Annotated in this window: 99 protein-coding genes and 1 tRNA gene (2 of these 100 only partly in view); 61 read left to right on the plus strand and 39 right to left on the minus strand. The window is 71.7% G+C overall.

The genetic code is table 11. The features are described 5' to 3' along the window. From murD to ACZ5ON_RS01290, 10 genes are all read left to right on the plus strand, one after another. Positions 1–31, plus strand: partial view of a UDP-N-acetylmuramoyl-L-alanine--D-glutamate ligase gene (gene murD / locus ACZ5ON_RS01245; protein ID WP_465583236.1) — the 3' end only. 1,400 nt of this gene lie to the left of the window's left edge; only the last 31 of its 1,431 coding nucleotides appear in the window; its start codon lies off the left edge, out of view; its stop codon occupies positions 29–31. Between the two features lie 130 nt (positions 32–161). Continuing rightward, a complete protein-coding gene (gene ftsW / locus ACZ5ON_RS01250; protein ID WP_465583952.1) occupies positions 162–1,481 on the plus strand; it encodes a putative lipid II flippase FtsW in 1,320 nt (439 codons plus the stop codon). Positions 1,482–1,487: 6 nt separating this feature from the next. After that, positions 1,488–2,594, plus strand: a complete 1,107-nt coding sequence (gene murG / locus ACZ5ON_RS01255; protein ID WP_465583240.1) for an undecaprenyldiphospho-muramoylpentapeptide beta-N-acetylglucosaminyltransferase — start codon at positions 1,488–1,490, stop codon at positions 2,592–2,594. Further along, positions 2,587–3,354, plus strand: coding sequence for a cell division protein FtsQ/DivIB (locus ACZ5ON_RS01260; RefSeq protein WP_465583243.1), 768 nt, complete (start codon positions 2,587–2,589; stop codon positions 3,352–3,354). The genes murG and ACZ5ON_RS01260 overlap by 8 nt, the downstream gene beginning before the upstream one ends. Before the next feature lie 365 nt (positions 3,355–3,719). Further along, positions 3,720–4,919, plus strand: coding sequence for a cell division protein FtsZ (gene ftsZ, locus ACZ5ON_RS01265; RefSeq protein WP_465583247.1), 1,200 nt, complete (start codon positions 3,720–3,722; stop codon positions 4,917–4,919). A 10-nt stretch (positions 4,920–4,929) separates the two neighbouring features. Next, the gene (pgeF, locus tag ACZ5ON_RS01270; RefSeq protein WP_465583252.1) at positions 4,930–5,664 is read left to right on the plus strand and encodes a peptidoglycan editing factor PgeF; all 735 of its coding nucleotides are present in this window, start codon (positions 4,930–4,932) and stop codon (positions 5,662–5,664) included. Continuing rightward, positions 5,661–6,473, plus strand: a complete 813-nt coding sequence (locus tag ACZ5ON_RS01275; RefSeq protein WP_465583255.1) for a YggS family pyridoxal phosphate-dependent enzyme — start codon at positions 5,661–5,663, stop codon at positions 6,471–6,473. The genes pgeF and ACZ5ON_RS01275 overlap by 4 nt, the downstream gene beginning before the upstream one ends. A 224-nt stretch (positions 6,474–6,697) precedes the next feature. Further along, complete coding sequence (locus ACZ5ON_RS01280; RefSeq protein ID WP_465583258.1) at positions 6,698–7,306, plus strand: cell division protein SepF; 609 nt, start codon at positions 6,698–6,700, stop codon at positions 7,304–7,306. A gap of 79 nt (positions 7,307–7,385) precedes the next feature. Continuing rightward, the gene (locus ACZ5ON_RS01285; RefSeq protein ID WP_465583263.1) at positions 7,386–7,676 is read left to right on the plus strand and encodes a YggT family protein; all 291 of its coding nucleotides are present in this window, start codon (positions 7,386–7,388) and stop codon (positions 7,674–7,676) included. Positions 7,677–7,725: 49 nt separating this feature from the next. Next, positions 7,726–9,099: a DivIVA domain-containing protein gene (locus ACZ5ON_RS01290; RefSeq protein ID WP_465583266.1), complete on the plus strand. Its 1,374-nt coding sequence runs from the start codon at positions 7,726–7,728 to the stop codon at positions 9,097–9,099. A gap of 399 nt (positions 9,100–9,498) precedes the next feature. On the opposite strand, the gene ileS is transcribed toward ACZ5ON_RS01290, so the two are convergent. After that, positions 9,499–12,699: an isoleucine--tRNA ligase gene (gene ileS, locus ACZ5ON_RS01295; RefSeq protein ID WP_465583269.1), complete on the minus strand. Its 3,201-nt coding sequence runs from the start codon at positions 12,697–12,699 to the stop codon at positions 9,499–9,501. 712 nt (positions 12,700–13,411) lie between these two features. On the opposite strand from ileS, the gene ACZ5ON_RS01300 reads away from it, so the two are divergent. The 4 genes from ACZ5ON_RS01300 (at position 13,412) to ACZ5ON_RS01315 (ending at position 16,156) form a co-directional block, all read left to right on the plus strand. Beyond that, complete coding sequence (locus ACZ5ON_RS01300; RefSeq protein ID WP_465583272.1) at positions 13,412–13,918, plus strand: TraR/DksA family transcriptional regulator; 507 nt, start codon at positions 13,412–13,414, stop codon at positions 13,916–13,918. A gap of 216 nt (positions 13,919–14,134) precedes the next feature. Then, positions 14,135–14,683 carry a signal peptidase II gene (gene lspA, locus ACZ5ON_RS01305; protein WP_465583275.1) on the plus strand — a complete coding sequence of 183 codons (549 nt, stop codon included), beginning with the start codon at positions 14,135–14,137 and terminating at the stop codon, positions 14,681–14,683. Between the two features lie 77 nt (positions 14,684–14,760). Further along, positions 14,761–15,699, plus strand: coding sequence for an RluA family pseudouridine synthase (locus ACZ5ON_RS01310; RefSeq protein ID WP_344634068.1), 939 nt, complete (start codon positions 14,761–14,763; stop codon positions 15,697–15,699). A 1-nt stretch (position 15,700) separates the two neighbouring features. Then, complete coding sequence (locus ACZ5ON_RS01315; RefSeq protein WP_465583280.1) at positions 15,701–16,156, plus strand: GNAT family N-acetyltransferase; 456 nt, start codon at positions 15,701–15,703, stop codon at positions 16,154–16,156. A 36-nt stretch (positions 16,157–16,192) separates the two neighbouring features. Here the strand turns inward: ACZ5ON_RS01315 and ACZ5ON_RS01320 are convergent, their stop codons facing one another. Continuing rightward, positions 16,193–17,212, minus strand: a complete 1,020-nt coding sequence (locus ACZ5ON_RS01320; protein WP_465583283.1) for a mechanosensitive ion channel family protein — start codon at positions 17,210–17,212, stop codon at positions 16,193–16,195. A 269-nt stretch (positions 17,213–17,481) separates the two neighbouring features. On the opposite strand from ACZ5ON_RS01320, the gene ACZ5ON_RS01325 reads away from it, so the two are divergent. The 4 genes from ACZ5ON_RS01325 to dnaE all read left to right on the plus strand — a co-directional run bounded on the left by ACZ5ON_RS01325 (position 17,482) and on the right by dnaE (position 25,540). Then, entirely contained in the window at positions 17,482–20,250 is a 2,769-nt protein-coding gene (locus tag ACZ5ON_RS01325; RefSeq protein ID WP_465583286.1) for an alpha/beta fold hydrolase, read from the plus strand. Continuing rightward, complete coding sequence (locus tag ACZ5ON_RS01330; RefSeq protein WP_465583289.1) at positions 20,247–21,137, plus strand: ABC transporter permease; 891 nt, start codon at positions 20,247–20,249, stop codon at positions 21,135–21,137. Before ACZ5ON_RS01325 ends, ACZ5ON_RS01330 begins: the two co-directional genes overlap by 4 nt. Positions 21,138–21,197: 60 nt before the next feature. Further along, the gene (locus ACZ5ON_RS01335; protein WP_465583292.1) at positions 21,198–21,821 is read left to right on the plus strand and encodes a dienelactone hydrolase family protein; all 624 of its coding nucleotides are present in this window, start codon (positions 21,198–21,200) and stop codon (positions 21,819–21,821) included. A gap of 185 nt (positions 21,822–22,006) precedes the next feature. Continuing rightward, positions 22,007–25,540, plus strand: a complete 3,534-nt coding sequence (gene dnaE, locus ACZ5ON_RS01340) for a DNA polymerase III subunit alpha (protein WP_465583295.1) — start codon at positions 22,007–22,009, stop codon at positions 25,538–25,540. Between the two features lie 90 nt (positions 25,541–25,630). Here the strand turns inward: dnaE and ACZ5ON_RS01345 are convergent, their stop codons facing one another. Beyond that, positions 25,631–26,524, minus strand: coding sequence for a LysR family transcriptional regulator (locus tag ACZ5ON_RS01345; RefSeq protein ID WP_465583298.1), 894 nt, complete (start codon positions 26,522–26,524; stop codon positions 25,631–25,633). A 72-nt stretch (positions 26,525–26,596) separates the two neighbouring features. Here ACZ5ON_RS01345 and ACZ5ON_RS01350 point away from each other — a divergent pair, with 72 nt between their 5' ends. Together ACZ5ON_RS01350 and ACZ5ON_RS01355 are read left to right on the plus strand one after the other, a co-directional pair. Next, positions 26,597–27,469 carry a dihydrodipicolinate synthase family protein gene (locus ACZ5ON_RS01350; protein ID WP_465583303.1) on the plus strand — a complete coding sequence of 291 codons (873 nt, stop codon included), beginning with the start codon at positions 26,597–26,599 and terminating at the stop codon, positions 27,467–27,469. Positions 27,470–27,657: 188 nt separating this feature from the next. Beyond that, the gene (locus ACZ5ON_RS01355; protein ID WP_465583306.1) at positions 27,658–28,689 is read left to right on the plus strand and encodes an aspartate-semialdehyde dehydrogenase; all 1,032 of its coding nucleotides are present in this window, start codon (positions 27,658–27,660) and stop codon (positions 28,687–28,689) included. A gap of 57 nt (positions 28,690–28,746) precedes the next feature. Here the strand turns inward: ACZ5ON_RS01355 and ACZ5ON_RS01360 are convergent, their stop codons facing one another. After that, a complete protein-coding gene (locus ACZ5ON_RS01360) occupies positions 28,747–29,523 on the minus strand; it encodes a hypothetical protein (protein WP_465583310.1) in 777 nt (258 codons plus the stop codon). A gap of 186 nt (positions 29,524–29,709) precedes the next feature. On the opposite strand from ACZ5ON_RS01360, the gene ACZ5ON_RS01365 reads away from it, so the two are divergent. From ACZ5ON_RS01365 to ACZ5ON_RS01380, 4 genes are all read left to right on the plus strand, one after another. Next, a complete protein-coding gene (locus ACZ5ON_RS01365) occupies positions 29,710–30,912 on the plus strand; it encodes an NYN domain-containing protein (RefSeq protein ID WP_465583313.1) in 1,203 nt (400 codons plus the stop codon). 215 nt (positions 30,913–31,127) lie between these two features. Then, complete coding sequence (locus tag ACZ5ON_RS01370) at positions 31,128–32,081, plus strand: ABC transporter ATP-binding protein (protein WP_465583954.1); 954 nt, start codon at positions 31,128–31,130, stop codon at positions 32,079–32,081. An 82-nt stretch (positions 32,082–32,163) separates the two neighbouring features. After that, the gene (locus ACZ5ON_RS01375; protein ID WP_465583316.1) at positions 32,164–32,964 is read left to right on the plus strand and encodes an ABC transporter permease; all 801 of its coding nucleotides are present in this window, start codon (positions 32,164–32,166) and stop codon (positions 32,962–32,964) included. A gap of 70 nt (positions 32,965–33,034) precedes the next feature. Then, positions 33,035–33,790: a hypothetical protein gene (locus tag ACZ5ON_RS01380; RefSeq protein WP_465583319.1), complete on the plus strand. Its 756-nt coding sequence runs from the start codon at positions 33,035–33,037 to the stop codon at positions 33,788–33,790. Positions 33,791–33,802: 12 nt separating this feature from the next. On the opposite strand, the gene ybaK is transcribed toward ACZ5ON_RS01380, so the two are convergent. The 3 genes from ybaK to ACZ5ON_RS01395 all read right to left on the minus strand — a co-directional run bounded on the left by ybaK (position 33,803) and on the right by ACZ5ON_RS01395 (position 36,805). Next, a complete protein-coding gene (gene ybaK / locus ACZ5ON_RS01385) occupies positions 33,803–34,294 on the minus strand; it encodes a Cys-tRNA(Pro) deacylase (RefSeq protein ID WP_465583322.1) in 492 nt (163 codons plus the stop codon). Positions 34,295–34,328: 34 nt separating this feature from the next. Next, a complete protein-coding gene (locus tag ACZ5ON_RS01390; protein WP_465583957.1) occupies positions 34,329–35,066 on the minus strand; it encodes an LON peptidase substrate-binding domain-containing protein in 738 nt (245 codons plus the stop codon). A gap of 89 nt (positions 35,067–35,155) precedes the next feature. Beyond that, on the minus strand, positions 35,156–36,805 hold the full coding sequence (locus ACZ5ON_RS01395) for an oxidoreductase (RefSeq protein ID WP_465583325.1): 1,650 nt from the start codon (positions 36,803–36,805) through the stop codon (positions 35,156–35,158). 92 nt (positions 36,806–36,897) lie between these two features. Here ACZ5ON_RS01395 and hisD point away from each other — a divergent pair, with 92 nt between their 5' ends. Genes hisD through hisF form a run of 8 tightly spaced genes read left to right on the plus strand, consistent with a single transcriptional unit; the run spans position 36,898 to position 42,783 of the window. Continuing rightward, entirely contained in the window at positions 36,898–38,208 is a 1,311-nt protein-coding gene (hisD, locus tag ACZ5ON_RS01400) for a histidinol dehydrogenase (protein WP_465583331.1), read from the plus strand. Beyond that, on the plus strand, positions 38,205–39,413 hold the full coding sequence (locus ACZ5ON_RS01405; protein WP_465583333.1) for a histidinol-phosphate transaminase: 1,209 nt from the start codon (positions 38,205–38,207) through the stop codon (positions 39,411–39,413). Before hisD ends, ACZ5ON_RS01405 begins: the two co-directional genes overlap by 4 nt. Positions 39,414–39,420: 7 nt before the next feature. After that, positions 39,421–40,014: an imidazoleglycerol-phosphate dehydratase HisB gene (gene hisB / locus ACZ5ON_RS01410; protein ID WP_344634049.1), complete on the plus strand. Its 594-nt coding sequence runs from the start codon at positions 39,421–39,423 to the stop codon at positions 40,012–40,014. Next, the gene (locus ACZ5ON_RS01415) at positions 40,011–40,163 is read left to right on the plus strand and encodes a hypothetical protein (RefSeq protein WP_344634048.1); all 153 of its coding nucleotides are present in this window, start codon (positions 40,011–40,013) and stop codon (positions 40,161–40,163) included. Before hisB ends, ACZ5ON_RS01415 begins: the two co-directional genes overlap by 4 nt. Positions 40,164–40,179: 16 nt before the next feature. Further along, positions 40,180–40,815 (plus strand): imidazole glycerol phosphate synthase subunit HisH, encoded by a 636-nt coding sequence (gene hisH, locus ACZ5ON_RS01420; RefSeq protein ID WP_465583339.1) that lies wholly within the window; start codon positions 40,180–40,182, stop codon positions 40,813–40,815. Positions 40,816–40,835: 20 nt separating this feature from the next. After that, positions 40,836–41,561, plus strand: coding sequence for a bifunctional 1-(5-phosphoribosyl)-5-((5-phosphoribosylamino)methylideneamino)imidazole-4-carboxamide isomerase/phosphoribosylanthranilate isomerase PriA (gene priA / locus ACZ5ON_RS01425; RefSeq protein WP_465583342.1), 726 nt, complete (start codon positions 40,836–40,838; stop codon positions 41,559–41,561). After that, a complete protein-coding gene (locus ACZ5ON_RS01430) occupies positions 41,558–41,992 on the plus strand; it encodes a RidA family protein (protein ID WP_465583346.1) in 435 nt (144 codons plus the stop codon). Before priA ends, ACZ5ON_RS01430 begins: the two co-directional genes overlap by 4 nt. Beyond that, positions 41,989–42,783: an imidazole glycerol phosphate synthase subunit HisF gene (hisF, locus tag ACZ5ON_RS01435; protein ID WP_465583349.1), complete on the plus strand. Its 795-nt coding sequence runs from the start codon at positions 41,989–41,991 to the stop codon at positions 42,781–42,783. Before ACZ5ON_RS01430 ends, hisF begins: the two co-directional genes overlap by 4 nt. 147 nt (positions 42,784–42,930) lie before the next feature. Here hisF and ACZ5ON_RS01440 read toward each other — a convergent pair whose 3' ends face one another. Both ACZ5ON_RS01440 and ACZ5ON_RS01445 read right to left on the minus strand, forming a co-directional pair. Then, positions 42,931–43,572, minus strand: coding sequence for a TIGR03085 family metal-binding protein (locus tag ACZ5ON_RS01440; protein ID WP_465583355.1), 642 nt, complete (start codon positions 43,570–43,572; stop codon positions 42,931–42,933). A gap of 47 nt (positions 43,573–43,619) precedes the next feature. Then, positions 43,620–44,189: a hypothetical protein gene (locus tag ACZ5ON_RS01445; protein ID WP_465583358.1), complete on the minus strand. Its 570-nt coding sequence runs from the start codon at positions 44,187–44,189 to the stop codon at positions 43,620–43,622. A 476-nt stretch (positions 44,190–44,665) separates the two neighbouring features. On the opposite strand from ACZ5ON_RS01445, the gene hisI reads away from it, so the two are divergent. The 17 genes from hisI (at position 44,666) to ACZ5ON_RS01530 (ending at position 64,253) form a co-directional block, all read left to right on the plus strand. Then, positions 44,666–45,040: a phosphoribosyl-AMP cyclohydrolase gene (hisI, locus tag ACZ5ON_RS01450; RefSeq protein WP_465583362.1), complete on the plus strand. Its 375-nt coding sequence runs from the start codon at positions 44,666–44,668 to the stop codon at positions 45,038–45,040. A 43-nt stretch (positions 45,041–45,083) separates the two neighbouring features. After that, a complete protein-coding gene (locus ACZ5ON_RS01455) occupies positions 45,084–46,601 on the plus strand; it encodes an anthranilate synthase component I (protein ID WP_465583365.1) in 1,518 nt (505 codons plus the stop codon). A 90-nt stretch (positions 46,602–46,691) separates the two neighbouring features. Further along, positions 46,692–47,318 carry a TIGR02234 family membrane protein gene (locus ACZ5ON_RS01460; protein ID WP_465583369.1) on the plus strand — a complete coding sequence of 209 codons (627 nt, stop codon included), beginning with the start codon at positions 46,692–46,694 and terminating at the stop codon, positions 47,316–47,318. A 139-nt stretch (positions 47,319–47,457) separates the two neighbouring features. Beyond that, positions 47,458–47,715 carry an HGxxPAAW family protein gene (locus ACZ5ON_RS01465; protein WP_344634037.1) on the plus strand — a complete coding sequence of 86 codons (258 nt, stop codon included), beginning with the start codon at positions 47,458–47,460 and terminating at the stop codon, positions 47,713–47,715. 115 nt (positions 47,716–47,830) lie between these two features. Continuing rightward, entirely contained in the window at positions 47,831–48,280 is a 450-nt protein-coding gene (locus tag ACZ5ON_RS01470; RefSeq protein WP_465583373.1) for a DUF2752 domain-containing protein, read from the plus strand. 290 nt (positions 48,281–48,570) lie between these two features. Further along, entirely contained in the window at positions 48,571–49,383 is an 813-nt protein-coding gene (gene trpC, locus ACZ5ON_RS01475) for an indole-3-glycerol phosphate synthase TrpC (RefSeq protein WP_465583376.1), read from the plus strand. Positions 49,384–49,392: 9 nt separating this feature from the next. Next, positions 49,393–49,542, plus strand: a complete 150-nt coding sequence (gene trpM / locus ACZ5ON_RS01480; RefSeq protein WP_425557496.1) for a tryptophan biosynthesis modulator TrpM — start codon at positions 49,393–49,395, stop codon at positions 49,540–49,542. 54 nt (positions 49,543–49,596) lie between these two features. Continuing rightward, the gene (trpB, locus tag ACZ5ON_RS01485; RefSeq protein WP_465583381.1) at positions 49,597–50,826 is read left to right on the plus strand and encodes a tryptophan synthase subunit beta; all 1,230 of its coding nucleotides are present in this window, start codon (positions 49,597–49,599) and stop codon (positions 50,824–50,826) included. Positions 50,827–50,828: 2 nt separating this feature from the next. After that, a complete protein-coding gene (trpA, locus tag ACZ5ON_RS01490; protein WP_465583384.1) occupies positions 50,829–51,638 on the plus strand; it encodes a tryptophan synthase subunit alpha in 810 nt (269 codons plus the stop codon). 213 nt (positions 51,639–51,851) lie between these two features. After that, positions 51,852–52,121, plus strand: coding sequence for a hypothetical protein (locus tag ACZ5ON_RS01495; RefSeq protein ID WP_465583387.1), 270 nt, complete (start codon positions 51,852–51,854; stop codon positions 52,119–52,121). Between the two features lie 156 nt (positions 52,122–52,277). Then, positions 52,278–52,796: a MauE/DoxX family redox-associated membrane protein gene (locus tag ACZ5ON_RS01500; protein ID WP_465583392.1), complete on the plus strand. Its 519-nt coding sequence runs from the start codon at positions 52,278–52,280 to the stop codon at positions 52,794–52,796. Positions 52,797–52,859: 63 nt separating this feature from the next. Then, positions 52,860–53,717: a DsbA family protein gene (locus ACZ5ON_RS01505; RefSeq protein WP_465583395.1), complete on the plus strand. Its 858-nt coding sequence runs from the start codon at positions 52,860–52,862 to the stop codon at positions 53,715–53,717. 103 nt (positions 53,718–53,820) lie between these two features. Continuing rightward, a complete protein-coding gene (gene lgt, locus ACZ5ON_RS01510; RefSeq protein ID WP_465583398.1) occupies positions 53,821–54,798 on the plus strand; it encodes a prolipoprotein diacylglyceryl transferase in 978 nt (325 codons plus the stop codon). 168 nt (positions 54,799–54,966) lie between these two features. Further along, the gene (locus tag ACZ5ON_RS01515; protein ID WP_465583401.1) at positions 54,967–55,710 is read left to right on the plus strand and encodes a VIT1/CCC1 transporter family protein; all 744 of its coding nucleotides are present in this window, start codon (positions 54,967–54,969) and stop codon (positions 55,708–55,710) included. 608 nt (positions 55,711–56,318) lie between these two features. Further along, the gene (gltB, locus tag ACZ5ON_RS01520; RefSeq protein WP_465583406.1) at positions 56,319–60,929 is read left to right on the plus strand and encodes a glutamate synthase large subunit; all 4,611 of its coding nucleotides are present in this window, start codon (positions 56,319–56,321) and stop codon (positions 60,927–60,929) included. Continuing rightward, positions 60,922–62,451 (plus strand): glutamate synthase subunit beta, encoded by a 1,530-nt coding sequence (locus ACZ5ON_RS01525; protein ID WP_465583409.1) that lies wholly within the window; start codon positions 60,922–60,924, stop codon positions 62,449–62,451. Before gltB ends, ACZ5ON_RS01525 begins: the two co-directional genes overlap by 8 nt. A 344-nt stretch (positions 62,452–62,795) precedes the next feature. Next, positions 62,796–64,253, plus strand: coding sequence for an aldehyde dehydrogenase family protein (locus ACZ5ON_RS01530; protein ID WP_465583412.1), 1,458 nt, complete (start codon positions 62,796–62,798; stop codon positions 64,251–64,253). 36 nt (positions 64,254–64,289) lie between these two features. On the opposite strand, the gene ACZ5ON_RS01535 is transcribed toward ACZ5ON_RS01530, so the two are convergent. From ACZ5ON_RS01535 to ACZ5ON_RS01545, 3 genes are all read right to left on the minus strand, one after another. Further along, positions 64,290–64,955: a rhomboid-like protein gene (locus ACZ5ON_RS01535; protein ID WP_465583415.1), complete on the minus strand. Its 666-nt coding sequence runs from the start codon at positions 64,953–64,955 to the stop codon at positions 64,290–64,292. 99 nt (positions 64,956–65,054) lie between these two features. Next, complete coding sequence (locus ACZ5ON_RS01540; protein ID WP_465583418.1) at positions 65,055–65,552, minus strand: adenosine-specific kinase; 498 nt, start codon at positions 65,550–65,552, stop codon at positions 65,055–65,057. 106 nt (positions 65,553–65,658) lie between these two features. After that, the gene (locus ACZ5ON_RS01545) at positions 65,659–66,009 is read right to left on the minus strand and encodes a hypothetical protein (RefSeq protein WP_465583421.1); all 351 of its coding nucleotides are present in this window, start codon (positions 66,007–66,009) and stop codon (positions 65,659–65,661) included. A gap of 227 nt (positions 66,010–66,236) precedes the next feature. Here ACZ5ON_RS01545 and ACZ5ON_RS01550 point away from each other — a divergent pair, with 227 nt between their 5' ends. Next, positions 66,237–67,811, plus strand: a complete 1,575-nt coding sequence (locus ACZ5ON_RS01550) for a purple acid phosphatase family protein (protein WP_465583424.1) — start codon at positions 66,237–66,239, stop codon at positions 67,809–67,811. Between the two features lie 9 nt (positions 67,812–67,820). Here ACZ5ON_RS01550 and ACZ5ON_RS01555 read toward each other — a convergent pair whose 3' ends face one another. From ACZ5ON_RS01555 to ACZ5ON_RS01565, 3 genes are all read right to left on the minus strand, one after another. Next, positions 67,821–69,566: a translocation/assembly module TamB domain-containing protein gene (locus tag ACZ5ON_RS01555; RefSeq protein WP_465583431.1), complete on the minus strand. Its 1,746-nt coding sequence runs from the start codon at positions 69,564–69,566 to the stop codon at positions 67,821–67,823. A 56-nt stretch (positions 69,567–69,622) separates the two neighbouring features. Further along, positions 69,623–70,138, minus strand: a complete 516-nt coding sequence (locus ACZ5ON_RS01560; RefSeq protein ID WP_465583434.1) for a GNAT family N-acetyltransferase — start codon at positions 70,136–70,138, stop codon at positions 69,623–69,625. 227 nt (positions 70,139–70,365) lie between these two features. Further along, entirely contained in the window at positions 70,366–72,192 is a 1,827-nt protein-coding gene (locus tag ACZ5ON_RS01565; RefSeq protein WP_465583437.1) for a bifunctional metallophosphatase/5'-nucleotidase, read from the minus strand. 811 nt (positions 72,193–73,003) lie between these two features. Here ACZ5ON_RS01565 and pyk point away from each other — a divergent pair. Next, positions 73,004–74,434, plus strand: coding sequence for a pyruvate kinase (gene pyk, locus ACZ5ON_RS01570; RefSeq protein WP_465583440.1), 1,431 nt, complete (start codon positions 73,004–73,006; stop codon positions 74,432–74,434). A gap of 52 nt (positions 74,435–74,486) precedes the next feature. Here the strand turns inward: pyk and ACZ5ON_RS01575 are convergent, their stop codons facing one another. After that, the gene (locus tag ACZ5ON_RS01575; protein WP_465583443.1) at positions 74,487–75,248 is read right to left on the minus strand and encodes a transcriptional regulator; all 762 of its coding nucleotides are present in this window, start codon (positions 75,246–75,248) and stop codon (positions 74,487–74,489) included. Between the two features lie 120 nt (positions 75,249–75,368). Next, positions 75,369–75,441, minus strand: a tRNA-Leu gene (locus ACZ5ON_RS01580). Positions 75,442–75,538: 97 nt separating this feature from the next. On the opposite strand from ACZ5ON_RS01580, the gene ACZ5ON_RS01585 reads away from it, so the two are divergent. Beyond that, the gene (locus tag ACZ5ON_RS01585) at positions 75,539–76,198 is read left to right on the plus strand and encodes an ANTAR domain-containing response regulator (protein WP_465583446.1); all 660 of its coding nucleotides are present in this window, start codon (positions 75,539–75,541) and stop codon (positions 76,196–76,198) included. 55 nt (positions 76,199–76,253) lie between these two features. Here the strand turns inward: ACZ5ON_RS01585 and ACZ5ON_RS01590 are convergent, their stop codons facing one another. The 6 genes from ACZ5ON_RS01590 to ACZ5ON_RS01615 all read right to left on the minus strand — a co-directional run bounded on the left by ACZ5ON_RS01590 (position 76,254) and on the right by ACZ5ON_RS01615 (position 83,157). Further along, positions 76,254–76,970 carry an ABC transporter ATP-binding protein gene (locus tag ACZ5ON_RS01590; RefSeq protein WP_465583449.1) on the minus strand — a complete coding sequence of 239 codons (717 nt, stop codon included), beginning with the start codon at positions 76,968–76,970 and terminating at the stop codon, positions 76,254–76,256. Continuing rightward, the gene (locus tag ACZ5ON_RS01595; RefSeq protein WP_465583453.1) at positions 76,967–77,839 is read right to left on the minus strand and encodes an ABC transporter ATP-binding protein; all 873 of its coding nucleotides are present in this window, start codon (positions 77,837–77,839) and stop codon (positions 76,967–76,969) included. The genes ACZ5ON_RS01590 and ACZ5ON_RS01595 overlap by 4 nt, the downstream gene beginning before the upstream one ends. Then, complete coding sequence (locus ACZ5ON_RS01600; RefSeq protein ID WP_465583456.1) at positions 77,836–79,635, minus strand: branched-chain amino acid ABC transporter permease; 1,800 nt, start codon at positions 79,633–79,635, stop codon at positions 77,836–77,838. The genes ACZ5ON_RS01595 and ACZ5ON_RS01600 overlap by 4 nt, the downstream gene beginning before the upstream one ends. A gap of 5 nt (positions 79,636–79,640) precedes the next feature. Continuing rightward, the gene (locus ACZ5ON_RS01605) at positions 79,641–80,570 is read right to left on the minus strand and encodes a branched-chain amino acid ABC transporter permease (RefSeq protein ID WP_465583459.1); all 930 of its coding nucleotides are present in this window, start codon (positions 80,568–80,570) and stop codon (positions 79,641–79,643) included. A 98-nt stretch (positions 80,571–80,668) separates the two neighbouring features. Beyond that, complete coding sequence (locus ACZ5ON_RS01610; protein ID WP_465583462.1) at positions 80,669–81,898, minus strand: branched-chain amino acid ABC transporter substrate-binding protein; 1,230 nt, start codon at positions 81,896–81,898, stop codon at positions 80,669–80,671. An 806-nt stretch (positions 81,899–82,704) separates the two neighbouring features. Continuing rightward, a complete protein-coding gene (locus tag ACZ5ON_RS01615) occupies positions 82,705–83,157 on the minus strand; it encodes a PaaI family thioesterase (protein WP_465583465.1) in 453 nt (150 codons plus the stop codon). A gap of 245 nt (positions 83,158–83,402) precedes the next feature. Between ACZ5ON_RS01615 and polA the strand changes: the two genes are divergently transcribed. The 3 genes from polA (at position 83,403) to ACZ5ON_RS01630 (ending at position 87,562) form a co-directional block, all read left to right on the plus strand. Continuing rightward, positions 83,403–86,081, plus strand: coding sequence for a DNA polymerase I (gene polA / locus ACZ5ON_RS01620; protein WP_465583959.1), 2,679 nt, complete (start codon positions 83,403–83,405; stop codon positions 86,079–86,081). A 100-nt stretch (positions 86,082–86,181) separates the two neighbouring features. Beyond that, positions 86,182–86,838: a hypothetical protein gene (locus tag ACZ5ON_RS01625; RefSeq protein WP_465583468.1), complete on the plus strand. Its 657-nt coding sequence runs from the start codon at positions 86,182–86,184 to the stop codon at positions 86,836–86,838. Between the two features lie 184 nt (positions 86,839–87,022). After that, on the plus strand, positions 87,023–87,562 hold the full coding sequence (locus ACZ5ON_RS01630) for a hypothetical protein (protein ID WP_465583471.1): 540 nt from the start codon (positions 87,023–87,025) through the stop codon (positions 87,560–87,562). A 406-nt stretch (positions 87,563–87,968) separates the two neighbouring features. On the opposite strand, the gene ACZ5ON_RS01635 is transcribed toward ACZ5ON_RS01630, so the two are convergent. The 5 genes from ACZ5ON_RS01635 to ACZ5ON_RS01655 form a co-directional block, all read right to left on the minus strand. Further along, positions 87,969–89,123, minus strand: coding sequence for a glycosyltransferase family 4 protein (locus tag ACZ5ON_RS01635; protein WP_465583474.1), 1,155 nt, complete (start codon positions 89,121–89,123; stop codon positions 87,969–87,971). Between the two features lie 110 nt (positions 89,124–89,233). Beyond that, a complete protein-coding gene (locus ACZ5ON_RS01640; RefSeq protein ID WP_465583477.1) occupies positions 89,234–89,371 on the minus strand; it encodes a hypothetical protein in 138 nt (45 codons plus the stop codon). 468 nt (positions 89,372–89,839) lie between these two features. Then, positions 89,840–92,446, minus strand: a complete 2,607-nt coding sequence (gene hrpB, locus ACZ5ON_RS01645; protein ID WP_465583480.1) for an ATP-dependent helicase HrpB — start codon at positions 92,444–92,446, stop codon at positions 89,840–89,842. A gap of 264 nt (positions 92,447–92,710) precedes the next feature. After that, on the minus strand, positions 92,711–95,218 hold the full coding sequence (locus ACZ5ON_RS01650) for an ArnT family glycosyltransferase (RefSeq protein ID WP_465583483.1): 2,508 nt from the start codon (positions 95,216–95,218) through the stop codon (positions 92,711–92,713). 123 nt (positions 95,219–95,341) lie between these two features. Then, complete coding sequence (locus tag ACZ5ON_RS01655) at positions 95,342–96,181, minus strand: class I SAM-dependent methyltransferase (protein ID WP_465583963.1); 840 nt, start codon at positions 96,179–96,181, stop codon at positions 95,342–95,344. A gap of 527 nt (positions 96,182–96,708) precedes the next feature. On the opposite strand from ACZ5ON_RS01655, the gene rpsA reads away from it, so the two are divergent. Further along, entirely contained in the window at positions 96,709–98,196 is a 1,488-nt protein-coding gene (rpsA, locus tag ACZ5ON_RS01660) for a 30S ribosomal protein S1 (protein WP_344636524.1), read from the plus strand. A gap of 205 nt (positions 98,197–98,401) precedes the next feature. After that, entirely contained in the window at positions 98,402–100,663 is a 2,262-nt protein-coding gene (locus ACZ5ON_RS01665) for an MMPL family transporter (protein WP_465583487.1), read from the plus strand. Here the strand turns inward: ACZ5ON_RS01665 and ACZ5ON_RS01670 are convergent. Together ACZ5ON_RS01670 and ACZ5ON_RS01675 are read right to left on the minus strand one after the other, a co-directional pair. Further along, the gene (locus ACZ5ON_RS01670) at positions 100,653–100,817 is read right to left on the minus strand and encodes a hypothetical protein (protein WP_465583490.1); all 165 of its coding nucleotides are present in this window, start codon (positions 100,815–100,817) and stop codon (positions 100,653–100,655) included. The genes ACZ5ON_RS01665 and ACZ5ON_RS01670 overlap by 11 nt on opposite strands. Before the next feature lie 235 nt (positions 100,818–101,052). Continuing rightward, a complete protein-coding gene (locus tag ACZ5ON_RS01675; RefSeq protein ID WP_465583495.1) occupies positions 101,053–101,487 on the minus strand; it encodes a MarR family winged helix-turn-helix transcriptional regulator in 435 nt (144 codons plus the stop codon). A 70-nt stretch (positions 101,488–101,557) separates the two neighbouring features. Between ACZ5ON_RS01675 and ACZ5ON_RS01680 the strand changes: the two genes are divergently transcribed. Then, positions 101,558–102,199: an MBL fold metallo-hydrolase gene (locus ACZ5ON_RS01680; RefSeq protein ID WP_465583499.1), complete on the plus strand. Its 642-nt coding sequence runs from the start codon at positions 101,558–101,560 to the stop codon at positions 102,197–102,199. 320 nt (positions 102,200–102,519) lie between these two features. On the opposite strand, the gene ACZ5ON_RS01685 is transcribed toward ACZ5ON_RS01680, so the two are convergent. From ACZ5ON_RS01685 to ACZ5ON_RS01695, 3 genes are all read right to left on the minus strand, one after another. Then, on the minus strand, positions 102,520–102,744 hold the full coding sequence (locus tag ACZ5ON_RS01685) for a double zinc ribbon domain-containing protein (protein ID WP_465583967.1): 225 nt from the start codon (positions 102,742–102,744) through the stop codon (positions 102,520–102,522). A gap of 501 nt (positions 102,745–103,245) precedes the next feature. Then, positions 103,246–105,474 carry a transglycosylase domain-containing protein gene (locus tag ACZ5ON_RS01690; protein ID WP_465583502.1) on the minus strand — a complete coding sequence of 743 codons (2,229 nt, stop codon included), beginning with the start codon at positions 105,472–105,474 and terminating at the stop codon, positions 103,246–103,248. Between the two features lie 100 nt (positions 105,475–105,574). Further along, positions 105,575–106,450 (minus strand): alkaline phosphatase family protein, encoded by an 876-nt coding sequence (locus tag ACZ5ON_RS01695; protein WP_465583505.1) that lies wholly within the window; start codon positions 106,448–106,450, stop codon positions 105,575–105,577. 210 nt (positions 106,451–106,660) lie between these two features. Between ACZ5ON_RS01695 and coaE the strand changes: the two genes are divergently transcribed. After that, complete coding sequence (gene coaE, locus ACZ5ON_RS01700) at positions 106,661–107,254, plus strand: dephospho-CoA kinase (RefSeq protein ID WP_465583508.1); 594 nt, start codon at positions 106,661–106,663, stop codon at positions 107,252–107,254. 31 nt (positions 107,255–107,285) lie between these two features. Here the strand turns inward: coaE and ACZ5ON_RS01705 are convergent, their stop codons facing one another. The 3 genes from ACZ5ON_RS01705 to soxR form a co-directional block, all read right to left on the minus strand. Further along, positions 107,286–107,663 carry a VOC family protein gene (locus tag ACZ5ON_RS01705; RefSeq protein WP_465583970.1) on the minus strand — a complete coding sequence of 126 codons (378 nt, stop codon included), beginning with the start codon at positions 107,661–107,663 and terminating at the stop codon, positions 107,286–107,288. Positions 107,664–107,762: 99 nt separating this feature from the next. After that, positions 107,763–108,611, minus strand: a complete 849-nt coding sequence (locus ACZ5ON_RS01710; RefSeq protein ID WP_465583511.1) for an SAM-dependent methyltransferase — start codon at positions 108,609–108,611, stop codon at positions 107,763–107,765. 37 nt (positions 108,612–108,648) lie between these two features. Next, on the minus strand, positions 108,649–109,167 hold the full coding sequence (gene soxR, locus ACZ5ON_RS01715; protein WP_465583514.1) for a redox-sensitive transcriptional activator SoxR: 519 nt from the start codon (positions 109,165–109,167) through the stop codon (positions 108,649–108,651). Between the two features lie 55 nt (positions 109,168–109,222). Between soxR and ACZ5ON_RS01720 the strand changes: the two genes are divergently transcribed. Continuing rightward, positions 109,223–109,942, plus strand: a complete 720-nt coding sequence (locus ACZ5ON_RS01720) for a transketolase (RefSeq protein WP_465583517.1) — start codon at positions 109,223–109,225, stop codon at positions 109,940–109,942. A gap of 58 nt (positions 109,943–110,000) precedes the next feature. Continuing rightward, positions 110,001–110,894 carry a transketolase family protein gene (locus ACZ5ON_RS01725; protein WP_465583522.1) on the plus strand — a complete coding sequence of 298 codons (894 nt, stop codon included), beginning with the start codon at positions 110,001–110,003 and terminating at the stop codon, positions 110,892–110,894. 41 nt (positions 110,895–110,935) lie between these two features. Here the strand turns inward: ACZ5ON_RS01725 and treZ are convergent, their stop codons facing one another. From treZ to glgX, 3 genes are all read right to left on the minus strand, one after another. Continuing rightward, a complete protein-coding gene (treZ, locus tag ACZ5ON_RS01730) occupies positions 110,936–112,675 on the minus strand; it encodes a malto-oligosyltrehalose trehalohydrolase (RefSeq protein WP_465583527.1) in 1,740 nt (579 codons plus the stop codon). Continuing rightward, positions 112,672–115,089 carry a malto-oligosyltrehalose synthase gene (treY, locus tag ACZ5ON_RS01735; protein ID WP_465583533.1) on the minus strand — a complete coding sequence of 806 codons (2,418 nt, stop codon included), beginning with the start codon at positions 115,087–115,089 and terminating at the stop codon, positions 112,672–112,674. The genes treZ and treY overlap by 4 nt, the downstream gene beginning before the upstream one ends. A 75-nt stretch (positions 115,090–115,164) precedes the next feature. Next, positions 115,165–115,343, minus strand: partial view of a glycogen debranching protein GlgX gene (gene glgX / locus ACZ5ON_RS01740; RefSeq protein ID WP_465583537.1) — the 3' end only. The gene runs 1,942 nt beyond the window's last position; the window shows 179 of its 2,121 coding nt (coding positions 1,943–2,121); its start codon lies beyond the right edge, outside the window — the gene reads right to left on this strand; its stop codon occupies positions 115,165–115,167.

A 115,343-nucleotide genomic window follows, 5' to 3' on the forward strand; every position in this document is an offset into this window, starting at 1 on the left:
CGCCGCGGCCGTACAGGATCTGCGGAAGTAGGGTGCGCGAGCCGCGGGGACCGTCGACGGTCCCCGCGGCTCGTCGCCCAAGGGTGGTGTGAGGGGGAACCGCCGTGGCGGGTGAGGGCAGGGCCGGTACAGCCGCTCCAGCCGTGCGCACGGGCTCCCGCCTGCGGCTGATCTCGGCGACCACCACCACCTTCAAGTCCGCGGGCCCGATCGCCCGGCTACGGGCCTTCAGGGACCGCTTCCGCTACACCCTGGGGCGGCCGCTGACGCCGTACTACCTGATCCTCGGCTCGACGCTGCTGCTGGTGGTGCTCGGCCTGGTGATGGTGTTCTCCTCCTCGCAGATCCTGGTGATGCAGCGGCACCTGCCGATCACCTTCTTCTTCCGCAAGCAGCTGATCGCCGCCCTGCTCGGCGTGGTGCTGGCGGTACTGCTGGCCAGGATGCCGGCGAAGCTCCAGCGCAGGCTGGTCTACCCGCTGCTGATCTGCGTGATCGGGGCGCTGGTGCTGGTCGCCGTCCCGGGCATCGGCATGGAGGTCAACGGCAACCGGAACTGGATCAACCTGGGTTTCTTCCAGATCCAGCCCTCCGAGTTCGCCAAGCTGGCGCTGGTGCTCTGGGGCGCCGACCTGCTCGCCCGCAAGCAGAAGGGCAAGCTGCTGGACCAGTGGAAGCACCTGCTGGTGCCGCTGGTTCCCGGTACCGTGCTGCTGATGCTGCTGATCATGCTCGGCGGCGACATGGGCACCACGATGATCCTGATCGCGATGCTCTTCGGCCTGCTCTGGATGGTCGGGGCCCCGCTGCGGCTGTTCGGCGCGACCCTGGGCATCGCCGTGGTCGCCTGCACCGCGCTGGTGATCACGGTGCCGCACCGGCTCGACCGGCTGGCCTGCGTCGGCGTCACCAGCCCGCCGCCGGACTCGAACGTCGACTGCTACCAGGCGCTGCACGGACTGTACGCCTTCGCGGCCGGCGGCCCGTTCGGATCCGGACTGGGCGCGGGCGTGGAAAAATGGGGCCAACTACCCGAGGCGCACACCGACTTCATCTTCGCCGCGACCGGTGAGGAGCTGGGCCTGGTGGGGACGCTGTCAGTACTGGGTCTCTTCGCGGCACTAGGGTATGCGGGTATCCGTGTGGCCCTCGGTACGAAGGACCCCTTCGTCAGGTACGCGGCGGGTGCCGCCACCACGTGGATCATGGCGCAGGCCATGATCAACCTGGGGTCGGCACTGGGACTCCTGCCCATCGCGGGCGTCCCGCTCCCGCTGTTCTCCTACGGCGGCTCCGCCATGCTGTCGGCCATGTGCGCCATCGGGGTGCTGCTCTGCTTCGCACGCAACACCCCGGGGGCGAAGGCGGCTCTGGCCGCCCGGAGCAAGAACTCCCGGTCCAGGGCACTCCTGGCCCGGGTGCTGCCACGACGACGAACCACAGCGCGCCCTGCTCCCCGGCCGGCGCGCAGGGAGCGGTGAATTTCGGTGCATGTCGTACTCGCCGGCGGCGGGACCGCCGGTCACATCGAGCCGGCCCTCGCCCTCGCAGACGCCCTCCGCAGGCACGACCCGACCTGCGGGATCACCGCCCTGGGCACCGAGCGCGGACTGGAGACCAGGCTGGTCCCCGAACGCGGCTACGAGCTCGCGCTGATCCCGGCCGTCCCGCTGCCACGCAAGCCCACCCCCGAGCTGATCACCGTCCCGGGCCGGCTGCGCGGGACGGTCCGCGCGGCCCAGGACATCATCGAGCGGGTCCAGGCCGACGCGGTGGTCGGCTTCGGCGGCTATGTCGCCATGCCCGCCTATCTGGCCGCCAAGCGCGCCGGTGTGCCGATCGTGGTGCACGAGGCCAACGCACGCCCCGGTCTGGCCAACAAGATCGGCGCCCGCTACACGGACTTCGTCGCGGTCTCCACGCCCGACTCCAAGCTCCGGGACTCCCGCTACATCGGCATCCCGCTGCGCCGCACCATCGCCACCCTGGACCGCAACGCCGTCCGTCCCGAGGCCCGGCACTACTTCGGCCTCGACCAGCGGCTGCCCACCCTGCTGGTCTCCGGCGGCTCGCAGGGCGCCCGCCGCCTGAACGAGACCGTGCAGGCGATCGCCCCGCGCCTGCAGCAGTACGGTGTGCAGATCCTGCACGCCGTCGGCCCCAAGAACGAGCTGCCGCACGTCGACGACATCCCCGGGATGCCGCCGTACCGGCCGGTGCCGTACCTGGACCGGATGGACCTCGCCTACGCCGCCGCCGACATGATGCTCTGCCGGGCCGGCGCGATGACCGTCGCCGAGCTGGCCGCGGTCGGCCTGCCCGCTGCCTTCGTCCCGCTGCCGATCGGCAACGGCGAGCAGAGGCTGAACGCCCAGCCGATGGTCAAGGCCGGCGGCGGCCTGCTGGTGGACGACGCCGAGCTCACCACCGACTGGGTGCTGCAGAACGTCCTGCCGGTGCTCACCGACCCGCGCCGGCTCTGGGACATGAGCCGGGCCGCCGCCGAGTTCGGCCGCCGGGACGCGGACGAGTTGCTGGTCGGCATGGTCTACGAGGCGATCGAGGCATCCCGGGGCGGCCGCCGTCGTGGCTGACGGCCCGGTCCACGACCCGCTGGACGAGGAGTCGGAGTCCGTCCCCGGACTCCGGCTCTCCCGGCGGGGCATCGTGGTGCTGAGCGTCCTCGGCGTGCTGGTGCTGGGGGCGTTCGGCTGGCTGGTCTTCTTCTCCTCGGTCCTGGACGTGCGCTCGGTCGCGGTCCAGGGCCTGGAGAGCGGCAAGCTGACCGACGACCAGGTCCGTGAGGCGCTCGGCGGGCTCCAGCACGGGCCGCTGGCCCGGGTCGACCTGACCGAGGCCGAGCACCGGGTGGAGAAGCTCCCCCGGGTGGCCAGGGCCGAGATCTGGCGGGGCTGGCCGCACACCCTCCAGGTCAAGCTGGTGGAACGCAAACCGGTCGCGGCGGTCAAGAACCCGGATGGCAGCTTCTCCCAGGTGGACGCCGACGGAGTGAGCTTCGCCACCGAACCGAGCCCCCCGGCGGGTATCCCGCTACTGGAACTGGCACTCAGTCAGCAGGCGAACGACTCCATCGCGGTGATCGACCGTACCGCCCTGCTGAGGGCCGCGGTCACGGTCGCCGCAGGGTTGCCACCGGAGGTCGCCAAGCGGACGGGCGCGCTTCAGATTCACTCGTACGATGACATTCGACTGCAGCTCAGTGGGGGTGCGACGGTCCGTTGGGGGAGCCCGGAGCGCACCGTTCGCAAGGCCGTCGTGCTCACCGCGCTGCTCGGGCAGCAGGGGACGAATTATGACGTGAGTGCGCCAGACGCCCCAGTGGTGTCCTCTTGATCCGGTAAGTTCTCTTCCCGAGGGCGGTGTTGACGCAGTCACAGCTCCGCCTCGACCCTGGGTGGTCCACCCCCCGGTTTCACCGGGCGGTCGATGATCACATAGGCTCAAAAGAAAAACGGGAAGCTCGGCGTGTTCGTTGAACACGGGCCAGATGCGACCTACTGTCCTGTGTCACCGGACTGTGTCCCACGGTGATGTGACGCAGGCATAGCGGTAACCCTAAACCTCAAGTTTAGGGTTCGGGTCGGTGGTTGGCATTTCGGACATTCAGTGCTGAAACCCTGCTTCCCACCCATCGACATCCGTCGGCCTTCACGATAGGGGGAAGCCGACCCCGGAACTCGAGGCGAGAGGCCTTCGACGTGGCAGCACCGCAGAACTACCTCGCAGTCATCAAGGTCGTCGGTATCGGCGGCGGTGGTGTCAACGCCATCAACCGGATGATCGAGGTCGGTCTCAAGGGCGTCGAGTTCATCGCGATCAACACCGATGCGCAGGCCCTCCTGATGAGCGACGCCGACGTCAAGCTCGATGTGGGCCGTGAACTCACCCGGGGCCTCGGCGCCGGCGCCAACCCCGAGGTCGGCCGCAAGGCCGCCGAGGACCACCGCGAGGAGATCGAGGAGGTCCTCAAGGGGGCCGACATGGTCTTCGTCACGGCCGGCGAGGGCGGCGGCACCGGCACCGGCGGCGCGCCGGTGGTGGCCAACATCGCCCGCTCGCTCGGCGCGCTGACCATCGGTGTGGTCACCCGCCCGTTCACCTTCGAGGGCCGCCGCCGCGCCAACCAGGCCGAGGACGGCATCGCGTCGCTGCGTGAGCAGGTCGACACCCTGATCGTGATCCCGAACGACCGGCTGCTGTCCATCTCCGACCGCCAGGTCAGCGTGCTGGACGCGTTCCGCTCCGCCGACCAGGTGCTGCTCTCCGGTGTCCAGGGCATCACCGACCTGATCACCACCCCCGGTCTGATCAACCTCGACTTCGCCGACGTCAAGTCGGTCATGTCGGACGCCGGTTCGGCCCTGATGGGCATCGGTTCCGCTCGGGGCGAGGACCGCGCCAAGGCCGCCGCCGTGATGGCGATCTCCTCGCCGCTGCTCGAGGCCTCCATCGACGGCGCCCGCGGTGTGCTGCTCTCCATCTCCGGTGGCTCCGACCTCGGCCTGTTCGAGATCAACGAGGCGGCCCAGCTGGTCAGCGAGGCGGCCCACCCCGAGGCCAACATCATCTTCGGTGCGGTCATCGACGACGCGCTCGGCGACGAGGTCCGGGTCACCGTGATCGCGGCCGGGTTCGACGGCGGCCAGCCGCCGGCCATCGTCCGCGAGCCGGTGGTCAAGGCGACCCCGCCGAGCACCCCGCCGGCCACGCCCGAGCGGCCGGTCACCCGGCCCGTGTACGGGACCATCGGCTCGGTGACCTCCCGCGAGGAGTCCCGCACGGCCGACGTTCCGACCACCACGACCGCTCCGCCGGTCCCGCCGCAGGTGCAGCCGGTCCGGCAGCCCTTCGTGGAGAGCCCGGCCGAGGAGCTCGACGTGCCGGACTTCCTGAAGTAAACACTCTTAAGTGATCGATACGACTGAATGCAACGGTGCTCACTTCGCCTTCACTGACCGGTGGGGCGGGGTGAGCACCGCGCCGTACGGGGAGCTCAACCTCGGCGGCGCGGTGGGGGACGACCCGGCCGCCGTCCGGGAGAACCGCGAGCTCGCCGCCCGTGAGCTGGGGATCGACCCGGCCGATGTGGTCTGGATGAACCAGGTGCACGGGGCCGAGGTGGCCGTGGTGACGGAACGCCAGCGGCAGGGTGAGGCACCGGCGGTGGACGCGGTGGTCACCGACCGGCCACTCGCCCTCGCGGTGCTCACCGCGGACTGCACGCCCGTCCTGCTGGCCGACCCGGTCGCCGGGATCGTCGGCGCCGCACACGCCGGCCGCCCGGGTCTGGCCGCCGGGGTCGTCCCGGCGCTGGTGGCGGCGATGCTCACCAAGGGGGCGTCAGCGGAGCGGATGGTGGCCGCGATCGGGCCCGCGGTCTGCGGTCGCTGCTACGAGGTGCCGGCCGAACTGCGCGCCGAGGTCACGGCCAAGGTGCCCGCCGCCTACGCCGAGACCTCCTGGGGCACGCCCGCACTGGACGTACCCGGGGGCGCCGCCGCACAGCTCGCCGAGGCCGGGATCACCAAAGTAGTGCGATCATCTGTCTGCACCCTTGAGTCGGCAGATCACTTCTCCTACCGTCGCGAGCAGCGCACCGGCCGTCTCGCGAGCTATGTCTGGTTGGGCCCTGAACTCTCATGACGAATGACATCTACGGACCGTTCCCGGGTCGGGCTGACTTCCTTGCCCGGCTGACGGAGCAGCAGCGCGCCCGCTACGAGCAGCTCGGCACCAACCTGGAAGTCGTCGAGCGCCGGATCGCCGCCGCGTGCGAGGCGGCCGGGCGCCCCCGTGAGGACGTCACCCTGATCGTGGTCACCAAGACCTACCCGGCCGAGGACACCGCACTGTTGGCGGCGCTCGGTGTGACGGACGTGGCCGAGAACCGGGACCAGGACGCGGCGCCCAAGGCCGAGACCTGTGTCCAACTCCCGCTGACCTGGCACTTCGTGGGCCAACTGCAGACGAACAAGGTCCGCTCGGTGGTCCGTTACGCGGACGTGGTGCACTCGGTGGACCGGGCGCGGCTGGTGGACTCGCTCTCCGCGGCCGTCCTCAGGGCCGAACGGGCCCCGCTGGACTGCCTGGTGCAGGTTGCGTTGGACAGGGACGCGCCGGTCGGCGGCTCCGCCGCGTGGGACGAGGTCGGCCACCGGGCCGGGGTCGCGCCGGCCGACGTGGAGGCGCTGACGGACAAGATCGCCGACACGCCCGGGCTGCGCCTGGCCGGTGTGATGACCGTCGCACCGCTGGCCGGACCGCTGGCCGAAAAGCCGGACGCGGCATTCGCGCGGCTGGCGGAAATCGCAAGCGCCGTACGGGCGAGCCATCCTGCTGCCACCATGGTGTCCGCAGGGATGAGCGGTGACCTGGAGCAGGCCGTGGCGGCCGGGGCGACACATGTACGCGTCGGTACGGCGGTACTCGGAGTGCGGTCACCGCTCCGGTAACGTCACCGAGTAAGTAGATCAGACTGCAGGACAAAACAGGACATAAAACCTAGCAGCTTGCCACAGCGCTAGCGAACCGTGGATCGCATCCCCCGCAGCCGCCCCAACACACCATTGACGGGCCGTCACCGATATGACGTTACGTCGGCGGCCGGCGGGAAACCAACAGGTCAGGACTCGGGCCGGCAGGTGACGATCCACCACAGAGCGGAGGAGACAGGAGCATGGCCGGCGCAATGCGCAAGATGGCGGTCTACCTCGGCCTCGTGGAGGACGAGACGTATGACGGCCAGGGGTACGACCCCGACGACGACTACGACGCGGACCCCGAGCCGATCAGGGCGGACCGGACCGAGGACCTGCAACGGCCGGCCTCGGTGCCCGCCCCGGCGCCCGTCGCGCACATCGCGCCGCAGCCGGTCCCGGCCGCCGCCGTGCCGATCCGGCAGGAGGCCCCGAGGATGGCTCCCGTGTCGTCCATCACACCCGAACGCCGCCACAACCTGGAGAAGAGCGCCCCGGTGATCATGCCCAAGGTCGTCAACGAGCGAGAGCCGTACCGCATCACCACACTCCACCCGCGAACCTACAACGAGGCCCGCACAATCGGCGAGCAGTTCCGCGGGGGCACCCCGGTGATCATGAATCTGACCGAGATGGACGACACCGACGCCAAGCGGCTCGTAGACTTCGCGGCTGGACTCGTCTTCGGTCTTCACGGCAGTATCGAGCGAGTGACGCAGAAGGTGTTCCTGCTGTCTCCTGCTAACGTCGATGTAACGGCGGAGGACAAGGCTCGGATCGCCGAGGGTGGGTTCTTCAACCAGAGCTGACCCGGCCACGACTTTATGTGTGGGTCCAACGACAGTGAGTGGTGACTGACGGCAGGTCAGTCGGGGAGAGGGAGACGCGATGGGGATCGTGTGGGAGGTGCTCTACTACGCGCTGACCGTCTTCCTGCTGGTCCTGCTGTTCCGGCTCGTCATGGACTGGGTCTTCCAGTTCGCCCGCTCGTGGCGGCCGGGGAAGGCCATGGTCGTGGTCCTCGAGGCCACGTACACTGTCACGGATCCGCCACTCAAGCTTCTTCGGCGATTCATCCCGCCGTTGCGTCTCGGGGGCGTGGCGCTCGACCTGTCCTTCTTCGTACTGATGATCATTGTGTTTGTCCTGAGATCGCTCGTGCTGACTCTGCCGTCTTGAGCGCTGCGACAGGATGCCGGTGTGCCGACGATCACGTTGAGGTGAAGAGATGCCATTGACCCCCGAGGACGTTCGGAACAAGCAGTTCACGACCGTCCGGCTGCGTGAAGGCTATGACGAGGACGAGGTCGATGCCTTCCTCGACGAGGTCGAAGCCGAACTGACCCGTCTGCTCCGCGAGAACGAGGACCTGCGGGCCAAGCTGGCCGCCGCGACTCGGGCCGCCGCGCAGAACCAGGCGAACATGCGCAAGGAGCCGCCGCCGCAGGACGCCCGGCCCGGTGCTCCCGTGCCCGCCGCCATATCCGGCCCGCCGGCGGTTCCTGGCCAGCAGAACGGCGGCCCGCAGATGGGCGGTCAGCCGATGGGCGGACAGCCCCAGCTGGGTGGCCCGCAGCAGCAGATGGGCAACCAGCCGCTCGGCCTGCCGTCCGGTGCCCCGCAGCTCCCGGCCGGCCAGGGTGCCCCCATGGGTCAGCAGCAGATGGGTCAGCAGCAGATGGGCCAGCAGCAGATGGGCCAGACCATGGGCGGCCAGCAGCAGCTGGTGCAGCCGATGGGCGGGCAGATGCTGCAGCCGCTGGGTGCCCCGATGGGGCAGCAGCCCCAGCTGGGTGGCCCGCAGCAGCAGATGGGTCAGACCATGGGCGGCCAGCAGCAGCTGGTGCAGCCGATGGGTGCTCCGATGGGGCAGCAGCCCCAGCTGGGCGGCCCGCTGGGGGGCCCGATGGGTCAGCAGCAGGGGCCCGGTGGCGACAGCGCCGCCCGCGTGCTCGCGCTTGCCCAGCAGACCGCCGACCAGGCGATCTCCGAGGCCCGTTCCGAGGCCAACAAGATCGTCGGCGAGGCGCGCAGCCGGGCCGAGGGTCTGGAGCGGGACGCCCGCGCCAAGGCCGACGCGCTGGAGCGGGACGCGCAGGAGAAGCACCGCGTGGCGATGGGCTCGCTGGAGTCCGCCCGCGCGACGCTGGAGCGCAAGGTCGAGGACCTGCGGGCCTTCGAGCGTGAGTACCGCACCCGCCTGAAGTCGTACCTGGAGACCCAGCTGCGTCAGCTGGAGTCGCAGGCCGACGACTCGCTGGCCCCGCCGCGGCTTCCGGCCACCGCCTCGCTGCCGCCGGCCGCGTCGTCGATGACCCCGGCTCCGGCACCGGCGATGAGCAGCTCCTCGCCGAGCTTCGGCAGCCAGCCGTCCTTCGGCGGTAACGGCCAGTCGTTCGGCGGCCAGAGCTCCTTCGGCGGCGGCAGTGGCAGCCAGCCCTCCTTCGGTGGGCAGGCCGGCGGTTCGACCGGCTCCGCGCAGATGGCGCCCGCCGGGATGACCCAGCCGATGGCGGCGGTCCGTCCGCAGCCGCCGCAGCCGATGCAGCAGGCTCCGGCCCCGATGCGCGGCTTCCTCATCGACGAGGACGGCGACAACTAAGAGCAGTACCCACTTCGAGGGCGCCCCCACTGTGACGACAGGTCACGGCGGGGGCGCCCTCGTGTGTCCGCCCGGGGCGCGAGTGGACAGCCAGGGGCGTGCGGAGCTGGGGCGAGCAACCGGACGTGGCTTGCGGCAGAGCTGTTCGACCGGCCGCACTACCCGAGGGGCGCAGGGAGAGGGATGGCCAGCGCGCAGCCAAGTCGCAGGCCCTGTCGCGTGGTCCTCACGCCCCTGAGCAGCGTGGTTTCGGGCCTCTTGGGCACTTCGGCCAGGTGCGCGGGCAGACGCGCGCTTCCGTGCGCCCCCGGTGCCGTACGCCGGTCACGCAGCCGGGAAAGCGGACGGCCGGTGGGCGCCGGACCCCGAGGGGCGGCGGCCACCGGCCGTTCAGGAGAGTCAGGCCTTGCGGAGCTGGAAGGCGAGGCCGAGGTTCTCGTCGGAGAAGGTCTCGGACTCCCAGTCGGCGGCGCCGGCCGCGAAGTCGGTCGCGAGGACCTCCTCGGCGACGAGGTGGCCGTGCTCGGCGATGGCCTCGGCGGTCTCCTCGCTGGTCGCGCGCCAGCGGAGGACGATCCGGTCGGCGACGTCCAGGCCCGAGTTCTTCCGGGCCTCCTGGATCTGGCGGATGGCGTCGCGGGCGACGCCGAGCCGCTTGAGCTCCGGGGTGATGGCCAGGTCGAGGGCGACGGTGGCACCGGACTCGTTGGCTACGGCCCATCCCTCGCGCGGGGTCTCGGTGATGATGACCTCGTCGGGGGAGAGCTCGACCGGCTCGCCGTTCAGTTCGACGGTCGCACTGCCGCTGGCGCGCAGCGAGGCGGCGAGGGTGGCGGCGTCCGCGGCGGCGATGACCTTGGCCACGTCCTGGACGCCCTTGCCGAAGCGCTTGCCCAGCGCGCGGAAGTTCGCCTTGGCGGTGGTGTCCACCAGCGAGCCGCCGCCCGCCCCGGACGGGGACGACGCAGAGAGCGACTCGAGCACCGAGACGTTGAGCTCCTCGGCGATCTGCGCGCGCAGGTCCTCGGGGAGTTCCTCCCAACCCTGGGCGGCGATCAGCGCGCGGGACAGCGGCTGACGGGTCTTCACGCCCGACTCGGCGCGGGTGGCGCGGCCCAGCTCGACCAGCCGTCGGACCAGGGCCATGTGCCGGGAGAGGTCGGCGTCGATCAGCGACTCGTCGGCGACCGGCCACTCGGCCAGGTGCACCGAGACCGGGGCCTGGGGGTCGACCGGGACGACCAGGTCCTGCCAGACCCGCTCGGTGATGAACGGGGTGAGCGGGGCCATCAGCCTGGTGACGGTCTCCAGCGCCTCGTGCAGGGTGGCGAGCGCGGCGGCGTCGCCCTGCCAGAAGCGGCGGCGTCCGCGCCGGACGTACCAGTTGGACAGGTCGTCGACGAAGCCGGAGAGCAGCTTTCCGGCCCGCTGGGTGTCGTACGACTCCAGCGCCGCGTCCACCTCGCGGACCAGGGTGTTCAGTTCGGAGAGCACCCAGCGGTCCAGCTGCGGACGCGCGGCCGGGGCCGGGTCGCCTTCCGAGGGGGCCCAGCCGGAGGTGCGGGCGTACAGGGCCTGGAAGGCGACGGTGTTCCAGTAGGTGAGCAGCGTCTTGCGCACCACCTCCTGGATGGTGCCGTGGCCGACCCGGCGGGCCGACCAGGGCGAGCCGCCGGCCGCCATGAACCAGCGGACCGCGTCGGCGCCGTGCTGGTCCATCAGCGGGATCGGCTGCAGGATGTTGCCCAGGTGCTTGGACATCTTGCGGCCGTCCTCGGCGAGGATGTGGCCGAGGCAGACCACGTTCTCGTAGGAGGACTTGTCGAAGACCAGGGTGCCGACCGCCATCAGCGTGTAGAACCAGCCGCGGGTCTGGTCGATCGCCTCGGAGATGAACTGGGCCGGGTAGCGGCTCTCGAACAGTTCCTTGTTCCGGTACGGGTAGCCGTACTGGGCGAAGGGCATCGAGCCCGAGTCGTACCAGGCGTCGATCACCTCGGGGACCCGGACCGCCGTGGCGGAGCACTGCGGGCAGCCGAAGGTGACGTCGTCGATGTACGGGCGGTGCGGGTCGAGGCCGCTCTGGTCGGTGCCGGTCAGCTCGGAGAGCTCGGCCAGCGAGCCGACGCAGGTGAGGTGGCCCTCCTCGCAGCGCCAGATCGGCAGCGGGGTGCCCCAGTAACGGTTGCGGGAGAGCGCCCAGTCGATGTTGTTGTTCAGCCAGTCGCCGAAGCGGCCGTGCTTGACGTTCTCGGGGAACCAGTTGGTGTTCTCGTTCTCCCGGATCAGCGCGTCCTTGACCGCAGTGGTGCGGATGTACCAGGACGGCTGCGCGTAGTACAGCAGCGCGGTGTGGCAGCGCCAGCAGTGCGGGTAGCTGTGCTCGTACGGGAGGTGGCGGAAGAGCAGGCCGCGGTCGGCGAGGTCGGCGACCAGGGTCTCGTCGGCCTTCTTGAAGAAGACGCCGCCGACCAGCGGGACACCGGCGGCGAAGGTGCCGTCCGCCTCGACCGGGTTGACCACCGGCAGGCCGTACTTGCGGCAGGTCGCGAGGTCGTCCGCACCGAAGGCCGGGGCCTGGTGGACGATACCGGTGCCGTCCTCGGTGGTGACGTAGTCGGCGTTCAGGACGAAGTGCGCGCCCTCGATCTCGACCAGGTCGAACGGACGCCGGTAGGCCCAGCGCTCCATCTCGGCGCCGGTGAAGCGCTGGTCGGTGGCTTCCCAGCCCTCGCCGAGCGCCTTGCCGACCAGCTGCTCGGCGACGACCAGCTTCTCGTTGCCGTCGGTGGCCACCACGTAGGTGACCTCGGGGTGGACGGCGGCGGCCGTGTTGGAGACCAGGGTCCACGGGGTGGTGGTCCAGACCAGCAGCGCGGCCTGGCCGGCCAGCGGGCCGCTGGTCAGCGGGAAGCGGACGAAGACCGAGGGGTCGACCACGGTCTCGTAGCCCTGGGCCAGCTCGTGGTCGGACAGACCGGTGCCGCAGCGCGGGCACCAGGGGGCGACCCGGTGGTCCTGAACCAGCAGGCCCTTGTCGAAGATCTGCTTGAGGGACCACCAGACCGACTGGATGTAGGAGGGGTCCATGGTCCGGTACGCCTCGTCGAGGTCGACCCAGTAGCCCATCCGCTCGGTGAGCTTGGTGAACTCGTCGGTGTGCCGGGTGACCGACTCGCGGCACTTGGCGTTGAACTCGGCGATGCCGTAGTGCTCGATGTCCTGCTTGCCGGAGAAGCCCAGCTCCTTCTCGACGGCCAGCTCGACGGGGAGACCGTGGCAGTCCCAGCCGGCCTTGCGGGCGACGTGGTAACCCTTCATGGTCCGGTAGCGCGGGAAGACGTCCTTGAAGACGCGGGCCTCGATGTGGTGGGCGCCGGGCATGCCGTTCGCGGTCGGCGGGCCCTCGTAGAAGACCCACTCGGGGCGGCCCTCGGACTGCTCCAGGCTGCGCTGGAAGACCTTGTTGTCGCGCCAGAAGCTGAGGATCTGGTGCTCGAGGGCGGGCAGGTCGACCTGGGCGGGGACGGGGTTGTAAGCGCGGGCCGCGCGGAGCGCGTCGTCAGCGGCGTCGTGGTGGGTGACGGGTTGGGAGCTCATCGCGGGCGTCTACCTCCGGCGGATGCTTGGACTGGATCCTCCGGAGGGACGAGACGGCGAGCCGTCCCGCGGTACCACCCTCCTTGGCCGCGGTACTGCTCTGCTCGCGGCCCTCTTGTTTGGGTTCTGCTGCCGGTTCTACTTGGCCGGGAGGCCGTTCTTCCGGCGGCTCAGGGGTGATCTTCCCGTCGCGCACACCCCCGGGCTCACACCGTCCCCGGGTCGCTGGTGGCTGCGTACGTCGGTACTCGTCCCGTCAGCGCCTTGCAGGCCCAGTGTATCCGGCCTCACAAGTCGAATTTCCGGTAACTCGCCCGGGCGTCCGCGGCCCTGCGGACCGCCGCCGGCCCGCTCCGCCCGCGTGCTCCTGCCTCGTTCCGGCCCCGCGCGGAGCGCGTCGGCGGCTCCGGCGCGCCCTCCGCTCCGGGGGCTGCAGGCGGTGCGGTTAGCGGATGACGATCTGGGCACAACTTGGTCAGCAACTCGGTGGGGCGGCAGCGGCGGCTGCTCGGGTGGGTTGAAAACGAGGCATCGGTATGTCCCGTTGTGGCCGGATTCGTAGGGGATTATCGTTCCGGCACTGGAGGCCGCCGGGAACCGGCGGTTCGTTTCGTTCGTAGATGAGGTCGAAGCCATGGCTGACAAGGCAATCGGCGGTACCGCCACGAAGCGGGGACGCAAGGCCGTGGCGGGCGACTCAGGGGAGGGGACCGTGACCACTGCACGGCACAAGACCAGCACCACGACCGGCCACGCTGCCGCCACCAGCCGCAACCACGCCCCGGTGGGCACCGGCGCCCGGGGCGGCGCCGAGTCGGTGGACCCGGCGGAGCTGCCCGTCCGCCCCGGTGAGGACCCCTGGACATCGGCCGAGGTCGCCGAGCTGCACGCTGAGCTGAACGACGAGCTGGAACGGCTGCGAGCCGAGATCGAGGCCGCGGAGGCCGCGATCACCGGCCTGATGCGTGACTCCAACGACGGCGCGGGGGACGACCAGGTCGACGCCGGCACCAAGAACATCAACCGGGAGAGTGAGCTCGCGCTCGCCAACAACGCCCGCGACAGCCTCGCCCAGGCCGAGCGCGCGCTGGCCCGCCTCGAAGGGGTCGGCTTCGGTGTGTGCGAGTCCTGCGGCCAGGCGGTGGGCAAGGCCAGACTGCAGGCCTTCCCGCGGGCCACCCTCTGCGTCAGCTGCAAGGCGAAGCAGGAGCGCAGGTAACCGACGGGTGGGGTCCGCCCGGTCGGATCACTGTGTCGGACGGGTCGAAGTGGACCTGGGGGTCGGGCGTTGCCGTACGCTCGACCCCGTAACGTCGGCCCGATTTCCCCCAGCCTTCGGCCGGGGGTCCCCTAGGCAGCGGAGCGGATCATCAGCACGCCAGGTTCCCCCCAGACCCAGGACGACTCCGTCCCGACCGCGCCCGTGGAGGCCGCCGTGGACGAACCGGCCGGTGCCACCGCCGCCGGCGCGGCACCGGGTGCGGCCCGCCGCCGCCGGATCGGTGTGCTGCTGCTCATCGCGGTGCTCGCCTACCTGATCGACCTGGGCAGCAAGCTGCTCGTGGTGGCCCGGCTCGAAGGCCACCAGGCGATCCAGGTGATCGGTGACGTGGTCACCCTGCAGGTGATCCGCAACGGGGGCGCCGCCTTCGGCATGGGCCAGGCGATGACGATCGTCTTCACCATGATCGCCGCGGCCGTGATCGTGGTGATCTGGCGGATCGCCCGCAAGCTCTACAGCCTGCCCTGGGCGATCGCGCTCGGCCTGCTGCTCGGCGGCGCGCTCGGCAACCTCACCGACCGGCTGTTCCGGACTCCCGAGGTCTTCCGCGGCCACGTGGTGGACTTCATCTCGGTGCAGCACTTCGCGGTCTTCAACCTGGCCGACTCGGCCATCGTCTGCGGCGGCGTCCTGGTGGTCCTGCTCTCCTTCCGGGGCAGTAACCCGGACGGCACCGTCCACCAGGCGGGCAAGGGGGAGTAGCACCGGCCCGGTCCGCGGGGAGGGGCCCGGCCGGCGGCCGGTCCTGGCGGGCTCCGTGTTCCGGCATACTCGTACGGGTGAGTACCGCAGCGCAGACCCGCAGCCTCCCCGTACCCGACGGCCTGGAGGGCGAGCGACTCGATGCCGCCCTCGCCCGGATGTTCGGCTTCTCCCGGACCAAGGCCGCCGAGCTGGCCGCCGAGGGCAAGGTCACGATCGACGGGGCGAGGGCAGGCAAGTCGGACCGGGTGATGGCCGGCAGCTGGCTGGAGGTCGAGATCCCCGCTCCCGCCGCGCCCGTGCAGATCGTCGCCGAGCCCGTCGAGGGCATGCGGATCGTCCACGATGACGACGACATCGTGCTGGTCGACAAGCCGGTCGGGGTTGCCGCGCACCCGAGCCCCGGCTGGAGCGGGCCCACCGTGATCGGCGGTCTGGCCGCCGCCGGGTACCGGATCTCCACCTCCGGTGCGGCCGAGCGGCAGGGAATCGTGCACCGGCTGGACGTCGGCACCTCCGGACTGATGGTGGTCGCCAAGTCCGAGCGCGCGTACACCGACCTCAAGCGGCAGTTCCACGACCGGATCACCGCGAAGCGCTACAACACCCTGGTCCAGGGCCACCCCGACCCGCTTAGCGGCACCGTGGACGCGCCGATCGGCCGCCACCCCAGCTCGGACTGGAAGTGGGCGGTGACCAGGGACGGCAAGCCCTCGGTCACCCACTACGACCTGATCGAGGCCTACCGCGCGGCCTCGCTGCTGGACATCAAGCTGGAGACCGGCCGCACCCACCAGATCCGGGTGCACATGTCGGCGCTCCGCCACCCGTGCGTCGGTGACATCACGTACGGCGCCGACCCGACGCTGGCCAGGCGCCTCGGGCTGACCCGGCAGTGGCTGCACGCCGTCTCGCTCGGCTTCGAGCACCCGGCGGACGGGCAGTGGGTCGAATTCAGCAGCCCCTACCCGGCCGACCTGCAGAAGGCGCTCGACATCATCGCCTCGGAGAGCTGAGATGGCACGGATCGGGGTCGTCGCGACCGAGGACGAGCTGGCGCTGGCCTACGGCATCCGGCGCGAGGTCTTCGTCGAGGAGCAGAACGTGCCCGCGGAACTGGAGTACGACGAGCTCGACGCGACCTCGGTGCACCTGCTGGCGCTCGCCGATGACGGCTCGCCGCTCGGCACCGGCCGGCTGATCCACGGTGAGCAGGCGCTGGCGCTGACCGGCCGCCAGGGACGGGTGCTGCTCGGGCGGCTCGCCGTGGTCAAGGCGGCCCGGGGGACGGGGCTGGGGGCCGAGCTGGTCCGCGCGATCGAGCGGGCGGGGCGGGAGAGCGGCGGAGTGGAGCTCGAACTGCACGCCCAGGTGCAGGCGCTGGGGTTCTACGAGCGGCTCGGTTACGTCGCCGAGGGGCCGGTGTACGACGACGCGGGGATACCGCACCGGACGATGACCCGGGTGCTCTGAGCGGCCTTCGGGGCGCTGCCCCGGGCGGGGGCTGGCTCAGTCCTCGCCGGTGCGGACGCGGGGGAGGGCGTACGGGTGCTCGTCGCGGAGGTAGGCGAACAGGTGCTCGCGCACCTCGAAGCGGAGGGCGGCCGTGTCGTCCGGGGTGCGGGCGGTCATGGCGGCCCGCACCACCAGGGTGCTCGGGGTGGAGTCGGTGACCTGGAGGGACCACTCCATGCCGTCCCAGAGGGGTGAGTCCACCAGGAACCGGTGCAGGGCGGCGCGGAGCTGGCCGACCGGGGCGGTGTGGTCGACGTGGAGCAGGACCCAGGCGAGCAGGCCGGGGTCCTTGCGGGTCCAGTTCTCGAACGGCCTGCTGACGAAGTACGAGACCGGGACGATCAGGCGGCGGTAGTCCCAGAGCCGGACCACCAGGTAGGAGAGGGTGATCTCCTCCACCGTGCCCTGCTGGCCGTCCACCAGGACGGTGTCGCCGATGCGCACGGTGTCGCCGAAGGCGATCTGCAGGCCGGCGAAGAAGTTGCCCAGGGTGCTCTGGGCGGCGATGCCGGCGACGATGCCCAGCAGACCGGCCGAGGCCAGCAGACTGGCGCCGACGGTGCGCATCGCCTGGAAGGTCAGCAGCATCACCGCCGCCGTGACCACCGCGATCACCGCGCAGACCACTCGGCGGAGCATGCTGATCTGGGTCCTGACCCGCTGGATCCGGGCCGCGTCGTCGGTGACGCTCTCGTAACGGCCGAGTACCGCCTCCAGCGCCGCCGCCACGATTCTGACGGCCAGCCAGCCGAGGCAGGCGATCAGCAGCAGCAGGACGCCGTGGTGCAGGCTGCCGTCGCGTACGTCGAGGAGCCGTTCCAGCGGCCGTCCGGTCAGCAGCAGCCCGGCGGCGACCACCAGTTGGAGGGGGATCCGGCAACGGCGCAGCAGCGGCCAGACGGGTGCCTCCGGGTGGCGCGCGGCGACCCGTTGCAGCAACTGGTCGACGATCCAGCCGACCGCCAGGGTGACGGCGACGACAGCGAGCAGTGTGGCGAGCGGCCAGAGCAGCACGGGGCACCTCGACGAGGTCGGCACCGGGGGCCCGGCTGGGATTCCGGGGTGGTTCGCACCATATCCCGCCGGTTTCACGGGCCCGGTGATTGGCGTGGGTGAGGGGAGCGGTCCTGCTCCCGGGGCGCGGGGAATGCCGGGTCGGTCCGGTCGGCGGCGGGTCGTACCGGGGACGCGCGCCGGGTGGGAGCGCCGGGCGTGCCGGGTGGGCCGGATCTCTTCGGCGGCTTACGGATTCCCTACCGGAGAAACGGATAGGATCGGTACCGATGAGCTTCGGTGGGGCATGGCGCCGCTGGCGCAGCGGGCCGACGGCCCGGAAGGTGCTGGCCGGCTCGGTGGCGCTGGTGCTGCTGGTCGGGGCCGGTGCGGCTGCGGTGGCGGCCGGGTCCGGCGAGGCCGCGGTGCACCAGGAGGATCGTTTCCTCGACATGCCCGAGACGCCGGGGAGCAAGCAGACCGTCCGGCTGGACACCTCCTTCTTCACCACCGGCAGCAGCCCGCGCCCGGCCGTCCTGCTGGCCCACGGCTTCGGCGGCAGCAAGGACGGCGAGCGGGACCGCGCCCGGCAGCTGGCCCGTTCCGGGTACGCAGTACTGACCTGGTCGGCCCGCGGTTTCGGGGCCTCCGGAGGGAAGATCGGCCTGGACGCGCCGGACCGGGAGATCGAGGACGTCAAGCACCTGGTGGACTGGCTGGCCAAGCGGCCCGAGGTGCAGCTGGACGCCCCCGGCGACCCCAGGGTCGGGATCACCGGCGCCTCCTACGGTGGCGGCGCCGCGCTGCTGGCCGCCGCGTACGACGCCCGGATCGACGCCGTGGCCAGCGAGATCACCTGGTGGAACCTGGCCGACGCGCTCTTCCCGCAGGGGGTGCGGGGGAGCGGCGCGGCCGACGGGGTGTTCAAGAAGCTCTGGGCCGGGATCTTCTTCACCACCGGCTCGGCCGGCGATCTCGGCGGCCCCCAGGGCAAGCGGTCGGGGGGTGCGGCCGCCGGCCCGGTGGGCTGCGGCCGGTTCCTGGACGCGCTCTGCGCGATGTACAACAGGGTCGCCACCGCCGGCCACGCGGACGCCGACGCGGTCGCGACCCTGGAGCGCTCCAGTCCGTCCTCGGTGGCCTCGCGGATCAAGGCGCCCACGCTGGTGGTGCAGGGGCAGCAGGACTCGCTCTTCCCACTGGACCAGGGCGACGCCATCGCCCGGGCGGTCGCCGCGAACGGCGCGCCGGTCGGGGTGGACTGGTTCGCCGGAGGACACGACGGCGGCACCGAGGGCAGCGCCCGTACGGACGCCCGGGTGACCGGCTGGTTCGACCACTATCTGAAGGGCGCCGGAAACGACACCGGCCCGGCCTTCCGGGTCACCCGCACCGGTGGGGTCGACTCCACCGGCTTCCAGGCGGTGCTGCGCGGCGCCGACGCCGACAGCTACCCCGGCCTGTCCGGCACCGGCTCGCGCGGCATCGAACTCACCGGCCGGCCCCAGGACGTCGCCAACCCACCCGGCGGCGCGCCGCCGAACATCTCCACCCTGCCGGGGATCGGCGCGCTCACCCAGTTCGCCTCCGTCGGCGGCGGCCTCTCGCTGGACTTCCCGGGCCAGTTCGCCGCCTTCGACTCCGCACCGCTGGACACCAGCCTGCACCTGACCGGCGCGCCCAGGACCTCCGTCCACGTCCGGGCCGACCAGCCCGAAGCGGTGCTGTTCGCGAAGCTGTACGACGTCGCACCGGACGGCAGTAAGCAACTGCCCCAGCAGCTGGTCGCCCCGCTGCGGGTGACCGGCGCGGACGCGCCCGGCGGACACACCGTCGAGATCGCGCTGCCCGCCGTGGACCACAGCTTCGAGGCCGGGCACCGGCTCAGGCTGGTGCTCTCCTCCACCGACCTGGCGTACGCCTCGCCCGCCCAGCCGGCCACCTACCAGGTCTCGGTGACGGCGCCGCTGACCGTTCCCACCGTGGCCGGACTGCGCACCGAGGCTGCCCCGCTGCCCGCGCGGACCTGGCTGCTGCCGCTGGGTGCCGTACTGCTCGCCGCGCTGCTGCTGTTCGGCCGCCGGCTGCGTCCGCGCCGGGACCGGAAGGTGCTGCCCGACCCGGCGCTGGCCCAAGTCCCACTGCGGATCAGCGGATTGAGCAAGCGCTACCACGGCGCGGCGGACCGGTACGCGGTGCGGGACCTGAGTTTCAGGGTGGAGCAGGGCCAGGTGCTCGGACTGCTCGGTCCGAACGGTGCCGGGAAGACCACCACGCTGCGGATGCTGATGGGCCTGATCCGGCCGGACGCCGGGGAGATCCGGGTGTTCGGGCACGCGGTGCGGCCCGGTGCGCCCGTGCTCTCCCGGGTGGGCTCCTTCGTGGAGGGCGCGGGCTTCCTGCCGCACCTCACCGGCCGGGCCAACCTGCACCTGTACTGGCGGGCCACCGGACGACCGGCCGAGGACGCCCACTTCGAGGAGGCCCTGGCGATCGCCGACCTGGGCGAGGCGCTGGACCGCGCGGTGCGCACCTACTCCCAGGGCATGCGCCAGCGGCTGGCCATCGCCCAGGCCATGCTCGGGCTGCCGGACCTGCTGATCCTGGACGAGCCCACCAACGGTCTCGACCCGCCGCAGATCCGCGAGATGCGCGAGGTGATGATCCGGTACGCCGCCGCAGGGCGCACCGTCATCGTGTCCAGCCACCTGCTCTCGGAGGTGGAGCAGAGCTGCACCCACCTGGTGGTGATGGACCGCGGCCGGCTGGTCAGCGCGGGCGCCGTCGGCGAGATCGTCGGCGAGGGCGAGCTGCTGCTGGTCGGCACTCCGGCCGACTTCCCGGCGAACGAGCTGGCGCTGGCCGCCGAGAAGGCGGCCGCGCTGGCCGGCGTCGGCGCGGTCTCGGTGGTGGAGCGGGGCCTGCTGGTCCGGCTGGACGGCATGACGGCCGGCCGGTTGGTGGCCGAGCTGGTCGGGCTGGACGTCCCCGTCGAACGGGTCGGGCCGCACCGGCGGCTGGAGGACGCGTTCCTGTCCCTGATCGGAGGCTCGGCGTGAGCACGTCGACGGCTGACCCCACGGCGACGGCCGACCGCACGGCGACGGCCGACCACGCGGCGGGGTACCGGGCGGGCCGGACCCTGCCACTGTGGGTGGAGGTCGTCCGCCAGCTGCGGCGACGGCGCACCCTGGTGATGACCGGGGTGCTGGCGGCGATGCCGCTGGTCATCCTGGCGGCGTTCCAGATCGGCGGTACGCCGGACCGGGTGAACCGGACCACCTTCATCGAGCTGGCCACCGCCTCCGGGCCGAACTTCGCCGCCACCATGCTCTTCATGGGCACCGGCTTCATGCTGGTCATCCCGGTCGCGCTGTACTGCGGGGACACCGTGGCCGCCGAGGCCAACTGGTCCTCGCTGCGCTACCTGCTGGCCGCGCCGGTGCCCAGGGCCAGGCTGTTGCTGCGCAAGTTCACGGTCGGGCTGCTCTTCTCGGCGGCCACCATCGTGCTGCTGCCGCTGCTCGGACTGGCGGTGGGCACCGCCGCGTACGGCTGGGGCGACCTCAAGCTGCCGACCGGGGTCAGCCTGCCCGCCTCGGCCGTGCTGCCCCGGCTGGCGATCGCGGTGGCCTTCGTGATCCTCAGCGAACTGGTCGTCGCAGCACTGGCGTTCTGGCTGTCCACGGCGACGGACGCGCCGCTCGGCGCGGTCGGCGGGGCGGTGTTCGTCACGATCATCACCGGCGTACTGGACGCGGTCACCGCGCTCGGGTCGCTGCGCGAGTGGCTGCCCTCGCACTGGCAGTACTCATGGGCGGACGCGCTGCAGCCCCAGCTGGAGTGGGGCGGCATGGTCCAGGGCGTCTCGCTCTCGGTCAGCTACGCGATCGTGCTGCTCGCGCTCGCCTTCCGGGGCTTCGCCCGAAAGGACGTGGTGTCCTGAGGCAGTCGGACCGGGCCGTGCGGCCCGGGGGCGGGGCGATGGGTGATGATGGTCGGGACCATGGCCCCTGTACAGCGAAGGATCGAATCCGTGGCCCAGATCGTGCTCCTCCACTCCGCCTACGGACTGCGCCCGGCGGTGTCGGCCGCAGCCGAGCGACTGCGTGCGGCCGGGCACGCGGTGCACACGCCGGACCTGTACGAGGGGCAGGTCTTCGACGACGTCGAGGCCGGGATGGCCTACCGGGACAAGGTCACCAACGACGAGCTGCTGCGGCGGGCCGTCCGGGCGGTCGCGCCGCTGCTGAGCTCGGGCGAGGGCACCGAGCAGGGGCTGGTGTACGCCGGGTTCTCGCTCGGTGGGGCGCTGGCGCAGAACCTGGCGCTGGCGGACGAGCGGGCCCGTGGCCTGCTGCTCCTGCACGGCACCTCGGACATCCGGGAGGACACGCGGACCGGGATCCCGGTCCAGCTGCACGTCGCCGAGCCCGACCCGTTCGAGTCCGAGGACTGGCTGAACACCTGGTACCTGCTGATGTCGCGGGCCGGTGCCGACGTGGAGGTCCACCGCTACCACGGTGCCGGGCACCTCTACACCGACCCCGAGCTGCCGGACTACGACGCCGAGGCCGCCGAGCGGACCTGGGCAGCCGCGCTGGACTTCCTGGCGGACCTGGACGGCTGACACCAGCGGGACCGGGGCCCGGCGGTGCGGCCGGGCCCGCTCCGGGTGGTGCGTCCGGGAAGCAAGGTGAAGGACTAGACTCGGTCGCGCGGATGCGAAAGCCGTGGTCCGGGCCGTGAGGGTGGCTCGGGCCTTACGTGTTTCACCGCTCCGTGATCCAGTACCGAGACCCCGGAGGCCCCGCGTTGAGCGACCAGCCGTACGCGCATCTGCACGTCCACACCGAGTACTCGATGCTGGACGGTGCCGCGCGGCTGAAGCAGCTGTTCAAGGAGGTCGAGCGGCTCGGGCAGACCCATGTCGCGATGACCGACCACGGCAACATGTACGGGGCGGCCGAGTTCCACAAGCAGGCCAAGGCCGCCGGGATCACCCCGGTGATCGGCATCGAGGCGTACGTCGCGCCGGAGTCCCGGTCCAACACCAAGCGCATCCTGTGGGGCCAGCCGCACCAGAAGAAGGACGACGTCTCGGCGTCCGGCGCCTACACCCACAAGACCATCTGGGCCCGGAACAAGGAGGGCCTGCACAACCTCTTCAAGCTGACCTCGCGCTCCTACGCCGAGGGCTGGCTGGTGAAGTGGCCCCGGATGGACAAGGAGATCATCGCCGAGCACGCCGCCGGCCTGATGGCCACCACCGGCTGCCCCTCGGGTGAGGTGCAGACCCGGCTGAGGCTCGGCCAGTTCGACGAGGCGCTGAAGTCCGCCGCCGACTACCAGGAGATCTTCGGCAAGGAGAACTACTTCCTGGAACTGATGGACCACGGCCTGGACATCGAGAAGCGGGTCCGCGACGGGCTGCTGGAGATCAGCAGGAAGCTGAACATCCCGCCGGTGGTCACCAACGACTCGCACTACACCACCGAGGCCGACGCGGGCGCGCACGACCTGCTGCTGTGCGTGCAGACCGGCAAGAACCTCTCCGACCCGGACCGCTTCCGGTTCGACGGCACCGGCTACTACATCAAGTCGGCCGCCGAGATGTACGCCCTGGACTCCTCGGACGCCTGGCAGGAGGGCTGCCGCAACAGCCAACTGCTGGTCGCCCAGCGGGTCGACACCACCGGCATGTTCGAGTTCAAGAACCTCATGCCGCGCTTCCCGATCCCGGAGGGCTTCGAGTCCGAGGCGGACTTCTTCAAGTCCAAGGTCTGGGAGGGCATGGACTGGCGCTTCCCGAACGGCTACGACGAGGAGCACCGCAAGCTCGCCGAGTACGAGATGGACACCATCATCCAGATGGGGTTCCCGGCGTACTTCCTCGTGGTCGCCGACTTCATCATGTGGGCGAAGAGCCAGGGCATCGCGGTGGGGCCGGGCCGTGGCTCGGCGGCCGGTTCGCTGGTCGCGTACGCGATGGGCATCACCGACCTCGACCCGATCCCGCACGGTCTGATCTTCGAGCGGTTCCTCAACCCCGAGCGCATCTCGATGCCCGATGTCGACATCGACTTCGACGAGCGCCGGCGCGGTGACGTGATCCGCTACGTGACGGAGAAGTGGGGCTCCGACAAGGTCGCCATGATCGTCACGTACGGCACCATCAAGGCGAAGGCCGCCATCAAGGACTCCTCGCGCGTCCTCGGCTACCCGTACGCGATGGGCGACCGGATCACCAAGGCGATGCCGCCGGACGTGATGGGCAAGGGCATCCCGCTGTCCGGCATCACCGACTCCTCGCACCCCCGCTACAGCGAGGCGGGCGAGATCCGCGGCCTGTACGAGACCGATCCGGACGTCAGGAAGGTCATCGACACCGCGCGCGGTATCGAGGGCCTGATCCGCCAGCCCGGTGTGCACGCGGCCGGTGTCATCATGTCCGCCGAGCCGCTGACCGACCACATCCCGGTCTGGACCCGGCACACCGACGGTGTGACCATCACGCAGTTCGACTATCCGACCTGTGAGGGCCTCGGCCTTCTCAAGATGGACTTCCTCGGCCTGCGCAACCTCACGATCATGGACGACGCCGTCAAGGCGATCGAGAAGAACAAGGGCATCAAGATCAACCTGCTTGATCTGCCCCTGGACGACAAGCCCACCTACGAACTGCTCGCCCGCGGTGACACGCTCGGCGTCTTCCAGCTCGACGGCGGGCCGATGCGCTCGCTGCTGCGGCTGATGAAGCCCGACAACTTCGAGGACATCTCCGCCGTCCTCGCGCTGTACCGCCCGGGCCCGATGGGCGTCAACTCGCACACCAACTACGCCCTGCGCAAGAACGGCCAGCAGGAGATCACCCCGATCCACCCGGAGCTGGAGAAGCCGCTGGAGGAGGTGCTCCGACCGACCTACGGCCTGATCGTCTACCAGGAGCAGGTGCAGAAGGCCGCGCAGATCCTGGCCGGCTACTCGCTCGGCCAGGCCGACCTGCTGCGCCGGGCGATGGGCAAGAAGAAGAAGGAGATCCTGGAGGCGGAGTTCGTCCCGTTCCAGAAGGGCTGCCGCGAGCGCGGCTACTCGGACGCGGCCATCCAGGCGGTCTGGGACGTCCTGGTCCCGTTCTCAGGCTACGCGTTCAACAAAGCGCACACCGCCGGGTACGGACTGGTCTCGTACTGGACCGCGTACCTCAAGGCCAACTACCCGGCCGAGTACATGTCCGGCCTGCTCACCTCGGTCAAGGACGACAAGGACAAGTCCGCGGTCTACCTCAACGAGTGCCGCAAGATGGGCATCCAGGTGCTCCCGCCGGATGTGAACGAGTCGGACTCGGACTTCACCCCGCACGGCAGCGACACCGTCCGGTTCGGTCTCACCGCGATCCGCAACGTCGGTGGCCCGGTGGTGGATTCGATGATCCGCACCCGGAAGGCCAAGGGGAAGTACACCTCGTTCCCGGACTTCCTGGACAAGGTCGAATCGGTGGTCTGCAACAAGCGGACGGTCGAATCCCTCATCAAGGCAGGCGCGTTCGACTCGCTCGGGCACACCCGCAAGGGCCTGACCGCCCAGTTCGAGCCGATGATCGACAACGTGGTCGGGATCAAGCGCAAGGAGGCCGAGGGGCAGTTCGACCTGTTCGGCGGGGGAGACACCAGCGACGAGCCGAGCTTCGGCCTCGACGTGGTGTTCTCCGAGGAGGAGTGGGACAAGGGCTTCCTGCTCACCCAGGAACGGGAGATGCTCGGCCTCTACGTCTCCTCGCACCCGTTGCACGGCATCGAGCACGTCCTCACCGAGAAGGCGGACTGCGCGGTCGCCGACCTCGCCGAGCGCCCCGACGGCACCATCGTCACCATCGGCGGCATCATCTCGGGCCTCCAGCGGAAGATGACCAAGCAGGGCAACGCCTGGGCCATCGCCACGGTGGAGGACCTGGCCGGTTCGATCGACTGCATGTTCTTCCCGGCCAGCTACCAGCTGGTCTCCTCCCAACTGGTCGAGGACGCCGTGGTGTTCGTCCGCGGCAAGCTGGACAAGCGGGAGGACGTACCGCGGCTGATGGGCATGGAGCTGTCCGTACCGGACCTCTCCAACGCGCACGCCGAGGCGCCGATCGTCATCTCGATCCCGAGCGTGAAGATCACCCCGCCGCTGGTGGCCCGGCTCGGTGAGGTGCTCGCCCACCACAAGGGCACCACGGAGGTGCGGCTGCGGCTGGAGGGAGCCCGGCAGACCACGGTGCTCCGGCTGGACCGGCACCGGGTGAAGTCGGACCCGGCGCTGTTCGGGGACCTCAAGCAGTTGCTCGGGCCCAGCTGCCTGGCGAGCTAGCGGAGTCGTCCGCGGGGAACCGCGCGGGCCCGGCCGGGCCCGAGGCGCTCGGCCGGCCCGCGCGGTTCCCCGTCCGCCACCGGGCACCGGTCAGCAGGCCCGGTTGCCGAGCCCGGCCGGGACGGCGGTGTGCAGGGCGGCGATGAACGCGGCCACGGCCGGATGGGCACCGGCTCCGGCGCGGAACGCGGTACGGGTGCGCCGGTACATCGGCAGCCGGGTGAGCACCACCCCCGGATGCGCCCCCGCCGTCACCCCGAGGTGCGGGACCAGCGCCACCCCCTGGCCGACCGCCACCAGGGCCAGCACCGTGGTGAAGTCGTCGATCCAGTGCCTGACCTGCGGAGTGAACCCGGCCGCCGCGCAGGCGCGTTGGGCCATGGTGTGGCAGAGCGTGCCGAGCGGGGCCATGATCCACGGCGCTTCCCGCTGTTCGCCGAGGCCGCCCGGGGAGAGCGCGGCGAGGTACATCGGCTCGGTGAACAGCGGCGCGGTCACCGCCAGCCCCGGCTCCGGCTCGACCGGGACCAGGTCGTACTCGTGGACCAGCGCCACGTCCAGCTCGCCCGCCCGCACCGCGGCGGCCACTCCGGCCGGATCCACCTCGGTCACCATCGGCACCAACCCCGGGTGGCGGCCGGCCAGTTCGGCCAGTGCGGCCGGGATGATCGCGCGGGCAGCCGACGGATACGTCCCGATCCGCAACGGACCGGCCAACCCCTGGCGGGCGTGCGCCAGTTCCGCGCCCGCCTGCTCCAGTCGCTCCAGCACCGCCTCCGCGTGCCGGACCAGGTTCCGCCCGGCCGGAGTGAGTGCGACCCGGCGCCCGGTGCGCTCCAGCAGCGGCACCCCGGCCTCCCGCTCCAGCGCCGACAGCTGCTGGGAGACCGCGGACGGTGAGAACGAGAGCGAGTCGGCGACCGCGGCGATGGTGCCGAGATGGGCGAGTTCGCGCAGCAGGCGCAGACGGCGGACATCGAGCATCAGGCCACCTTACGAGAAGCTTCGGAAATGTGAACTGGACCTGCACGGTGTCCAGGCCGCAGGCTCTGAGGCATGGAACTTCAGGGGATCTACGTACCGCTGATCACACCGTTCGACGAAGACGGCGCCATCGCCACCGAGGCACTGGAGCGACTGGCGCACTCGGTGCTGGACCAGGGTGCCGCCGGGCTGGTCGCGCTCGGCACCACCGGCGAGCCCGCCACCCTGGACGAGGACGAGCGGCGCGCCGTCACCGAGGTCTGCGCCCGGGTCTGCCGGGAGCGCGGCGCCACGCTGATCGTCGGCGCGGGCGGCAACGACACCAGGCGCAGCGCCGAGCAGCTCGCCGCGCTGACCGGGGTGGACGCGGCGCTGGTCACCGTCCCGGCCTTCACCCGTCCGGGCGAGGCCGGAGTGCTGGCGCACTTCGAGTACCTGGCCGAGCGGAGCGCCGTACCGTTGGTCATCTACCACATCCCGTACCGCACCGGGCAGGCGCTCGGCGCCGCCACCCTGCGCAGGCTGCTGTCGCTGCCGGGGATCGCGGGGGTCAAGTACGCGGCGGGTGGGATCGACGGGAGCACCGTGGAACTGCTCGCCGGTGGCGGCGGCGGAGTGCTGGGCGGGGACGACACGGTGATCTCGCCGCTGCTCGCACTGGGCGCGTGCGGGGGCATCCTGGCCTCGGCACACCTGGCCACCGGGCGGTTCGTGGAGCTGGCGGACGCCTGGCGCAAGGGCGACGCGGTGAGGGCCAGGGAGCTGGGCGCCCGGCTCGCCGAGCTCTCGGCAGCCTGCTTCGCGGAGCCCAACCCGACCGTGACCAAGGGGGTGCTGCACGCGCGCGGGGTGATTCCCACGCCGGCGGTGCGGCTGCCGCTGCTCCCGGCAGAGGAGGTGTCGGTGGCGCGGGCGCTGGAGCTGCTCGCGGCGCTCGACGACTGACGGACGGTACCCGGGGCGAGGGTCGCCCCACGCGCTCCGAGGGGTTCGCGCCCGGCCCACCGGGCGCCCCCGGCGGCCCCCGGGCGGTGACCACAGCGTGGGACGAAATCCCGGATCCGGCCGTCGACCAGGCATGATGGCCAGGTGCGGGGCCAGAACGAGCACAGCAGAACTACAGGAGGAGTCCGATGAGGATCGGCATCGTAGGAGCCACCGGCCAGGTCGGCGGCGTGATGCGCCGCGTACTGGCCGAGCGCAACTTCCCGGTGGAGCAGCTGAGGTTCTTCGCCTCGGCCCGTTCGGCCGGTCAGACCCTGGAGTGGCAGGGCAGTGCGATCACGGTCGAGGACGCCGCCACGGCCGACTACAGCGGTCTGGACATCGTGCTCTTCTCGGCCGGCGGTGCCACCTCCAAGGCGCTGGCGCCCAAGGTCGCCGCGGCCGGCGCGGTCGTGATCGACAACTCCTCGGCCTGGCGCCGCGATCCCGAGGTGCCGCTGGTGGTCGCCGAGGTCAACCCCCACGCGATCCTCCACCGCCCCAAGGGCATCATCGCCAACCCGAACTGCACCACCATGGCGGCCATGCCGGTGCTGCGTCCGCTGCACCAGGAGGCCGGCCTGGTCTCCCTGGTGGTCGCCACCTACCAGGCGGTCTCCGGCAGCGGCCTGGCCGGTGTGGCCGAGCTGCAGCAGCAGGCGGGCAAGGTGGTGGACGGCGCCCAGGCACTGGTGCACGACGGGTCGGCCGTCGAGTACCCCGAGCCGCAGGTCTACAAGCGCCCGATCGCCTTCAACGTGGTGCCGCTGGCCGGCTCGATCGTGGACGACGGCTCGTTCGAGACCGACGAGGAGCAGAAGCTCCGCCACGAGAGCCGCAAGATCCTGGAGATCCCCGGGCTGAAGGTCTCCGGCACCTGCGTCCGGGTCCCGGTCTTCACCGGCCACTCGCTGCAGGTCAACGCCCGCTTCGCGGCCGGGATCACCCCGCAGCGCGCGTACGAACTGCTGGCGAAGGCGCCCGGCGTCGAGCTGTCCGAGATCCCGACCCCGCTGCAGGCGGCCGGTCAGGACCCGACCTACGTCGGCCGGATCCGGGTGGACGAGACGGTCGAGCACGGCCTGTCGCTCTTCCTCTCCAGCGACAACCTGCGCAAGGGCGCCGCGCTCAACGCCGTCCAGGTGGCCGAGCTGGTCGCCGCCGAGCTCAAGGGCCGCTGACCGGTCCCCTTCCCCGGTGCCGGGCCTCCTGGGAGGCCCGGCCTCCCGCTCTTCAGGTCAGGGCTGAGGGTGCGCCGCGACCGTGACCGTGAGCGGGGACGAGACCGCGCCGCCCGTCCACTTGTCGCCGGGGGAGTACCACTCGTACTCGCCCGAGGCCGTGGCCCGCACGTGCGCCGTCATGGTTCCGGTGGCGTCCGAGACGGCGGTGGCGACCGTGCTCCAGAGCGTGCTGCCGTGCGGGCGGAACTGGAGGTAGGCCGTCCCGCCCTCGTAGCCGTGGTACTTGTTGTCGCTCCAGAACGCCCGGTTCAGCCAGCCCTTGACCGTCAGCTCCTGTCCGGCGGTGGCGTGCGAGGGCACGCCGTAGCCGGAGACCCGGGCCGCCCGCTTGAGCGAGAAGCCGCCCGCGGTCTGGCCGACGAACCGGTCGCCGTCATTGGCGTTCACCTTGAGGTCCACGAACCAGGTGCCGGCCTCGTCGTTGTAGACGTCCTTCCTGGACGGGTCCACCGTCGCCGTGCCCCGGCAGACCGAGACGGTGTGCGAGGTCGGCTCGCACGTCATCGGGCTGACCTTCAGTACGCCGTACGAGGGCCCCCAGACGCCGATCGGACTCACCGAGCGGATACCGGAGTCGTCCTGTGCCGTCACCTCCACCGGGAAGGTGATCGGGTCGGTCGGGCCGACCAGGATCGTGTGACCCTTGTTGACGGTGATCCCGAGCACCCGGGTGTCGCCCTGTGAGGTGTCGGTGGTGACGGTGGGCACCAGCAGTACCGCTCCTGCCGCCAGCACGCTCGCCGCGCACAGAACCGCGATTCTCTTCCGCATCAGTCCCTCAGTGTTGCCAGTGGCCGGGCCCGCTCTTGCCACACATGATCCGATCGGACGGTTCACCGCCCGCTCGGAGGGTAAAGAAGTGCGCAACGGTAGTGCGGTCCGGGGTCCAGCGCCCCCGCAGGGTGCACCGGCGCACCTCCGGTCACCGGTGGCCGACCCGGAGAAGAGGTGCGAATCATGGACCGCTGCGCCGTCCTCGTGGACGCCGGATACCTGTTGGGAGCAGCCGCCAGCCTACTGGCCGGAGAACCTTCCCGTTCCCGGGTGTCGGTGGACCATACCGCTCTGATCGCCGCGCTGCGGGCCCGGGCCGAGACCGAGACCGGGCTTCCGCTGCTCCGGATCTACTGGTTCGACGCGGCCCCGGACCGTCGTCCGCTGCCCGAACACCGCAGGCTCCGGGTGCTGCCCCGGGTCACCGTACGCCTGGGCGCGCTCACCCGCGCCGAGGGCCGTTGGGTGCAGAAGGGCGTGGACGCCGTGATGCACGCCGAACTCGCCGAACTCGCCCGCAACCGCGCCTGCGCCGATGTGGTGCTGGTCACCGGGGACGGCGACCTGCTGCCCGGCATGATGTCCGCCAAGGAGCACGGTGTGGTCGTCCACCTGTGGGCGCTGCAGGCCGCCGACGGCGACTTCAACCAGTCCGAGGACCTGGTCGGCGAGGCCGACGAGCGTCGGGTGCTGGACCGCGAGTGGATCGAGGCATGGGTGCGGCTGCGCGAGGCCGCGCCCGCCCATCCGCTCGGCGAGCCCCGCCCCGAGATCGCCCAACTGCTCGCCGCCCCGCCCGCCGCGGGCCACCCCGGGCACCCGGTCGCCCCGCCCGGCCCGGAGCAGCCGGCCGCCCTCGCCGACGAGACCCGGCAGGCCGCCGCGCTCAAGGTGGTCCCGACCCCGAGGGACCTCGCCCACCGGGCACCCGCCCCCGCCGCCGCGCCGGCCTCGATCGTGCTGCGCTGGTCCTCCGAACGCGGCTGGGCGGACCGGCCCGGCGCGGAGAACCACGGCAGTGGCGACAGCCTGCCGATACTCGCCCAGCTCACCACCGCCGAGCAGCGCTGGGCCGACCGCGAGGAGGACATCACCAAGATCGGCGGTGACGCCCACGAGGTCGGGCAGGTCTTCGCCCGGCGCTGGATCGACCGCCTCGGCTCGCCCTCCCGGCTCACCCCGCTGTGGACCGACTACCCGCGCATCCCGCACCGCCTCGACGGTGAGCTGCTGCGCTACGCCGCCCGGTTCGGACTGCTCGCGCACAAGGACGACCAGATCGACGAGCACGACCGCTACGCGATCCGGGCCGGCTTCTGGAAGGAGCTCGCCGCCCGGGTGCCCGGCGGCGAGGCGCTGTGTGCCGACGGTCCCGCCGACGGGTGAGCCCACCGGGCGGCGGGCCGGGACGGCGTCGGTGATTGCAGCCCCCTCGTCCTGATCTGCTCTGCGGGCGCGTAGAGTCTTCGACCGTGAGCGACACCGACCGGCCGGCCCCGCAGGCCGGGCCGCAAGGCGACCTCGGCGGTACCGGGCGATACACCGGGCAGTGCTGCACCGTACGAGACCTTGCCAAGACCTACCGCAGCCCGAGCCGGGGCCTGGGCCGAGGCCGCAGCCGTGACGCCGCCGCGGGCGCCGAGCGCGGCGCCACGGGCGAGGTCCGGGCCAACGACGGCATCGACCTGGACATCGAGTGCGGCGAGATCTTCGGACTGCTCGGCCCGAACGGCGCCGGGAAGTCCACCCTGGTCCGCCAGCTCACCGGGCTGCTGCGCCCCGACCGGGGCAGTGTGCACATCCTCGGCCACGACATCGTCCGCCACCCCGAACGGGCCGCCCGGCTGCTCGCCTACCTCGGGCAGGAGTCCACCGCGCTGGACGAGCTGACCGTGGCCCTGGCCGCCGAGACCACCGGCCGGCTGCGCGGGCTCACCCCGGTGCGGGCCCGCGGTGAGACGGCCGACGTACTGGCCGAGCTCGGCCTCGAACCGATCGCGCACCGTCCGCTCGCCAAGCTCTCCGGCGGCCAGCGCCGGCTGGCCTGCTTCGCCGCCGCCCTGGTGGGCGAGCGGCCGCTGCTCGTCCTGGACGAGCCCACCACCGGCATGGACCCGGTCGCCCGCCGTGCCGTCTGGTCGGCGGTGGACCGCCGCCGCGCCGAGCGCGGCACCACCGTGCTGCTGGTCACCCACAACGTGATCGAGGCGGAGACCGTCCTGGACCGGGTCGCCGTGGTCGACCGCGGCCGGGTGATCGCCTGTGACACGCCCGGCGGCCTGAAGGCCCTGGTCGACGGTGACGTCCGGCTGGACCTGGTCTGGCGGACCGAGGCCCCGACCGACGTCCCCGCCGTCGCCCGGATCGCCGAGCAGGCCGAGCGCTCGGGCCGCCGCTGGACCGTCCGCACCAGCCCCGAGCAGGCCCGGGAGCTGGTCACCGCGGTGACCACCGGCCCCGCCTTCGCGGCCCTGGACGACTTCACCCTGGCCACCCCGAGCCTGGAGGACGTCTATCTCAAGCTGGGCGGCCGAGGCGGAGGGCTGGCGAAGTGAGGCCGGGGCATCCGCGTGCCGGGGCCGAGGGGGCGGCTATCGGTGACGGAAGAGTGATGATCGTTTCTTTCGAGGTGGACCGGTGACCCTGCTCGACCGTCCGGCGGCGGTGACCGAGACCGCCGCTCCGCTCGCGCCCGCCGCGCGGCTGCTGCCCGCACTGGCCGCCGTCTACCGGGCCCAGCTGGCCCGGGCCAGGGTGGCCCGGATCCCGCTGCTCTTCGTGGCGACCTTCCAGTCGCTCGGCATCCTGGTCATGATGCGCGGGGTGGTGGACGCCGGGGAGAACTCCGCCGCGCGCGCCGTGGTCGCGGGCTCCAGCGTGCTCGTGGTCGCCTTCGTGGCGCTCAACCTGCTAGCCCAGTACTTCGGCAAGCTCCGGGCCACCGGCGGACTGGACCACTACGCGACGCTGCCCGTCCCGCCCGCCGCCGTGGTGCTCGGGGCGGCCGGCGCGTACGCCTCGTTCACCGTGCCAGGTGCGCTGGTGACGGCCGCGGTGGGCGCGGTGATGTTCTCGCTGCCGCTGGCCAATCTGTGGGTGCTGCTGGTGGTCGTCCCGCTCGCCGGCGCCGCGCTGTCCGGTCTCGGGGCGGCCTGCGGGCTGCTCGCACCGCGCCAGGAGATCGCCACCCTGCTGGGCCAGCTCGGGATGTCCGCCGCCCTGCTGCTGGGCGTCCTGCCGGTGGACCACCTGCCGCAGGCCGTCCGCTGGCTGCGCGACCTGATGCCCTCGACGTACGGTGTCGAGGCCTTCGCCCGCACCTTCGGCCCCGGGCCCGACTGGGCGGCCGTGGCCGGCGACCTGGCGGTCTGTGCGGCGGTCGGCCTCGCCTCGCTGACCCTGGCGACCTGGGCGTACCGCCGGGCGACCACCCGCTGAGCCGGGCGGGGCGGGGCCTGCGACGAGGGCGGATCCGTCCGGATCCGGCGAGTCGTGAAACGATGGGCCCGTGACCGTACCGAACACACCTGCGGAGCCGGGAGCCGAGCAGGTGCCCGACGCCGACCCGTACGCAGCCGATCTGGACCTCCGCGAGTCGCCGCGGGAACGGCGGCCGCTGCTGCCGGAGGTGAAGATCGCCGCGGTGCTGACGGTGGCCGGGGTGCTGCTGGGCGTCGTCGTCGGTCTGCTCTGGCTCTGGCTGGCACCCCGGGTGATGCTCGTAGCCGCCAGCGACGCCATCCGGTACGTCGATCCCGAAGGGGAGCAGCGGGCCGGCGCGGACAGCCTCTTCGCGCTGCTCGGGCTGGGCGCCGGGGCGGTCAGTGCGTTGGCCGCCTTCCTGCTCACCCGGGCGCGGGGCGGCGGCGTCGCCGTCGCGGCCGGCCTGACCGCGGGCGGCGTGCTCGGGTCGCTGCTCGCCTGGCAGCTCGGGGTCCGGCTCGGGCCGAGTACGGACGTGGTCGCGAACGCCAAGGCGGCCGGGATGGGCGTGCAGTTCAGCGCCGCGCTCCAGCTCGGTGCGAAGGGCGCGCTGATGGTGTGGCCGATGACCGCGCTGGTGGTGCTGCTGATCCTGTCGGCCGCCTTCGGCAAGCGGGAGGAGGACCCGCCGCCGTACTGGGCGGGCCCGGAGTGGACCGGCCCCGGTGAGCCGGCCGTCCGCCCCGAGGACGGGAACGCCCCCGCGCCCACGGAGAGCGCGGAGCAGCCCGAGGAGAACCCGGAGCCCCCGACCGGACAGGGGTCCACTCCGCCCGCGTAGGCCAGGCAGGCCCTAGCGGCTGATGGGGGCCGTACGGGCGCCCGTGAGGGCGGCGAGGTCGGCGGGGGAGAGCTCGACCTCGAGGCCGCGGCGGCCGGCCGACACGTAGACGGTCGGGTGGTCGAGGGCGCCGGTGTCCAGGACGGTGCGCAGCGGACGGCGCTGGCCGAGCGGGGAGATGCCGCCCCGGACGTAGCCGCTGCTGCGCTCGGCGGCCGCCGGGTCGGCCATCGCCGCCCGTTTCCCTCCGACGGCGGCGGCCAGCGCCTTGAGGTCGAGCTGCTTCGACACCGGGACGATGCCGACCGTCAGAGTGCCGTCCACGTCGGCGACCAGGGTCTTGAAGACCCGGCCGCCGTCCACGCCCAGGGCCTCGGCGGCCTCGCCGCCGTAGCAGGCGGCCGCCGGATCGTGCTCGTAGGCGTGCACGGTGAAGGCGACCCCGGCCGCCTCCAGCGTCACCGTCGCGGGCGTGCCCTGCCCGCCCTTCGTCCTCTTCGCCACAGTCGCCCCTCGGTCCTCGGCTCCGTCGGTTCGGTCAGTTCGGGCTGAACGCCTGGCGGGTCAGGTCCGCCGCGGGCAGCGACGGCAGCCGGGCGATCAGTGCGGTCTCGCGGCGCAGCAGTTCCAGCTCGATGGTGAGCCGCTGCGCGGTGTCGGGGCAGGCGAGCAGTTGCTGCTTGACGGGGGTGGGCAGTACGGAGGCTGCCGCGACCAGGTACGAGAGCACCTGCGGGTCGGTCGGCAGCTCCTGCTCCCCGGCCAGGCTGGCCTCCCGTGCGCCCGCCAGCCGCTTGCGGTAGGCGAAGAAGGCCCGCTCCACGCCGGCCGCGAGGGCGCCGGCCCCCTCGCCCGGCTGCTCCTCGATCGGTTCGGTCTCGCCGACCAGGTAGGGGCCGCTCGGATCCACGCGGTGCAGCCGGAACCGGGTGGTGCCGGTGACCAGCAGTTCGTACTGGCCGCCGGGGAGCTCCTTCGCGGAGGCGATCGAGGCCACGCAGCCGACCCGGTGCAGGGCCTCCAGCGGCTCGCCGGTCACGGTGCCCAGGCCGTCCAGCGGACCGGCCGGGCCGTCCGGCTCGCGGACCGGTGCGACCTCCCGGCCGTCCCGGATCGCCACCACCCCGAACCGGCGCGGCGGGTCCTCCGGCTGGGCCATCAGGTCGGCGACCAGCCGCTGGTAGCGCTCCTCGAAGACGCGCAGGGGCAGGACGAGCCCCGGGTACAGGACCGTGTTGAGCGGGAAGAGCGGGAGCCGTTCAGTCACGGCGGACAGACTAGACGGCCGAAGGCCCGCCGTGCGCAGGGCTTTCACCCCCGGTGGCGGAACGGGGCCCGGTACCCCGGCCGGGGCCGCCCGGGAGCTCACCCGCGCTGGAGCATCCGGGTGGCGCCGGTGACCACGGTGGTGGCCAGCAGCCAGCCGGATATCACCATGCCGGCCACCACCCACTGCCCGGCCAGGTCCGGGTTCCAACCGTCCTGGCTGAGGTCGACCACCGGGATCACCTTGCTGAGCGCGAACAGGGCGGGGTTCCAGGTCGGCCGCTCGTCGGCCTTCAGCGGGGCCGGGTGGTGGCCGAGGAAGTACAGGGTGCCGAGCGCCCAGGTGACGAGCAGCCAGAGCGCGGCCCGGCCGGGACGGTAGCCGTAGCCGACGGTGGCGTCCTGGAGCAGGCCCCAGAGGCGTCCCGGCAGCGGCAGGGTGGCGCGGCGCCGGCGCTGCTTGGCGTACTGGACCTCGCGGGCGTCCTCGTCCCGGCCGTCCCGGCGCAGGGCGGCGGCCAGCTGCTCGTACGGTTCGGGCTGGAACTCGCCGAGGGAGTTCTCCAGCCAGGTGATCCGCTGCTGGACGGTGAAGGTCCCGGCGGGGCGCAGGGACTCGTAGGTGAAGCCGGTGAGGCCGACTCCGGCGGTCGCGGGCCAGGCACCGGGGGCATCGACCAGGTTGCCGACCCGGGCGCGGGTCAGGGTGACCCGGCCGGTGGGCGGGGTGCGGCAGGTGAAGCGCAGCTCGGGGGTCTGGATCCGGTTGAGCGAGAGTTCCTGGTCGGGGCCGAGGCGGAACTCGGCGTCGGAGATCAGGCAGGCGTTGTCGAAGCGGCCGTCGGAGATCCGCACCCGTCCGTGGGAGCGGAACGGGGTGGTCGAGGTGCTGACGACGGTGGCGTCGCCGTACCCGGAGCCGTAGACGGCGGAGGAGGTCACCCAGCCGCTGTCGTTCGAACCGCTCAGGTAGAGCGTGTGGCCGACGGTGATGCGCGGGGCGTTGAGCGAGTAGCCGTCGGCGGTGCCGCGCAGCCGGGCGCCGCGCAGCGAGAGCCGGCCGCCGACCCGGGCGGAGCGCAGGCTGAGCTCGCCGTGGGCCTCCAGCCGGTCGGCCTCCAGGTCGTGGCTGACCGAGAGCCCGTCGGCGGCCATGGCGCGGCCGTAGCCGTCGTGGCCGAGCCGGGTCTGGTTGAGCAGAAGGTCGGTGCCTATCCGCGCATCGGTGAGCCGGATGCCGCGGTCGATCCGGCAGCGGGCGAGGTGCAGGTCGCCGGTGGTGGTCAGCCGGGAGGCCTCGAGACGGCCCAGCCGGCAGCCGACCAGGCGGACGGTCCCCACGGTGGCCTCGGAGATCAGGACCTTCCCGGTGAAGCGGCACCAGCGCAGTTCCAGGTAGTGCGTGACGTCGGCGCCGGCCAGGGTGAGCCGGCCGCTGATCAGTGCGCCGACGAGTTTGAGGGACGCGACACGCCCGGGGTGTGCGGAAGGACCGGCGAGCAGCAAACGGGCGATCACCTCGGCCCTGATGGTCCGCTCGGGTCCCCAGGAATGCTCCGAAAAGGGGTCGTCCACCTCGGTGCCTTCCGAGTCCGGCCCACCACTGCGTCCATCCCGCCCGGCGGTGGGGAGGAAGACGCCGTCACCCCGGTCGGGAAAGGCCCGGAGGTCATATGTCTCCCCCTTGCGGAAGGCTTCCCACAGGCCCGCTTCGGCCGCGGTCCAGTCGCTCGGTGGCTGTTCCGTCATGGTTTCCCCCGTGATCTTCGTCTGTCTCGGCTTTCGTATCACGGACTGAAATGCGCGGCCGCCACTTCTGGCCACTCCTTACACTTGCTCCTGTGATCTCCCGAATTGACCTGCGCGGCTCCGACCTCATGGACCTGCGCGACGTGCTGCCCCGTGCCGAGTTCGACGTGGAAGCCGCCCTGGAGAAGGTGCGGCCGATCTGCGAGGACGTGCGCCATCGCGGTGTCGCGGCACTGATCGAGATCACCGAGCGCTTCGACGGCGTCCGGCTGGAGACCACCCGGGTCCCGCAGGAGCGGATCGACGAGGCGCTGGTCGGCCTGGACCCGAAGGTGCGGGCCGCGCTGGAGGAGTCGATCCGCCGCGCCCGGCTGGTCCACCGCGAGCAGCGCCGCACCGACCACACCACCCAGGTTGTGCCCGGTGGCACGGTGTCCGAGCGCTGGGTGCCGGTCGACCGGGTCGGCCTGTACGTGCCGGGCGGCCTGGCCGTCTACCCGTCCTCCGTGGTGATGAACGTCGTCCCGGCGCAGGAGGCCGGGGTCGAGGGCATCGCGGTCACCTCGCCGCCGCAGAAGGCCTTCGGCGGCTCGGTGCACCCGACGATCCTGGCGGCCTGTGCGCTGCTCGGCGTCACCGAGGTGTACGCGGCCGGCGGCGCCCAGGCGATCGCGATGTTCGCGTACGGCACCGAGGAGTGCCGCCCGGTCAATCTGGTGACCGGCCCCGGCAACATCTACGTGGCCGCCGCCAAGCGCCTGCTCAAGGGCCGGATCGGCATCGACGCCGAGGCGGGCCCGACCGAGATCGCGGTCCTGGCCGACGACAGCGCCTCGGCGCGCGAGGTGGCCGCCGACCTGATCAGCCAGGCCGAGCACGACCCGATGGCCGCCTCGGTGCTGGTCACCGACTCCCTCGCGCTGGCCGAGGCGGTGGAGCTGGAACTCAAGGAGCAGGTCGCCCGGACCAGGCACCGCGAGCGGGTCACCACCGCGCTGGGCGGCAAGCAGTCCGGCATCGTGCTGGTGGACGACGTCGAGCAGGGCCTCGCGGTGGTCAACGCCTACGCCGCCGAGCACCTGGAGATCCAGACCCGGGACGCCCGCGCGGTCGCCGCCCGGGTGCGCAACGCGGGCGCGATCTTCATCGGCCCGTTCGCGCCGGTCTCGCTCGGCGACTACGCGGCCGGCTCCAACCACGTGCTGCCGACCGGCGGCTGCGCCTGCCACTCCTCCGGTCTGTCGGTGCAGTCCTTCCTGCGCGGCATCCACGTCGTGGACTACTCGCGCGAGGCGCTGGCCGGCGTCGCCGCGCACGTGGTCAACCTGGCCGACGCCGAGGACCTGCCGGGACACGGCGACGCGATCCGGGCCCGCTTCGACTGGACGGTACCGGGACAGTGAAGATCGACGACCTCCCCATCCGTGACGAGCTGCGCGGCCAGTCCCCGTACGGCGCGCCGCAGCTGGACGTGCCCGTCCAGCTGAACACCAACGAGAACCCGTACCCGCTGCCCGAGCCGCTGGTCGCCCGGATCGCCGAGCGGGTCGCCGAGGCCGCCCGCCACCTCAACCGCTACCCCGACCGGGACGCCGTCGAGCTGCGCGAGGCGCTGGCCGCGTACCTGACCAGGACCACCGGCTTCCGGCGCGGCCGCGAGCAGGTCTGGGCCGCCAACGGCTCCAACGAGATCCTCCAGCAGCTGCTGCAGACCTTCGGCGGCCCCGGCCGCACCGCGCTCGGTTTCGAGCCCTCGTACTCGATGCACGCGCTCATCTCCCGTGGCACCGGCACCGGTTGGATCTCCGGCCCGCGCAACGACGACTTCACCATCGACCTGGCGGCGGCCAGGGCGGCGATCGCCGAGCACCGCCCCAACGTGGTGTTCATCTGCTCGCCGAACAACCCGACCGGCACCGCCGTCGCCGTCGACACCGTGCTCGCCCTGTACGAGGCGGCGCAGGCCGCCCGGCCCAGCCTGGTGGTCGTGGACGAGGCGTACGTCGAGTTCTCGCACCGCCCCTCGCTGCTGCCGCTGCTGGACGGCCGCCCCAACCTGGTGGTCAGCCGCACCATGTCCAAGGCCTTCGGCGCCGCCGGGCTGCGCCTGGGCTACCTGGCCGCCGACGCCGCCGTGGTGGACGCGGTGCAGCTGGTCCGGCTGCCCTACCACCTGTCGGCCGTCACCCAGGCAACCGCGCTGGCCTGCCTGGAGTACACCGACACCCTGCTCGGTTACGTCCAGCAGCTGAAGGGCGAGCGGGACCGGGTGGTGGACTCGCTGCGCGAGCTCGGGCTCGAAGTCACCGACTCCGACGCCAACTTCATCCAGTTCGGCCGCTTCGCCGACACCCGTGCGGTCTGGCAGGCGATTCTCGACCAGGGCGTCCTGGTCCGCGACAACGGTGTGCCCGGATGGCTGCGCGTCACCGCCGGCACCCCCGCCGAGAACGACGCCTTCCTGGACGCCGTCCGGCTGGTCCTCCCGCCCTCCTCGCCCGCGATCGGGCGGGGGCACCCCCAGCCGAAGGCTGGGGGCGAGGGGCCCGAACCCACCCCCACCCTTGCCGGAGCGCGTCCCGCGCGCGCGGCCAGTCAGGAGCTGTAGCAACCTCATGTCCCGTATCGGACGCGTCGAACGCACCACCAAGGAGACCTCGGTCCTGGTCGAGATCGACCTCGACGGCACCGGAAGGACCGACATCTCCACGGGCGTCGGGTTCTACGACCACATGCTCGACCAGCTGGGCCGGCACGGTCTGTTCGACCTGACCGTCAAGACCGACGGCGACCTGCACATCGACACCCACCACACCATCGAGGACACCGCCCTCGCGCTGGGTGCCGCCTTCCGGCAGGCGCTCGGCGACAAGGTCGGCATCTACCGCTTCGGCAACTGCACCGTGCCGCTGGACGAGTCGCTCGCCCAGGTGACCGTGGACCTCTCGGGCCGCCCCTACCTGGTGCACACCGAGCCCGAGGGCATCGCGCCGATGATCGGCAGCTACGACACCACGATGACCCGGCACATACTCGAGTCGTTCGTCGCCCAGGCACAGATCGCGCTGCACGTCCACGTCCCGTACGGGCGCAACGCGCACCACATCGTGGAGTGCCAGTTCAAGGCCCTGGCACGGGCGCTGCGGTACGCCAGTGAACGTGACCCGCGCGCGGCGGGCATCCTCCCCTCGACGAAGGGCGCGCTGTGAGCAAGTCCGCCACGCTGCTGATCATCGCCGGGCTGTTCCTGTCCGGCGGCGTGTACTCGTTCTGGAAGCAGAAGCAGTCCAAGAGCGTGATCGCGGTGCTCGCGATCGGTGCGGCGCTGTGCCTCGCCTCCGGCATCATGCGCCTCTAGAGACCGGAAGACTGACATGTCCAAGAATGTTGTGGTGCTGGACTACGGCTCCGGTAACCTCCGCTCCGCCCAGCGCGCCCTCGAGCGCACCGGCGCGCACGTCACCGTCACCTCGGACTTCCAGCAGGCGATGGACGCGGACGGCCTGCTGGTCCCCGGCGTCGGCGCCTTCGAGGCGTGCATGCGCGGGCTGAAGGCGGTGCGCGGCGAGCAGATCATCGGCCGCCGGCTGGCCGGCGGCCGCCCGGTGCTCGGCATCTGCGTCGGGATGCAGATCCTGTTCGAGCGCGGCGTCGAGCACGGTGTGGAGACGGCCGGCTGTGACGAGTGGCCCGGCACCGTCGAGCCGCTGGACGCGCCGATCGTCCCGCACATGGGCTGGAACACCGTGGAGGCCCCCGAGGGCAGCCGCCTGTTCGCCGGCCTCGACCCGGACACCCGGTTCTACTTCGTGCACTCCTACGGCGTGCGCCGCTGGGAGCTGGAGACCCACAGCCAGCGGATCAACGCCCCGATGGTCACCTGGGCCACGCACGGGCAGCCGTTCGTCGCCGCCGTGGAGAACGGCCCGCTCTGGGCCACCCAGTTCCACCCCGAGAAGTCCGGTGACGCCGGCGCCGCCCTGCTGACCAACTGGGTCAACACCCTCTGAAGCCTGGAAAGTTGCTTACGATGTCCCGCTTGGAACTCCTTCCCGCCGTCGACGTCCGCGACGGTCAGGCCGTCCGGCTGGTCAAGGGCGCCTCCGGTACCGAGACCTCCTTCGGCGAGCCGCTCGCCGCCGCCCTCGCCTGGCAGAACGCCGGCGCCGAGTGGCTGCACCTGGTCGACCTGGACGCCGCCTTCGGCACCGGTAGCAACCGTGAGCTGCTGCGCGAGGTCACCGGTGCCCTCGACATCAAGGTCGAGCTCTCCGGCGGCATCCGCGACGACGAGTCGCTGGCCGCCGCCCTGGCCACCGGCTGCACCCGGGTCAACCTCGGCACCGCCGCCCTGGAGAGCCCCGAGTGGGTCGCCAAGGTCATCGCCGAGCACGGCGACAAGATCGCGGTCGGCCTGGACGTGGTCGGCACCACCCTGCGCGGCCGCGGCTGGACCCGCGACGGCGGCAACCTGTACGAGGTGCTGGCCCGCCTCGACTCCGAGGGCTGCGCCCGCTACGTGGTCACCGACGTCAACCGCGACGGCACCCTGACCGGCCCCAACCTGGAGCTGCTGCGGAACGTCTGCGCCGCCACCGACAAGCCGGTGGTCGCCAGCGGCGGGGTCTCCTCGCTGGAAGACCTGCGCGCCATCGCCGGGCTGGTCCCCGAAGGTGTCGAGGGCGCGATCGTGGGCAAGGCCCTCTACGAGCAGAAGTTCACCCTCGAAGAGGCGCTGGAGGCTGTGTCCCGATGACCGAAATCCCGGCCGCGCAAAGCTCGTTGAGAATCTCCGGCGCTTCTCCCTGGGAGGAGGAGTTCGGCTACTCGCGTGCCGTGCGGGCCGGGGACTTCGTTCTGGTGGCCGGCAGCACCGCCTTCGACAACGGGGTCGTCCAGGGTGAGGGCGACCCCTACCAGCAGACCCTCGCCGCTTTCGGCGTGGCACTCAAAGCCCTGGCCCGGTACGGCCTCGACGCGGCGGACGTGGTCCGCACCCGGATGTACATCACCCACGTCCGGGACTCCGAAGAGGTCGGCCGGGCACACAAGAAGCTCTTCGACGCGATCCGCCCGGTGGCGAGCATGGTCGTGGTGGAGGGCCTGATCGACTCCCGGATGATGGTCGAGGTCGAAGTCGACGCCTACCGTCCCGGGCTCGCAACCTCCCTGGAAGGCAAGCAGTGACCCTCGCAGTACGTGTCATCCCCTGTCTGGACGTCGACGCCGGACGAGTGGTCAAGGGAGTCAACTTCCAGAACCTGCGCGACGCGGGCGATCCGGTCGAGATGGCCAAGTTCTACGACGCCGAGGGCGCCGACGAGCTGACCTTCCTCGACATCACCGCCTCCTCCGGTAACCGGGAGACCACCTACGACGTGGTCCGCCGCACCGCCGAGCAGGTCTTCATCCCGCTCACCGTGGGCGGCGGCATCCGCACTGTGGAGGACGTCGACCGGCTGCTGCGGGCCGGCGCCGACAAGGTCGGCGTCAACACGGCGGCGATCGCCCGTCCGGAGCTGATCCGGGAGATCGCCCAGCGGTTCGGCCGGCAGGTGCTGGTGTTGTCGGTCGACGCCCGGCGCTGCCCGGAGGGGACGGAGACCGCCTCCGCCCGCGGCGGAGCCGCTGATCGCCGCTTCGAGGTCACCACGCACGGCGGGCGCCGCGGCACCGGACTGGACGCGGTCGAGTGGGCGGTCCGGGCGGCCGAGCTGGGGGCGGGGGAGATCCTGCTCAACTCGATGGACGCCGACGGGACGAAGGACGGCTACGACCTGGAGATGATCCGGGCCGTCCGCAAGGCGGTCTCCATCCCGGTGATCGCCTCCGGAGGGGCGGGAAAGCTCGCCGACTTCGCCCCCGCGGTGGAGGCGGGCGCCGACGCGGTGCTGGCCGCCAGCGTGTTCCACTTCGGCGACCTGCGGATCGGCGAGGTCAAGAACGCTCTTCGGGAGGCCGGGCACCCGGTTCGGTAGCGCGGGGCGCACCCGGCGGGCACTGGACGCGAACACGGGGCGCGGGGCGGCAGTTCAGCGCCCCGCGCCCCGTGACGGTGCGAGCCCGGGGCCGTACGGGACCACCGCGCGGCCCCCGAGGAGCCATCGGAAAGGCTTCCGGGAGGGTCAGTCCCGCGGCAGCGGGAGCACGGCACCCAGGGCCTCGACCGCCTGGGCCGGGCCCTCGACCTGGAGGGTGGTCCGGGCGCCGCGGCCGAACGTGAAGAGGGTCAACTCGGCCGGAGAGCCGGTGAGTTCGACCTGGTCGGTGCCGCGGGGGCCGAACTCGAGGCTGCCCGTGCCCGGCCAGCGCAGCGACAGCCGTACCGGGGTCTTTCGGCCGGCCTCCAGCCGGGTGAGCATCGGCAGGCGCCGCCACAGGGCCTGGGCCAACTCGGCTGAGACCTCCTGCGGTTCCCACTCGACCGCGCGCCGGACGTCCTCGGCGTGCACGAAGTACTCGACCGTGTTGGCCGCCTCGTCCACCCCGGGCAGTGCGAACGGCGACAGTCGCGGCGGCCCCGAACGGAACAGCTGCACCAGCTCCTCGTAGGGCCGCTCCGCGTAGCCGGCCTGCACCCGTGCCGTCCAGCCGGCCAGCGCCTGCACCCGGATTCCGGGCGCCGCGTCCGCCCGGCGCTCCCGCAGGACCAGGTGAGCGGCCAGATCGCGGGTGGTCCACCCCTCGCACAGCGTAGGGGCATCGGGGCCGGCCGCTGTCAGCAGCTCGGCAAGCCGCTGGCGCTCCGTACGTGCAGAGTTCGACATGCGCCTCAGCCTACGCTGCCCTGGGGCGGCCGCCCGCCCCCGGGTGATCAGCCGTCAGCGGGGACGTGCGAGTGGAAGTGCCCGGTCGTCTTCGGGCCGCCCTGGTGGTCGCTCACCGTCATGGTGCACGTCGCGTCCCGGAAACCCTGCTGGTAGTACCGCAGGTACGGCCCGACGGGGAAGCCGTAGTACTGCCCGCCGCCCTGCTGCTGCTCCCACTCGGCCAGCGGTGCCCGGCACAGCTCGCGCAGCGTGCGGCCGATCACCAGGTCGTCGGTCAGCCCGTCCGGCAGCACGATGTCGGCGATCGCCTCGCCGTCGTGCGGCTGGGCGCACGGGCGCTGCTCGGGTTTGGTGATCCCGGCGCTCAGCTGCTGGTGGTCGAAGCACGTCCCCGGCAGGAAGTAGGGGTACGGCAGCACCTTCGACGGGCTTGCGGACGGACTGTGCGCGGTCGGCACCAGGGGTGGCGGCAGGGCCACCCGGTGCCGCTGCGGCCACAGGAACAGACCGCCCAGTGCCGCCACCACGACCGCGGCCGGTAGCACCATCCACCACCGCCGTCCGCGCGCCCGGCCGTCCTGCGGCGGCACGCCCCCCATGGGTCCCTTGTCCACCTCAACCCCCTTGGCTCGCAGCCATTGTGGCCGTGCGGACAGCGGCTTGGCAGAGGATTGACAACAACGGTCCGAGTCGGACGACACCGGGCACCGGGCACTGCGCCGGCGGCGGCACGGCCCGGACCAAGAGGTGTTCGATGCGAGGGGATCATCGGGCACCAGGGGCCCACCGGGGCGCCCAGCGCCGCACGCCCGGGCAGATCCGCCGGACAGGCCCCGGTCGGCACGGTCGACGAGCTGCTCGCGGTCCGGGCTGGGCGACCCGGCAGCGAACCCGCCGGGGTGGTCGAAGGGGCCCGGCGGGCGGGGCTGCACGTCGGGCGATCCGGCCGGACGGCCGCGGGAGCCCCGGCGCGAGCCGGTGGGGCCGCGTCCCGCGGTTTCACCCGGGCCCCGCGAGCGGCCGCCCCTCTGCCCGAGGTGCCGCCCGGTGTCACCGCCGGGCCACCCCGGGTACCTGCGAGAATGGCGGTATGTCCACCACTCCCGCCGCCCCCGGCAGCACCGCCCTGGCCGCTGACATCGCCGACCGGCTCAAGCGCACGCCCGACGGCCTGATCCCCGCCATCGCCCAGCAGTACGACACCGGCGAGGTGTTGATGCTCGGATGGATGGACGACGAGGCGCTGCACCGCACGCTGACCACCGGCCGCTGCACCTACTGGAGCCGCAGCCGCCAGGAGTACTGGGTCAAGGGCGACACCTCCGGGCACTTCCAGTACGTCAAGTCCGTTGCGCTGGACTGCGACGCCGACACCCTGCTGGTCCGGGTCGACCAGGTGGGCGCGGCCTGCCACACCGGCACGCGTACCTGCTTCGACACCGACGTCCTGCCGCTCGCTCGCTAGTCTTTCCACCGTCAGCCCCTGCTCACGAACGGTGAAGTACCCCATGGACCTTGAGGCCTTCCGCAAGCTCGCCGTAGACACCCGGGTCATCCCGGTCACCCGCCGGCTCCTCGCGGACGGGCTCACGCCCATCGGTCTGTACCGCAGCCTGGCCGCCGAGCGCCCCGGCACCTTCCTGCTGGAGTCGGCCGAGCAGGGCCGGAGTTGGTCCCGGTACTCGTTCGTCGGGGTGCGCAGCGCCGCCGCGCTCACCGCAGACCAGGACGGCAACGCGCACTGGCACGGCACCCCGCCGGTCGGCATCCCCACCACCGGCGACCCGCTGGAGGTGCTGCGGGCCGCGCTCACCGCGCTGCACACCCCGCGCGGCGCCGACGACGGCCTGCCGCCGCTCACCGGCGGCCTGGTCGGCTATCTCGGCTACGACGTGGTCCGCCGGCTGGAGAAGCTGCCCGACCGCACCCCGGACGACCTCAAGCTGCCCGAGCTGACCATGCTGCTCGCCACCGACCTCGCGGTTCTCGACCACTGGGACGGCTCGGTGGTGCTGATCGCCAACGCGGTCAACCACAACGACCTGGCCAGCGGTGTGGACGAGGCCTACGCGGACGCGGTGGCCCGGCTCGACGCGATGGAGGCCGATCTGCGGAAGCCGGTCGACTCGGGGCTCGCCATTTTCACCCCGACCGCCGTGGACGCCCACTCGCCGTTCGGGGGTGAGCCGTACGGGCGGGCCGTGGAGGAGATCAAGGAACGGATCCGGGCCGGCGAGGCCTTCCAGGTGGTCGTCTCGCAGCGCTTCGAGACGCCCTGCGCGGCCAGCGCGCTGGACGTCTACCGGGTGCTGCGCACCACCAACCCCAGCCCGTACATGTACCTGTTCCGCTTCCCGGGCCCCGAGGGCACCGAGCAGGACGGCTTCGACGTGGTCGGCTCCAGTCCGGAGGCGCTGGTCAAGGTGACGGAGGGCGAGGCGCTGCTGCACCCCATCGCCGGCACCAGGCCGCGCGGTGCCACCCCGCAGGAGGACGCCGAGCTCGCCGCCGAACTGCTGGCCGACCCCAAGGAGCGGGCCGAGCACTTGATGCTGGTCGACCTCGGCCGCAACGACCTGGGGCGGGTCTGCACGCCGGGCAGTGTCGAGGTGGTCGACTTCATGGCGATCGAGCGCTACAGCCACGTCATGCACATCGTCTCCACCGTCACCGGCGAGGTGGCGGAGGGGAAGACCGCCTTCGACGTGCTCACCGCCTGCTTCCCGGCCGGGACGCTCTCGGGGGCGCCCAAGCCGCGCGCGATGCAGATCATCGAGGAGCTTGAGCCCACCCGCCGAGGCCTGTACGGCGGCTGCGTCGGTTACCTGGACTTCGCGGGCGACGCCGACGCCGCGATCGCGATCCGGACCGCCGTGCTCCGGGACGGCCTCGCCTACGTCCAGGCGGGCGCGGGCGTGGTCGCCGACTCCACCCCGGAGGGTGAGGACACCGAGTGCCGCAACAAGGCGGCGGCCGTGCTGCGGGCCGTCGCCACGGCGAACACCCTCCGTGCGCCGCTGTCGTGAGGCCGTCGAGCACGCCGGCGGTCCGCACCGACGGGTTCCCGTAGGACCCCGGCTGACCCGAGCGGGTGTGCGGTCGGGGATAGTGGACGGGTGAGTGCTACTACGTCGTCCGAGTCCGCCGCACCCGTCCCCGCCGAGCGCAGGGGCGGGCGGCGCAGCCTCGGCGTGATGCTGCTGCTGACCGCGCTGGGGGCGGTGCTGGTGCTGACCGCAGTGGGGCGCACCTGGGCCGAGGGAACGCTTCCGGCCAAGATGGCGGTCTCGGTCACCGGCAGCACGGTCTCCGGACTGCCGACCGGGCTGACGCTGGCGGTGATGGCCGCGGCCGTGGCGGTGTTCGCCGTGCGCGGCGCCGGACGGATCGTGGTCGGCGCCCTGGCTGCGCTGGCCGGGGCCGGGGTGGCGGTGGCCTCCGCGCTCGGGGCCTCGGACACCTCCGCGCTGGACGCGGAGGCGGCCCGCAAGCTGGCGCTGGTGAGCGCACAGGCCGAACTCCCCAGCCACACCGCCTGGCCCTGGGTGGCGGTGGCGGGCGGCGTGCTGCTGGCACTGGCGGGGCTGATCACCGTGCGGTCCGGGCGGGCCTGGCCCGCGATGGGGGCCCGGTACGAGGCCCCGGCCGGCCAGGCGCCGGGCGAGGGGAAGCGTCCGAAGCCCGCCGGGACGCCGGCCGAGCTGTGGCAGGCGCTGGACCGTGGCGAGGATCCCACCGGTTGATTGCCGCCCCCGCTTGGGTCCGCCTGTGAGGGCCCGGCACAATGGGGGACGTCAACCCACCCCCAGCCTCCGGCCGGGGGTGCCCCGCTCGGCGCACGTCGGACACGGCCGGGCCCCGGAGACTCAAGGAGCACCATCAATGTCGGCAGCAGCACGCGAGGCGCACGGCCACACTCCCGCCGCCTGGACCGGCGTGACCATCAGCTTCATCGGCTTCCTGGTCAGCGGCGTCGCCATGATCCTTCCGAACGTCCTGCTCGTCTGGGCCGGTCTCGCGGTCGTCCTGCTCGGCGGTGTGGTCGGCAAGGCCATGCAGATGGCGGGCATGGGCAGGCAGCCGAGCAAGCACACTGCTGCGGTCGCCGCCGAGAAGCCGGCCGCGGTCTCCGTCTCCTGACGGCATCCGGTAGCAGCCGACGAACGGCGGGCGTCACCACGCCCGCCGTTTCGCGTTCCCGCCACACCCCGCCGGTGCGGGCACGCGAGCGCGCCCGCACGGCAGAATCGTCCGGGTGAAAGCGATTCCCGTGGAGCCCGGGCCCGCTCCCCGGCCCTCCGTGCTGCGGCGGCTGAGCCGGCCGCTGGCCGCGCTGGCGGCCGTCGCCCTGCCGACCGCGTACATCGCGGCGGTGGACCCGAACGCGCCGGGCCACTACCCGACCTGCCCGGTGCTGCGGGCGACCGGCTGGTGGTGCCCGGGGTGCGGCGGACTGCGCTGTGTGCACGCGCTGACCCGGGGCGATCTGACCACCGCGGGCCACGACAACCTGCTGGTGCTGCTGCTGGCCGGGGTGGCGGCGGTGTTCTGGCTGCGCTGGCTGTGGGCGGCGCTGACGGGCGGGCCGGCGCCGGGGTTCGCCATCGGCGGGCGCGGGGTCGTGCTGCTGACCCTGGTCCTGGTGGTGTTCACGGTGCTGCGCAATCTGCCGATGGGCGCGGGCCTGGCGCCGCCGGCCCTCTGACCGGCGCCACGGGCAGCCGGCCCCACTCGCGCAGTGCGCCGGGCGCGGGGCTGACCAGCATGGACGGCGCGTGCGCCGGTCCGGCCAGCGGAACGCACGCCGGACTGATGAGGAGCGCGCCCCCGGCGCCCGATACCATCGAAGAGCCGATGGGTCCGGATACGCACAGGATCCTCACCGTTCCGAGCTAATCCCGCCCACGGCCTTGACTGGATCAGCCAGGCCGGAGGGACGTCATCCTCCGGTACCGGCTGGCCGAATGCCTAGCAGAAAATGATGGGGGCGCTCTCGTGAGTGTGCTCGACGAGATCATCGACGGGGTCCGGGAGGACCTCGCCGAGCGACAGGCCAGGGTCTCCCTGGACGAGCTCAAGGAGCTGGCCGCCAAGGCGCCGGATGCCAAGGACGGCGTCGCCGCGCTGCGCGGCGACGGCGTGCGGGTGATCTGCGAGGTCAAGCGCTCCAGCCCGTCCAAGGGCGCGCTGGCGGCGATCGCCGACCCGGCCGCGCTGGCGCTGGACTACGCGGCGGGCGGTGCGGCGGCGATCAGCGTGCTGACCGAGCAGCGCCGCTTCGGCGGCTCGCTGGCCGATCTGGACGCCGTCCGGGCCGCGGTGGACACGCCAATCCTGCGCAAGGACTTCATCGTCACCTCCTACCAGCTCTGGGAGGCCCGCGCCCACGGCGCCGACCTCGCGCTGCTGATCGTGGCGGCACTGGAGCAGCCGGCTCTGGTCTCGCTCATCGAGCGGGCCGAGTCGATCGGGCTGACCCCGCTGGTCGAGGTGCACGACGAGGAGGAGATCGCCCGGGCGCTGGACGCCGGGGCGAGGATCATCGGCGTCAACGCCCGCAACCTCAAGACCCTCGAGGTGGACCGCAACACCTTCGGCAACGTGGTGGACGCCATCCCGGACCACATCGTCAAGGTGGCCGAGTCCGGCGTCCGCGGCCCGCACGACCTGATCGCCTACGCCAACCTCGGCGCGGACGCGGTCCTGGTCGGCGAGTCGCTGGTGACCGGCAAGGACCCGAAGGCCGCCGTCGCCGACCTGGTCGCGGCCGGTGCCCACCCGGCGCTGCGCAACACCGGACGGGACTGACCCGCAGACATGTCCATCGCGATCCGCCTCGCCCCCGGCTGCCGCCCGCGCGGCTGCCGCGCGCCCGCACGCCGGGTGCTGGGGCGGCGGGTGCGGTACGTGATCGGCTGCGAGCCCGGCCAGGTACAGGGCCGCCGATGGCGCAGGACGTCCGGCTGAACCAGCCGCTTCGACGTCACCGCAAGCCATCACACCCTTAGGACGTATCAAGAGATGTCCGAGAACGACTACCTGCCGGGTGCCCAAGTCCCCGACGCGCGAGGCTACTTCGGCGCGTACGGCGGCCGCTTCATCCCGGAGGCGCTGGTCGCCGCCGTCGAGCAGGTCGCCGAGGAGTACGAGAAGGCCAAGGCCGACCCGGCCTTCGCCGCCGAACTGGACGCCCTGCTCAGGGACTACACCGGCCGCCCCAGCCCGCTCACCGACGTCCGCCGGTTCTCCGCCGAGGCGGGCGGCGCGCGGATCCTGCTCAAGCGCGAGGACCTGAACCACACCGGCTCACACAAGATCAACAATGTGCTGGGCCAGGCGCTGCTCACCAAGCGGATGGGCAAGACCCGGATCATCGCCGAGACCGGCGCCGGCCAGCACGGCGTGGCCACCGCCACCGCCTGCGCGCTGTTCGGCTTCGACTGCACCGTCTACATGGGCGAGGTCGACACCCAGCGCCAGGCACTGAACGTCGCCCGGATGCGGATGCTCGGCGCCGAGGTCGTCGCGGTGAAGTCCGGCAGCCGCACCCTCAAGGACGCCATCAACGAGGCGTTCCGCGACTGGGTCGCCAACGTGGACTCCACCCACTACCTGTTCGGCACGGTGGCCGGTCCGCACCCGTTCCCGATGATGGTCCGCGACTTCCACCGGGTGATCGGCGTCGAGGCCCGTCAGCAGGTGCTGGACCGCACCGGCCGGCTGCCGGACGCGGTGGTCGCCTGCGTCGGCGGCGGCTCCAACGCGATGGGCATCTTCCACGAGTTCATCCCGGACACGGGCGTGCGCCTGATCGGCTGCGAGGCGGCCGGCGAGGGCGCCGACACCCCGAAGCACGCGGCCACCCTGACCAAGGGCGACCCGGGCGTGCTGCACGGCTCGCGCACCTACGTCCTGCAGGACGAGGACGGCCAGACCATCGAGAGCCACTCCATCTCGGCCGGCCTGGACTACCCCGGGGTCGGCCCCGAGCACGCCTGGCTGAAGGACACCGGCCGCGCCGAGTACCGTCCGGTCACCGACGACCAGGCCATGCAGGCGCTGCGCCTGCTGTCCCGTACCGAGGGCATCATCCCGGCGATCGAGAGCGCCCACGCGCTGGCCGGCGCGCTGGAGCTGGGCCGCGAGCTCGGCCCCGAGGCCACCATCCTGGTCTCGCTCTCCGGGCGCGGCGACAAGGACATGCACACCGCCGCCGAGTACTTCGGTCTCTACGACAGCGAGGGCAAGTGACCATGGCTTCGAAGCTCACCGCGGTCCTGGCCGCCGCCAAGGCCGAGGACCGCGCCGCGCTGATCGGCTACCTCCCGGCCGGGTTCCCGACCGTGGCGGGCGGGATCGAGGCGGCGGGCGCGCTGATCGAGGGCGGCTGCGACGTGGTCGAGGTCGGCCTGCCGCACTCCGACCCGGTGCTGGACGGCCCCACCATCCAGACCGCCGACGACATCGCGCTGCGCGGCGGCGTCCGGATCAAGGACGTGCTGCACACCGTGGCCGAGGTGGCCGCCGCCCACCCCGAGGCCGCGGTACTGGTGATGACGTACTGGAACCCGGTCGACCGCTACGGCGTGGCGCGCTTCGCCGCCGACCTGGCCGCCGCGGGCGGCGCGGGCTGCATCCTGCCCGACCTGCCGGTCGAGGAGTCGGAGGAGTGGCGCAAGGCGGCGGGCGAGCACGGCCTGGACACCGTCTTCGTGGTCGCCCCCAGCAGCAAGGACGCCCGCCTGGCCGAGGTCACCGCGGCGGGCTCCGGCTTCGTGTACGCGGCCGCCGTGATGGGCGTGACCGGCACCCGGGCCGCGGTGGGCAACCTGGCCGAGGACCTGGTCGCCCGCACCCGGGCCACCACCGAGCTGCCGGTCTGCGTCGGCCTCGGCGTCTCCAACGCGGCCCAGGCCGCCGAGGTGGCCCGGTTCGCGGACGGCGTGATCGTCGGCTCCGCCTTCGTCCAGCGGATCCTGGACGCGGACGGCGACCAGGCCGCGGCGCTGGCCGCGGTCCGCGCCCTCGCCGGTGAACTGGCGGAGGGCGTCCGCCGCCGCTGACGGTTCGAGTCCCGACGGCCCGTCACCTCCTCGGGGGAGGTGGCGGGCCGTTGCACGTGCGGAAGCAGGTGAATCCGTACGAGTGAAGAGTTGGCCGCTCACGCATCAGCGGCGGTTGACCGGCGTTGAGTGGAGGGACCACTGTACGGTGCCGTCCGCTCCAAGTGGTTCGTGCACCGTCGCCGTCCATGACCGCTGTGAGGGAGCAAGTCCGTGCCGGGCCTCCAACGCGCCGTGCTCCTGCGGGCTGCCGCCGCTGCGCTGACGCTCTGCGCGGCAGTCGGCCTGGAGGCGGCCGTCGGGCACGCTCTGGCCGCGCGAGGGGCGGAGCGGGCCGAGCGGGACGCCGTGGTGTGCGGGGAGGCCACCCGGCCGGCCACCGCGGTGCGGGCCCACCGGGCGCAGGCGCATCGCGGCCATGCCGTCGGCCATGCGGCGGCCAAGGACGCGAGGAGCTGCACGGGCGGCCGCAGGGCGCGATAGCGGCCCCGTGCCCCTGCCGAACAACCGTACAGATCGGGACAACAGCTCTCCAGATGTCACTCATTCGGCGTAACGCACGAATTGTGAGGAACCATCACTCTTCCCCTACGGTTCATCGGGAAGCGTGAGCGGGAGCGAGACCGAGGGAGACACCCGATGGCCAGTCAGATGGCTGAGTCGCGGGCCGGCACCGAGCCGGTGCTGCGGCGGGCGGTGGACGGGCCGGTGGGGCAGTGGGTGGGGCTGGCCGTGCGGCTGGCCCTGGCGGCGGTCTGGGGCTGGGCCGGGCTGGCGAAGATCGCCGATCCGGCGGAGGCGGCGCAGGCGGTGCGGGCGTACGAGATCCTGCCGGAGTCGCTGGTCAAGCCGGTCGGCTACGGGTTGCCGTTCCTGGAGGTGGCGCTCGCGCTGCTGCTGGTGATCGGCCTGGGCGTGCGCGCTGTCGCCGTCATCTCCGCAGTGCTCCTGCTCACCTTCATCGGCGGGATCAGCTCCGCGTGGGCGCGCGGTATCTCGATCGACTGCGGCTGCTTCGGCGGCGGCGGGGCGGTCGACGCCTCGAAGACCGAGTACCTGCAGGAGATCCTGCGCGACTGCGGCTTCCTGCTGCTCGCCGCCTGGCTGGTGTTCCGGCCGCGCACCAGGCTCTCGGCAGACGCCTGGCTGACCGCCTAGCCGTTGACCGGCAGACCCCCGACCCTCGAACCCACCTTGGACAGCAGGTTGGACACAGCAGGTATGAGCGAGAAGAACCGCGAAGGCAAGCGCAGTGCCCGCGAGCGGATGCTGGAGGAGCGCGCGGCCGATGAGGCGCGCGCCAAGCGCAACAAGAAGCTGGGCGTCGTCGGTGTGGTGGTCGCGGTGGTCGCGGTCGCGGTGGTGGCCGGCGTGGTGGTGCAGAACCAGCGCTCGAAGCCGGAGACCCCGGCCACCGCCCCCCTCGGCGCGATCGGTGACAAGAAGCTGATGATCCCGTCCGGAGCGGCCAACGCGCCCTCCGTGCTCACCGTCTACGAGGACCCGCGCTGCCCCGCCTGCGGCGCCTTCGAGCGGAGCTTCGCGCCCACCGTCGACCAACTGGAGGACCAGGGCAAGCTGTACGTCAACTACCACATCGTCTCGTTCATCGACCGCTCACTCGGCGGCAAGGGCTCCAAGAACGGCGCCAACGCGCTGGCCTGTGCCCAGGACGCGGGCCACTTCCGCGATCTGCACGACGTGTTCTACCGCAACCAGCCGGAGGAGACCTCCGACTCCTTCGCGAACAAGGCGACCCTGATCAAGCTGTCCAAGCAGGTCAACGGGCTGGACGCACCGGCCTTCGAGAGCTGCGTCAACGACAACAAGTACGGCGGCTGGGTCTCGGCGGTGCAGCAGGACTTCGACAAGTCCAGCTACAAGTCCACCCCGACCGTGCTGCTCAACGGAAAGCCGGTCTACCCGAAGAACGGTGACGAGCCGATCTCCGCGGAGAACCTGGTCAAGTGGGTCGACGCGGCCAACCAGGGCAAGCCGCTGGGCACCACCGGTTCCGGCAACGAGAGCCCGGCTCCGACCACCACCGCGTCCGAGCCCAACACGCCGCCCTCGCCCTGACGGCGCCGAGCGGCATCCCTGCGGGAAAAGAGGGACCGTTCGGAAGCTGTGACCCTGTCCGGTGCCGATCCGCCGGGCAGGGTCCGGTAGCGTCGACCTTGTCATGGAACTCGCTTACATCCCGAGCCCGTCGCGGGGGGTCCTCTATCTCGGACCCGTCCCGCTGCGCGCCTACGCCTTCTGCATCATCGTCGGTGTCGTCGTGGCCGTGTGGCTCGGCAGCAAGCGCTGGGTCGCCCGCGGCGGCGCCAAGCACACCGTCGGTGACATCGCCGTCTGGGCCGTCCCGTTCGGACTGGTCGGCGGCCGGCTCTACCACGTGATCACCGATCACCAGCTGTACTTCGGTGCCGGCAAGGACCCCTGGAACGCCTTCAAGATCTGGGAGGGCGGCCTCGGCATCTGGGGCGCCATCGCCCTGGGCGCGGTCGGCGCCTGGATCGGTGCCCGCCGCCGGGGTGTCCCGCTGCCCGCGTACGCGGACGCCATCGCTCCCGGTATCGCGCTGGCCCAGGCCTGCGGCCGTTGGGGCAACTGGTTCAACCAGGAGCTCTACGGCAAGGCGACCACCCTGCCCTGGGGCCTGAAGATCCACAAGGTGCTGCCGGACGGCACGGTGGTGGAGGGCGTCTACCACCCGACCTTCCTGTACGAGTCGCTCTGGTGCGTCGGTGTCGCGCTGCTGGTGCTCTGGGCCGACCGCCGGTTCACCCTCGGCCACGGCCGGGCCTTCGCGCTCTACGTCGCCGCCTACACGGTGGGCCGGGCCTGGATCGAGTACCTGCGGATCGACGAGGCGCACCACATCCTGGGCCTGCGGCTGAACGACTGGACCGCGATCGTGGTCTTCCTCGCCGCCGTCGCCTACCTGGTGATCGTCGGCAGGACGCGCCCGGGTCGGGAGGCTTCGGACTCGATCGACCCGGCGGCCCTGGCCGAGGAGCCGGCGGAGTCCGGAAAGGACCTGACACAGTCCGGCCCGGACCTGACCAAGTCCGGCAAGGAGAGCGTGCCCTCGCCGAGCCCCGCGCCGGCCGAGCCGCGACCGGTGGCCGAGAAGAAGTCGACCGAACCGTCCTGACCTGGTCCTATGCCGAGCTCCGGCCGCCCCCACCGTCTCGGTGGTGGGCGGCTGGAGCCGTGTTCGGACAGCCTTACTTTCCTGGAATCTGTCTAAAGTTCGGACTAGTTTAGGAACGGTGAGACCCGGCCGGGCCGGGAGAAGTGTTCGAACGGAGGCCGACCGACCATGACCGCGACCATCGCCCAGCCGAACCTGGACGACCAGCCCAAGCCGCGCATCCCGGCGGAGGGCCACCACCGCGATGTCAACGGCGGCTGGCTCCGTCCGGCGGTGTTCGGCGCGATGGACGGACTGGTCTCCAACTTCGCCCTGATGACCGGCGTGGTCGGTGGCGCCGTCGGCAGCAGTACGGTCGTCCTCACCGGCCTCGCGGGCCTCGCCGCCGGTGCCTGTTCGATGGCGGCCGGCGAGTACACCTCGGTGGCCTCCCAGCGCGAGCTGGTCGAGGCGGAGATCGAGGCCGAACGACTGGAGCTCAGCCGCAACCCGCACGGTGAGCTGGCCGAGCTGGCCCAGCTGTACATCGCGCGCGGTGTCGAGCCGGAGCTCGCCCACGAGGTCGCCCGGCAGCTGTCCGCCGACCCGGACCAGACGCTGGAGATCCACGCCCGGGAGGAGCTGGGCATAGACCCGAACGACCTGCCCTCGCCGCTGGTCGCCGCGGCCTCGTCGTTCCTGTGCTTCGCGGTCGGTGCGCTGGTGCCGTTGCTGCCGTACCTGCTGGGAGCGGCCTCGCTGCTGCCGGCGCTGGTGCTCTCGCTGATCGGGCTGTTCGGGTGCGGCGCGGTGGTCGCCCGGGTGACCGCGCGGAGCTGGTGGTTCAGCGGGCTGCGGCAGCTGGTGCTCGGCAGTGCGGCGGCCGGGGTGACGTACCTGCTCGGCGCGCTGATCGGCGGGCACGTCGGCTGAGGCCGCCCCTGCAGGTGGTGATGCCCGGGGCGCGGGGAACCGTGCGGCCGGCCCTCCGTGGAGGTGGGCGGTCGTTCACGCGGTTCCCAGCGCCCCTTCCGGCATCGCGGTAGCCGCTTCGCGCAGGGCTCGCACGAGGGTGGGGGAGGGGCCGGTCGGGCGCGACCTTCCACCGAGGGTCTGTACGACTGACCGCATGGATATGCCACCGACTGCGTGATGTTCCGCACATGGGTCGGGGGGTGTGGCCTGGCCTAACCCCGCCTGCGGGCGGGTTGGGCCGCAGAATCCTGCCCGACGGCCCGCCGCTGGAGATGGAATCGCAGGCGGTGTTGTTCTCGGCATGTGGACGGCGGATTTCGCCCCTGTTTCGGGACGGGTGGGCGGGGGCACACTGGTGGCAACGTGCGGACAGGCGTTCGCCTCTCCTCGCACCGGCCGCCAGTCGGGAAACCCCCGCGAACTGGGCCTTCTGTCCGCGATGTGGACGCCGTATTCCACTTCTCGGGACCTTCAGCATTATGTAACCTGCACGACATCGCATCAGGGCCAACGTCGTCCCTATTGCACTCAGCAACTTGCCAATGACGACGACGACGGGAGAGCCGATGCTGCCTGCATCCACGCACTCCGCCAACGAGCCCGGGCAGGTCAGCCGCCCGTACGCGCTCGTTCCGGATGCGCGCCCCAAGGCCCAGGGTCTGTACGACCCGCGCAACGAGCACGACGCCTGCGGCGTCGGCTTCGTCGCCACGCTGACCGGCACCGCCGACCACACGATCGTCGAGCAGGCGCTGACCGTACTGCGCAACCTGGAGCACCGGGGTGCCACCGGCGCCGAGCCGGACTCCGGTGACGGTGCGGGCATTCTGACCCAGATCCCGGACGCCTTCCTGCGCTCCAAGGTCTCCTTCGAGCTTCCCGCCGCCGGCTCGTACGCCGTCGGCATCGCCTTCCTCCCGGACGAGGACGAGGCCGACCTCGCCGCCGTCGCGAAGATCCAGGCCATCGCGACCGAGGAGGGCCTCACCGTCCTCGGCTGGCGCGGTGTCCCGGTCGCCCCCGACCTGCTGGGCGCCACTGCGCGCAGCGTGATGCCGCGGTTCAGGCAGCTGTTCGTCAGCCACGGCGAGAAGACCGGGATCGAGCTGGACCGGGTCGCCTTCGTGCTGCGCAAGCGGGCCGAGCGCGAGGCCGGGGTGTACTTCCCCTCACTGTCGGCGCGCACCATCGTCTACAAGGGCATGCTGACCACCGGCCAGCTGGAGCCGTTCTTCCCCGACCTGTCGGACCGGCTCTACGCCTCCGCGATCGGTCTGGTGCACTCGCGGTTCTCCACCAACACCTTCCCGAGCTGGCCGCTCGCCCACCCGTACCGCTTCGTCGCGCACAACGGCGAGATCAACACGGTCAAGGGCAACCGCAACTGGATGACGGCCCGCGAGTCCCAGCTCGCCACCGACCTCATTCAGGGCGACCTGAGCCGGATCTTCCCGATCTGCACCCCCGACCACTCCGACTCGGCGTCCTTCGACGAGGTCCTGGAGCTGCTGCACCTCGGCGGGCGTTCGCTGCCGCACTCGGTGCTGATGATGATCCCGGAGGCGTGGGAGAACCACGCCACCATGAGCCCGGCTCGACGCGCCTTCTACCAGTACCACTCCAACCTGATGGAGCCCTGGGACGGCCCGGCCTGCGTCACCTTCACCGACGGCACCCAGATCGGCGCGGTCCTGGACCGCAACGGCCTGCGCCCCGCCCGGTACTGGGTCACCGAGGACGGCCTGGTCGTGCTCTCCTCCGAGGTCGGCGTGCTGGACGTCGCGCCCACGACGGTGGTCAGGAAGGGCCGGCTGCAGCCCGGCCGGATGTTCCTGATCGACACGGCCGAGGGCCGGATCGTCGAGGACGAGGAGATCAAGTCGGCGCTCGCCGCCGAGCACCCCTACGAGGAGTGGGTCGCCGCCGGGCAGATCCAGCTCGCCAAGCTGCCCGAGCGCGAGCACATCCACCACACCCACGCCTCGGTGACGCGCCGCCAGCAGACCTTCGGCTACACCGAGGAGGAACTGCGGGTCATCCTGGCGCCGATGGCCAGGACCGGCGCCGAGGCGCTCGGTTCGATGGGCACCGACTCGCCGATCGCCGCGCTCTCCGAGAAGCCGCGCCTGCTGTTCGACTACTTCGTCCAGCTGTTCGCGCAGGTCACCAACCCGCCGCTGGACGCCATCCGCGAGGAACTGGTCACCTCGCTGCTGAGCAACCTCGGCCCCGAGGGCAACCTGCTCGACGCCAGCCCGTCGCACTGCCGCTCGGTCGGCATCACCTTCCCGGTGATCGACAACGACGAGCTGGCCAAGCTCATCCACATCAACGCCGACGGCGACCAGCCGGGCCTGAAGGCCGTCACCCTGTCGGGCCTGTACCGGGTCGCCAGCGGCGGCGAGGGCCTGGCCGGACGGCTCGCCGAGATCGCGGCCGAGGCGGACGCGGCGATCGCCGACGGTGCGCGGATCATCGTCCTCTCCGACCGGCACTCGGACGCCGAGCACGCGCCGATCCCCTCGCTGCTGCTCACCTCGGCCGTCCACCACCACCTGATCCGCACCAAGCAGCGCACCCAGGTCTCGCTGGTCGTCGAGGCCGGTGACGTCCGCGAGGTGCACCACGTGGCACTGCTGGTCGGCTACGGCGCCGGCGCGGTCAACCCGTACCTGGCGATGGAGTCGGTCGAGGACCTGGTCGCCCAGGGCACGTTCGTCAACGAGCACGGCACCGACGGTGTCGAGCCGCAGAAGGCCATCAGGAACCTGATCAAGGCGCTCGGCAAGGGCGTGCTCAAGGTCATGTCGAAGATGGGCATCTCGACGGTCGCCTCCTACCGCGGCGCCCAGGTGTTCGAGGTGATCGGCCTCTCCCAGGAGCTGGTGGACACCTACTTCGCGGGCACCACCACCAAGCTCGGCGGCATCGGGCTGGACGAGATCGCCAAGGAGGTGGCCGCCCGGCACGTCAAGGCGTACCCGGCCTCCGGGATCTCCGCCGCGCACCGCGCACTGGAGATCGGTGGCGAGTACCAGTGGCGCCGCGAGGGCGAGCCGCACCTGTTCGACCCGGACACCGTCTTCCGGCTGCAGCACTCGACCCGCTCGCGCCGGTACGACATCTTCAAGCAGTACACCGGCCGGGTGAACGAGCAGTCCGAGCGGCTGATGACCCTGCGCGGCCTGTTCGAGCTGGATGCGCTCGGCCGTACGCCGGTGCCGATCGACGAGGTCGAGCCGGTCTCGGAGATCGTCAAGCGCTTCTCCACCGGCGCCATGTCGTACGGCTCCATCTCGCGTGAGGCGCACGAGACGCTGGCGATCGCGATGAACCGTCTCGGCGGCAAGTCCAACACCGGTGAGGGCGGCGAGGACCCGGACCGGCTGTACGACCCGGAGCGCCGCTCGGCGATCAAGCAGGTGGCCTCCGGCCGGTTCGGCGTCACCAGCGAGTACCTGGTCAACGCGGACGACATCCAGATCAAGATGGCGCAGGGCGCCAAGCCCGGTGAGGGCGGCCAGCTGCCCGGCCACAAGGTCTACCCGTGGGTCGCCAAGACCCGGCACTCCACCCCGGGTGTGGGCCTGATCTCGCCGCCGCCGCACCACGACATCTACTCCATCGAGGACCTGGCCCAGCTGATCCACGACCTCAAGAACGCCAACCCGGACGCCCGCATCCATGTGAAGCTGGTCTCCGAGGTCGGTGTCGGCACGGTCGCCGCCGGTGTCTCCAAGGCACACGCGGACGTGGTGCTGGTCTCCGGCCACGACGGCGGTACCGGCGCCTCGCCGCTGACCTCGCTGAAGCACGCGGGCGGCCCCTGGGAGCTCGGCCTCGCCGAGACCCAGCAGACCCTGCTGCTCAACGGCCTGCGCGACCGGATCGTGGTGCAGACCGACGGCCAGCTGAAGACCGGCCGCGACGTGGTGATCGCCGCGCTGCTCGGCGCCGAGGAGTTCGGCTTCGCGACCGCGCCGCTGGTGGTCTCCGGCTGCATCATGATGCGGGTCTGCCACCTGGACACCTGCCCGGTCGGCGTGGCCACCCAGAACCCGGTGCTGCGCGAGCGCTTCTCCGGCAAGCCCGAATTCGTGGTCAACTTCTTCGAGTTCATCGCCGAGGAGGTCCGCGAGATCCTCGCCGAGCTGGGCTTCCGCTCGATCGAGGAGGCCGTCGGTCACGCCGAGCACATCGACGCCACCGCCGCGATCGACCACTGGAAGGCCGCCGGGCTCGACCTGGCCCCGCTGTTCCACGTCCCCGAGCTGCCCGAGGGTGCGGCCCGGCACCGCACCACCGACCAGGACCACGCGCTGGACAAGGCCCTGGACAACGAGCTGATCGAGCTGGCCGAGGACGCCTTGGAGCGCGGCGACGCGGTCCGCATCCAGCTGCCGATCCGCAACGTCAACCGCACGGTCGGCACCATGCTCGGCCACCAGGTGACCAAGCGGTACAAGGGCGAGGGTCTGCCGGAGGGGACGATCGACGTCACCTTCACCGGCTCGGCCGGGCAGTCCTTCGGGGCCTTCGTGCCCAAGGGCATCACACTGCGGCTGGAGGGCGACGCCAACGACTACGTCGGAAAGGGTCTCTCGGGCGGTGTGGTGATCGTCCGCCCGGCCCGCGAGGCCGCCGCGATCGGCAACGACGCCCAGCACCACGTGATCGCCGGCAACACCATCGGCTACGGCGCCACCAGCGGCCGGATCCACCTTCGCGGCAAGGCCGGCGAGCGGTTCGCCGTCCGCAACTCCGGTGCCACCCTGGTGGTCGAGGGCGTGGGCGACCACGGCCTGGAGTACATGACCGGCGGCCGGGTCGTCATCCTCGGCGAGACCGGGCGCAACCTGGCCGCGGGCATGTCCGGCGGTACCGCGTACGTCCTCGACCTGCGCCCGGCCAACGTCAACGGCGGCATGGTCGGTATCGAGGCCCCGGACGCGGCGGACCGCGACTGGCTGCGCGAGACCGTGCAGCAGCACTACGAGGAGACCGGCTCGACCGTCGCCGCCGAGCTCCTGGCTGACTGGGGCAGCGGGGTCTCCCGCTTCTCCAAGATCATGCCGACCGACTACAAGGCTGTGCTCGCCGCCAAGGACGCCGCTGAGCGCGATGGACTCTCCGAGTCCGAGACCACTCGCAAGATGATGGAGGCGGCACATGGCTGACCCCAAGGGCTTCCTGACCACGCCCAAGCAGCTGGCGGAGCGGCGCCCGGTCGACGTCCGGATCCGGGACTGGAACGAGGTCTACGTCGAGCGCAGCCTGCTGCCGATCATCACCAAGCAGGCCGGCCGCTGCATGGACTGCGGCATCCCGTTCTGCCACAACGGCTGCCCGTTGGGGAACCTGATCCCCGAGTGGAACGACCTCGCCTGGCGGGACGACTGGAAGGGCGCGATCGAGCGGCTGCACGCCACCAACAACTTCCCGGAGTTCACCGGCCGGCTGTGCCCGGCCCCGTGCGAGTCGGCGTGCGTGCTGGGGATCAACCAGGACGCGGTGACCATCAAGAACGTCGAGGTCACCATCATCGACAAGGCCTGGGACCGGGGCGGGGTCACCCCGCAGGTGCCCGAGCGCCTCTCCGGCAAGACGGTCGCGGTGGTCGGCTCGGGACCGGCGGGACTCGCCGCCGCCCAGCAGCTTACCCGGGCCGGGCACACCGTGGTGGTGTACGAGCGCGCGGACCGGATCGGCGGTCTGCTGCGTTACGGCATCCCCGAGTTCAAGATGGAGAAGCGCCACATCAACCGCCGGATCGAGCAGATGCGCGCGGAGGGCACTCGGTTCCGCACCGGGGTGCACGTCGGCGAGGACGTCACCGGCCAGCAGCTGCGCGAGCGCTTCGACGCGGTGGTGCTGGCCGCCGGTGCCACCACCGCTCGTGACCTGCCCGTTCCCGGACGGGAGTTGAAGGGCATCCACCAGGCGATGGAGTACCTGCCGCTGGCCAACAAGGTGCAGGAGGGCGACTTCGTCGAGTCGCCGATCAGCGCCAAGGGCAAGCACGTGGTGGTCATCGGCGGCGGCGACACCGGCGCGGACTGCGTGGGCACCGCCCACCGCCAGGGCGCGGCCTCGGTCACCCAGCTGGAGATCATGCCGCGGCCGGGCGACGAGCGCCCCGAGCACCAGCCCTGGCCGACCATGCCGATGACCTACAAGGTCACCTCGGCGCACGAGGAGACCACCTACCTCCTGCAGGCCAGGAACGGTGGTCGTGCGGCAGAGGGACCCTCCTTGCCGAAGGCGGGCGAGGAGGGACGGGTCTACGCGGTCAGCACCACCCGCTTCACCGGGGACGCGGACGGCAACGTGGCCGAACTCCACCTGGTCGAGGTCGAGTTCAAGGACGGCCGGCTCACACCCGTCCCGGGCACCGAGCGGTCGATCCCGGCGCAGCTGGTCACCCTGGCCATGGGCTTCACCGGCACGGACGTGAAGAACGGCCTGGTCGAGCAGCTGGGCGTGGAGCTGGACGCACGAGGTAATATCGCCCGTGATGGGAAGTTCGGCACCAACGTGGACGGCGTGTACGTCTGCGGTGACGCCGGTCGCGGACAGTCGCTGATCGTCTGGGCCATCGCCGAGGGCCGTTCCGCGGCCGCTGCGGTGGACGGGTACCTGGGCGGCAAGACCCCGCTGCCCGCTCCGATCCGGCCGACCGATCGCCCGCTCGTCGTCTGACAACGTGGTCCGACGATGTGACCCGACAACGGTGGGTGGTCCGACAACCCTCTCATGAACCGCCGGGCATCTTCCCGCCCGGCTGCACCACCCGCCCGCCCGTCAGCGCCGCCGGGCACAGCGGTTCAGACGGCACCTGCCCTCTCCCCGACCAGTTGGGGGCAGGTGCCGTTGCGCTCTTCCGGCCCGGGCGTGCGCTGCTGGGCTCTTCCGGCCCGGGCGTGCGCTGAGCCGCTCTTCCGGCCCGGGCGGGTACTGTTCCGCTTTTCCGGCCGCCGGAGTTGGCCCGACAGTAAGATGACGATCAGTCAGTTCTAATGCTGAGAACCCGAAAAGGGGATCGGATGTCCTACTTCTCCGAACTGTCGCAGCAGTACGTCGACGGCCGGTGGCAGGCCGGCAGCGGTTCGTGGGACATCGTCGATCTGAACCCCTACGACGGTGAGGAGCTGGCCTCCTTCACCGTCGCCACGGTCGCCCAGGTCGACGAGGCGTACCGGGCCGCCGAGCGGGCGCAGCGGGAGTGGAGCCGGCTCAACCCGTACAGCAGGCGGCTGGTGTTCGAGCGGGCGCTGCGGGTCATCGAGGATCGCGAGCAGGAGATCACCGAGGCGATCGTCGCCGAGCTCGGCGGCACCCGGCTCAAGGCGGCGTTCGAGCTGTCGCTCTCCAAGGACATGCTGCGCGAGTGCATGCAGCTGTCGCTGCGCGCGGAGGGGCGGATCCTGCCGTCGCCGGTGGACGGCAAGGAGAACCGGCTGTACCGGCTGCCGGTGGGTGTGATCGGCGTGATCAGCCCGTTCAACTTCCCGTTCTTCCTCTCGCTCAAGGCCGTCGCGCCCGCGCTCGCCCTCGGCAACGGTGTGGTCCTCAAGCCGCACCAGGAGGCCCCGGTCACCGGCGGCACCCTGGTCGCGAAGGTCTTCGAGGAGGCCGGGCTGCCGGGCGGGCTGCTGAACGTGCTGCTCACCGACATCGCGGAGATCGGCGACGCCTTCCTGGAGCACCCCGTGCCCAAGGTGATCGCCTTCACCGGCTCGGAACAGGTGGGACGGCACGTCGCCCGGGTGGCGGCGGGCCACTTCAAGCGGACGGTGCTGGAGCTCGGCGGCAACAGCGCGCTGATCGTGCTGGACGACGCGGACCTCGACTACGCCGTGGACGCCGCGGTGTTCAGCCGCTTCGCGCACCAGGGCCAGGTCTGCATGGCGGCGAACCGGGTGCTGGTCGACCGGAGCGTGGCGGCGGAGTTCACCGAGCGGTTCGTCGCCAAGGTCCGTACCCTGCGGGTCGGGGACCCGGCGGATCCGGCGACCCAGCTCGGTCCGCTGATCAACAGCGCCCAGGCGGAGGCGATCAGCGCACAGGTGGACGAGGCGGTCGCGGAAGGCGCGACGGTCCTGCTGCGGGGCGGCGTGACCGGGACGCTGATGGAGCCGGTGGTGCTGACGGACGTCCCGGCCGAGTCGGAGATCCTGCGGCGGGAGCTGTTCGGGCCCGTGGTCGTGCTGGTGCCCTTCGACGGCGAGGAGGAGGCGATCCGGATCGCCAACGCCACGCCGTTCGGTCTGAGCGGTGCGGTGCACACCGGTGACGTCGAGCGCGGGGTGCGGGTGGCCAAGCGGATCGAGACCGGCATGGTCCACGTCAATGACGGGACCATCCACGACGAGGCCATCGTGCCGTTCGGCGGCGAGAAGAGCTCGGGCGTCGGGCGGTTGAACGGGGAGGCAACGGTCGAGGCGTTCACCACGGTGAAGTGGATCTCGATCCAGCACGGGCGGAGCCGGTTCCCGTTCTGACGGAGCCTTCGGCGGCCGGGTGGCGGTGCCGCGGCGCTAGGCGGTGCGCGGCCGGCGCAGCCAGGGTGAGCGGGAGGCCAGGACGCCGATGCCGAGGGCGATCAGGTGGCCGGCATCGGCGAGTTCCTGGTCGAGTGCCCAGGCGGCCGCCAGCAGCACGGCGAGGGCCGGCAGCCCGTAGCGCCGCAGCCGGGCGGGGCCGAGGGCGAGCAGGAAGCCGCCGGTGGCGACCAGGCCGTAGCTGATGCCGACGTCCCGGGCGCGGGAGAGCGCGCCCGGGATGCCGGTGCTGAGCATCACCCACATCGCACCCTCGGTGAGCAGGGTGGCGCCCAGGTGCCCGAGGAGGAAGACCACGGCGGTGCGGGCGGCTCCCCAGCGCCACTCGGCCAGGCCGACCACGACGGCCACCGCCGCGATGCCGGCCCAGGCGGGTACGCCGTCCACCACAAGACCGCTGGTGAACAGCGTCCACCACTTGCCGACCTCCATGTGGTGCACGTTGCTGCTGTTGTGCCGGACGAACCGGGCCCGCCCGGCCCTGCTCTGGCCGGCGAGCCACCAGGCCATCGCGGTCAGCAGCAGCACGTACACCGTCGTCAGCGGGAGGCGGGTGAGTACCCGGAGGACCGGGCCGTTGGACGGCACCCGCCGTACCGCGCCGGGGCGGCTGCTGGTACTCGTCCCGCCGCGATCTCTCATCGTGCCTGTCGTCCTTGACTTCCGTTCGGACCCTGCCGGGCCGCTGCCGGACCCCGGCAGCATCGTCAGCCTATGACGCGCGGTGGGCGTTCCCGGTTCTCAGAGTTTGTAGCCGATGCGGCGCAGCAGCCCGTGCCGGTCGGCGGCGTCGGCGTCGGTCTCGACGCCGACCGGCGGTACTCCGTCGATGACGCCGATGACGCCGCGGCCCCGCTCGGTGGCCGCGAGCAGGACGTCGACGGGGTTGGCTGTCGCACAGAAGATGCCGCAGACCTCGGGCACGGCCTTGACGGAGTTGAGGACGTTGACCGGGTAGCCCTCGCGGAGCATGATCACGAAGGAGTGCCCGGCGCCGATCGCCCGGGCCCCGGTGACCGCCAGCCGTACCAGGTCGTCGTCGTTGCCAGACCTGCGGACCAGGCAGGCGCCGGAGGCCTCGCAGAAGGCGATGCCGAAGCGGAGGTGCGGGCTCACCCCGACCAGTGCCTCGTGCAGGTCCTCCACGGTCTTGATGAAATGCGCCTGACCGACGATCACATTGACGTCGTCCGGTTTCTCGATGTGCACCACATCGAAGGACAATCCGGCAACGGCCACCGGGGCACCTCCCGCACTCGCTCTGCACTCGGACGATTGACGGCATGCCGATCATGGCGAGGCCGGGGTGCCGCGTCCAGGTGGCGCGCTCAGAGGCGGGCGAGGGTCACCGGATCCGCCGGATGCACCAGCCGAGGCCGGCCGCGACGGTGAGCACCCCGCACCAGGCCCAGGCGGCGGCCCGGTACGCCAGGTCGGCCGACCGGTACCAAGCCTCGCCCGCCCAGCCGAGGACCAGGTACCAGGCGATGCCGAACGGCATGGCCATCCAGAACCACGACGGCGGCGCGAACTCGCCCGGCCGCCGGGAGCCTTCGCGCGCCCACCGCCGGCAGCGCTCGGCGCCCTCGCGGCGCCACCGGGCGCACCGGCGGGCGCCCGCCTCGGCCTGCCGGGTGCGGGTCTCGACGAAGCGGGCGCGCCACTGGCCGCGCCGGGTGCTGCCGGAGTACGGCATCCTGCCTCCCACCGAGCCGGCCCGTTCGTCCGGCCTCGGCGCCAGGCCAGGTCAGCATCGTTCGGCGCCGCCGGTCAACGGGGCTCGCCGCGCACCAGGCCGACGGAGCCGTCCGGCGGCCGGGACGCCTCCCGGGAGCGGCCGAGCGCTCCCGCGCCCTGGACGCGGGAGCTGTTCACGTCGGGGATCCGGCGGTGTTCACCTTCCGGGCAGCAGGCTGACCGGTCATGAGTTCAGTGAAGAGTGTCAGCCGGCGTGGTCTTCTGGCGGGTGCCACCGGGGTCGGCCTTGGTGGTGCGGTGGCGCTCGGCGGTGGGACGGCGGCCGCCGAGCCCGCCGCGCCGAGCCCGCTGCTGTGGTCGCGGCCGGGGCGGCTGGGCGCGCCCCGGGTGTCCGGACTGCACCTGCAGTTCGGGTCGGACGCCTCCCGGGAGGTGGTGGTCTCCTGGCACACCACGGCCTCGGTGGCCCGCCCCAGGGTGCTCCTCGGTACGGCGCACGGCGGCTTCGGCCGGACCGAGCACGCCCGGACCACCACCTACCGGGACGCCAAGTCGGGTACCGAGGTGCAGGTCCACCACGCCAGGATCGGCGGGCTGCAGCCGGACACCGACTACGTCTACGCGGCGCTGCACGACGGCGCGGCACCGGAGCTGGGCACGGTGCGGACCGCACCGCGCGGCCGGGGCGCCTTCACCTTCACCAGCTTCGGGGACCAGGGCACGCCGACGCTGGGCCGGCAGACCGCAGGCGGCTGGGTCAACGACAACCTCGGCAGCCCGGCGGCCGGTGACACCACGGCCGGCGTCGAGCGGATCGCGCCGCTGTTCCACCTGGTCAACGGCGACCTCTGCTACGCCAACCTGTCAGGCGACCGGGTGCGCACCTGGTCGGACTGGTTCGAGAACAACTGCCGTTCCGCCCGCCACCGTCCGTGGATGCCCGCCGCCGGGAACCACGAGAACGAGCTCGGCAACGGCCCGATCGGGTACGGCGCCTACCAGGCGTACTTCAGCCTCCCCGAGGCCGGCGCGGACGAGCAGCTGCGCGGCCTGTGGTACGCGTTCACCGCCGGCTCGGTCCGGGTGATCAGCCTCAACAACGACGACGTCGCCTACCAGGACGGCGGCAACTCCTATGTGCACGGCTACTCCGGCGGAGCCCAGCAGCGCTGGCTGGAAGCCCAGTTGGCGGCGGCGAACGCGGACCCGCAGATCGACTGGATCGTGGTCTGCATGCACCAGGTGGTGATCTCCACGGCCGACAAGTTCAACGGCGCCGACCTCGGGATCCGGGAGACCTGGGTACCGCTGTTCGACAAGTACGGAGTGGACCTGGTGGTCTGCGGCCACGAGCACCACTACGAGCGCTCCCACCCGATCCGGGGTCAGCAGCCCACCGACACCCGCACCCCGATCCCGGTCGCCACCGGCACCGAGGTGATCGACACCAGCAAGGGCACCGTCCACATGGTGATCGGCGGCGGCGGCACCTCGGCGCCCTCCAACCAGCTGCTCTACAGCCCAGCCCGCTGCCGGGTGATCACCGGGGTCGGCCCGGTGGACTCCGCCACCGGCAAGCGGCCGCCGAAGTACGTGATCGAGGACGCCCCCTGGTCCGCCTTCCGCGACGCCGACCACTCCTACGGCTTCGCCGCCTTCGAGGTCGACCCCGGCGCCCGGGGCGGCAACACCTCGATCGCCGTCACGTACTACGCGGTCACCGGGCCGTACGGCGACCTGCTGCCGGTGGACCGGTTCCGGCTCACCCGCCCGCGCGGCCGGAGCGGGCACCGGGTGTAGCCGGCCGCGTCAGTTGCGGTTGAAGGTCCGGGTGGCGGCCGCGGCGATGGCGATACCCAGGGTCCACCCCAGGACGGTCAGCACCACGGTGACCACCGCGGGGACGCCGTGGTACTGCCAGGCGTCCGACTGGCCGAAGCGGACCACCGGGATCAGATGGTCGGCGGCGTACAGCACCGGGTTGAAGGTCGCGGCGCTGTCCGGACTGACGTGCTGCGGGTGCACCCGGCTGAAGTAGACGCTGCTCGCCACCAGCAGGCCGATCGCCCAGCAGAACGCCCGCAGCGGGCGGTAGCCGTAGCCGACCAGCAGGTCCAGCAGGTAGCCGGGGAGGCGGCGCGGGAAGGAGAGTTCGGCCCGTACCGCGCGCTGCCTGGCCAGCAGGACGGTCCTGGCCTCGCCGTCGTTGCCCAGCGAGCGGTAGTAGGCGGCCAGCTGCTCGTACGGCTGGGCGCGGAAACCGCCGGTCAGGGTTGGGTCGGAGCGGCGGACCTGGCGCCTGATCACGTCCAGCCGGTCCGCCGCGTCGGCGTACCGGCTGAACGGCCCGTAGGTGAAGCCGTCCAGGTTCAGCCGGCTCGGCCAGGAGTCGGCCGTGTCGCTGATGCCGCCCGCGGCGGACGCCGCGTACAGGGTGAGCAGGGCCTCGGGAGAGTCCATGCCCTCCAGGTCGAGGTGGCCGGTGATGCGGGCACCGGTCAGCCGGATCTCGCCATCGGTGTGGAACTCCTTGCCCAGGTGGAGGCTGCCCGCGACCCGCATCCGGTTGGCGCGCAGGGCCGGCCCGCCCGGGGTCGGGGTGAGCTGGGCGCCGCTGAAGGTCAGCCCGCTGCCGAAGTTCGCGCCCGGCAGGCGCACCGTGCCGATCGCCGTGAAGGGCTGCTTGCCCGCTTCGGTCTCGTGCGGCTTGAAGAAGGAGTAGCTGGCCACGGTGAGCGAGTCGCCGTGCAGCGCGGAGTGGCCGCGGCCGTCCAGCCGGGCGCCGGTCAGGTACAGCGAACTGCCGATGTGCGCACCGGGGATCCGCAGCGCTCCCTCGGTCCGCAGCCGCTGGGCCAGCAGGCTGCGCCCGACCCGCATACCACCGGCGTTGAGCGACTCGCCGGCGGCCCTCCGGTCGACCAGCTCGGCGTCGATGAGGTTCACCCGGCCGTCGATCTGCGCGTTGATCAGGCTGAACGAGCCCTCCACCTTGGCCTTCTCGGCGAGCAGGCTCCCCTCGACACGGATGCCGTCGGCGCGGACGGTGCGCGCGTCCTTCTCGCCCTCGCTCTCACCGGCGCCGGCCCCGGTGATACGGGTGCCGCTGAGGTCCAGGGTGCCGCGCACCTGCGCGCCGGCCGCGCTGAGCGTGGTGAGACGGGATCCGCTCAGGTCGATCGACTCCGTGAGAGCGCCGTCGAACACGACCGGCCCGTCGAACCGGCAGCCCTGGAGCAGCAGCAGCGGCGAGACCTGCCCGTGGTCGAAGCGCAGCCCGCCGGAGATCCGCGCCCCGGCGAGCCGCACCGCCGCCGCCGCCCCCGCCACGGTCGGGCAGGCGCCCAGCAGCAGCGCCGCGATCACCTCACCGCGCACGGACCGCTCGGCCGGCCACCCGTCGGCCCCGGCCGGATCGTCCGCGCCGAAGTCGCCGGTACGCAGATCGACCAGCTCGCCGTGCGGGAAGGCCCGCCAGAGCCGGCGTTCGGTCGCGGTGAGCCGGCCGAGCCGGCTGGGTATCGCGGAGCTGCTGGGAACTGGCGTACGGCGCATGGCGGTTATCTTGCCGCACCCGGGACACCGCGTGCGCCCTGTCGGGAGACGGGCCGTCAGCTCGGGACGGTGAGCAGGAAGGACTCCAGCTCGCTCTGGTACCAGCGGTCGGTACGGCCCAGCGGGGTCATGCCGAGGCGGCGGCAGACGGCCTGGGAACGGTGGTTGTCCGGGTGGGTCACCGCGTAGATCCCGGCCAGCCCGTCGGCGAAGCCCTTGGCCACGGCCGCGCGGGCGGCCTCGGTGGCGAAGCCGTTGCCCCAGGAGTCCGGGTGGAAGTGCCAGCCGACCTCCACCTCGCCGTCGCCGTCCGGGAACGGCACCAGCAGGACCGAACCCGCCACCACGCCGGTGTCCCGCCGCTCCACCGCCCAGACCCCGTACCGGGGATCCATCGATCGCCCCTGGAACCGCTCGATCAGGGCGTCCGCGTCCGCGAGTTGCGCCATCGTGCGGGTGCGGCCGATCCAACGGGTCACCTCGGTACGGGAGTACAGATCGAAGGCCCGCTCCCGGTCCTCGGCGCGCCACTGGCGCACCGTCAGGCGGTCGGTGGTGAGCACGACGGACATCGGTGGAGCCTCCCGGTCGTTCCCGCAGCAGAAATGATCCGACATCAGGCTGGTGCCGACGGTGGCGGCTCGCGCCGGATGGCGGCAGCCAAAGCGCGTCGAACGGAGCCCCGCCGTGCGTGCCGGGAACGCGATCCGCGGACGCCCCGGTAGAGGTGGTCGCGACGGTCGGCCGGTGCCCGGCCGCCGACACCGAAGTGCGGCAGCCGGGCACCGGCGCCGGAACCTCAGAACAGCGGGACGCCCGCGCGCACCAGACGCCAGTTGACCGCGGCGAACTGCGCCGGGTCGATCACGCCCTTGGCCTTCACCCACGCGATCATGGTGTTGCGGATCTCGTCCGAGCTGGTCCAGACCTGCTTGGCCGAGGCGACGTGCGGGAAGTTGCCGCCGCCGTTCGCCCGGTAGTTGTTCACCGCCAGTACGAACTGCGCCGCCGCGTCTATCGGCTTGCCGTCGAAGGACAGGCCCGTGATCCGCGAACCGACCGGCTTGCTGATGTCGATGTCGTACGAAACGCCGTACACCGAATCGAAGTTGTAGTCCGGAGTGTTCTGCTGGTTGGTCAGCTTGTCCAGGTCGACCGGGTCACCCGGGGCCAGCTGGGCGAAGAACTTCGCCGAGTACTCCAGGTAGTCCTTGATCTGGGCACCGGTCAGGACCCGGGCCTCCAGGGTGTTCTCGTAGATGTACAGGCCAGCCGCGTCCCGCAGCTTCACCGTACCCGCCGGAATGTGCGCGGTCCGGTTGAACGGTGCCGCCTGCGCCAGCACCGGCAGGTTCGCGTACGAGGTCTTGGCCAGCGCCGCCTTCACCGCGTCCGCCTGCACCCGACCGATCAGGTCGACGATCGGCACGTCCTTGAACCGGGCCTCGGAGATGGACAGATCGGCCTTGCAGGTGCCGATCACCTGATTGACGTACGCCACCACCTTCTTGTGCTGGGCGCCGATCAGCTTGACGATCCGCGGGTCCTCCGGGACGGTGTTGGTGTTCAGCACCCGCGAGCTCACCTTGGTGACCTGCCAGTGACCCTTGCTGAACTCCACCTCGAAGTCGAAGCAGGACAGCCGCTGCGCCCAGCAGAGCGGCTCGGACAGCACCACGGTCTTGCCGGTCTTCTTGTTGACGATCAGCCGCTGCGCCACCTCCTTGTGGGTGTGGCCCACCAGCACCGCGTCGATCCCCGGCACGGTCTCGGCCATCTCACCGGAGGCGTCCTCCGGCCAGGGCAGCTGGTCGCCGTAGGTGGTCGGCTCGTCGATGCCCGAGTGCGCGGCGACCACGACCACGTCCGCGCCCGCCGCCTTCATCCGAGGCACGTACTTCGCGGCCATCTCCACGATGCCCGGGAAGACCATCTGGCCCGAGACGTTGGCCTTGTCCCAGATCGCGATGCCGGGGTTGGTCAGACCCAGGATGCCCACCTTCAGCGGACGGCCGCGGCCCAGGTACAGCTCCCGGATCACGTACGGCGGGAAGGCCGGCTTCTCGTTCTTGGCGTGCAGGGCGTTCGCACCGAGCAGCGGGAACTCCAGCTGCTCCTCGAAGGCCCGCACCGTCGGAATGCCGTAGTTGAACTCGTGGTTGCCGAGCGCGGCGGCGTCGTAGCCGATGGCGTTCATCGCCTCGGCCATCGGGTGCTTCGGCGGCTTCTTGCCGGTGATCGGCTCCACCCGGGCGTAGTAGTAGCTGAGCTGGGTGCCCTGGATGATGTCACCCGCGTCGATCAGCAGGGTGCGGTGGTGGCCCTTCTGCGCCCGGACTCGGTTGACCAGGGTGGAGATCTTGGCCAGGCCGACGTCGTTGTGCGCCGCGTCGTCGTACTCGGCGTCGGTGAAGTAGTCCCAGTTGAGCACCCGGCCGTGCATGTCACTGGTGCCCATCACGGTGAAGCTCTCCTTCACCGGGTGCTTCGCGAGTTCCGCGGCCGAGGGCTCCTCACTCGCCGCGGCGGCCGGGCTCGCGGCGGCGAGCGGAGCACCGCCGACCAGGGCCGCGCCGGCGGCAGTGGCGGCCGAGCGGGTGACGAAGTCACGACGATTCAGGGACATGGACGACTCCAACGTGGGGCGAACGGACCGTCAACTAAGCGACGACGCGCGTAGAGAAACGCGCGTAGAAGTCTGCCGGGTAAACGGCCCGGCGAACAGACTTCCGACATGTCCAACAGGTGAGATATGCATTACTCCCGAGTAGCAACCGGCTCAACGGCCCCCTCCGGCCACCTCGGGTCAGCAGCCGGTCCACCTCCGCCGTCAGCACCGTCGCCGGATCCGCCCCGCGCGGCGCCAGCAACTCCCGCGCGCGGTCCCGCACATGGGTGTCCACCGCCGGCGGCAGCCGTCGCCGGACGATCTCCTGCGCGTTCCCGGCCCGCCCCACCGCCGCCAGCAGCCGCGGCAGATCCAGCCCGGCCGGCAGCGGCGTACGCTCCAACCGCCCCGCCAGCTCGCCGGTTCCACCGCCGCCACCAGCCCGGACGACGACTGCCGCCGATGCCCCGCGGGCGGCTCCTGGCGCCCCCCTGGACACCTGCACGGGCCGACCGGGCGTCAGCAGCGTCCCCGCCCCGTATGGCCGCCAACCCTCCCTCTGGGCCCGGCCGGTCCGGATCCCACCGGACCACCGAGGTTCCCGCCGCAGCCGGAGCGCGACCCGGCTGGACCGTGAATCGGAGGTGAACAGGCGTTCATGGAATCGAATCGACAGGTGAAGGTGCGGTGCTCAACTCCCTTTTATGTATACAGAAGTCACGAGGCATCAGATCGCTTCAGGAGTTAACCGAATCGTTCGCCAACTGCCATGCGGCAGGTGTGTCGGAACGTCGTTGTTACGCGCCGGTAATGCCTACGCTCTTGACTCATGCGCCGAGCAAAAATCGTCTGCACCCTCGGGCCCGCCACCGACTCGTACGACCAGATCAAGGCCCTGGTCGAAGCCGGTATGGACATCGCCCGGTTCAACCTCAGCCACGGCACCCAGCTGGAGCACGAAGAGCGCTACCGCCGGGTCCGCAAAGCCTCCGACGAGACGGGACGCAGCATCGGCGTCCTGGCCGACCTCCAAGGCCCGAAGATCCGGCTCGACACCTTCGCCGAAGGACCCGTACTCCTCGAACGCGGCGACGAGTTCACCATCTCCGTCGAGGACGGGGTGGTCGGCGACCGCGAGATCTGCGGCACCACCTACAAGGGCCTCGCCGCCGACGTCTCCCGCGGCGAACGCATCCTGGTGGACGACGGCCGGGTCTGCCTGGAAGTCACCCACGTGGACGGCCCGCGCGTCCACTGCATCGTCATCGAAGGCGGCCTGGTCTCCGACCACAAGGGCCTCAACCTGCCCTCGGTCGCCGTCTCCGTGCCCGCGCTCAGCGACAAGGACGTCGCCGACCTGCGCTGGGCCCTGCGGACCGGCGCCGACCTGATCGCGCTCTCCTTCGTCCGCACCGGCCACGACATCGAGGACGTCCACCGGATCATGGCCGAGGAAGGCCGCTTCCTCCCCGTCATCGCCAAGATCGAGAAGCCGCAGGCCGTCGAGAACCTCGACGCCATCGTGGACGCCTTCGACGGCATCATGGTCGCCCGCGGCGACCTCGGCGTCGAAATGCCACTGGAACAGGTGCCCATCGTCCAGAAGCGCGCCATCAGGCTCGCCAAGCGCAACGCCAAGCCGGTCATCGTCGCCACCCAGATGCTCGACTCGATGATCCACGCATCCCGGCCCACCCGCGCCGAGGCCTCCGACGTCGCCAACGCGGTCATCGACGGCACGGACGCGGTGATGCTCTCCGGCGAGACCTCGGTCGGCAAGTACCCCGTCGAGACCGTCAAGACCATGGGCCGGATCCTCGAAGCCGTCGAGAACGAGGTCCTCGCCGCCGGACTGCCCCCGCTCAGCGAACGCGGCAAGCCCCGCACCCAGGGCGGCGCCGTCGCCCGCGCCGCCGCCGAGATCGGCGACTTCCTCGGCGCCAAGTACCTCATCGCCTTCACCCAGAGCGGCGACACCGCCCGCCGGCTCACCCGCTACCGCTCGCCCATCCCCGTCCTCGCCTTCACCTACGAACCGGCCGTCCGCAGCCAACTCGCCCTCACCTGGGGCGTGGAGACCTTCCTCGGCCCCTTCGTCCCGACCACCGACGAGATGGTCGCCCAGGTCGACGCCCAACTCCTCAGCCTCGGCCGCTGCCAGCGCGGCGACATCGTCGTCATCACCGCCGGCTCACCCCCCGGGCTGGCCGGCTCCACCAACCTGGTGCGGGTGCACCACGTGGGGGAGCTGGACAACTGAAGTGGGACGTCGACGGCGGCGCGGCCCCGGGTGAGACGGGGCTGCGCCGCAGTCAGTACTTGGGGCCGATGTGCTCGTCCATCAGCGCGACGGAAGCGCGGCGGGCGATGGAGACGTTCACCGCGCCGCCCGGGCGCTTGACGGCCTTCCACTGGACGCCGACGGTATCGAGGGCGTCGGTGAAGATGCGGACGATGTCGGCCGAGGTGTTGGTGAAGAAGTAGCGCGGGTACTCGTAGCGCTTGGCCTCGCCACCGACCGTCCTGGTAGTCCAGTTGGTGATCCGGCATCCGTCGGAGTGGATCAGACCGCGCAGCAACTCCCAGGGGTGGGTGTCCACGATGCGTTGCTGCCATGGCGTCAGGGTGATACGGCGCAGGTGCTTGGGTCCGGGGCCGTGCTGGGGGAACAGGCAGGGCCAGTGCTTGCTGGTGCTGACGACGCTCGTGCAGCCCGGAGCCTGGACCCGGTTGACGCTGTTGTGCGGCATGACCGAGGCGATGGCCCGCGCGCACTGCTCGATCAGACCAGGCCAGACGTCGCCGCAGGCTATTCGGAGCGCGTGGACGCCTCGGCGGCCCTCGCTGATGCAGCCGTCGCCGAGGTAGAGGCCGAGCAGGTAGGCGTAGGCGGCTGGTGGGATTCTGTCGCCTCGAACCGGGCACTCGGCGGTCAAGCGGGGGCTAGGAGTGATGCGGGCGGTCCACTCACGTATCGCGAAGCGTGAGATTCCCGTCGAGCGGCTGACTTCGCTGAAGGTCATGCCCGAGCGGTGCAGTGCCACCGCGCGCTCGCGTGTCGCCTGGTCGTACATGCTGGCGAGGTTCGGTGCTTTGCTGGCCGCGCATACCGGAAACGCTGGAGTCTTCACTTGAAGTGATGAAGATCTCCAACACTGAGGCCCAGAATTGATGCCTTGGATTTGAAGGTAAAGTGCCCCGAGTGGGATTCGAACCCACACTGAATGGTGTTTGAGACCATCGCCTCTGCCCTTGGGCTACCGGAGCTCCACCGAATCGAAGGTGACCCCCGATCCGCCGTGACTCAAACATACCGTGTCTAGGTAGGCTCGTGCATGCAGTCCCCGCCGGAACGAGGAGCCACGTGAGCACCGCCGACGAGCAGCCCCAGGCGCTTGAGACCGACTCGCCCCAGATCACCCGAATTGTGATCGCCGAGGACGAGGCGTTGATCCGTCTCGACCTCAAGGAGATGTTGGAGGAGGAGGGCTACACCGTCGTCGGCGAGGCCGGGGACGGGGAGACGGCGGTACGGCTGGTCGAGGAGCTGAAGCCGGATCTGGCGATCCTCGATGTGAAGATGCCGGTCCTGGACGGGCTGTCGGCGGCCGAGCGGATCCACCAGAAGCACCTGGCCCCGGTGCTGATGCTGACCGCGTTCTCGCAGCGCGAGCTGGTCGACCGGGCCCGTGACGCGGGTGCGATGGCCTACATCGTGAAGCCGTTCAGCAAGAGCGACCTGGTCCCCGCGATCGAGATGGCGGTGTCCCGGCACACCGAGATGCGGGCGCTGGAGAAGGAGATCGCCGACCTCAGCCAGCGGCTGGAGACCCGCAAGCTGGTGGACCGGGCGAAGAGCGTGCTGCAGACCAAGTTCGGGCTGAACGAGCCGGCCGCGTTCCGTTGGATCCAGAAGACCTCGATGGACCGCCGGATGACCATGGCCGCGGTGGCCGAGGCCGTGATCGAGGAGGGGCAGGCGCAGGACCGCAAGAAGGCCGACGAGGCCCAGTCCGAGGGCTGAGCCGGATCCGGCGAGGGTCCGGCCGTCGAGCGACGGCCGGACCCTTCGCGTGCGTTCAGTCCTCGCCCAGGTACGCCTTGCGGACGGACTCGTCGTGCAGCAGGTCGGCGCCGGTCCCGGTGAGCACGATCCGGCCGGTCTCCATCACGTAGCCGTGGTCGGAGAGCGACAGCGCGGCCCGGGCGTTCTGCTCGACCAGCAGGATGGTCGTCCCGGCGGTCTTGAGCTCGACGATGGTGGCCGTGATCTTCTGCATCATCAGCGGGGAGAGGCCCATCGAGGGCTCGTCCAGCATCAGCAGTTTGGGGCGGGACATCAGCGCCCGTCCCATCGCGAGCATCTGCTGCTCACCGCCCGAGAGGGTCCCGGCGGCCTGCCGGCGCCGTTCGCCGAGGATCGGGAAGAGGGTGTAGGCGCGTTCCACGTCCTCGGTGACGCCGGCCGGGTCGCGGCGCAGGAAGGCGCCGAGCAGCAGGTTCTCCTCGATGGTCATCCGGGGGAAGATGTGGCGTCCCTCGGGGGAGTGGGCCAGGCCGAGCGAGACGATCCGGTGGGCGGGGACGGCGTGCAGGGCCTGCCCGTCGAAGGTGATGCTGCCGCCGGTCGGTCTGAGCAGGCCGGAGATGGTGCGCAGGGTGGTGGTCTTGCCGGCGCCGTTGGTGCCGATGAGGGTGGTGACCTCGCCCTGGTTGGCGGTGAAGCTGATCCCCTTGACGGCCTCGATCTTCCCGTAGGCGACGCGGAGGTCGTCGACCTTGAGCAGTGCGGTCACTGGTCTGCCTCCGTACGGTCGGTGCCGGTGGCCCCTTCGGTGCCGGTGGCCCCTTCGGCGCCGGTCGTGTGGTCGGCGCCGGTCGCCTGGTCGGGGCCGGTCTCGGCGGGTGGTGCGCCGAGGTAGGCGGTGATGACCCGTTCGTCGTTCTGGACGGTTTCCCGGTCGCCTTCGACGATCTTCTGGCCCTGGACCAGGACGGCGGTGCGGTCGCAGAGGTTGAAGATGAAGCGCATGTCGTGCTCGATGACCAGGACGGCGACGCCCTTGTCGCGGATCGCGAAGACCAGTTCCTCGGCGGCGCGGGTCTCCTGGGGGTTCATGCCGGCGGTGGGTTCGTCCAGCAGCAGCAGTCCGGGGTCGCTGGCCAGGGCCCGGGCGATCTCCAGTTTGCGCTGTTCGCCGTAGGGGAGGTTGCGGGAGAGGTGGTCGGCCTTGGCGGCGAGGCCGGTGAACTCCAGGAGTTCCATGGCCTTTTCGCGGCTCTCGGCCTCGGCTCGGCGGTAGCCGGGGCCGCGCAGGATGGCGGAGAAGAGTCCTTCCCTGGTGCGGGTGTGCCGGCCGACCAGGACGTTCTCCAGCACGGTCATGTTGGCGAACAGTCGGATGTTCTGGAAGGTGCGGGCGATTCCGGCCTGGGTGACCAGGTGGGGTTTGGGTGGCAGGACGCTGCCCCGGAAGGTGACGGTGCCCTCGGTCGGGACGTACAGGCCGGTGAGGCAGTTGAAGAAGGTGGTCTTTCCCGCGCCGTTGGGGCCGATCAGGCCGATGATCTCGCCCTGGCCGACGGTGAGGGAGACGTCGTTGACGGCGGTGAGGCCGCCGAAGCGCATGGTGACGCCGCTGACGTCGAGAAGGGTGTCGGTCATCGTGCCTCTGCCTTGGTGAGGGCGGTCTCGGTGGCGGCCGCCTGGACGGGGATGTCGGCCTCGTGGAACTCGAGTTGCCGCCGCCGGTTGGCGATCAGGCCTTCCGGGCGGACCCGCATCAGGACGATCAGCGCGATGCCGAAGGCGAGCAGCTGGTAGTCGGAGAGGAACTCCAGCTTCTTCGGGATGAGGAAGAGCAGGGTGGCGCCGAGCAGTGGTCCGCTGATGGTGCCCATGCCGCCGAGGATGACGGCGGCTAGCAGGAAGGCGGAGTTGGGCGGCAGGGCTTCGGCGAAGGTGTACTGGTCGGGGGTGACGGTGTAGCTGACGTGGGCCTGGACGGTGCCGGCGAGTCCGGCGAGGCAGGCGCCGAGGGCGAAGGCGAGCAGTTTGAGTCGGAAGCCGTTGATGCCCATGGCTTCGGCGGCGGTCTCGTCCTCGCGGATGGCGATCCAGGCGCGGCCGATCCGGGAGTTGCCCACCCGGGCGAAGACCAGTACGACGACGGCGGTGACCAGCAGCATCAGCAAGTAGTAGTTGGAGAAGCGGCCGAGTTGGACGCCGCCGACGGTGTGGGTGGCGCCGAAGTCGAAGCCGAGGATGTCCAGGTCGGGGATGCGCGGGATGCCGTTGGAGCCATTGGTGACCTTGGGGCCGGTGGTGCCGTTGAGGTTGTTCATGGTGATGCGGAAGATCTCGCCGAAGCCCAGGGTGACGATGGCGAGGTAGTCGCCGCGCAGGCGCAGGGTCGGGGCGCCGATCACCACGCCGAACACGATGGAGACCGCCGCGCCGGTCAGCATGGCCGCCCAGAACGGGAACTGGACGTGGATGGGGGAGGCGGGCGAGCCGGAGACCAGGGCGGCGGCGTAGGCGCCGACGCCGAGGAAGGCGACGTAGCCGAGGTCGAGCAGTCCGGCGAGGCCGACCACGATGTTGAGGCCGAGGGCGACGGTGGCGAAGATCAGGATGTTGGCGGCGACCGAGGTGTACTGGTCGCTGGTCTGGGTGAACGGGAAGCCGGCGGCGGCGGCGAAGGCGGCGCCGGTGGTCACCGGGCGGTGTTTGAGGGTGAGGGCGCGCAACCTGGCGATGAGGCCGGACTTGGTGAGTGCGGCGACGGTGAAGCCGGTCAGCAGTAGGTAGCCGGTGAAGAGTTCGCCGTAGTCGGTGTCGATGCCGTAGGTGATCGCGACCAGGCCTGCGGCGAAGGCCGCGATGATGAGCAGCACCTCGATCCAGGAGGGGAGTTCGCGGGCGGCCGGGAGTGGTCGGTCGGTGGTGGTGAGGCGTAGTGGGAGGTGGCGGGTGATGCCCCGGCCGGTGCCGTGCGGGTGGCGGTCCAGCGGGAGGCCGAGGGCGCCGAGCAGGGCGAGCAGGGCGGTGGCGCCGGCGATCCAGCCGCCGGGTTCCAGGTTGGCCAGTCCGCCGAGTTCGGTGGAGATGGCGGTCAGGGTGAACCAGGTGGTGGCGGTGGTGCCGAGGGCGGCGTAGAGGATGCCGTTGTTGCTGTCGCTGGGGCCCAGCCAGCGCAGTCCGGGCAGGCCGCGGGTGCCGACGGCGTGGGCGAGGGTGAGGAGGAGGGTGACCAGTCCGCCGGTGAGGGTGAGCCATTGGAGGCCGCCGGGGTAGCCGGTGACGGTGAGGTCGCCGGGGAAGTCGGGGGTCCAGGTCCAGGAGAGGAAGGCGGAGGCGATGGCGCCGGCGGATCCGGCGAGGGTGAGGATGCGGGCGGGGCCGGCGGCCATCGGGAGGACCGGGGTGGTCTGGACGCCGGTCGGCGGTGTGCTGCTCATGGTGGTCACGCCCTGTCCGCGACGCGCTCGCCGAGCAGCCCCTGGGGCCGGACGAGCAGCACGACGATGAGGAGTACGAAGGCCCAGACGTCCTTCCAGGCGCCGCCGCCGAACAGGTGCATTCCGGGCAGGTGTTGGACGTAGGCGGTGGCGAGTCCTTCGGCGAGGCCGAGGACGATGCCGCCGACCATGGCGCCGTAGATGTTGCCGATGCCGCCGAGGACGGCGGCGGTGAAGGCCTTGAGGCCGAGGATGAAGCCCATCCGGAAGTCGACCTGGCCGGTGCGCAGTCCGTAGGCGACGGCGGCGACGGCGGCGAAGGCGGCGCCGATGGCGAAGGCCATGACGATGATCCGGTCGGTGTCGATGCCCATCAGCTTGGCGGTGTCGGGGTCCTGGCTGGTGGCTTGCATGGCGCGGCCGGAGCGGGTGCGGGTGACGAACCAGCCGAGGATGAGCATGCAGATCGGGGCGGCGGCGATCAGGAAGAGGTCGCTGCGCTGGATGGTGGTGCCGAGGATCTGGAGCGGGTCGCCGGGGATCCTGGGGAAGACCCGGGCCTTCTTGGCGTTGGGGTAGAAGGAGAAGACGAGCTGCTGGAGGACGATGGACAGGCCGATGGCGGTGATCAGCGGGGCGAGCCTGGGGGCGCCGCGCAGCGGCCGGTAGGCGAAGCGTTCGGCGGCGACGGCGACCAGGGTGGAGACGAGGATCCCGGCGAGGAGCATGAGTGGGATGGCGAGCCAGAGGGTGGTGCCGCCGGGCAGGGCGAGGTAGGCGGTGAGGGCGCCGAAGCCGCCGACCATGAAGATCTCGCCGTGGGCGAAGTTGATGAGCTGGACGATGCCGTAGACCATCGTGTAGCCGATCGCGATGAGTCCGTAGAGGGCTCCCAGGATCAGGCCGTTGGCCAGCTGCTGCGGTAGTTCGTGCACCGCTCGGCCTCCGTAGTGCGTGGTGAACGCGGGCTGGGTGTGGCCGCGCGGGGGCGGATCGGCGCCCCGCGCGGGTGGTTCGGGGCCTGGTTTCCCGGTCAGTCGGTGAAGGTGCCGGAGGTCTCCACCGCCCACTTGCCGCCGTCGACCTTGTAGACGGTGAGCTGCTTGTTGGTGGTGTCGCCGTACTCGTCGAAGGAGACCTTGCCGGTGACCCCGTTGAAGCTGACCTTCTGGACGGCGTCGACGACCTTGGTGCGGGCGTCGTCGGGCAGCTTGCCGTTGTTGGCGGCGGCGACGGCCTTGACGCCCTGGATGATGGCCCAGGCGCTGTCGTAGGAGTAGCCGCCGTAGGTCTCGTACGGGTCCTTGTAGCCGGCGGCGGCGTACTCGGCGACGAACTTGGCGGCGGAGGGCAGCTTTTCGACGGAGAGGCCGACGGCGGTGGCCAGGTCGCCCTGGCTCTTGGGGTTGAGCTTGATGTACTCGGCGCTCTGCATGCCGTCGCCGCCCATCAGCGGGACGGTGACGCCGGCGTTCTTGAGCTGGAGCGAGAGCGGGCCGGCGGCGGGGTACTCGCCGCCGTAGTAGACGGCGTCGGCGCCGGAGCTCTTGACCTTGGTGACGATGGCGCTGAAGTCGCGGTCGTCGGGGTTGACGTGCTCCTCGCCGACGATGGTGCCGCCGAGTTTGGTGAACTCGCCCTTGAAGGTGGCGGCGAGGCCGGCGCCGTAGGTCTTCTGGTCGTCGATCAGGAAGACCTTGCTCTTCTTGGCGTCGTTGTGCAGGTAGCGGGCGGCGAACGGGCCCTGGACGGCGTCGGTGGTGGCGGTGCGGAAGTAGCTCTTGAACGGGCGGACCTTGGTGCCGCTGGCCCACTTCTCGCCCTGGGTGAGTGCGACGCCGGTGTTGGCGGGGGAGACCTCGACCAGGTTGGCGTCGTTGAAGATCTGCTGCATCGACTGCGCGACGCTGGAGTTGAGCGGTCCGACGACGCCCAGGACCTTCTTGTCGGCGACCAGCTGGGTGGCGTTCTGCTGGCCGGGTGCGGGTTTGGCGGTGTCGTCCAGGGCCTCGATCTCGAACTTGACGCCGGGGACCTCGTCGGTGCTGTTGGCGGTCTTGATCGCGAGGTCGACGGAGTTCTTGATGCCGAGGCCGAGGGCGGAGAGGTCGCCGGTGAGCGGGGCGTCGACGCCGATGACGACGGTGGTGCCGCTCGCGGCGCTGCCCGAGCCGCCCTTGTCGTGGTTGCGTGAGCCGCAGGCCGTGACGGTGAGTGCTCCCACGACTGCGATGCTCGCGACGAGCATTGAACGATGACGCACGAGGGTTCCCTTTCTGCGGAGGGCACCCGCCCGAACGTGCGGCGGGGGCGCCAGGGCGCGCACTGAGGCCAGGCCCGATCCGTCGGCGCGGTGACTGGGCGTGACTCTAGAGCGCGTTCGACGGCTCGGGCAGGGGGCCGGACAGGCTGTGATTCTCTTGTTATCGGAATCAGTCGTGGCGTTCCGACATTTCGATCTTTCCCATTTGACGGGACGTCGCTGGTCGGGGCGCTGGGCGCGGCCGCCATTGCGGCTCGCGGCATGAAGGTCGCTGGGTGAAGCGGGAGTTCGGAATGTGGACAGCGGAATCCGGTTCGCCGTGACCGGTCGGCCGTGTCCGAATATCGGAACACAGTTAGGCCGAATTGCGGACCTCGGGGTCGTTTGCGGCGGGGGTGCAATAGGAAAACCGGGGCAAAGTCAGGATTTCACGTTCATTACTCAGTGTTACATCGAAGGATGTGCGTCCGGATCGACACGGAGAGCTGACGGCGAGTCAAGTCGACTGAGCGGCCCGGTCGAAGCCCTCGCGGCCCTTGATTCAGGCGGAGGCTGCCCGGCCGGTGTGCGACTCAAACAGGAGTGCGGCCCGGGACTTGTGGGGCGTGCGGAACGCACGAGGCGGGCGGGGCCGGGGAGTTGGGGCCGCCGGGGAGGCCGGGCCGGCCGCGGGGGAGCGGCGCTCCGCCGGGCCGGCCATGGGGGAGGGGCGGAGCCCGGTGGGGGTGGTGCGGGACGGCGAAGGGGCGCGGTTTCCCGCGCCCCTGACGGCCGCTGCCCGGCCGCCGGAGCCGGCCGGAGGTCGCTCAGAGATCCCTGAGCATGCAGGTGAGCCGGCAGCTGGTGATCCGCTTGCCGGTGTCGTCGGTGATGGCGATCTCGTAGGTCGCGGCGGTGCGGCCCTTGAAGACGGCGGTGGCCACGCCGGTCACCAGGCCCGAGGTGGCCGAGCGGTGGTGGGTGGCGTTGAGGTCGACGCCGACCGCGTAGCGGCCGGGGCCGGCGTGCAGCATGGCGCCGATCGAGCCGAGCGTCTCGGCCAGTGCGGCCGAGGCGCCGCCGTGCAGCAGCCCGTACGGCTGCTGGTTGCCCTCGACCGGCATGGTGCCGACCACCCGGTCGCCGGACGCCTCCACGATCCGGATGCCGAGCCGGTCGCCGAGGTGGCCGCCGGTGAAGGTGGACGCGTCGATGCCCAGCTTCGCGAAGTGGTCGAGGACGTCCTGCGGGACTTTGAGAACCGGTGCCGCGTCGGTCATGGTGCTCCTGCCGTTCGAGGTTCACATCGTTGTGCATCGTGGGCCCTGCTGACTGTGATCGTACGACCGGCGCGTCGCGGGGGGTGGGGGGTGGGCTGCCGGTGCGCGTGCTCGCGGGCGTTGTCGGCGGCGGGCCATAGGATCGGTGGCGAGAAGTGGAACCGGCAGGAACGGACGTTGACGTGGCTACGCAGAGTGCAGGCAAGAGTGCGTCGGATGGTGCCGCGGGGTCCCGCCCCCGGCTGATGCTGCTCGACGGGCATTCGATGGCGTACCGGGCGTGGTACGCCCTGCCCGTGGAGAACTTCAACACCTCCACCGGCCAGTCCACCAACGCGGTGTACGGCTTCGCCTCGATGCTCGCCAACACCGTGCGGGACGAGCAGCCGACCCACCTCGCGGTCGCCTTCGACCTCTCCCGGAACACCTTCCGCTCCCAGGAGTTCCCCGACTACAAGGCCAACCGGGCCAAGACGCCGGACGAGTTCAGGAGCCAGATCGGCCTGATCCACGAACTGCTCGACGCCATGAGGATCTCCCGGATGTCGGTGGAGGGCTTCGAGGCGGACGACATCATCGCCACCCTGGCCACCGCCGCCGCGGCCGAGGGCTTCGAGGTGCTGATCGTCACCGGCGACCGCGACTCGCTCCAGCTGGTCAGTGAGCACGTCACCGTGCTGTACCCGACCAAGGGCGTCTCCGAGCTCACCCGCTTCACTCCGGAGAAGGTCGCCGAGAAGTACGGCGTGCGGCCCGACCAGTACCCGGACCTGGCCGCGCTGCGCGGCGACCCGTCCGACAACCTGCCCGGCATCCCCGGCGTCGGTGAGAAGACCGCCGCGAAGTGGGTCAACCAGTTCGGCTCCTTCGACGAGTTGGTCGCCCGCGCCGACGAGGTCAAGGGCAAGATCGGCGAGAAGCTGCGCGAGCACCTCGACTCGGTCAAGCGCAACCGGATCCTCACCGAGCTGGTCCGGGACGTCGAACTCCCGCTCGGCATCGCCGACCTGGCGCGTACGCCGTTCGACAAGGCGGCGGTCGGCCAGATCCTGGAGGCGCTGGAGTTCCGCAACCCCAACTTCCGCGACCGCGTCCACGGCGTCGACCCGGGCGGCGCCGAGGAGGCCACCGAGCTCGCCGCCGTCCCCGCTGTCGCCGTCGAGGGCGAACTGCTCACCGAGCCGGGCTCCCTGGCCGCCTGGCTGGCGGCGCACGAGGAGAGCCGGGTCGCCGTCGCCGCCGACTACGAGTGGGCGCTCGGCACCGGCGGGGTGCGGGAGGTCGCGCTGGCGGCCGGAGAGGATGCGGCCTGGTTCGACCCGGCCGAGCTCGCCGAGGCCGACGAGCGCGCCTTCGCCGGCTGGCTCGCCGACGCCACCCGCCCCAAGGCCCTGCACATCGCCAAGCAGGTGATGCGCGCCTTCGCCGAGCACGGCTGGCAGATCGCCGGGGTGGCCGCCGACACCGCGCTCGCCGCCTACCTCGACAAGCCGGGCCGCCGCACCTTCACCCTCGACGTGCTCGCCGAGGAGTACCTGGCCCGCTCGCTCGCGCCCGCCGCCGCCGCGGAGAGCGGCCAGCTCTCCTTCGACACCCCCGAGCACGACCCCACCGCCGGTGCCCAGACGCTGATGACCCAGGCCTGCGCCGTGCTGGACCTCGCGGCGTACTTCGACACCAGGCTCGCCCAGGTCGGCGCCGACAAGCTGATGCACGAGATGGAGCTGCCCATCGCCGAGCTGCTGGCCCGGATGGAGCGCACCGGTATCGCCGCCGACCGCGCATGGCTGACCACCATCGAGTCCCAGTTCGCCGCCGAGATCCAGCGCTGCGTGGAGGAGGCGCACGCCGCCGCCGGGCACCCGTTCAACCTTGGCTCGCCCAAGCAGCTCCAGGAGATCCTCTTCGGCGAGCTGGGCCTGCCCAAGACCAAGAAGATCAAGACCGGCTACACCACCGACGCCGACGCGCTGACCTGGCTGGCCACCCAGACCACCAACGAGCTGCCGGTCATCCTGCTGCGCCACCGCGACCAGGCCAAGCTGCGCACCACGGTGGAGGGCCTGCTCAAGACGGTCTCCCCGCAGGGCCGGATCCACACCACCTTCAACCAGATGGTCGCCGCCACCGGCCGCCTCTCCTCGCAGGACCCGAACCTGCAGAACATCCCGGTCCGCACCGAGGAGGGCCGGATGATCCGCCGCGCCTTCGTGGTCGGCGAGGGCTACGAGGCGCTGCTCACCGCCGACTACTCGCAGATCGAGCTGCGCATCATGGCCCACCTCTCCGAGGACGAGGCCCTGATCGAGGCCTTCGCCAGCGGCGAGGACCTGCACACCACGGTCGCCTCCCAGGTCTTCGAGGTCGCCCCCGGCGCGGTGGACGCAGAGATGCGCCGCAAGATCAAGGCGATGTCGTACGGACTCGCGTACGGGCTGTCCGCGTACGGGCTCTCCCAGCAGCTCGGCATCAAGCCCGCCGAGGCCCAGGGCCTGATGGACACCTACTTCGAGCGCTTCGGCGGTGTCCGCGACTACCTGCGCCGGGTGGTCGAGGAGGCCCGCGCCACCGGTTACACCGAGACCCTGCTCGGCCGCCGCCGCTACCTGCCCGACCTCACCAGCGACAACCGCCAGCGCCGCGAGATGGCCGAGCGGATGGCCCTCAACGCCCCGATCCAGGGCTCGGCCGCCGACATCGTCAAGATCGCGATGCTCCGGGTCGACGAGCAACTGCGCCAGGCCGGGCTGCGCACCCGGATGCTGCTCCAGGTGCACGACGAGATCGTGCTGGAGCTGGCCCCGGGCGAGCACGAGCAGGCCGAGAAGATCGTCCGCGAGCAGATGGCGGGAGCGTACCCGCTGCGCGCCCCGCTCGACGTCTCGGTCGGCGTCGGCGCCAACTGGGAGACGGCGGCGCACTGATCCCCGCTCGGCGGCGGGCGGCCGGGGCCGGCCGCCCGCCGTCCGACGGTGTGTCAGCACTCCCCTTGCGCGGCGGTTCCCCGGCGGGGACGCTGGGGGTATGGGTGCTGACAGCATGCTGGAGCGCGGCCCCGACTCGACCGCCCTGGTGTTCCGCAGCGGCGGCGGTACTCGTGGCTTCGCGCGCCACCAGGTGCTGCGCAGCGGTGGGCCGGCGCTGCTGAGTCTGCTGCTGCTGGTCCCGGCCGTGGTGCCGGTGGCCGCGGTGCTGCTGGCGCTCGGCACCGGCAAAACGCTCGCACTGTCGATCGCCGCCGTGCTGGTGGCCGCCGGGGTGGCGGTCGTGTGGGTGCGCACCGCGCGGGAGGTGCTGCGGCAGCTCCGCCGAGTGGAGTTCGCCCCGGCCGAGGCCCCCTCCGCGGTGCGGTTCGTGCGCGCGGGCGAGCCCGGCGGCTGGCTGCCGATCGCCGAGTTGGCGCGGATCGTGCTGGTTCAGTGGACCGTCCTGCCGTACCCCGGTGACCGGCGGCCGGCCGGCGGTTTCTTCACCGTCCGGCTGGTCATGCGGTACGGAGTGGAGAACCCGCATCTGGTCCGGCACCGGCCGGACTCGCGGTGTCTGGCCAGGACGCTGAAGGATCTGCTCGCCGGGAGTGGTGTCCCGGTGGAGCTGGAGACCCGGCAGGTGGTGCGCCGACGGCCGCGGCCGGGCGGCTGGGTGGGGGGCGGTTCGGCCTCGACGAACTCGGGTGCGTGAGGAGACGTCAGTCGGCCCCAGCGGCGTGGTTCGACTACCAATGCTTGGTGAAAGCATTCCTGATCGAACATCAGATATTCACTATGTGAGATCTACTCGCATAGACCCGGCTCTGCTGTCATGGGTTGGGCCCTGCGTTTGAAAGGGGCCCATCAATCGACTCCCTCCCCACAGGAGAGCCCCCATGTCCAGCGCCCGGAGACTGTCCGCGCTCGCCCTCGCCCTCGCGACCACCGGCCTGGTGTTCGGTGCCGGTGCCGCCAACGCCGCGGCTCGGCCGGTCACCCCCACCTGCAGCCAGGCCCAGCTGCCGCTCCCCGACTCGCGGTGTCAGCCCGGAGCCGTCAACCCGGCCGTCACCCAGGCCAACATCGACTCCACCATCTGCACTCCCGGCTACACCGCCACGGTCCGCCCGCCGACTTCGTACACCAACCCGCTGAAGATCAAGCAGATCACCCAGTACGGCTTCCGGGACACCAACACCTCCGACTACGAGGAGGACCACCTGATAGCCCTGGAGATCGGCGGCAACCCCACCAGCCCGCAGAACCTGTGGCCCGAGCCCCGCTACGCGGTCAACGGCAAGACGGCCGGCGGCAAGGACACGGTGGAGAACAAGCTCCACAAGGCGGTCTGCGCGCACCAGGTCGGGCTGGTGGCCGCCCAGCGTGCCATCGCCACCAACTGGACCACCGCACTGTCGGTCCTCGGCCTGCAGTGACGCGGCGCCGACCGGCGCTGAGCGGTACGGGCCGGTGCTGAGCGGTACGCGCCGGTAGTGAACCGACGGGTCGGTGGTGACCGGCACGGGCCGGCGCTGACCCGACCGGACCGGCACCGTCCTGCGCTGACCCGACCGGGCCCGACCGGGCCGGCACCGGCCTGCGCCGCCGGCCCCGGAGCGCGGGTGCGGCGGCGCGGGTGCGGTCCTGGGCGCGTGCGCCGGTAGCGGGACGGTCACTGCGGTCGGGACTCCGGTCATCGAATGGTGTCCGAACTTCCTGGCCGGTTGCGGTGGTTGGCGGCGCGGAGGTGGTCGGCCGGTCGCACCCGGCGGCACGGTGCCTCACGCCTTGCGGCGCTGCCTGCCGGAGGGCGTGAGGATCGGACGGCCGTGCGGTTCCCGCTCACCGCTCCCGGTGTGCGGCGGTGAGGCTGTGTTCGGGTGAGAGCAGCTCGATCAGATGGCGGGCGGAGGCGTCCCAGGACCAGGTCTGCTGGACCCAGCTGCGGCCCCGGGCGCCGATCGCCGCGCGCTCGGGGTCGAGCAGCAGCTCGGTCAGTGCCCGGGCGACGGCCGCCGGATCCGTCCCGTCCACCACCCGACCGGTCCGGCCGTCGAGCACGGTGTCGGGAGCGCCGCCCGAGTCGCCCACGACCACCGGCAGACCGCTCGCGGCGGCCTCCAGGAAGACGATCCCCAGGCCCTCGGCCTCCAGGCCGCCTTTGCGGGTGCGGCACGGCATGGCGAAGACGTCGGCGGCGGCGTAGTACGGCGGTGTCTCGGCGTGCGACCTGCCGCCGGCGAAGTGCACCGACCCGGGCGCGGTGTGACGCTGCGCGAGCTTGCGCAGCCGGGCCTCGTCGGGGCCCTGGCCGACCACGAGCAGGACGGCGTCCGGTGCGGCGCGACGGACCAGCGGAAGTGCCCGGATCAGCACGTCCTGGCCCTTGCGGGGCACCAGGCGGGCCACACAGAGGACCACCTGCCTTTGCTGCAAGCCGAGTTGGGTTCGGAGGGCGAGGCCGGCGCCGGCGTCCGGCCGGTACACCTCGGCGTCGACGCCCGGCACCAATCGGCTGAGCCGGGCCCGGGGGCCGAGAGCGGGCTCGATCCGGCTGCGGGTGTACTGGCCGAGGTAGGTGACGAGGTCGACACCGTCGCCGATCCGGCGCATCAGCCGGCGGGCGCCGGGCGTCCTGGCCCACCAGATCTCGTGGCCGTGCGTGGTGGCCACGGTGCGCCGGACACCGCTGCGGTGCAGGGCCGGTGCCATCAGGGCGAGCGGTGCGGCGGCCCCGAACCAGACCCGGTCGCAGCCGTGGGCCCGGGCGATCTCGACCGCGCGCCGGGTCGCCCGCCCGGTCGGCAGCAACATCCGGGCGGGGTCCCGGATGACCGGGAACGGGAGGGTCGCGTCGAAGGCTGCGCCGCCCGGCTCGTGCGAGGTGTAGACGACGACCTCGTCGGCCGGCATGCGGGTGGCCATGGCGTGCACGAAGGTCTCGATGCCGCCCTGCCGGGGCGGGAAGTCGTTGGTGATGACGAGGGTGGAGCCCATGGCGGGGTGTCAGGCCCTTCGGGTGGTGGGAGGCGGTCGGGCAGCTGGAAACGACCAGGTGGAGGGGAGGGTGGGTGCCCGGGAAGCGGCTGGGCGGGTGGGTTCGGCGGTCAGGAGGTGAAGAGGTGGTTGCGGCAGTCGTCGGTGACCTTCCGCACCGGCTCCCAACCCCCGCGCTGCCAGCGGGACATGCCGTAGCCGAGGCCGGTCGGGTGGTGGAGACCAAGGGTGACCTTCCAGGTGCTCAAGCTGCCCACGCCGCGGCTGCGGTTCGGCGGGCGGTTCGGAGTGCGGCGCGTGCGGACGCCGGGAGTTGACGCTAGGCGTGGCCGTGGTCGGACGCGTCAGCCCGCGCATTGACATCGCGTCAATCGTTGGCACACCCGGTCACGACGTCATCCCGGTGATGTACGGCCGAGGGGTCCTGGACGCACAACTGATGTCGGATCAGCCGTGAGTGGAGCGCGGGGATGTCCGGTCGCACTCATGACTAGTGCGCGGGGCGGGGAGTCGCCGGCACCGTCGCGCGGCGCCGGTTCGTTGACTTCGATCACCTGGCCAACGGTGCCGTGAGCCGCCCGGGCGGCGCATCGGACCGTCGGTGGCAATGGCGGCAGCACCGACAGCCCGTGGGTTTACACCCACGGGCTGATGTCCGCTTGAGCGAGGAGATCTGTCGGTCGCGCAGTTGGCCGGTGCTCCCCGCCGTACCGCCGCTACCGCTCGCTCGGGTTCTCCGGCCAGGCGTGGCGGGGGTAGCGGCCGCGCAGTTCGGCGCGGACGGCGCGGTATCCCTCGCGCCAGAACGAGGCGAGGTCGCCGGTGACGGCGGCCGGGCGGCCGGCCGGAGAGAGCAGGTGGACCGTCAGCGGCACCCGGCCGTCGACCAGTTCGGGTGCGGCCTGCCAGCCGAAGAAATCCTGCAACTTCGCTGCCAGCACCGGGCGTTCGGTCGAGTAGTCCACCCTGATCCGGGCACCGCTCGGAACGGTGATCCGTTCGGGTGCCAGTTCGTCCAGCCGACCGGCCTCTCCGGTGGCCCAGGGCAGCAGCCGCTGGAGTGCGGTGGCGGTGTCGATCCGTTCCAGGTCGGCCCGGCGGCGGGCGCGGGAGAGCTCGGGCTCCAGCCAGTCCTCGGCAGCCGCCAGCAGTCCCCGGTCGCTGACGTCCGGCCAGGGCGCGCCGAGCACGCGGTGCAGCAGGGCCAGCCGCTGTCGCAGCGCCACCGCCTTGGGCGACCAGTCCAGCAGTGCGTCCACCCCCTCGCGGGTCAGCCCCTCCAGCAGGGCCGTCCGTAGCAGCCCGGGGTCCGGATCCGACAGCGGTAGAGCGGTGAGCTCGATCGCCCCCAACTCCTCGACCCGGCGTGCGGCGACGTCCCCGCGCCGTCCGCCCGGCGGCACCACCCAGCGCACCTCGGTGCGCTCCGACAGCAGCGAGGCACCGGCCAGCCGGGCCGTCCCCTCGTCCAGTACCACCGCGCGCTGGACTCGCGCCGAGGGCGAGCCGGCAGGTCGGTCCGCGACCGCCACCGCCAGCCAGCGCGCCCCGGCGAGCGCCGAACCGGCCGCGGTCTCGGCCGCCGTGCCGGAGGCCATCAGGTAGGGGCCGTCCGTGGACCGCGCCCGCGCGATCCGCTCGGGGTAAGCGAGCGCGACCACCAGCCCGGCGGCGACGGCATCGGACGGGCCCGCGGCCCCGCTCCCGGAGCGGCCGGTGCCGCCGGGCGAGGCGGAGGCGTTCGTGGTGCCGGACCTGTCGGCGCTCCCCGTAAGCCGGTCGGCGCGGTCCGGGAGCCGGTCGGCGGTGGGCGAGGCGGCGCGGTGCAGGCGGCGGACCTCCTGCTGCCACCGGGAGGCGTAGGCGTCCCGGGCTCCACGCACCGTGCGCCAGACGGTCAGCAGGTCGTCGCCCAGTGCGCGCGGGGGCTCCTCGGAGAGCAGGGCGACCAGTTCCGCCGCGCGGCGTCCGCCGACCACACCGGTACCGTCCAGCAGAGCGCGGCCGAGCCGGGGGTGCAGGCCGGTGCGGGCGATCCGGATCCCGCGTTCGGTGGCCCGCCCGTTCCCGTCCACCGCGCCGAGCGCGGACAGCGTCTGGCGCGCCGCGGCCAGCGCGCCGGTGGGCGGGGAGTCGGGCAGCGCGAGGCCGCGGGCGTCCGGATCGCCCCAGCAGGCGGCCTGCAGCGCGAACCCGGTCAGGTCGGCGAGCGCGATCTCGGGTGTGGGGAAGCGCGGCGCCCGCGCGTCCTCGACCTCCGCCCAGCAGCGGTAGACCGCGCCGGGGGCCTCGCGCCCGGCGCGCCCCGCGCGCTGCCGGCCCGCCGCCAGCGAGGCCCGTACGGTGACCAGGCCGGACAGCCCGCGCGCATGGTCGGTACGCGGCTCCCGCGCCAACCCGCAGTCGACCACCACCCGGACTCCAGGGACGGTCAGCGAGGACTCGGCGACCGAGGTGGCCAGAATGACCCGGCGCCGGTCGCCGACCGACAGCGCCGCGTCCTGCACCGACTGCGGCGCCTGCCCGTGCAGTTGCAGGAGCTCGGCATCGACCGTACCGGCGAGCATCCCGGCGACCCGGGCGATCTCGCCGACGCCGGGCAGGAAGCAGAGCAGGTCACCGGAGCGCTCGCCGAGCGCCCGGCGGACGGTCGCGGCGACGTGGTCGAGCAGCGCCGGATCGGTACGGATCCCGTGCGGAGGGCGCACGGCCCGCGGCGGGGGCGCCCAGACCACCTCGACGGGGTACGAGACGCCGTGCGCCTCCACCACCGGGGCGGGCCCTTCCTCACCGCCGAGCAATCCGGCCCAGGCGGCGGTGTCCGAAGTCGCCGAGGCGCAAACCAGCCGCAGTTCCGGGCGGAGCGCGGCCCGGACGTCCAGCAGGAAGGCGAGTGCGGTGTCCGCGTCCAGGTGCCGCTCGTGGCACTCGTCCAGGACGACCGTGTCCACACCGCCCAACTCGGGGTCGCGCTGGAGCCGTTGCAGCAGAACACCGGTGGTGACCACCTCGACCACGGTGTCCGGGCCGGTCTTCCGCTCGCCCCGGACGGTGTACCCCACCCGGCGACCCACGCTCTCGCCGAGCAGCCAGGCCATCCGGCGGGCCGCCGCCCGAACCGCCAGCCTGCGCGGCTCGGCCACCAGCACACGCCGCACCGGCTCGGGGGCGCCCTCGACCAACCCGGCCAGGGCGAGCGGCACCAGGGTGGTCTTCCCGGTGCCGGGCGGTGCCGAGAGAACGGCCGTGCCGCGCGCCTCCAGGGCCTGCCGCAGTGGTGCGACGGCGGTGCGGACGGGGAGTTCGAGCCAGGCGGGGTTCACGTGCAGCAGTATGTGCGAAGTACGGCGCGGGGTGTGCACGTGCAGCGGCGCGGGGCTTCATACGGGCCGTGCGCGTGCAGCGGCAGGGGAGTGCGTGTGGGTGTGCACGTGCAGCGGCGCGGGACTTCGCGAGGGTAGGTCGCACGTGCGCGGCCTTGGGTGGACTGCCGCGTCAGCCTGGAAACGCCAGGGGCGCGGGAAGCCGCACGAGCGAGGTACCGTACCTGGTTCCTCGCGCGGTTCCCGCGCCCCTGGGGAGACCCGTCAGTGAGCGGGTCGGCAGGTGTAGAGCTGCTGGGGCCCCTGAGCGGTGGCGCCGTACTCACCGGGGGGCACCACGGTGCAGGCGGTGCGGACCCAGGACTGGATCTGCGCCGTCGCCGGGTTGGCCGAGCCGCCCATGCCGCCCATGCCACCCATGCCGCCCATGCCGCCCTCGCCACCCATGCCGCCCTCGCCGGCGAGCAGGACGTATCGCAGCTGACCCGAGTCGACGAACTGTTGGAACTGCGACAGGCTCGGCGCCGGCGCCGAGCCGCTGAAGCCTCCCATCGGCAGTACTTCGGCGCCGGTGGCGAGGATGAACGGCGAGGCACTGCTCCAGTTGGTGGTGGCGAGCAGGTAGCGGGCACCGTCCCGATGGGCCTGGAGGTAGTCGAACAGGGCCTGCTGCGGAGCGCTCAGGTGCTCCGAGGAACCGCCGAAGCCACCGCCGAAACCGCCGCCCTGGCCGCCGCCGAACCTGGCCTGCTCGGCCTGCATGAGTCGGGCGAACTCAGAGGACGTCGCCGAGCGGCGGTTGCCGCTGCCGTTGCCGCTGCCGCCGCCGTGGCCGCCGCCGACCGGGCCGACGGTGCCCATGCCCGAGTTGCCGTACTTCGAGTCCAGGACCGAGGACGCCCAGGCGCTCGGTGCGACCAGCACGGCCGCGATGCCCGTCAGCGCACCGGCCAGTGCGAGCCGCCGCCCGAAGAGCCCGGCGAACCGTTCGCCGCCGCCGGCGCCCGTTCGGGCCAGTCCCAGCAGGACCAGGGCCAGCAGGCCCAGGGCAATCGCGGTCGGTGCCAGCCACGGCAGGAAGGTCGGGTACATCCAGGCCAGGTAGGCGCACCAGGCGACCGTGCTCGCGATCGCCACCGGCAGCGCCCAGGCCCGGCGTCCGCCGTCACGGAACGCCCGCCACATCAGCAGCAGTCCGGTGCCGCTCAGCGCGGCGAGCGGAGCCGCGATCACACCCATGTAGTAGCTGTGACCGCCGACGCTGCCCGCGCTGAAGACCAGGAAGAAGACCGTCAGCCAGGTACCCCACAGCACGAACCCGGCCCGCCGTACGTCGGTGCGCGGCGCGCGTCGCCGCCAGACCAGGCCGCAGACCAGCGAGACCAGTGCCAGCGGATAGAACCAGCCGGTCTGCGGCGCGAACTGCGAGTTGAACATCTTGGTCCAGCCGCCGTCGCTCATACCGCCCCCGCCGCCACCTCCTGCCGCGGCCCAGAACGCCCCGGCGCCCGCCCCGGCGCCGGCCATGCCGGTCGCACCGGCCCCGCCGCCACCCGGGGTCTCCGTCCGCCAACCGCCGTGGCCCGCCGCCCCGGCGTCACCGCGAGCACCCGGCATACCCGGCGCATCCGAGGCACCCGGCATACCCGGGGCACCCGCAGCGCCCGGGGTACCCGCAGCGCCCGGGGCACCGCCAGCGCCCGGGGTACCCGCAGCCCCCGAGTGACCGGCGTCGAAGCCCGCCCCGAACCCCGAGCCACCCGCGCCGGAGCCGGCCTGACCACCGCCGTGACCACCTGCGCCACGGCCACCCGCGCCATAGCCACCACCGTGGCCGCCGCCCCCGTGGTTGCCGCCGCCCCCGCCGCCGCGGACCGCCTGGACGCTTCCGGTCTGCGAGGCCGAGAGGCCCACGGACGAGAAACGGTTCAGGAAGTTGTAACCGACCACCATGCTGAAGGCCGAGTTGTCGGTCGTGCCGTCGACGAACGGACGGTCCTCGGCCGGAGTGAGTGTGACGGCCAGCATCCAGGAGGCCGAGACCGCGACCGTCACCAGACCCGCCAGCGCCACATGGCCGAACCGCCGCCGCAGCGTGACCGGCGCCGAGACCAGGTACACCGCGGCCAGTGCGGGCAGCACCGCCCACGCCTCCAGCATCTTGGTCTGGAACGCCAGCCCGACCCAGACTCCGGCGAGCAGCAGCGGCCGCAGCCGGCCCGACTGCGCGGCCCGCTGCGCCGCGTCGGCCGCCAGCAGGAGCAGCAGTGTGAACGCGGCGTCCTCGACCGCCGTACGGAACAGCCCGGCGGCCACCGGCGTCAGGGTGAAGGCGGCCGCCGCGAGCAACCCGGCGTTGGCCCCGGCCCACCGCCGCACCACCCGGTACATCACCAGCACGGCCAGCACGCCCTCGATCACCTGCGGCAGGGTGAGCGCCCACGGGTGGAACCCGAAGAGCCGCGCCGCCAGCGCCTGCGGCCAGAGGAATCCGGGCAGCTTGTCGAGCGTGATGGTGTTCGCCGGGTCGAAGGAGCCGAAGAAGAACGCCTTCCAGCTCTCGGTCATGCTGCGCACGGCGTCGGCGTAGAAGGCGTGGTACTGGCTGTGGTTGATGTTCCAGGCGTACAGCACCGCGGCGACGGCCGCGATCCCCAGCAGCGCGGGCCGGGCGTATCCGGGCTGGCCGTCAGGGGACTTCCACGGGACCCTGCGGCCGCCCGGCGGGGCGGCCGCGGTCCGGAGAGGTGCGGTGAGCAGATCGGTAGCCATATGCGGCACGATCTGCTGCCCGCATGAGAGTTTCCTTGGAGAGTTCTCCAGGTTTGGTCATGTTTCTCTCCAGAGCGTCTCTTCGCGGGGCGCCCCTCTGGACGCGCTCGGCCCCGCCGGCCCTCAGTCCCGCTGAGCGACGAAGATCGCGGTCCCGGGGATCAGCCGGCCGCGCAGCGGGCTCCAGCCGCCCCACTCCTGTTCGTGTCCGTCCGGCCACTCCGGTTCGACGAGGTCGAGCAGGCGGAAGCCGGCGCCGGTGAGTTCGCGGACCCGGTCGCCCAGGGTGCGGTGGTGCTCGACGTAGGTGGCGTGGCCGTGCTCGTCCTGCTCGACGTAGGGCGTGCGGTCGAAGTACGAGGCGGTGGCGGTGAGCCCCTCGATGCCGGGCTCGTCGGGGAAGGCCCAGCGGATCGGGTGGGTGACCGAGAAGACCCAGCGCGCGCCGGGCCGCAGCACCCGGTGCACCTCGCGCATCAGCGCGGCGGTGTCGGCGCTGAACGGCACCGCCCCGTACGCCGAGCAGGCCAGGTCGAACGAGCCGTCGGCGAACGGGAGCACGGCCGCGTCGGCCTGGAGCACGGTGACCGGCTCGCCGCCGGCTTCCAGGTCGATCCGGCGGGAGTGCTGGAGCTGCCGGTAGGAGATGTCGAGGGCGACGGGGACCGCACCCTGGGCGGCCAGCCAGCGGGAGCACTGGGCCGCGCCCGCGCCGAGCTCCAGCACCTTCGCGCCCTTGAGCGAGTCCGGGGAGCCGAGCAGTCGGACGTCCGCCTCGTCGAGTCCTTCGGGGCACCAGGTGAAGCGGGCGTCGCCGAGGAACTCGCCGTGCTCGTCCTGGTACTCGTCGGCGTTGCGGTCCCACCAGTGGCGGCTGGCCCGGCTGCTCTCGACGGGCGCGGCCTCGCGGCGGACGGCCTCGCTGTCGTCGTCCTCGGACAGCTGGTCCCCGAGGGCGGCCAGGGCGCTGAGATCGGTGGGATCCGGAAGGTCGGGGGTGGAGGACAAAGTGTGAAACCCGTCGCGTAGGGTGGAGGCTGCGGAAGCGCTACTGCAACGAGCCGGCCCGGTCGAACGGGGCGGATCGGGCGGTGGCATCCGGGGACCGGAGCGGGCCCTGCGGCTGCCTCCCGCGCTGGTGATCACCTCAGGGTACCGAACTCGAAGGTACTAAGGTGATCATGGGCGCAGGGTGCGCAGATGGAGGATATGGCCTTATCCGTCCCGGCCTTTACCGTCTCGCCTTCTCTGGCGTTGACCGTGCCCGGCTGTCCCCGTATGCTACAAGTTGCGCTGCGGGCCTGCGCGCCTCGGACGGAGCAGGTCGCGCTCGCATCTGTCGAAGACCCCACGGTCGCAAGACGGACCCCTTCTGGAGAATTTCAGCGGGTGGGCCGTGTTCTTGGCTGTCCGGCTTTCGGTGGGAGCGATACGGGCCCTCCGCGTGGCATTACCTACGACTTCATGTCCGTACCGGAGCCCCTTTCCTAATGACGAGCCCCACCGACACCATCAGCACCACCCCGCAGGTCGCGGTCAACGACATCGGCGACGCGGACGCGTTCCTTGCCGCGATTGACGAGACCATCAAGTACTTCAACGATGGCGACATCGTCGAGGGCGTCATCGTGAAGGTCGACCGTGACGAGGTGCTCCTCGACATCGGTTACAAGACCGAGGGCGTCATCCCTTCCCGCGAGCTCTCGATCAAGCACGACGTTGACCCGCACGAGGTCGTCTCCGTCGGTGACAACATCGAGGCCCTGGTCCTCCAGAAGGAGGACAAGGAGGGTCGTCTCATCCTGTCCAAGAAGCGCGCTCAGTACGAGCGTGCCTGGGGCACGATCGAGAAGATCAAGGAAGAGGACGGCATCGTCACCGGTACCGTCATCGAGGTCGTCAAGGGTGGTCTCATCCTCGACATCGGCCTCCGTGGCTTCCTCCCGGCCTCGCTGGTCGAGATGCGCCGCGTCCGCGACCTCCAGCCCTACGTGGGCAAGGAGCTCGAGGCCAAGATCATCGAGCTGGACAAGAACCGCAACAACGTGGTCCTGTCCCGCCGTGCCTGGCTGGAGCAGACCCAGAGCGAGGTCCGCCAGACCTTCCTCACCACCCTGCAGAAGGGTCAGGTGCGCTCCGGTGTCGTCTCCTCGATCGTCAACTTCGGTGCGTTCGTGGACCTGGGCGGCGTCGACGGTCTGGTTCACGTCTCCGAGCTGTCCTGGAAGCACATCGACCACCCGTCCGAGGTTGTCGAGGTCGGCCAGGAGGTCACCGTCGAGGTTCTCGACGTCGACATGGACCGCGAGCGTGTCTCCCTGTCGCTGAAGGCGACCCAGGAGGACCCGTGGCAGCAGTTCGCCCGTACCCACCAGATCGGCCAGGTCGTTCCGGGTAAGGTCACCAAGCTGGTTCCGTTCGGTGCGTTCGTCCGCGTCGACGAGGGCATCGAGGGTCTGGTCCACATCTCCGAGCTGGCCGAGCGCCACGTCGAGATCCCGGAGCAGGTCGTCCAGGTCGGCGACGAGATCTTCGTCAAGGTCATCGACATCGACCTCGAGCGTCGTCGCATCAGCCTGTCGCTGAAGCAGGCCAACGAGGCCTTCGGCCCCGACGCCGCCGCGGTCGAGTTCGACCCGACCCTGTACGGCATGGCCGCGTCCTACGACGACCAGGGCAACTACATCTACCCGGAGGGCTTCGACCCCGAGGCGAACGACTGGCTGCCCGGCTACGAGAAGCAGCGTGAGGAGTGGGAGCGCCAGTACGCCGAGGCGCAGGCCCGCTTCGAGCAGCACCAGGCTCAGGTCATCAAGAGCCGTGAGGCCGACGCCGCCGCTGCCGCCGAGGCCGGCGAGGAGGCCCCGGTCGCCGGTGGTGGCTCGTACTCCTCCAGCAGCGACGAGGGCTCCGGCGCGCTCGCCTCGGACGAGGCGCTCGCCGCTCTGCGCGAGAAGCTGGCCGGCGGCCAGAGCTGAGCTCACGCTCGGCGCTGACCGGCGCTGGTAACTGACAGAACCCCCACCCGGAGCTCCGGGTGGGGGTTCTGTCGTATCCGGACGTCTGCCGGCGGCTGCTGAGCGGGTGCCCGGTTCAGGTGTGAGATGAAGCTCATCGTCCACCTATAGGAGGTTTGGGTGACTCCACTTATTTTTGGGTGAACTGCCCGAAAGGCTCTCGCACATGCGCCACCCGCTCGCTGCAGCTGTCGAACCCGCCGCCGCTCCCGTCCAGGTCGACGGGAGGCTCGCGGCCCTCGGCCGGTTCTGCCACCGGCGGCGGCGTTCGGTGCTGGGCTTCTGGTTCCTGGTGCTCGTGCTCGGGGTGTTGATCGGCGGACGGGTTTTCGAGGGCTCGGTGGCCGGTACCGCGGCAGGCGGTTCGGAGTCCGCCAGGGGCGACGCCCTGGTCGCCGCCGTCGACTCCGCCAAGGGCACCGTCACCGCCGTGGTGGACGGCGCACCCGTGACCGACTCGGCGGTACGCGCCGCGGTGACCGCAGCCACCGACCGGATCGGCAGGCTGCCCGGGGTAGTCTCGGCCGTGGACACCTACCGTGCGGGCCCGGCGCTCACCGCCACCGACGGCCGGGCGAGCCTGGTCGCCGTGCGGATGGCCGACGGCTCGACCGACGCCCAGCTGTCGGCCGTGGCCGGGACGCTCCAGTCGATCAGGGCGGACGGCGTGCACACCACGGTCGGCGGGGACCTGGTGCTGCAGCGCGAGGTCAAGGACCAGACCGCCAGCGACACCCGTTTCGGTGAACTGGTCACCCTCCCGCTGACGCTGATCGTGATGGTCCTGGTCTTCGGCGGGTTGGCCGCGGCCGGGCTGCCGGTGATCGGCGCGGTCGCCTCGGTGGGCGGGGCGCTGCTGGCCATGTTCGGGTTCAGCCGGATCATGGACATCGACACCAGCGTGCTGCCGATCGCCACCGTGCTGGGCCTGGGGCTGTCGATCGACTACGCGCTGCTGATGGTCAACCGCTTCCGTGAGGAGCGCGGCTGCGGCGCCGCGATCGCCCACGCGGTCGAGCGCACCGCCGCCACCGCGGGCCGGACGGTCGCCTTCTCCGGGCTGACCGTGGCCGTCGCGCTGGCCGGACTCTTCGTCTTCACCAGTCCGGTCTTCCGTGCCGTCGCGGCGGCCGGGGTCAGCGTGGTGATCATCGCCGTCGCCGCCGCGCTGACCCTGGTCCCCGCGCTGCTCGGCTTCGTCGGCCACCGGGTCAAGGCGCCCACCGCACCGGTTCCGGACGAGGGCTTCTTCGCCCGTACGGTCCGCCGGGTGCAGCGGCGGCCGGTGCCGGTGGTGCTCGGCTGCATCGCGCTGCTGCTGGCCGCCGGCGCGCCCTTCCTGGGCTCGCAGTGGCGCAGCTCGGGAGCGGCCGTGCTGCCCACCTCCTCCGCGGGACGCCAGGTCGTCGAGGCCATCTCGGAGCGCTTCCCGCAGCAGGCCCCGGCCCCGGTCACGGTCGTGGTCGAGGCTGACCGGAACACCGCGCAGGCGTACGCGGAGGACGTGGCGGCCAAGCTGCCCGGGGTCAGCGGGATCCGGTCGGTCACTCCGGTCACCGACCGGGTGAGCACGGTCGAGGTGCTGGTGAACGGCGCGCCGCAGGGCGCCGAGGCGAAGCGCGTGGTGGGCGAACTGCGGGCCGACCGCGGCGGGCTCACCACCCATGTCACCGGCGACGCGGCCTCGGTGGCGGACTTCCAGCACGAGATCGCCACCCGGGGCCCCTGGGCGCTCGGGCTGGTCGCAGCCGGCACGCTGGTGCTGCTCTTCCTGATGACCGGCTCGGTGGTGATGCCGGTCAAGGCGCTGCTGATGAACGTGCTCTCGCTGGGCGCCTCGCTCGGCTCGCTCACCCTGGTCTTCCAGCACGGCTACTTCAGCGGGCTGCTCGGGTTCAGTCCGACGGGGGGTCTGGAGACCTTCATACCGGTGCTGGTCTTCGCCTTCGCCTTCGGTCTCTCGATGGACTACGAGGTCTTCCTGCTCGCGCGGATCAAGGAACTCCGGGACCAGGGCCACGGCTGTGCCCGCTCGGTGGAGCTCGGTCTCCAACGGAGCGGTCGGATCATCACCTCGGCGGCGCTGCTGATGGTGATCGTCTTCGCCGGGTTCGCGGCGGGCCAGATGCTCATGGTCAAGGAGATGGGCATCGCGCTGGCGGTGGCGGTCGCGGTGGACGCCACACTGGTCCGGTGCCTGCTGGTACCGGCCGCGATGACGCTGTTCGGCGAGTTCAACTGGTGGGCCCCGGGCCCGCTGCGGCGGTTGCACCGGAGGGTCGGGCTCACGGAGCACGTGGTGCTGCCGCCGATTCCCGCCGCGCCGGCCGCCGTGGCCGCTGCACTGCCGGGGCAGCGGGCGGAGGCCGGACGGGACGCGGAACGGGACCTGGAGCGCGACGCGGAGCGCGCCGGGGTCAGCGGTTGACGCAGGAGTTGCCGAAGCCGGGGGCGACGGGGCCGATGGCGTCCACGGCACTGCAGGCGGCGGCGCTGCCCGCGCCGGCGAACAGCAGGCCGCGCAGGGCGGCCGCGACGAGCAGGACGTTCCGGGGGGTCAGGGTCTTGCGGACGGCGCTCACGGCGGGCTTCCCTTCGTGGCGATACGGATCGCCCTGCTCAACGCCGCAGGCCGGGGGAGGGTATGGGCACTCACCCGCCCGGTGGACTCTCCGGTGACGTGACCCGGGGCTGTGGAACCGGGCCGGGGCGGTGTGTCTTTGGGCAGCCCGGCTCGCGCAGCGCTGCCCGCCCCGGGGAGCCGTCCGCCTGACGGTGCGGCGGCGGCCCCACGGTCCTCCGCTGCAGCGGGGGTCTTCAGGCCAGCCGATGGAGCAGGGCGACGGTGTCGCGGAGCCGGCGCTGTTCGTCCGGGGTGAGCCGCTCGCTGATGGCTGCGGCGATCCGGCCCTCGCGGCGGGTGCGCTGGGCGTACAGGGCGGCCGTGCCCGCCTCGGTGGCGGCGATCAGCACCTTGCGGCCGTCGGTGGCGTGCCGTTGCTGCTCCACCAGCCCCGCCTCGGTGAGCAGCGTGACCGTACGGGCCATCGACTGGTGCCGGACCCGCTGCAGTTCGGCGAGTTGGCTGGTGGTGCGCGGCCCCTCGCGGACCAGCCAGCCGAGTACGGCGGCCTGGTTCTGCGGCAGCTCGTCGTCCACCCGGAGCCGACGGACCAGGGTGCCGATGGCCAGTCGCAGCTCGGCGGCGATCTCGAACGGGTCGACGGGGTCTGCGTGCTCCTGTGGCTCCATGGCGTCAGCTTATCCGGCCGTTCGGCTTAATTCACAGCGAAACTGTACAGCCTTGCTGTATGGTTTGGCCATGCGACTCACCAAGTTCGGGCATGCCTGCGTACGTATCGAGCACACGGACGCCACCGTCGTCATCGATCCCGGGATGTTCACCGCACCGGAGGCGATCGAAGGCGCTGACGCCGTACTGATTACTCACGAGCACTACGACCACTTCGTCGAGGACCGGCTGCGGGCCGCCGCCGAGGCCAACCCGGGGCTGCGGATCTGGACCAACCGCACGGTGGCCGACCAGCTCTCCGGGCTCGGCGGCAGGGTCACGGTGGTGGGTGCGGGCGACACCTTCGACATCAACGGGCTCGGGGTGAGCGTGCACGGCGAGTGGCACGCCGTGATCCACCCCGACATCCCGCGGGTGCGCAACATCGGATTCCTGTTGGACGGCCGGGTCTTCCACCCGGGTGATGCGCTCACCCTGCTGGATCAGCCGGTGGAGACGCTGCTGCTGCCGATCGCGGCGCCGTGGTCCAAGGCCGCCGAGCTGATCGACTACGTCCGTGAGTTCAAGCCCCGGCGGGCACTTGCGGTGCACGAGGCCGTACTGAGCGAGGCGGGCCAGATGGTGTACGGCCGCCTGCTGGGCGAGGGCGGGCCGGGTACGGGCGCCGAGCTGCGCCAACTGGCGGCGGGTGAGCAGGTCGACCTCGGCTGAGCCGCACCTGTCCCGGGCACCCGGGCGGTAGCGGTTCTGCGTCGGAACCGCCCTGCAGCAGATCGAATCCGTGCCGGTGCTGCCCGGCGAACGGGCTGTTCGGGCTACGAGCTGCTCCGACTGCGACCTGCTCCGAGCGCGAGCCGTTCCGGCCCCGGCTGACTCCGGCTGCGAGCCGCTCCGACCGCGACTAGTTCTGCTCCCGAGCCGTTCCGGCCGGGACCAGCGCGGTATGCGACCGGGGCCCAACGGGAACTGCTCTGCACCGGGCCGGGCCCGGTGCAGAGCAGTTCCGTGTCAAGGCGGAGTGAGGCCGAGCGTCAGCGCCGAGCCCCGCAGCTCGGGCAGAAGGCGGCGCCGTCCGGCACCGGCTTGTTGCAGGCTCCGCAGTCGTTCTGGACGGCCAGCCGGTGGCCGCAGCCGGGGCAGAACGGGGTCCCGTGGGTCTCGGTCCGGCACTGCGGGCAGACCAGCTGGCGCGGCGTCTCCACGTCGAAGGACTGGCCGGCCTGCTGCCCCTGCTCGTAGGCCCGCTGGGAGACCATGTCGTTGAGCCCGCGCCGCTGGGCGGCGACCGCCTCGGCGGCGGTGTCGGGGGCGCAGTTCTGGCAGAGCCCCTGCTCCGGGTTCCAGCACCGGCCGCAGACGTAGTCGGTGCACCGCGCGCAGCGGTTGAAGTGCTGCTGGGCGTTGCCTATCGCGCGCTCGAAGGCGCTGTCCCGGGCGTTGCCCCAACTGGCGCCGGCCAGCCCGTCGGCGGCGTTGCTGATCCCGTTGGTGGCGTTGCCGCCGATCAGCCCGTAGACGACGTTGATGCCCTTGTTGACCCAGCCGGCCACCTGCCCGGTCCGGAACGGCTCGAACGGGGAACGCCAATTGTCGTGGCAGCGCTGGCACGAGAACTCGAACTGGAAACCCGCTCCCGTGCCGTGCTGTTCGCACAGGTCGTGGTAGTTGTTACTGAAGTAGATCTCGCTGCTCAAGCTATTCCCACCTTTTGCTCATGAAGTCGCGGCACAGCGTGGCACATGTGTGCCCGTCAGCGGTCACTGCTGCCCCTGGCCCTGCGGCTGCGCGGGCCGGTTGGGGTTGCCCGGAGCGCCCGCACCGCCCGCGCCACCTGCGTCACCTGCGTCACCCGTGTCGGTCGGCGAGCCAGGATCGGTGCCAGGGCCGGTGCCGGGGTCGGTGCCGGGGTCGGAACCGGGGTCGGAGCCCGCACCGGTGCCGGGCAGCTGGACCGAGTTGAAGCTGCTCGGCGGGACGTTCGCGAGGGCGTCTTCCATGGCCGCGTTCCAGATCGGGCCCGCGACCGTGCCACCGAAGACGTTGGTCAGCCGCTCGCCGTGCATCCGCTGGCCCTCCAGCGGGCGCGGGTTGAGGGTGTCACCGACCACGGTGGCCCCGGCCAGCTCGGGGGTGTAACCGACGAACCACACCTGCTTGCTGTCGTTGGTGGTACCGGTCTTGCCCGCGTTGTCCCGGTCGTTGAGGCCGACCGTCTTGCCGGTGCCGTCCTGGACGACACCCTTGAGCATGCTGGTGATGCTGTCCGCGGTGTCCGGGGACATCGCCTGGGTGCAACTGGTCTGCGGCACGCTCAGGTTCTTGCCGCCGGGCGCGGTGACCGAGGTGATCGCGCTCGGCGCGCAGTAGGTGCCGTGCGCGGCGAAGGCGGCGTAGACCTCGGCCATCTCCAGCGGGGTCAGGTCGTTGCTGCCGAGCACCATCGACGGGACGACGGCGAGCTTCTCACCGCCGGCCTGCTGGGTGATGCCGAGCTTGTTGGCCATCTCGGCGACGTTGCACAGCCCGGCGTCGTGCTCCAGGTTGGCGAAGTAGGTGTTGACCGACTGGGCCATCGCATCCGGCATGGAGAAGTTCCCGGCCAGCGTGGTGGCGTCGTTGTGCACGTCGCCGGTGTTCTTGTAGACCCTGCCCGAGCAGTCCGTCATCGTGGGCCACGGGATGCTGTAGGGCGTGTTGTAGGAGGTGCTCATGCCGTAGCCGGCCTCCAGCGCGGCCGCCGCGACGATCGGCTTGAAGGTGGAGCCGGTCGGGTAGCCCAGGCCGCCGCCCATGTTCTTGGGCACGTTCAGGTTGATCTGGGTCTGGTTGTCGTCCACCCCGTAGGGGCGGCTCTGCGCCATGCCGAGGATCTTGCCGGTGCCCGGCTGCACCAGGGTCATCACCGCGGCCGGCTTGTCGGAGGCGTCCGCGTTGCTGGTGACCGCGTCCTGGACCGCCTTCTGGTCCTTGGGGACCAGCGTGGTGTGGATCTGCAGGCCGCCGCGGGCCCACAGGGCCTGGCGCTCGTCGGCCGTCCGCCCGAACGCCGGGTTGGAGAGCACCGTGCGGTGCACGTAGTCGCAGAAGAAGCCCTCGCCCAACTGGGCGGTTATGCAGCCCTGGTGAGGGTGGATGACGTTCAGATTGAGGTCGGTGCCGATGGCGTCCTGGGCCTGCTGCTGGGTGATGTGCCCGAACTCGGCCATCTTGCGCAGCACGGTGTCGCGGCGCTGCTTGGCCTGGGTCGGGTGGGCGATCGGGTCGTAGCCGGAGGGCGACTGGACCAGGCCCGCCAGCAGTGCTGCCTGCGGCAGGCTCAGCTCGTTGGCGTGGGCGCTGAAGTACCGCTCGGAGGCCGCCTCGATGCCGTAGGCCCTCTCGCCGAAGAAGGTGATGTTCAGGTAGTTGGTGAGGATCTGGTCCTTGGTGAGGGTCTCCTCGACCTTGATCGCGTACTTGAGTTCCTTGATCTTCCGGTCGAGGGTGGCCCGCTGGGCCTCCAGCACCTTCGCCTGGTCGTCGCCGGCCTCCTCGACGAAGACGTTCTTCACGTACTGCTGGGTGAGGGTCGAGCCGCCCTGCGCGGTGCCGCCGGCGTTGGCGTTGGTGTTGAGGGCGCGCAGGACGCCCTTCAGGTCGATCGCGCCGTGCTGGTAGAAGCGGTTGTCCTCGATGTCCACCAGTGCGGTCTTCACCAGCGGGGACATCTGCTTGCTCGGTACGACCGTGCGGTCCCGGTCGTAGACGGTGGCGATCACACCGCCGTCGGCGTCGTAGATGGTGGACGCCTGGGAGAGCGGCGGAGTCTTGAAGTCGTCCGGCAGGCTGTCGAAGTCCTGCACCGCCGCCTGCGCACCGAGCCCGGCCGCGCCGACCGCCGGCAGCACGAGCCCGGCGGCCAGTACGCCCCCCACCACGCAGGCGCCTATGAAGCTGGCGCTGAGTCGTATGTTCTTGCGGAGACCGTTCGGCGTTCTGCGTGGCATGGGCCGACCATACGTCGGCCCCGGTAAAGCCAGTACCTGAATTTCGACACACCTTCGTCACAGGATTGTGACGACTGGTCAGATGAGTAAAGACTGGGTGTCAGCTGACCACAACCGGCGTGCCGGCCTGGGTGAACGGGCGGCCGTCCAGGGTCCAGTGCGGGTCGGGGACGATCTCCAGGGCGGCGTAGACGTGCGCGGCGACATCGGTGTGGTGCAGCGGCCCGAGAGGTGCGCCCGGGACGATGCCGGGGCCCTGGGCGGCGATCCAGGCAGTGCGCTCCAGATCGCTCCGGCCGCCGTGGCCGCCCTGGTCGACGTGCCCGTGGTCGGTCACCACGATGACCGTCCAGTCCTCGTCGGAGCGGCCCTCGACCGCCGTCAGCAGCCGGCCGAGCCGGGCGTCGGCGGTCTCGATCGAGCGGCGGTACTCCTCGCCGCAGCCGAGGAAGTGCGCGGTCTCGTCCACCGCGCCGAGGTAGACGAAGGACGCTTGCGGCCGGTCCTCGCCGGTCAGCACGTGCACCGCCTCCGCGGTGACCCGCTCGTCGCAGACCTCCCACGCCTCGGGGGTGTCCTCCAGCGGCGCTATGTAGGACAGCCGGCTCGGCGCGGCGAACAGCGGGCCGCCGCTGCGGGCCAGGAAGAGTGGCTCCCAGCCGCCCACGGCGAAGGTCCGGCGGCGGTGCACGGCGGCCAGCCGGGTGGTGAAGTCCGGGAAGACGTCCAGCCGGTTGCCGCCCAGGTGGTTGCCGAGCACACCGTGCTTGGCCACGCCGACGCCGGTGGCGATGGTCGCCCAGCACGGGCCCGACATGGTCGGGGTCACGTCGTCCACCTCGACGGGGGCGAGGAAGCCGGCGGTGGCGACCGAGTCCAGGTGCGGGGTGTGCAGCTCGGGCAGCAGGTCGAGGCGGACGCCGTCGACACCGACGACCAGGACGCGACGGGGGCCGGCGGGCCACAGGCTGGACACGGGAACTCCAAGGGGACGAGCGGCTGGGCAGGGGTCTCTCCGGCACCCTAGCCGGGGCGAACGGCTGCCGGTTGCGGCCAGGTCGCACCTTTCCCGGAGTTTCCGGCGCCGCGACTCGCACAGTTCGCCGAACGGGTGCGTGATGTTCATCCGCCGTTCCGGTGCTCATCCGCCGTCGGGGCGGCCGACGGGCGGCGGTAGCCTGGCGGCATGCTGAGGATCGGACTGACGGGTGGGATCGGCGCGGGCAAGAGCGAGGTGTCACGGCAGTTCGCCGCACTGGGTGCGGTGATCGTGGACTCCGACCTGATCGCCCGTGAGGTGGTGGCACCGGGCACCGACGGTTTGGCGGCCGTGGTGGCCGAGTTCGGCCCCGGGATCCTCCGGGAGGACGGGTCGCTCGACCGCCCCGCGCTCGGCGCGGTCGTCTTCGCCGACCCGGCGCGACTGGCAGCGCTCAATGCGATCGTCCACCCGCTCGTCCGGGCACGCTCCGCCGAACTCGAGGACGCGGCGGGGCCCGAGGACATCGTGGTGCACGACGTGCCGTTGCTCGCCGAGAACGGGCTGGCGCCGCTGTACGACCTGGTGGTCGTGATCGACGCCGAAGACGAGGTACGGCTGGACCGGCTGGTGCGCCTGCGCGGCATGACCGAGGCGGAGGCCAAGGCCCGGATGGCGGCCCAGGCCTCCCGCCAGCAGCGGCTCGCGGTCGCGGACCTGGTGATCGACAACAGCGGGACACTGGCCGACCTGACCCCCCGGGTCCGGGGGGTCTGGGAGCAACTGCGGGCGCGCCTCTAGCGGTTGACCGAACCGCCCCGGGGTGCGGCCCCTACTCGGGCTGGAGGAGATCCCAGCGGTTGCCGTACAGGTCCTCGAAGACGGCGACCGTGCCGTAGGGCTCGTGACGGGGGGCTTCGAGGAAGGTGACCCCGGCGGCGGTCATCCGGCGGTGGTCGGCCTCGAAGTCCTCGGTGTGCAGGAAGAGGCCGACCCGCCCGCCGGTCTGGTCGCCGATCCGGGCCCGCTGCTCGGGCCGGTGGGGACGGGCGAGCAGCAGGGCGGTCTCCCGGGACCCGCGCGGCGCGACCACCACCCACCGCCCGCCGTCCTCGCGCGGGCTGTCCTCGCGCAGTTCGAATCCGAGCGCGTCCACGTAGAAGGCGATGGCCTCGTCGTAGTCGCGGACGAGCAGGGCGGTGAGTCCGATGTGCGCCGTCCCGCCATGCTGCCATCACGGCGCACGCGCGCCGAGGAGCCGGTGGACGGCGCGGACCCGGAACCGGCACCCCGCGGTCCGTCCGCGACCCTACGGCTTGCGAGCGACCCCGACCCAGAGCCCGGTGGTGGCGTCGGTGCTCCGGGCCTCCTGGTCGGGGCGCCAGAGCGGGGCGGTGACCAGACCGGGCTCCAGCAGCTCCAGGCCCTCGAAGAAGCGCAGCACCTGTTCCCGGCTGCGGGGGGTCAGCTGGGCGGTGGCGGTGCGGTAGACGGCCGTGCCCTTCTCGTGCTCGGCGGGCGACGCGAAGTCCGAAGTGCCGTGCGAGAGCGCGAGATAGCTGCCGGAGGGCAGGGCGTCGACCAGCTGCCTGACGATCCCGTACGGGTCGTCGGACTCGTCGATGAAGTGCAGGATCGCGAAGAGCAGCAGGGCGACCGGCTGCCCGAAGTCGATCAGCTCGCGTACCTCGGGGACGGCCAGGACGGTGGCAGGATCGCGCAGGTCGGCCTGGACGACGGTGGTGGTGCCGTGGCTGCCGGCGAGCAGTGCGCGGCTGTGCACCAGCACGATCGGGTCGTTGTCCACGTAGGCGACCTTGGCGTCGGGGTGCACCTGCTGGGCGATCTCGTGGGTGTTGCCGGCGGTGGGGATGCCGGTGCCGATGTCCAGGAACTGCGTCACGCCCAGCCCGGCGAGGTGCCGCACGGCCCGCTGCAGGAAGTCGCGGTTGGCGCGGGCGCCGAGCCGCACCATCGGCCCGAGTGCGATGACCCGCTCGGCGGCCTCCCGATCGGCGGGGAAGTTGTCCTTGCCGCCCAGAAAGTAGTCGTACATCCGGGCGGGGTGGGGTATCTCGGGACGAAGGTCGGCGGGCGGGCGCAGCTCCGCGCCGTCGGGCGACATCCAGTCCAGTGAGATGTTCTGATGGTCGGTCATGATGAACCTCGTTCCCCCGCAGGCTTCCCCGTGACTGCTACGTGTCTTGGCACGCAGCATAGATGGACGATCCGGCCGGCGGGTGCGGTTCCGGTCCGCTGGACGGGTCCCGGGTGAGCAGATAGCGCGCTCCGGTGCCGGTCGCGGCGGCGCGGTCCTCGGCGTTGTACAGCGAGCAGCGGGAGAGCGAGAGGCAGCCGCAGCCGATGCAGCCGGTCAACTTGACCTTCAGCTGCTCCAGTTCGGCGATCTGCTGGTCGATCCGGGACTGCCAGGACTGCGCCACCCCGCTCCACTCGGCGGTGCTGGGCGCCCGGTCCTGAGGGAGTCGGTCGAGTGCGGTGCGGGCCTCCTCCAAGGAGAGGCCGACCCGCTGGGCGGCCCGTACGAAGGCGACCCGGCGCAGCGTGGAGCGGGCGTAGCGGCGCTGGTTGCCGGCGGTGCGCTCGGCGTGGATCAGTCCGAGCCTCTCGTAGTAGCGCAGCGCCGAGGTGGCCAGCCCGCTGCGTTCGGCGAGCTGGCCGATGGTCAGGAGGTCGTGCCTGGAGAGTGCCATGGGCGGAGGATAGCGTGCTTGACTTGAAGTCGACTTCAACTTGCACGCTCTACCCATGACCACCGCAGACCTCACTCCGCAGCGCTCCGCCCGCCCGTACGGCTTCGCCGACCTGCCCGGCCTGATGGCCCGGATGACCGGTGACGAGAAGCACGGGCCGGCCGCCACCTCCACCCTCGACGCCCTGTGGGTGCTCTACGACCGGGTGCTCGACGTCTCCCCTTCGAGCGTGGAGAGCCCCGACCGGGACCGCTTCCTGCTCTCCAAGGGCCACGGCCCGATGGCCTACTACGCGGTGCTGGCCGCGAAGGGCTTCCTGGACCCGGAGGTCCTCGCCAGCTTCGGCACCTACGACTCGCCGCTCGGCCACCACCCGGACCGGCTGCTGGTCCCGGGCGCGGAGATCTCCTCCGGTTCGCTCGGCCACGGGCTGCCGCTGGCGGTCGGCACCGCGCTGGGCCTGCGCGCCCAGGGGCTGCTCGACCCGGCGGTGTGGGTGCTGATCGGGGACGCCGAGTTCGACGAGGGCAGCAACCACGAGGCGGTCGCCTTCGCGGGCGCGGCCGGGCTGGACCGGTTGCACGTGGTCGCCATCGACAACTCCTCGGCCACGCACGGCTGGCGCGGCGGGATCGCCTCCCGCTTCCAGGCCGAGGGCTGGTCCGCGGTCACCGTGGACGGGCGCGACCACCACGCCCTGTACGAGGCGTACACCGCGCCGCATCCGGGCCGGCCGCATGCCGTCGTCGCCCGGGTCGAGCCCAAGAACTCCTGAGCCCCCCGCGTCCCGTCCCTTCCCGCGTCCCGCCCTTCCGAGCCGAAAGAGACCACCGATGGAAACCATGCGCGAGCGCTTCTTCGACGTCACCACCGACCTGCTGGACCGCGATCCCAGGGTCGCGCTGCTGCTCGCCGACATCAGCGCTGACCCGTTCGCCGAGGCCGCGCGCCGCCACCCCGACCGGGTGGTGAACGTCGGCATCCGGGAGCAGCTGCTGATCGGCGCCGCCGGAGGGATGGCGCTGACCGGGATGCGGCCGATCGCCCACACCTTCGCCAGCTTCCTGGTGGAGCGACCCTTCGAGCAGGTCAAGCTGGACCTCGAGCACCAGGGTGTCGGCGCGGTGCTGGTCAGCGCGGCGGGCTCGTACGACTGGCCGGCCGGTGGCCGTACCCACATGGCGCCGGGCGACGTCGCGCTGCTGGACACCCTGCCCGGCTGGACCGTCCATGTGCCCGGCCACCCGGACGAGGCCGAGACCCTGCTGCGGCACGCGGCGGCGGACGGCGACCGCAAGGTGTACGTCCGGCTCTCCGCCCACCGCAACGCGGACGCCCGGCCGATCACGCCGGGCCGGTTCCTGCAGGTGCGGGAGGGGAGGCGCGGGGTGGTGCTGGCTGTCGGTCCGATGCTGGACGCGGTGCTGGACGCCACCGAGGGGCTGGACGTCACCGTGCTCTACGCCGCAACCGTCCGCCCCTTCGACGCGGCCGGGCTGCGCACCGCCGTCGGCGACCGGCCGGACGTGGTCCTGGTCGAGCCCTACCTGGCGGGCACCTCCGCCAACGAGGCCCATGACGCGCTGGCCGACCGCCCGCACCGGGTGCTGGGCCTCGGCGTCCCCCGCGAGGAACACCGCCACTACGGCTCCATCCCGGAGCACCTCGCCGCCTACGGCCTGGACGCGGCCGGCCTGCGCGACCGCATCACCGCCCACCTGTGGTGAGACCGGCCCCGGGCGGGCCGGGGTCCCGCGCCCGGCGGGAGTCAGCCGACCTCGACCACCGCGACCGAATCCGGGGCGAGGAAGAGCGAGTTCTCCCCGCTGCCCGGCCAGCAGTCACCGAACAGCGCGAGCGTCCCCGCGTAGGGCCGGTCCAGCACCACCTCGCGCGGAGTTCCGCCGCCGAGGTTGACCACCACCCGGTACGGTCCGCGGTGCACCACCAGCCAGCCCTCCTGCTCGTCGTAGGCCACCCGCACGGCCGAGAGGTCGGGGTCGGCCAGCTCGGGACGGGCCCGCCGGAGTCTGATCAGCCGCCGGTACCAGTCCAGCAGCCCGAGGTGCGGCTCCCGGTGCGGTTCGGTCCAGTCCAGGACGGAGGCGAGCACCGTGGCCGGCGCCTGCGGGTCGGGCACCTGGTCCGGAGTCCAGCCGAACTCGGTGAACTCCCGCCGTCGGCCCTCCCGCACGGCCTCGGCGAGGGTCGGGTCGGTGTGGTCGGTGAAGTACTGCCAGGGTGTGGTGGCGCCCCACTCCTCGCCCATGAAGAGCATCGGCGTGAACGGCGAGGTGAGCACCAGTGCCGCACCCGCGGCCAGCCGCCCCGGGGAGAGGGCGGCGGAGATCCGGTCGCCGGCGGCCCGGTTGCCGACCTGGTCGTGGGTCTGCAGGTAGCCCAGCAGCCGGTGCCCGAAGGCCGCCGGGAACGGCCGGCCGTGGCTGCGCCCGCGGAAGGACGACCAGCTGCCGTCGTGGAAGTAGCCGCCGGTCAGGGTCTTGGCCAGGGCGGCCAGCGGCCTGCGCGCGAAGTCCGCGTAGTAGCCCTGGCTCTCGCCGGTCAGGACGACGTGCAGCGCGTGATGGAAGTCGTCGCTCCACTGCGCGGTCAGCCCGAACCCGCCCGACTGGCGCGGATCGGTCACCCGGGGGTCGTTCAGATCGGACTCGGCGACCAGGAACAGCGGCCGTCCGGTGGCTTCGCCGAACTCCGTCACCGCACAGCCGAGTTCCTCCAGGAAGTGCAGCGCCCGCCCGTCCGCCAGGGCGTGCACCGCGTCCAGCCGCAGGCCGTCCACCCGGTAGTCCCGCAGCCAGGCCAGCGCGCTGCCGATCAAGAAGTCCCGCACCTCGTCCGAGCCCGGTGCGTCCAGGTTGACCGCCGCTCCCCACGGGGTGTGGTGCCGGTCGGTGAAGTACGGGCCGAAGGCGGAGAGGTGGTTCCCGGACGGGCCGAGGTGGTTGTGCACCACGTCCAGGATGACGCCGAGGCCCTTGCGGTGGGCCGCGTCCACGAAGCGCTTCAGCCCGTCCGGGCCGCCGTAGGGCTCGTGCACCGCCCAGAGCGCGACCCCGTCGTACCCCCAGCCGCTGCGCCCGGGGAACGGGCAGACGGGCATCAACTCCACGAAGTCCACGCCGAGTTCGACCAGGTGGCCGAGCCGATCGGCCGCCGCGTCGAAAGTACCGGCCGAGGTGAAGGTGCCGACGTGCAACTCGTACACCACGCAGCCGGGCAGCGCCCGCCCGTGCCACGGGGTGTACGACCAGCGGAAGTCCTCGTGCGCCACCGGACGGCTCAACCCGTCGGGCCCGTACGGCTGGCGCCTCGACCGCGGGTCCGGCAGCGGCGGGCCGCCGTCCAGCCGGAAGCCGTAGTCGCCGCTCGGCGCGTCGGCCTGCCACCAGCCGAGCCGCCCCGCGTCCGGCACCATCGGGTGCGCGACGCCGTCCACCTCGACCTCCACCAGGGTGGCCTCGGGGGCCCAGACCCGGTACGTGGTCACCGGCCACCACCCTGCTCAAGGCGCAGCAGCGCGACCGGATACCGCTCGAACAGCGAGGCCACCGGCACCGCACCCCCGGCGATCCGGTGCGAGGTGAGCTCGTCCCTCCAGTGGCCCCCGGGCAGCTCCAGCACCGTGTCGCGCCAGCCTCCCCGCCGTTCCAGCCCGTACGGCAGCCTGGTCACGGCGGTGACCGTCTCGGGCCCGCGGGCGAAGGCCAGCAGATGGGCGGCGGCCGGGCCCTGCGCGGCGAGCGGACGGTACGGCCCGAGCGGATGGTCACGGCGCAGGTGCAGGGCGGTGGTGGTCAGGTGCAGCTTCTCCCTGGCCAGGTCGCCCGGGCGGTCGACAGCGGAGTCGGTGAGCCGGACCGCCACGGCGGAGAGGTCCACCGGGGCCCGGTTGTCCGGGTCCACCAGGGTGTACAGCGGCTCCTCGCTGCCCTGGTACAGGTCGGGCACGCCCGGCATGGTCAGGTGCAGCAGGGCGGCCGCCAGGGTGTTGCTGCGCGCGTAGGGGGAGATCATCTCGACGAAGCCGGCGATCCTCGGGCAGAGGCCGGGATCGGCGAGCACACCGCGTGCGTAGTCGGCCAGCGCCTGCTCGAACCGGGTGTCCGGCGCCGTCCAGGAGGTGTGCAGTTTCGCCTCGCGGGCCGACTTCAGCAGCACGGACACCAGCCGGTCGGCAGAGAGCGGCCAGGCGGCCACCAGGGTCTGCCAGAGCAGCCAGGCGGTGCTGCGGTCCGGGCAGGGGCCGGCCGAGCCGGTCCAGGCCAGGCACTCGTCGGCCCAGTGGCCGGGCAGTTCGGCCAGCACCGCGAGCCGGGCCCGGGCGTCGGCGCTGCGCTTGGTGTCATGGGTGGACAGCACCGTCATGGAGAGCGGCCGGCGCTGCTCCGACTCCCGGCACCAGGCGTGGAACTCGTCCGGCCGCACCCCCGGGTGGGCGGGATCGCCGCCGACCTCGTTCAGGCTCAGCAGTGCGTTCCAGCGGTAGAAGGCGGTGTCCTCCACGCCCTTGGCCGCCACCGCCGAGGCGGTCTGCGCGAACCGGGTGCAGAACTCGTCCTTCGCAGCCCCGCGCCCCAGCCGGCCGAGCACCAGATCGCGGACCAGCGCGGCGGTCGCCGCCGCCCCGGGCAGGTCCGCGAGCGTCGCCGGGCCGTCACCGAGCGCCGCCTCGACCTGCGCCACCGACTCCTCGGGCGCGCTCTCGCCCGGCCGGACGTAGGGCCGGTAGCCGGGGTACGCCGTCAGCAGGTGGCGCAGCGTCTCCCGGACGGTCCACGGCGCGTAGTCGGCGAGCGCGGGCTCGGTGGCGCAGATCCGCTGCACCAGCCGCACCAGGCGGTCCAGTTCGGCGGCCAGTTCGCCGTCGGGAGCGGTGAGTTCGGCCCGCCCGCTGGCGGCGGCGGCCGCCGCCGTACCGGCGCCGGTGTCCCGGCGGTAGGCCGCCCCCAGCCGCTCGGCGCCCGCGTGGTCGGTGAGTACGCCGTCGATCCGGCGCAGCGCGTCGTAGCCGGTGGTGCCCGCGCACGGCCAGTCGGCGGGCAGCTGCTCCCGGCCGGTGAGGATCTTCTCCACCACGGTGTACGCGCCGCCGGTGGCCTCGGCCAGCCGCTCCAGGTAGCCTCGCGGATCGGCCAGGCCGTCGGGGTGGTCGATCCGGAAGCCGTCCAGGACGCCGTCGGCGTGCAGCCGCAGCAGGGTGCGGTGGGTGGCCTCGAAGACCTCGGGCACCTCGACCCGCACCGCGATCAGCTCGTTGACGGTGAAGAACCGCCGGTAGTTCAGCTCGGCGCTGGCCAGTTGCCACCAGGCCAGCCGGTACCACTGGTGCCGCAGCAGCTCGGGCAGCGGCAGGTGGGCGGTGCCGGGGCGCAGCGGGAAGGTGTGCTCGTGGTAGCGCAGCACCTCGCCGTCGGTCTCCAACTCCTCCAGTACCGCGCCGAGTCGGTCGCCGAGCAGCGGCAGTAGCAGCCGGCCGCGGGCGGGAGCGTCGGCCGGCCCCGGCTGGGCCGTCCAGTCGATGTCGAACCAGTGCGCGTACGCCGAGTCGGGGCCGTCCCGCAGTACCTGCCAGAGCGGCTGGTTGAGCTGCTCGGGCACCGGGAGCGCCATGTGGTTGGGCACCACGTCGGCGATCAGGCCCAGACCGTGCCGGTGTGCCTCGGCGGCCAGTGACCGCAGGGCGCGCTCGCCGCCGAGCTGTTCGCTGATCCGGCCGTGGTCGACGGTGTCGTAGCCGTGGGTGGAGCCGGGTACGGCCTCCAGCAGCGGCGACAGGTGCAGATGCGAGACGCCGAGCGCGGCGAGGTAGGCGACCGCGTGCTCGGCGTCGTGCAGGGTGAACCCGGGCTGGAGCTGCAGCCGGTAACTGGCCGTCGGATGGGGTGCGGCGGCGGATGTCATGGGGGGATGCCTACCCGGGCTCGGGGGCCGCTATGGCCGCGTGGTGCGAATGGTCCAACCGGCGTGGCACGCCGGTCAGGCCGGGCGTTGCAGTACCAACAGCGAGTGGTCGGTGAGCCAGATGTTGTCGCCGGCCTTGACCCTGGTGCCGGTGCCCGGCGCGGGCAGTACCGGCAGGGTGGTGTCCACCACGACCTGCCAGGCCTCGCCGTGGTCGGCGGGCACGGTGAACTCCAGCGGTTCGAAGTGAGCGT

It is taken from the genome of Kitasatospora sp. NPDC032150 (assembly GCF_055579945.1).

Excerpts from the sequence above, each read along its gene's own strand:
- ACZ5ON_RS01275 (WP_465583255.1), top strand. The coding sequence starts at position 5,661 with ATGACGAATGACATCTACGGACCGTTCCCGGGTCGGGCTGACTTCCTT.
- ACZ5ON_RS01280 (WP_465583258.1), top strand. The coding sequence starts at position 6,698 with ATGGCCGGCGCAATGCGCAAGATGGCGGTCTACCTCGGCCTCGTGGAG.
- ACZ5ON_RS01285 (WP_465583263.1), top strand. The coding sequence starts at position 7,386 with ATGGGGATCGTGTGGGAGGTGCTCTACTACGCGCTGACCGTCTTCCTG.
- ACZ5ON_RS01290 (WP_465583266.1), top strand. The coding sequence starts at position 7,726 with ATGCCATTGACCCCCGAGGACGTTCGGAACAAGCAGTTCACGACCGTC.
- ileS (WP_465583269.1), bottom strand. The coding sequence starts at position 12,699 with ATGAGCTCCCAACCCGTCACCCACCACGACGCCGCTGACGACGCGCTC.
- ACZ5ON_RS01315 (WP_465583280.1), top strand. The coding sequence starts at position 15,701 with ATGGCACGGATCGGGGTCGTCGCGACCGAGGACGAGCTGGCGCTGGCC.
- ACZ5ON_RS01325 (WP_465583286.1), top strand. The coding sequence starts at position 17,482 with ATGAGCTTCGGTGGGGCATGGCGCCGCTGGCGCAGCGGGCCGACGGCC.
- ACZ5ON_RS01335 (WP_465583292.1), top strand. The coding sequence starts at position 21,198 with ATGGCCCCTGTACAGCGAAGGATCGAATCCGTGGCCCAGATCGTGCTC.
- ACZ5ON_RS01345 (WP_465583298.1), bottom strand. The coding sequence starts at position 26,524 with ATGCTCGATGTCCGCCGTCTGCGCCTGCTGCGCGAACTCGCCCATCTC.
- ACZ5ON_RS01350 (WP_465583303.1), top strand. The coding sequence starts at position 26,597 with ATGGAACTTCAGGGGATCTACGTACCGCTGATCACACCGTTCGACGAA.
- ACZ5ON_RS01355 (WP_465583306.1), top strand. The coding sequence starts at position 27,658 with ATGAGGATCGGCATCGTAGGAGCCACCGGCCAGGTCGGCGGCGTGATG.
- ACZ5ON_RS01360 (WP_465583310.1), bottom strand. The coding sequence starts at position 29,523 with ATGCGGAAGAGAATCGCGGTTCTGTGCGCGGCGAGCGTGCTGGCGGCA.
- ACZ5ON_RS01365 (WP_465583313.1), top strand. The coding sequence starts at position 29,710 with ATGGACCGCTGCGCCGTCCTCGTGGACGCCGGATACCTGTTGGGAGCA.
- ACZ5ON_RS01395 (WP_465583325.1), bottom strand. The coding sequence starts at position 36,805 with ATGACGGAACAGCCACCGAGCGACTGGACCGCGGCCGAAGCGGGCCTG.
- hisB (WP_344634049.1), top strand. The coding sequence starts at position 39,421 with ATGTCCCGTATCGGACGCGTCGAACGCACCACCAAGGAGACCTCGGTC.
- hisH (WP_465583339.1), top strand. The coding sequence starts at position 40,180 with ATGTCCAAGAATGTTGTGGTGCTGGACTACGGCTCCGGTAACCTCCGC.
- priA (WP_465583342.1), top strand. The coding sequence starts at position 40,836 with ATGTCCCGCTTGGAACTCCTTCCCGCCGTCGACGTCCGCGACGGTCAG.
- ACZ5ON_RS01430 (WP_465583346.1), top strand. The coding sequence starts at position 41,558 with ATGACCGAAATCCCGGCCGCGCAAAGCTCGTTGAGAATCTCCGGCGCT.
- ACZ5ON_RS01440 (WP_465583355.1), bottom strand. The coding sequence starts at position 43,572 with ATGTCGAACTCTGCACGTACGGAGCGCCAGCGGCTTGCCGAGCTGCTG.
- hisI (WP_465583362.1), top strand. The coding sequence starts at position 44,666 with ATGTCCACCACTCCCGCCGCCCCCGGCAGCACCGCCCTGGCCGCTGAC.
- ACZ5ON_RS01455 (WP_465583365.1), top strand. The coding sequence starts at position 45,084 with ATGGACCTTGAGGCCTTCCGCAAGCTCGCCGTAGACACCCGGGTCATC.
- ACZ5ON_RS01465 (WP_344634037.1), top strand. The coding sequence starts at position 47,458 with ATGTCGGCAGCAGCACGCGAGGCGCACGGCCACACTCCCGCCGCCTGG.
- trpM (WP_425557496.1), top strand. The coding sequence starts at position 49,393 with ATGTCCATCGCGATCCGCCTCGCCCCCGGCTGCCGCCCGCGCGGCTGC.
- trpB (WP_465583381.1), top strand. The coding sequence starts at position 49,597 with ATGTCCGAGAACGACTACCTGCCGGGTGCCCAAGTCCCCGACGCGCGA.
- trpA (WP_465583384.1), top strand. The coding sequence starts at position 50,829 with ATGGCTTCGAAGCTCACCGCGGTCCTGGCCGCCGCCAAGGCCGAGGAC.
- ACZ5ON_RS01500 (WP_465583392.1), top strand. The coding sequence starts at position 52,278 with ATGGCCAGTCAGATGGCTGAGTCGCGGGCCGGCACCGAGCCGGTGCTG.
- ACZ5ON_RS01505 (WP_465583395.1), top strand. The coding sequence starts at position 52,860 with ATGAGCGAGAAGAACCGCGAAGGCAAGCGCAGTGCCCGCGAGCGGATG.
- lgt (WP_465583398.1), top strand. The coding sequence starts at position 53,821 with ATGGAACTCGCTTACATCCCGAGCCCGTCGCGGGGGGTCCTCTATCTC.
- ACZ5ON_RS01515 (WP_465583401.1), top strand. The coding sequence starts at position 54,967 with ATGACCGCGACCATCGCCCAGCCGAACCTGGACGACCAGCCCAAGCCG.
- gltB (WP_465583406.1), top strand. The coding sequence starts at position 56,319 with ATGCTGCCTGCATCCACGCACTCCGCCAACGAGCCCGGGCAGGTCAGC.
- ACZ5ON_RS01525 (WP_465583409.1), top strand. The coding sequence starts at position 60,922 with ATGGCTGACCCCAAGGGCTTCCTGACCACGCCCAAGCAGCTGGCGGAG.
- ACZ5ON_RS01530 (WP_465583412.1), top strand. The coding sequence starts at position 62,796 with ATGTCCTACTTCTCCGAACTGTCGCAGCAGTACGTCGACGGCCGGTGG.
- ACZ5ON_RS01535 (WP_465583415.1), bottom strand. The coding sequence starts at position 64,955 with ATGAGAGATCGCGGCGGGACGAGTACCAGCAGCCGCCCCGGCGCGGTA.
- ACZ5ON_RS01545 (WP_465583421.1), bottom strand. The coding sequence starts at position 66,009 with ATGCCGTACTCCGGCAGCACCCGGCGCGGCCAGTGGCGCGCCCGCTTC.
- ACZ5ON_RS01550 (WP_465583424.1), top strand. The coding sequence starts at position 66,237 with ATGAGTTCAGTGAAGAGTGTCAGCCGGCGTGGTCTTCTGGCGGGTGCC.
- ACZ5ON_RS01555 (WP_465583431.1), bottom strand. The coding sequence starts at position 69,566 with ATGCGCCGTACGCCAGTTCCCAGCAGCTCCGCGATACCCAGCCGGCTC.
- ACZ5ON_RS01560 (WP_465583434.1), bottom strand. The coding sequence starts at position 70,138 with ATGTCCGTCGTGCTCACCACCGACCGCCTGACGGTGCGCCAGTGGCGC.
- ACZ5ON_RS01565 (WP_465583437.1), bottom strand. The coding sequence starts at position 72,192 with ATGTCCCTGAATCGTCGTGACTTCGTCACCCGCTCGGCCGCCACTGCC.
- pyk (WP_465583440.1), top strand. The coding sequence starts at position 73,004 with ATGCGCCGAGCAAAAATCGTCTGCACCCTCGGGCCCGCCACCGACTCG.
- ACZ5ON_RS01575 (WP_465583443.1), bottom strand. The coding sequence starts at position 75,248 with ATGTACGACCAGGCGACACGCGAGCGCGCGGTGGCACTGCACCGCTCG.
- ACZ5ON_RS01595 (WP_465583453.1), bottom strand. The coding sequence starts at position 77,839 with ATGACCGACACCCTTCTCGACGTCAGCGGCGTCACCATGCGCTTCGGC.
- ACZ5ON_RS01600 (WP_465583456.1), bottom strand. The coding sequence starts at position 79,635 with ATGAGCAGCACACCGCCGACCGGCGTCCAGACCACCCCGGTCCTCCCG.
- ACZ5ON_RS01615 (WP_465583465.1), bottom strand. The coding sequence starts at position 83,157 with ATGACCGACGCGGCACCGGTTCTCAAAGTCCCGCAGGACGTCCTCGAC.
- polA (WP_465583959.1), top strand. The coding sequence starts at position 83,403 with ATGCTGCTCGACGGGCATTCGATGGCGTACCGGGCGTGGTACGCCCTG.
- ACZ5ON_RS01625 (WP_465583468.1), top strand. The coding sequence starts at position 86,182 with ATGGGTGCTGACAGCATGCTGGAGCGCGGCCCCGACTCGACCGCCCTG.
- ACZ5ON_RS01630 (WP_465583471.1), top strand. The coding sequence starts at position 87,023 with ATGTCCAGCGCCCGGAGACTGTCCGCGCTCGCCCTCGCCCTCGCGACC.
- ACZ5ON_RS01635 (WP_465583474.1), bottom strand. The coding sequence starts at position 89,123 with ATGGGCTCCACCCTCGTCATCACCAACGACTTCCCGCCCCGGCAGGGC.
- ACZ5ON_RS01650 (WP_465583483.1), bottom strand. The coding sequence starts at position 95,218 with ATGGCTACCGATCTGCTCACCGCACCTCTCCGGACCGCGGCCGCCCCG.
- rpsA (WP_344636524.1), top strand. The coding sequence starts at position 96,709 with ATGACGAGCCCCACCGACACCATCAGCACCACCCCGCAGGTCGCGGTC.
- ACZ5ON_RS01665 (WP_465583487.1), top strand. The coding sequence starts at position 98,402 with ATGCGCCACCCGCTCGCTGCAGCTGTCGAACCCGCCGCCGCTCCCGTC.
- ACZ5ON_RS01675 (WP_465583495.1), bottom strand. The coding sequence starts at position 101,487 with ATGGAGCCACAGGAGCACGCAGACCCCGTCGACCCGTTCGAGATCGCC.
- ACZ5ON_RS01680 (WP_465583499.1), top strand. The coding sequence starts at position 101,558 with ATGCGACTCACCAAGTTCGGGCATGCCTGCGTACGTATCGAGCACACG.
- ACZ5ON_RS01685 (WP_465583967.1), bottom strand. The coding sequence starts at position 102,744 with ATGGTCTCCCAGCGGGCCTACGAGCAGGGGCAGCAGGCCGGCCAGTCC.
- ACZ5ON_RS01690 (WP_465583502.1), bottom strand. The coding sequence starts at position 105,474 with ATGCCACGCAGAACGCCGAACGGTCTCCGCAAGAACATACGACTCAGC.
- coaE (WP_465583508.1), top strand. The coding sequence starts at position 106,661 with ATGCTGAGGATCGGACTGACGGGTGGGATCGGCGCGGGCAAGAGCGAG.
- ACZ5ON_RS01710 (WP_465583511.1), bottom strand. The coding sequence starts at position 108,611 with ATGACCGACCATCAGAACATCTCACTGGACTGGATGTCGCCCGACGGC.
- soxR (WP_465583514.1), bottom strand. The coding sequence starts at position 109,167 with ATGGCACTCTCCAGGCACGACCTCCTGACCATCGGCCAGCTCGCCGAA.
- ACZ5ON_RS01720 (WP_465583517.1), top strand. The coding sequence starts at position 109,223 with ATGACCACCGCAGACCTCACTCCGCAGCGCTCCGCCCGCCCGTACGGC.
- ACZ5ON_RS01725 (WP_465583522.1), top strand. The coding sequence starts at position 110,001 with ATGGAAACCATGCGCGAGCGCTTCTTCGACGTCACCACCGACCTGCTG.
- treY (WP_465583533.1), bottom strand. The coding sequence starts at position 115,089 with ATGACATCCGCCGCCGCACCCCATCCGACGGCCAGTTACCGGCTGCAG.